Source organism: Streptomyces sp. NPDC002784, assembly GCF_053592135.1.
On the sequence record NZ_JBSFVD010000024.1, the window covers coordinates 1 to 86,099 of the forward strand.

At 71.3% G+C, this 86,099-nt stretch carries 73 protein-coding genes and 2 riboswitches; of the genes, 51 read left to right on the forward strand and 22 right to left on the reverse strand.

The window, feature by feature from the left end; all coding sequences use genetic code 11:
- Together ACWD1Z_RS30360 and ACWD1Z_RS30365 are read right to left on the reverse strand one after the other, a co-directional pair.
- A partial coding sequence (locus tag ACWD1Z_RS30360; protein ID WP_451122902.1) for a maltotransferase domain-containing protein occupies positions 1–712 on the reverse strand: 712 nt, incomplete at its 3' end.
- Positions 713–944: 232 nt separating this feature from the next.
- Positions 945–1,949, reverse strand: a complete 1,005-nt coding sequence (locus ACWD1Z_RS30365; RefSeq protein ID WP_451122904.1) for a S8 family serine peptidase — start codon at positions 1,947–1,949, stop codon at positions 945–947.
- Positions 1,950–2,287: 338 nt separating this feature from the next.
- Between ACWD1Z_RS30365 and ACWD1Z_RS30370 the strand changes: the two genes are divergently transcribed.
- Complete coding sequence (locus ACWD1Z_RS30370) at positions 2,288–4,906, forward strand: glycosyltransferase family 1 protein (RefSeq protein WP_451122906.1); 2,619 nt, start codon at positions 2,288–2,290, stop codon at positions 4,904–4,906.
- A gap of 18 nt (positions 4,907–4,924) precedes the next feature.
- On the opposite strand, the gene ACWD1Z_RS30375 is transcribed toward ACWD1Z_RS30370, so the two are convergent.
- From ACWD1Z_RS30375 to glgX, 5 genes are all read right to left on the reverse strand, one after another.
- Positions 4,925–5,431 carry a DUF1990 domain-containing protein gene (locus ACWD1Z_RS30375; protein ID WP_451122908.1) on the reverse strand — a complete coding sequence of 169 codons (507 nt, stop codon included), beginning with the start codon at positions 5,429–5,431 and terminating at the stop codon, positions 4,925–4,927.
- Positions 5,432–5,535: 104 nt separating this feature from the next.
- Positions 5,536–7,584, reverse strand: coding sequence for a M4 family metallopeptidase (locus tag ACWD1Z_RS30380; RefSeq protein ID WP_451122910.1), 2,049 nt, complete (start codon positions 7,582–7,584; stop codon positions 5,536–5,538).
- A gap of 286 nt (positions 7,585–7,870) precedes the next feature.
- Positions 7,871–9,712, reverse strand: coding sequence for an ABC transporter ATP-binding protein (locus ACWD1Z_RS30385; protein WP_451122912.1), 1,842 nt, complete (start codon positions 9,710–9,712; stop codon positions 7,871–7,873).
- Complete coding sequence (locus tag ACWD1Z_RS30390) at positions 9,712–11,484, reverse strand: ABC transporter ATP-binding protein (protein ID WP_451122914.1); 1,773 nt, start codon at positions 11,482–11,484, stop codon at positions 9,712–9,714. The genes ACWD1Z_RS30385 and ACWD1Z_RS30390 overlap by 1 nt, the downstream gene beginning before the upstream one ends.
- Positions 11,485–11,578: 94 nt before the next feature.
- Positions 11,579–13,825, reverse strand: a complete 2,247-nt coding sequence (gene glgX / locus ACWD1Z_RS30395) for a glycogen debranching protein GlgX (RefSeq protein ID WP_451122916.1) — start codon at positions 13,823–13,825, stop codon at positions 11,579–11,581.
- Between the two features lie 151 nt (positions 13,826–13,976).
- On the opposite strand from glgX, the gene ACWD1Z_RS30400 reads away from it, so the two are divergent.
- The 7 genes from ACWD1Z_RS30400 (at position 13,977) to ACWD1Z_RS30430 (ending at position 20,875) form a co-directional block, all read left to right on the forward strand.
- The gene (locus ACWD1Z_RS30400) at positions 13,977–15,221 is read left to right on the forward strand and encodes an Ig-like domain-containing protein (RefSeq protein WP_451122918.1); all 1,245 of its coding nucleotides are present in this window, start codon (positions 13,977–13,979) and stop codon (positions 15,219–15,221) included.
- Between the two features lie 175 nt (positions 15,222–15,396).
- Positions 15,397–16,626, forward strand: coding sequence for a L,D-transpeptidase (locus ACWD1Z_RS30405; protein WP_451122920.1), 1,230 nt, complete (start codon positions 15,397–15,399; stop codon positions 16,624–16,626).
- A 49-nt stretch (positions 16,627–16,675) separates the two neighbouring features.
- Positions 16,676–17,443: an enoyl-CoA hydratase/isomerase family protein gene (locus ACWD1Z_RS30410; RefSeq protein WP_451122922.1), complete on the forward strand. Its 768-nt coding sequence runs from the start codon at positions 16,676–16,678 to the stop codon at positions 17,441–17,443.
- Positions 17,444–17,728: 285 nt separating this feature from the next.
- Positions 17,729–18,232 (forward strand): ATP-binding protein, encoded by a 504-nt coding sequence (locus ACWD1Z_RS30415; protein ID WP_451122924.1) that lies wholly within the window; start codon positions 17,729–17,731, stop codon positions 18,230–18,232.
- A gap of 51 nt (positions 18,233–18,283) precedes the next feature.
- Positions 18,284–19,045 (forward strand): polysaccharide deacetylase family protein, encoded by a 762-nt coding sequence (locus ACWD1Z_RS30420; protein ID WP_451122926.1) that lies wholly within the window; start codon positions 18,284–18,286, stop codon positions 19,043–19,045.
- Entirely contained in the window at positions 19,045–20,220 is a 1,176-nt protein-coding gene (locus ACWD1Z_RS30425; protein WP_451122928.1) for a YVTN family beta-propeller repeat protein, read from the forward strand. The genes ACWD1Z_RS30420 and ACWD1Z_RS30425 overlap by 1 nt, the downstream gene beginning before the upstream one ends.
- Before the next feature lie 61 nt (positions 20,221–20,281).
- Positions 20,282–20,875, forward strand: a complete 594-nt coding sequence (locus tag ACWD1Z_RS30430) for an ADP-ribosyltransferase (RefSeq protein ID WP_451122930.1) — start codon at positions 20,282–20,284, stop codon at positions 20,873–20,875.
- On the opposite strand, the gene ACWD1Z_RS30435 is transcribed toward ACWD1Z_RS30430, so the two are convergent.
- The gene (locus tag ACWD1Z_RS30435; protein ID WP_451122932.1) at positions 20,829–21,497 is read right to left on the reverse strand and encodes a GNAT family N-acetyltransferase; all 669 of its coding nucleotides are present in this window, start codon (positions 21,495–21,497) and stop codon (positions 20,829–20,831) included. The genes ACWD1Z_RS30430 and ACWD1Z_RS30435 overlap by 47 nt on opposite strands.
- Before the next feature lie 120 nt (positions 21,498–21,617).
- Between ACWD1Z_RS30435 and ACWD1Z_RS30440 the strand changes: the two genes are divergently transcribed.
- Complete coding sequence (locus tag ACWD1Z_RS30440; RefSeq protein WP_451122934.1) at positions 21,618–21,830, forward strand: EF-hand domain-containing protein; 213 nt, start codon at positions 21,618–21,620, stop codon at positions 21,828–21,830.
- A gap of 80 nt (positions 21,831–21,910) precedes the next feature.
- Here ACWD1Z_RS30440 and ACWD1Z_RS30445 read toward each other — a convergent pair whose 3' ends face one another.
- The gene (locus ACWD1Z_RS30445; protein WP_451122936.1) at positions 21,911–22,834 is read right to left on the reverse strand and encodes an AraC family transcriptional regulator; all 924 of its coding nucleotides are present in this window, start codon (positions 22,832–22,834) and stop codon (positions 21,911–21,913) included.
- 101 nt (positions 22,835–22,935) lie between these two features.
- Here ACWD1Z_RS30445 and ACWD1Z_RS30450 point away from each other — a divergent pair, with 101 nt between their 5' ends.
- Together ACWD1Z_RS30450 and ACWD1Z_RS30455 are read left to right on the forward strand one after the other, a co-directional pair.
- Positions 22,936–23,937, forward strand: a complete 1,002-nt coding sequence (locus ACWD1Z_RS30450) for a zinc-dependent alcohol dehydrogenase family protein (protein WP_451122938.1) — start codon at positions 22,936–22,938, stop codon at positions 23,935–23,937.
- A gap of 79 nt (positions 23,938–24,016) precedes the next feature.
- Positions 24,017–24,694 carry an NADPH-dependent F420 reductase gene (locus tag ACWD1Z_RS30455; RefSeq protein ID WP_451122940.1) on the forward strand — a complete coding sequence of 226 codons (678 nt, stop codon included), beginning with the start codon at positions 24,017–24,019 and terminating at the stop codon, positions 24,692–24,694.
- Positions 24,695–24,725: 31 nt separating this feature from the next.
- Here the strand turns inward: ACWD1Z_RS30455 and ACWD1Z_RS30460 are convergent, their stop codons facing one another.
- From ACWD1Z_RS30460 to gcvT, 5 genes are all read right to left on the reverse strand, one after another.
- Positions 24,726–25,283, reverse strand: a complete 558-nt coding sequence (locus tag ACWD1Z_RS30460; RefSeq protein ID WP_451122942.1) for a glycoside hydrolase family 25 protein — start codon at positions 25,281–25,283, stop codon at positions 24,726–24,728.
- 70 nt (positions 25,284–25,353) lie between these two features.
- Positions 25,354–26,721, reverse strand: a complete 1,368-nt coding sequence (locus ACWD1Z_RS30465) for an L-serine ammonia-lyase (RefSeq protein ID WP_451122944.1) — start codon at positions 26,719–26,721, stop codon at positions 25,354–25,356.
- Between the two features lie 60 nt (positions 26,722–26,781).
- Entirely contained in the window at positions 26,782–28,047 is a 1,266-nt protein-coding gene (gene glyA, locus ACWD1Z_RS30470; protein ID WP_389414842.1) for a serine hydroxymethyltransferase, read from the reverse strand.
- Positions 28,048–28,061: 14 nt separating this feature from the next.
- The gene (gene gcvH / locus ACWD1Z_RS30475) at positions 28,062–28,439 is read right to left on the reverse strand and encodes a glycine cleavage system protein GcvH (protein WP_451122946.1); all 378 of its coding nucleotides are present in this window, start codon (positions 28,437–28,439) and stop codon (positions 28,062–28,064) included.
- Positions 28,440–28,538: 99 nt separating this feature from the next.
- The gene (gene gcvT / locus ACWD1Z_RS30480; RefSeq protein WP_451122948.1) at positions 28,539–29,657 is read right to left on the reverse strand and encodes a glycine cleavage system aminomethyltransferase GcvT; all 1,119 of its coding nucleotides are present in this window, start codon (positions 29,655–29,657) and stop codon (positions 28,539–28,541) included.
- Between the two features lie 37 nt (positions 29,658–29,694).
- Positions 29,695–29,802: riboswitch (glycine riboswitch) on the reverse strand.
- Positions 29,803–29,898: riboswitch (glycine riboswitch) on the reverse strand.
- 175 nt (positions 29,899–30,073) lie between these two features.
- Here gcvT and ACWD1Z_RS30485 point away from each other — a divergent pair.
- The 10 genes from ACWD1Z_RS30485 to ACWD1Z_RS30530 all read left to right on the forward strand — a co-directional run bounded on the left by ACWD1Z_RS30485 (position 30,074) and on the right by ACWD1Z_RS30530 (position 40,740).
- Positions 30,074–30,742 carry an AAA family ATPase gene (locus tag ACWD1Z_RS30485; protein ID WP_451122950.1) on the forward strand — a complete coding sequence of 223 codons (669 nt, stop codon included), beginning with the start codon at positions 30,074–30,076 and terminating at the stop codon, positions 30,740–30,742.
- 68 nt (positions 30,743–30,810) lie between these two features.
- A complete protein-coding gene (locus ACWD1Z_RS30490) occupies positions 30,811–31,605 on the forward strand; it encodes an enhanced serine sensitivity protein SseB (RefSeq protein WP_451122952.1) in 795 nt (264 codons plus the stop codon).
- Between the two features lie 163 nt (positions 31,606–31,768).
- Positions 31,769–32,557, forward strand: coding sequence for an enhanced serine sensitivity protein SseB C-terminal domain-containing protein (locus tag ACWD1Z_RS30495; protein ID WP_451122954.1), 789 nt, complete (start codon positions 31,769–31,771; stop codon positions 32,555–32,557).
- A 321-nt stretch (positions 32,558–32,878) separates the two neighbouring features.
- Entirely contained in the window at positions 32,879–33,874 is a 996-nt protein-coding gene (locus ACWD1Z_RS30500) for an ABC transporter permease (protein ID WP_451122956.1), read from the forward strand.
- A gap of 58 nt (positions 33,875–33,932) precedes the next feature.
- Positions 33,933–35,690 carry an ABC transporter substrate-binding protein gene (locus ACWD1Z_RS30505; protein WP_451122958.1) on the forward strand — a complete coding sequence of 586 codons (1,758 nt, stop codon included), beginning with the start codon at positions 33,933–33,935 and terminating at the stop codon, positions 35,688–35,690.
- 69 nt (positions 35,691–35,759) lie between these two features.
- On the forward strand, positions 35,760–36,767 hold the full coding sequence (locus ACWD1Z_RS30510) for an ABC transporter permease (RefSeq protein WP_451122960.1): 1,008 nt from the start codon (positions 35,760–35,762) through the stop codon (positions 36,765–36,767).
- Positions 36,764–37,861, forward strand: coding sequence for an ABC transporter ATP-binding protein (locus ACWD1Z_RS30515; RefSeq protein ID WP_451122962.1), 1,098 nt, complete (start codon positions 36,764–36,766; stop codon positions 37,859–37,861). Before ACWD1Z_RS30510 ends, ACWD1Z_RS30515 begins: the two co-directional genes overlap by 4 nt.
- Complete coding sequence (locus ACWD1Z_RS30520; protein ID WP_451122964.1) at positions 37,858–39,057, forward strand: ABC transporter ATP-binding protein; 1,200 nt, start codon at positions 37,858–37,860, stop codon at positions 39,055–39,057. Before ACWD1Z_RS30515 ends, ACWD1Z_RS30520 begins: the two co-directional genes overlap by 4 nt.
- A gap of 71 nt (positions 39,058–39,128) precedes the next feature.
- Positions 39,129–39,785 (forward strand): trimeric intracellular cation channel family protein, encoded by a 657-nt coding sequence (locus tag ACWD1Z_RS30525; protein ID WP_389414831.1) that lies wholly within the window; start codon positions 39,129–39,131, stop codon positions 39,783–39,785.
- A 103-nt stretch (positions 39,786–39,888) separates the two neighbouring features.
- The gene (locus ACWD1Z_RS30530; RefSeq protein ID WP_451122967.1) at positions 39,889–40,740 is read left to right on the forward strand and encodes a thioesterase family protein; all 852 of its coding nucleotides are present in this window, start codon (positions 39,889–39,891) and stop codon (positions 40,738–40,740) included.
- Positions 40,741–40,791: 51 nt separating this feature from the next.
- Here the strand turns inward: ACWD1Z_RS30530 and ACWD1Z_RS30535 are convergent, their stop codons facing one another.
- Positions 40,792–41,421, reverse strand: a complete 630-nt coding sequence (locus ACWD1Z_RS30535) for a TetR family transcriptional regulator (RefSeq protein ID WP_451122969.1) — start codon at positions 41,419–41,421, stop codon at positions 40,792–40,794.
- A 131-nt stretch (positions 41,422–41,552) separates the two neighbouring features.
- Between ACWD1Z_RS30535 and ACWD1Z_RS30540 the strand changes: the two genes are divergently transcribed.
- The 3 genes from ACWD1Z_RS30540 to ACWD1Z_RS30550 all read left to right on the forward strand — a co-directional run bounded on the left by ACWD1Z_RS30540 (position 41,553) and on the right by ACWD1Z_RS30550 (position 43,231).
- A complete protein-coding gene (locus ACWD1Z_RS30540; RefSeq protein ID WP_250074773.1) occupies positions 41,553–41,705 on the forward strand; it encodes a hypothetical protein in 153 nt (50 codons plus the stop codon).
- Between the two features lie 23 nt (positions 41,706–41,728).
- The gene (locus tag ACWD1Z_RS30545; RefSeq protein ID WP_451122971.1) at positions 41,729–41,995 is read left to right on the forward strand and encodes a DUF4190 domain-containing protein; all 267 of its coding nucleotides are present in this window, start codon (positions 41,729–41,731) and stop codon (positions 41,993–41,995) included.
- Positions 41,996–42,067: 72 nt separating this feature from the next.
- Positions 42,068–43,231 (forward strand): cysteine desulfurase family protein, encoded by a 1,164-nt coding sequence (locus ACWD1Z_RS30550; protein ID WP_451122973.1) that lies wholly within the window; start codon positions 42,068–42,070, stop codon positions 43,229–43,231.
- 85 nt (positions 43,232–43,316) lie between these two features.
- On the opposite strand, the gene ACWD1Z_RS30555 is transcribed toward ACWD1Z_RS30550, so the two are convergent.
- Positions 43,317–43,982, reverse strand: coding sequence for an N-acetylmuramoyl-L-alanine amidase (locus tag ACWD1Z_RS30555; protein ID WP_451122976.1), 666 nt, complete (start codon positions 43,980–43,982; stop codon positions 43,317–43,319).
- 60 nt (positions 43,983–44,042) lie between these two features.
- On the opposite strand from ACWD1Z_RS30555, the gene mnmA reads away from it, so the two are divergent.
- The gene (mnmA, locus tag ACWD1Z_RS30560; RefSeq protein WP_451122978.1) at positions 44,043–45,167 is read left to right on the forward strand and encodes a tRNA 2-thiouridine(34) synthase MnmA; all 1,125 of its coding nucleotides are present in this window, start codon (positions 44,043–44,045) and stop codon (positions 45,165–45,167) included.
- Between the two features lie 22 nt (positions 45,168–45,189).
- On the opposite strand, the gene ACWD1Z_RS30565 is transcribed toward mnmA, so the two are convergent.
- Together ACWD1Z_RS30565 and ACWD1Z_RS30570 are read right to left on the reverse strand one after the other, a co-directional pair.
- Positions 45,190–45,972, reverse strand: a complete 783-nt coding sequence (locus ACWD1Z_RS30565) for an alpha/beta fold hydrolase (protein ID WP_451122979.1) — start codon at positions 45,970–45,972, stop codon at positions 45,190–45,192.
- A gap of 36 nt (positions 45,973–46,008) precedes the next feature.
- On the reverse strand, positions 46,009–46,332 hold the full coding sequence (locus ACWD1Z_RS30570) for a DUF427 domain-containing protein (RefSeq protein ID WP_451122981.1): 324 nt from the start codon (positions 46,330–46,332) through the stop codon (positions 46,009–46,011).
- A gap of 51 nt (positions 46,333–46,383) precedes the next feature.
- On the opposite strand from ACWD1Z_RS30570, the gene ACWD1Z_RS30575 reads away from it, so the two are divergent.
- The 14 genes from ACWD1Z_RS30575 to ACWD1Z_RS30640 all read left to right on the forward strand — a co-directional run bounded on the left by ACWD1Z_RS30575 (position 46,384) and on the right by ACWD1Z_RS30640 (position 64,338).
- Positions 46,384–46,923, forward strand: coding sequence for an LOG family protein (locus ACWD1Z_RS30575; RefSeq protein WP_389414822.1), 540 nt, complete (start codon positions 46,384–46,386; stop codon positions 46,921–46,923).
- A gap of 18 nt (positions 46,924–46,941) precedes the next feature.
- The gene (locus ACWD1Z_RS30580; protein ID WP_451122984.1) at positions 46,942–47,640 is read left to right on the forward strand and encodes an SDR family oxidoreductase; all 699 of its coding nucleotides are present in this window, start codon (positions 46,942–46,944) and stop codon (positions 47,638–47,640) included.
- Between the two features lie 84 nt (positions 47,641–47,724).
- Positions 47,725–48,726, forward strand: a complete 1,002-nt coding sequence (locus ACWD1Z_RS30585; protein WP_451122986.1) for a methionine synthase — start codon at positions 47,725–47,727, stop codon at positions 48,724–48,726.
- A gap of 15 nt (positions 48,727–48,741) precedes the next feature.
- A complete protein-coding gene (gene ligA, locus ACWD1Z_RS30590) occupies positions 48,742–50,934 on the forward strand; it encodes an NAD-dependent DNA ligase LigA (protein ID WP_451122988.1) in 2,193 nt (730 codons plus the stop codon).
- A 267-nt stretch (positions 50,935–51,201) separates the two neighbouring features.
- On the forward strand, positions 51,202–53,415 hold the full coding sequence (locus ACWD1Z_RS30595) for a putative bifunctional diguanylate cyclase/phosphodiesterase (protein ID WP_451122990.1): 2,214 nt from the start codon (positions 51,202–51,204) through the stop codon (positions 53,413–53,415).
- Between the two features lie 166 nt (positions 53,416–53,581).
- A complete protein-coding gene (gene gatC / locus ACWD1Z_RS30600) occupies positions 53,582–53,878 on the forward strand; it encodes an Asp-tRNA(Asn)/Glu-tRNA(Gln) amidotransferase subunit GatC (RefSeq protein ID WP_007384860.1) in 297 nt (98 codons plus the stop codon).
- A gap of 4 nt (positions 53,879–53,882) precedes the next feature.
- Positions 53,883–55,376, forward strand: coding sequence for an Asp-tRNA(Asn)/Glu-tRNA(Gln) amidotransferase subunit GatA (gatA, locus tag ACWD1Z_RS30605; protein ID WP_451122992.1), 1,494 nt, complete (start codon positions 53,883–53,885; stop codon positions 55,374–55,376).
- Positions 55,373–55,612: a hypothetical protein gene (locus ACWD1Z_RS30610; RefSeq protein WP_386504686.1), complete on the forward strand. Its 240-nt coding sequence runs from the start codon at positions 55,373–55,375 to the stop codon at positions 55,610–55,612. Before gatA ends, ACWD1Z_RS30610 begins: the two co-directional genes overlap by 4 nt.
- A gap of 12 nt (positions 55,613–55,624) precedes the next feature.
- The gene (gene gatB, locus ACWD1Z_RS30615; RefSeq protein ID WP_451123033.1) at positions 55,625–57,142 is read left to right on the forward strand and encodes an Asp-tRNA(Asn)/Glu-tRNA(Gln) amidotransferase subunit GatB; all 1,518 of its coding nucleotides are present in this window, start codon (positions 55,625–55,627) and stop codon (positions 57,140–57,142) included.
- 337 nt (positions 57,143–57,479) lie between these two features.
- Positions 57,480–59,723 (forward strand): MMPL family transporter, encoded by a 2,244-nt coding sequence (locus ACWD1Z_RS30620; protein ID WP_451122994.1) that lies wholly within the window; start codon positions 57,480–57,482, stop codon positions 59,721–59,723.
- The gene (locus ACWD1Z_RS30625; protein ID WP_451122996.1) at positions 59,701–60,276 is read left to right on the forward strand and encodes a GNAT family N-acetyltransferase; all 576 of its coding nucleotides are present in this window, start codon (positions 59,701–59,703) and stop codon (positions 60,274–60,276) included. Before ACWD1Z_RS30620 ends, ACWD1Z_RS30625 begins: the two co-directional genes overlap by 23 nt.
- 35 nt (positions 60,277–60,311) lie before the next feature.
- Positions 60,312–60,839 carry a hypothetical protein gene (locus ACWD1Z_RS30630; protein WP_451122998.1) on the forward strand — a complete coding sequence of 176 codons (528 nt, stop codon included), beginning with the start codon at positions 60,312–60,314 and terminating at the stop codon, positions 60,837–60,839.
- Positions 60,840–61,027: 188 nt separating this feature from the next.
- The gene (locus ACWD1Z_RS30635; protein WP_451123000.1) at positions 61,028–61,213 is read left to right on the forward strand and encodes a hypothetical protein; all 186 of its coding nucleotides are present in this window, start codon (positions 61,028–61,030) and stop codon (positions 61,211–61,213) included.
- A 65-nt stretch (positions 61,214–61,278) separates the two neighbouring features.
- Positions 61,279–64,338, forward strand: coding sequence for a helix-turn-helix transcriptional regulator (locus ACWD1Z_RS30640; protein WP_451123002.1), 3,060 nt, complete (start codon positions 61,279–61,281; stop codon positions 64,336–64,338).
- A gap of 19 nt (positions 64,339–64,357) precedes the next feature.
- On the opposite strand, the gene ACWD1Z_RS30645 is transcribed toward ACWD1Z_RS30640, so the two are convergent.
- Together ACWD1Z_RS30645 and ACWD1Z_RS30650 are read right to left on the reverse strand one after the other, a co-directional pair.
- Entirely contained in the window at positions 64,358–65,563 is a 1,206-nt protein-coding gene (locus ACWD1Z_RS30645) for a PQQ-dependent sugar dehydrogenase (RefSeq protein WP_451123004.1), read from the reverse strand.
- 104 nt (positions 65,564–65,667) lie between these two features.
- A complete protein-coding gene (locus ACWD1Z_RS30650; RefSeq protein ID WP_451123006.1) occupies positions 65,668–66,666 on the reverse strand; it encodes an aldo/keto reductase in 999 nt (332 codons plus the stop codon).
- A 76-nt stretch (positions 66,667–66,742) separates the two neighbouring features.
- Between ACWD1Z_RS30650 and ACWD1Z_RS30655 the strand changes: the two genes are divergently transcribed.
- The 7 genes from ACWD1Z_RS30655 to ACWD1Z_RS30685 all read left to right on the forward strand — a co-directional run bounded on the left by ACWD1Z_RS30655 (position 66,743) and on the right by ACWD1Z_RS30685 (position 77,507).
- Positions 66,743–67,717: a 2-hydroxyacid dehydrogenase gene (locus tag ACWD1Z_RS30655; RefSeq protein WP_451123008.1), complete on the forward strand. Its 975-nt coding sequence runs from the start codon at positions 66,743–66,745 to the stop codon at positions 67,715–67,717.
- A gap of 390 nt (positions 67,718–68,107) precedes the next feature.
- Complete coding sequence (locus tag ACWD1Z_RS30660; protein WP_451123010.1) at positions 68,108–71,110, forward strand: putative bifunctional diguanylate cyclase/phosphodiesterase; 3,003 nt, start codon at positions 68,108–68,110, stop codon at positions 71,108–71,110.
- A 214-nt stretch (positions 71,111–71,324) separates the two neighbouring features.
- Positions 71,325–73,181 carry an acetolactate synthase large subunit gene (locus ACWD1Z_RS30665; protein ID WP_451123012.1) on the forward strand — a complete coding sequence of 619 codons (1,857 nt, stop codon included), beginning with the start codon at positions 71,325–71,327 and terminating at the stop codon, positions 73,179–73,181.
- Positions 73,182–73,202: 21 nt separating this feature from the next.
- Positions 73,203–73,727 carry an acetolactate synthase small subunit gene (gene ilvN, locus ACWD1Z_RS30670; RefSeq protein WP_007496172.1) on the forward strand — a complete coding sequence of 175 codons (525 nt, stop codon included), beginning with the start codon at positions 73,203–73,205 and terminating at the stop codon, positions 73,725–73,727.
- Positions 73,728–73,845: 118 nt separating this feature from the next.
- Complete coding sequence (ilvC, locus tag ACWD1Z_RS30675) at positions 73,846–74,844, forward strand: ketol-acid reductoisomerase (RefSeq protein ID WP_451123015.1); 999 nt, start codon at positions 73,846–73,848, stop codon at positions 74,842–74,844.
- Positions 74,845–75,073: 229 nt separating this feature from the next.
- Complete coding sequence (gene serA / locus ACWD1Z_RS30680) at positions 75,074–76,663, forward strand: phosphoglycerate dehydrogenase (protein WP_451123017.1); 1,590 nt, start codon at positions 75,074–75,076, stop codon at positions 76,661–76,663.
- Positions 76,664–76,922: 259 nt separating this feature from the next.
- Positions 76,923–77,507, forward strand: coding sequence for a TetR/AcrR family transcriptional regulator (locus ACWD1Z_RS30685; protein WP_451123019.1), 585 nt, complete (start codon positions 76,923–76,925; stop codon positions 77,505–77,507).
- A gap of 11 nt (positions 77,508–77,518) precedes the next feature.
- Here ACWD1Z_RS30685 and ACWD1Z_RS30690 read toward each other — a convergent pair whose 3' ends face one another.
- Positions 77,519–78,706, reverse strand: coding sequence for a PucR family transcriptional regulator (locus ACWD1Z_RS30690; protein ID WP_451123021.1), 1,188 nt, complete (start codon positions 78,704–78,706; stop codon positions 77,519–77,521).
- A gap of 162 nt (positions 78,707–78,868) precedes the next feature.
- On the opposite strand from ACWD1Z_RS30690, the gene ACWD1Z_RS30695 reads away from it, so the two are divergent.
- From ACWD1Z_RS30695 to ACWD1Z_RS30705, 3 genes are all read left to right on the forward strand, one after another.
- Positions 78,869–79,795: a proline dehydrogenase family protein gene (locus ACWD1Z_RS30695; protein ID WP_451123023.1), complete on the forward strand. Its 927-nt coding sequence runs from the start codon at positions 78,869–78,871 to the stop codon at positions 79,793–79,795.
- A 40-nt stretch (positions 79,796–79,835) separates the two neighbouring features.
- Positions 79,836–81,467 (forward strand): L-glutamate gamma-semialdehyde dehydrogenase, encoded by a 1,632-nt coding sequence (gene pruA, locus ACWD1Z_RS30700; RefSeq protein ID WP_451123025.1) that lies wholly within the window; start codon positions 79,836–79,838, stop codon positions 81,465–81,467.
- A 269-nt stretch (positions 81,468–81,736) separates the two neighbouring features.
- Positions 81,737–81,865, forward strand: a complete 129-nt coding sequence (locus ACWD1Z_RS30705) for a hypothetical protein (protein WP_389414798.1) — start codon at positions 81,737–81,739, stop codon at positions 81,863–81,865.
- 51 nt (positions 81,866–81,916) lie between these two features.
- Here the strand turns inward: ACWD1Z_RS30705 and ACWD1Z_RS30710 are convergent, their stop codons facing one another.
- On the reverse strand, positions 81,917–83,476 hold the full coding sequence (locus ACWD1Z_RS30710; RefSeq protein ID WP_451123027.1) for a purple acid phosphatase family protein: 1,560 nt from the start codon (positions 83,474–83,476) through the stop codon (positions 81,917–81,919).
- A gap of 142 nt (positions 83,477–83,618) precedes the next feature.
- On the opposite strand from ACWD1Z_RS30710, the gene ACWD1Z_RS30715 reads away from it, so the two are divergent.
- Positions 83,619–84,671, forward strand: coding sequence for a 3-isopropylmalate dehydrogenase (locus tag ACWD1Z_RS30715; RefSeq protein WP_451123029.1), 1,053 nt, complete (start codon positions 83,619–83,621; stop codon positions 84,669–84,671).
- 244 nt (positions 84,672–84,915) lie between these two features.
- A complete protein-coding gene (locus tag ACWD1Z_RS30720; RefSeq protein WP_451123031.1) occupies positions 84,916–86,004 on the forward strand; it encodes a branched-chain amino acid aminotransferase in 1,089 nt (362 codons plus the stop codon).
- The last annotated feature ends 95 nt before the right edge of the window (positions 86,005–86,099 follow it).

Here is an 86,099-nt window from a genome sequence, read left to right on the forward strand (position 1 = left end):
ACCACGACCCGTACAGGGCCCGCTCCCGCTCCACCAGCAGCGGCAGCGGATCGGACGCGGTCACCAACTCCCGCAGCGGATACCGCGCCAGCACCACGTCCACCTCGGGAGTCAGGGCCGCCGCGAGGCGCGCGGTCGCCGGGCGGGTGTCGTCCCTGAGGTGTTCGGCCGCCGTGAGGAGGATCTGCCGCTGTTCGGAGGGGACTTCGGTGGCGGCCCGCTCGTACAGCCGGGCGCCCTCCTCCAGGACCAGCTCCGTGTCCATGCCGGCCGGGATCTTGATCCGGGCGTGGTGGCGCCAGGTGGTCACCGGATCGCCCCACGCCTCCACCGTGTACGTCCACAGGCCCTCGGCGTCGGGGGTGACCTCGGCGCCCCAGCGGTCGGTGCCCGGCGCCAGTTCGCGCATCGGCGTCCAAGGGCCGGGACGGCCCTCGGGATCGCGCAGCACGACATTGGCGGCCACGGCGTCGTGCCCCTCCCGGAACACGGTCGCGGAGATCTCGAACGTCTCGCCGGTCACCGCCTTGGCGGGCCTGCGGCCGCGCTGGACGAACGGGCGGACGTCGAGAACGGGTATGCGCCCGACACCGCGAACGCCGTTCGCGGAGGGTGGCTCCGCGCCGGGCGGTCCGGCGGCGGCCGGGCGTGGTGCGGGAGATCGCTCGGGTTTGCGCGTCGTGGGTGCTGACGAGTGGTGCTTGGCGGGCATGACCGCTCCTGTCCGCGTCAACGTGGGCGGGCGGATGGATAGGGGGTGGGTCCTGCGGGATGCTGTTGTGGTCCACCTGTGGGGTGTCCCGGAGGAGCCTTCCCACCCTATTCGGGTGAGCAATCCGGCACTTTGTTAACTACTCACGCGTATATCTGCACACGGGACCGGCCCCGTCCGGCGAACGGGGCCGATCCTTCCGGGGCGTTCTCAACGGGGCGCGAACATGTCGCTACGAGCCCGGTACCTGGAGCAGTTCGTTCGGTGAGCCCGGCCCGCGCCCGGAGACCCTTCCGCTCACCGCCCCGGCCAGGAGCGCCTCGGACACCTGTGCGGGCGTGGCCTTGCGATGGTCGGCCAGATGGAGCGCGGCAGCGCCCGCCGCGTGCGGCGACACCATCGACGTACCGGACCGGGTGGCCCTGGCGCGGTCGCCCCTGGACGACGTCGAGGTGATCGACACGCCCGGCGCGAACAGGTCCAGGGCCGAGCCGTAGTTGGAGAAGCCCGCCCGCGCGTCCTCGCGGTCGGTGGCGCCGACCGTGATCGCCTGGCGCACCCCGGCCGGTGAGGAGAGACCGGCCGGGAGGCCGTCGTTGCCCGCGGCGACGGTGTAGGTGACGCCGGACGCGATGGAGATGCGTACGGCCGCGTCGAGCTGGGCGGTGGTGCCGGCGCCCGCGTCGTCAAGGACGCGCAAGGAGACCACCTGGGCCTTCTCGGCGACGCCGTACGCCGATCCGGCGACCGTGCCCGCCACATGGGTGCCGTGGCCGTTGCCGTCGCCCGCGGACCCGGGCGCGGTGTAGCGGCCGTCGAGCGGCAGGCTCGGCCGGTCCACGCGGTCGAGACCCCAGGACGGCGGGTTCTTCCGGGTGGTTTCCACGGCCACCCGGGTGTCCTGCGTGACCGAGGCGACACGCGGGTCGGCGGCGAGTCGGCGTGCCTGTCTCTCGCTCGCCCGGATCGCGTAACCGTGGAGAACGGCGCCGTAGGTGTGGCTGATTCTCGCCCCGTACTGTTCCGCCAGGCTCTTTCCGGCCACCGACGGAGCCCGCGTGCCCTCCGTGAGTGTCACCAGGTAGCTTCCGCCGACGGCGCCGGGTCGGCCGGCGCCGAGGATCCGCCCCTCCGGTGCGGCGTACGCGGGCGGGCTGACGGCCGAAAGCGCCGCGGTACAGGTCACCGCGGCCAGACCGCCCGCCCGGCGCCGACGCCGGGTTCGCGTCCGTGCCATGGTCCGAGTCCCCTCCTCGCTCGGCGTCCGGCCACCGCTGCCCGCCGGGCCGCACCCGGCGCGGGCCGGACGCCACGAGCAGCCTCTCGTGGCGGACGAAGTCGCCACAAGGACGCCTGCGGGGGCGGAATCGGCCATATCGCCGAGGGCGGATCCGGGAAGGTGACGGTGCTTTTCGGACGACGTGCGCGAGTGGTCCGGGTGGAGTCCCTCTCCAGGTTCGATGGAGACGCGGGGAAAGGCGCCGTGGTTACAAAGCGCCCGCACCGATACCGTGCAGATGATGACAGGACGCACACCGCCGTGCGTCCTCTTCCGCACGCCTGCCGAGGTGGAATGTGAAGGCGATCCGTCGATTCACCGTCCGTCCCGTTCTCCCCGAACCCCTGCGGCCGCTCAGCGACCTGGCGCGCAATCTGCGCTGGTCCTGGCACGCGGAGACACGCGACCTCTTCCAGTCCGTCGATCCCGAGCGCTGGGCCGCCTCGGGCGGCGATCCGGTACGGCTCCTGGGCAGTGTGGCGCCGGGAAGGCTGGCCGAACTGGCCGAGGACCGGCGTTTCCTGCGCCGTCTGACGGCCGTCGCCGACGATCTCCACGACTATGTCTCCGGTGACCGCTGGTACCAGGCCCAGTCCTCCGAACTCCCGGCCGCCGTCGCCTATTTCTCCCCCGAGTTCGGCATCACCGCCGCCCTGCCGCAGTACTCCGGCGGACTGGGCATCCTGGCCGGCGACCATCTGAAGGCGGCCAGCGATCTCGGGGTGCCGTTGATCGGTGTGGGGCTGCTGTACCGGCACGGCTACTTCCGGCAGAGCCTCTCCAGGGACGGCTGGCAGCAGGAGCACTACCCGGTGCTCGACCCCAACGAACTGCCGGTGGCCCTGCTCAGGGAGGCCGACGGCACGCCCGCCCAGGTCTCCCTCGCCCTGCCCGGCGGCCGCTCCCTGCACGCCCGGGTCTGGCTGGCCCAGGTCGGCAGGGTCCCGCTGCTGCTCCTCGACTCCGACGTGGAGGAGAACGACCTCGGCGAACGCGGGGTGACCGACCGGCTCTACGGCGGCGGCAGCGAGCACCGGCTGCTCCAGGAGATGCTGCTCGGCATAGGAGGGGTCCGGGCGGTGCGAACGTACTGCCGGCTGACGGGCCACGCGGAGCCCGAGGTCTTCCACACCAACGAGGGGCACGCCGGCTTCCTCGGGCTGGAGCGGATCGCCGAACTCTGCGACCGGGGACTCGACTTCGACTCCGGCCTGGAGGCGGTCCGGGCCGGGACCGTCTTCACCACCCACACCCCCGTCCCGGCCGGCATCGACCGCTTCGACCGCGAACTCGTCGCCCGCCACTTCGGGCCCGACGCCGAACTCCCGCGCATCGACGTCGAGCGGATCCTCCAGCTCGGCATGGAGTCCTACGCCGGGGGCGAGCCGAACCTGTTCAACATGGCGGTGATGGGCCTGCGCCTCGGCCAGCGCGCCAACGGTGTCTCGCTGCTGCACGGCAACGTCAGCCGGGAGATGTTCTCCGGGCTCTGGCCGGGCTTCGACGCCGACGAGGTGCCGATCACCTCGGTCACCAACGGCGTGCACGCCCCGACCTGGGTCGCCCCCGAGGTCTTCCGGCTCGGCGCCAAGCAGATCGGCGCCCAGCGCACCGAGGACGCCTTCACCGTCGGCGGTTCCGACCGCTGGGACGCGGTGGCGGACATCCCGGACCAGGAGATCTGGGAGCTGCGCCGGGTACTGCGCGAACAGCTGGTGACGGAGGTGCGCGAGCGGCTGCGCGCCTCCTGGCGGCAGCGCGGCGCCGGCAGCGCGGAGCTGGGGTGGATCGACGGGGTGCTCGACCCGGACGTCCTCACCATCGGCTTCGCCCGCCGGGTCCCGTCGTACAAGCGCCTCACCCTGATGCTGCGCGACCAGGACCGGCTGATGGATCTGCTGCTGCACCCGGAGCACCCGGTCCAGATCGTGGTGGCGGGCAAGGCGCACCCGGCGGACGACGGCGGCAAGCGGCTCATCCAGGACCTGGTGCGGTTCGCGGACGATCCGCGGGTGCGCCACCGGATCGTCTTCCTGCCGGACTACGGCATGGCGATGGCACAGAAGCTGTACCCGGGCTGCGACATCTGGCTGAACAATCCGCTCCGCCCGCTGGAGGCGTGCGGCACCTCGGGCATGAAGGCGGCGCTCAACGGCTGTCTCAATCTGTCGGTGCTGGACGGCTGGTGGGACGAGTGGTTCCAGCCGGACTTCGGCTGGGCGATCCCCACCGCGGACGGCTCCCAGACGGACCCGGACCGGCGCGACGACATCGAGGCGGCGGCCCTCTACGACCTGCTGGAGCAGCGGGTCACCCCGCGCTTCTACGAGCGCGGCCAGGGCGGACTGCCCGACCGCTGGATCGAGATGGTCCGCCAGACCCTCACCCTGCTCGGCCCGAAGGTGCTGGCCGGGCGGATGGTCCGGGAGTACGTCGAGCGCCTGTACACCCCGGCCGCGCTCGCCCACCGCGCGATGGACGCGGACTCCGCGCGCGAACTGGCGCTGTGGAAGGCGCGGGTGCGGGGGGCCTGGCACCGGGTGAGCGTCGACCACGTGGAGACCTCGGTCGCCACCACGACGGCGGAGCTGGGCACGACCCTGAGCCTGCGGGTCCGCGTCGGCCTCGGCGACCTCGTCCCCGACGACGTGGAGGTGCAGGCGGTCTCGGGCCGGGTGGACGCCGAGGACCGGATCACGGACGCGGCGACGGTCCCGCTGAAGCCGACGGGCGGTCCCGACCTGGACGGCCGCTGGGTCTACGAGGGCCCGCTGTCCCTGGACCGCACGGGGCCGTACGGCTACACGGTACGGATCCTTCCGGCGCACCGGCTGCTGGCGTCGAGCGCGGAACTGGGGCTGGTGACCGCGCCGTCGCAGGACGTGGTGGAGGGCGCCGGGGTCCTCCTGCGCTGAGGCGGTACGGCGGGGGCGTCAGCCGGTGTCGCCCCCGCACAGCCTGCGCAGCGCCGCCCCGCACCGCCGCGCGTAGGCCTGCTGCAGGCCGCGGCTGGCGGGGCCGCCCGCGCGGGCGTACCACTTCGCGGCCCGGCTGAAGGCGTGCACCGTCAGCCAGACGGTGCCGTCCCCGGTGCGGTCCACGACGAAGGACTCCTCGCCGCACTCCGGATGCCCGGGCAGCGTGCCGTACGCCCAGCCCGCCCGGCGGTGCTCCTCCACCGTCCAGACCACCCGGCACGGTGCCTTGATGACGCCGGCCAGGGTGACGGTGACGTCGACCCCGGGCGCCGCCCGTTCCGCGGAGGCTTCTATGCCGACGCCCACCGCCCGGTGCATGTCCCAGGTCAGCACCGCCTCGGCCGCCCGGCTGAAGACCTCGTGGCCCTCGCCGATGCGGGTGCGCACATGCAGGGGACGGAATCCGGGCGGGCAGAACTCGGGCTGCCGGGTGGCGCCGACATCGTCGTACGTGAAGGACATGGGGCCTTAGCCTAGGGCGGCCGGCGCCCGCGGGACGCAGCGGGCGCCGTCCCGGGGAGTCGAACCACCGGGACGGCGCCCTGGTCACAGGGGAGCGGGACGTTCTACGGGAACGTCAGCTTCCAGCTGTTGATGTAGCCGGTGTCGGCGGACGCGTTGTCCTGCACCCGCAACTGCCAGACACCGTTGGCGACCTCGGAGGAGGCGTTCACCGTGTACGTGGTTTTGATGTTGTCCGCGCTGCCGCCGGTGCCGTAGCCCTTCAGCGTGTACGCCGTGCCGTCGGGGGCGACGAGCTGCACCTGGAGGTCACCGATGTAGGTGTGGACGATGTCGACCGCGACCGCGAGGTTCGACGGCGCGTTGCCGGTCCGCCCCGAGACGGTGATCGACGAGGTGACCGCCGCGCCCCGGTCCGGGATGGCCACGTCGGCGGTGTTCTCGAAGGAGGTGCCGCCACCGCCGCCGCCGGGCCGCGCGCCGACCGCGACGCCCGCCCAGGCGTGCTGCACCGCCGCGTACTCGGGACTGGTGGTGCCGTACAGCTCACCGGCCGCCGCGAGGGTGCCGGTGCGGGCGCCCGCGTAGTTGGTGGTGGAGGTGAACTTCGTGGTGAGCGCGCGGAACCAGATCTTCTCCGCCTTGGCCCGGCCGATGCCGGTGACCGCAAGGCCGTCCGCGGTCGGCGAGTTGTAGCTGACGCCGTTGATGGTCTTGGCGCCGCTGCCCTCGCTCAGCAGGTAGAAGAAGTGGTTGGCGGGGCCCGACGAGTAGTGCACGTCGATCGAGCCGATCCCCGAGTACCAGTTGTCCTTGGACGAGCCGTCCCTGCTGGGCTTGTCCATGTAGCGCAACGGGGTGCCGTCGCCGTTGATGTTGATCTCCTCGCCGATGAGGTAGTCACCGACGTCGGAGGAGTTGTTGGCGAAGAACTCGACGGTCGCGCCGAAGATGTCGGAGGTCGCCTCGTTCAGGCCGCCGGACTCGCCGCTGTAGACCAGGCCCGCGGTGTTGGAGGTGAGGCCGTGGGTCATCTCGTGCGCGGCGACGTCGATCGAGGTCAGCGGGTTGGCGTTGCCCGAGCCGTCGCCGTAGGTCATGCAGAAGCAGCTGTCGGACCAGAACGCGTTGACGTAGTTGTTGCCGTAGTGGACCCGGGAGTACGCGCCGACGCCGTCGCCGCGGATGCCGCTGCGGCCGTGCACGTTCTTGTAGTAGTCCCAGGTCAGGGCGGCGCCGTAGTGCGCGTCGGCGGCGGCCGACTCCAGGTTGGACGGGCTGCCGTTGCCCCACACGTCGTCCGGTCCCGAGAAGAGCGTCCCGGTGCCGGAGGTGCCGCGGTTGAGGTTGTACGTCTTGTGGTTGCCGCGCGCGCCGTCGGTGAGGTTGTACGTCGAGCCGGACTGGGTGGTGCCGAGCGTCACCGTGCCGCTGTAGACGGTGTTGCCGGTGCCGGTCTCGATCGCCTCCCACTCGTAGAGCTTCTCGCCCGAGGTGGCGTCCGTGATGACGTGCAGCTCCTGCGGGGTGCCGTCGTGCTGGAAGCCGCCGACGACCGTCTCGAACGCCACCTTCGGGGTGCCGTTCGCCGCCCAGATCACCTTGCGGGGCGCCCGGTTGACGTCGGCGTCCTTGGCGTCCTCCGCCTTCGCCGCGGCCAGGGCCTGCCGCTCGGCCTTCGCCGCGGACACCGCCGCCTTGGTGGTGGCCGGCTCGATGGCCCTCTTGGTGGCCTTCACGACGGCCGCGGTGGCGTCCGCCTCGGTGCTCTTGACGACGAGGTCGCCGCCGAGGACGGGCAGTCCGTCGTAGGTGCGCTCGTAGCGGGTGTGGATCGTGCCGTTGCCGTCCTTGAGGACGTCACGGACGACCAGCTTCTCCTTGGCGCCCAGGCCCAGCTCCGCGGCGGTCTCCGCCTTGGTGGCGTTGGCCGTGCGGATCAGCTCGGCGCGCTGGGCGGGGGTGAGCTTGACCGACTCGGCGCCGGGGATGACCTTGCCCGCGGCCGACGGTGCCTTCTCCGGGGCGGCGGTGGCGGCGCCCGACTGGACGGCCGTGGCGATCAGGGCGGCCACGCCGACGAGGGCGGCTGCCGCGGCCCGGCGGGTGGTGGATCTGTGGGGGGTGCGTCTGTCCGAGGAACTGCTTCTCAAAACCGACTCCTTCTGCGCGGCCGCGGATCGCGCGGCCAGGGGAGACCGTCCGGCGGGTGGGCCGGGCGGGCAGAGCAGCGGTACGCAGAACGACGTGCGGGAGCGACGGCCGTGCGCAGCGGGCGAACCTATGGGGTTGCTGTGCGGCGGCCGTGGGAAGAGTGGCAGGAGATCAGTACTCCTGTCAGGGGCGCGTCAGAAAGTTGGCCGGAAATCGTTCGTTGTCCGGGAATTCATGTTCGCTATACGAACCCGTTGGATCTACGGCCGCGCACCCGCCCCGGCGCTACGCCAGACTGTCCCGCCACGCCCGGTGCAGATCCGCGAACCGCCCGGTGTCCGCGATGAGTTCGGCGGGCGAGCCGTCCTCGACGATCCGCCCGTGCTCCATGACCAGCACCCGGTCCGCGATCTCCACGGTGGACAGCCGGTGCGCGATCACCACCGCCGTACGCCCGTGCAGCACCGTCGCCATCGCGCTCTGCACCGCCCGCTCGCCGGGGATGTCCAGCGAGCTGGTCGCCTCGTCGAGGATCAGCACCGCGGGGTCGGCCAGCAACGCCCGCGCGAACGCGACCAGTTGGCGCTGACCGGCGGAGATGCGGCCGCCCCGCTTGCGTACGTCCGTGTCGTAGCCGTCGGGCAGGGCGCTGATGAACTCGTGCGCGCCGATCGCCTTCGCCGCCCGCTCGATGTCCTCCCGGCTCGCGTCCGGACGCCCGAGGGCGATGTTCTCGGCGACCGTGCCGGAGAACAGGAACGCCTCCTGGGTCACCATCACCACCCCGCGCCGCAGTTCGGGCAGGGACAGCTCGCGCAGATCGACCCCGTCCAGCAGCACCCGGCCGTCGGTGGGGTCGTAGAACCGGGCCAGCAGCTTCGCCAGCGTCGACTTCCCGGCGCCGGTCGAGCCGACCACCGCGACCGTCTGCCCGGCCGGAAGGGTGAGGTCGAAGGCGGGCAGCACCTCACCGCCGGTGCGGTAGGCGAACCGCACCCCGTCGAAGACGACCTCGCGCCCCGGGTGCTCGGACTCCAGGGCCGGGAGCTGCCTGGGCGCCGGCGGTTCGGGGACGGACGGGACCTGGGCCAGCAGCCCCGCGATCTTCTCCAGGGAGGCCGCCGCCGACTGGTAGGAGTTCAGGAACATCCCGAGCCGGTCGATCGGGTCGTACAGCCGCCGCAGGTACAGCACCGCGGCGGCCAGCACGCCGAGCGCCAGCGTGCCGCCCGCGACCCGGTAGGCGCCCCACAGCACGATCGCCGCGACGGCCGTGTTGGCCACCAGCCGCGAACCCACCACGTACCGGGCCATCTCCAGCAGCGCGTCGCCGTTGATCCGCTCGTGCCGCTTGTTCAGTACGGCGAAGTCGGCGTCGTTGACGGCCTCGCGGCGGAAGGCGCGCACCGGCCGGATGCCGTTCATCGTCTCCACGAACTTCACGATCACCGAGGCGATGGCCGTCGACCGCAGCCGGTACACCCGCCCGGCGCGCCGCTGATAGTTCCGCATGAGCAGGAACAGCGGCACGAAGGAGGCGACCGCGACCGCGCCGAGCCCGAGGTCCAGCCAGAGCAGCAGCGCCGAGATGTACACGAACGACAGGATCACGGTGACGAGTTCCTGGAGCCCCTCGCTCAGCAGCTCCCGCAGCGACTCCACGTCCGCGGTGGACCGGGAGATCAGGCGGCCGCTCGTGTAGCGCTCGTGGAAGTCGATGCTCAGCGCCTGCGCGTGCCGGAAGATCCGGCCGCGCAGGTCCAGCAGCACGTCCTGGTTGACGCGGGCGGAGGCGATCACGAACCCGTACTGCAGGGCGCCGGAGGTTGCCGCGCAGAGCAGATAGCCCGCGGCCACGGCGATCAGCGGGCCGTGGTCGCCCTGGCGGAACGCCGGTACGGCCCGGTCGAGGGCGTACGCCACCAGCAGCGGGCCCGCCTGCACGGCCGCCTGCTGGACGAGCAGCAGCAGCGTGGTCAGCGCGACCCGGGCCTTCATCGGCGTCAGCAACGAACGCAGCAGCGCGCCGGTGGCGCCCGGGGGAGTGGGCAGGACGTCCCGGTCGAACGGGTCGCCGGTCTCCTCGGGCCGGTCCTTGGACGGGGCGGTGAGGGTGGGCGCGGTCATCAGGGTGCCTCCGCTCCGGACATCAGACGGGCGTACTCGGCGTTGTCGCGCAGCAGTTCGTGATGGGTGCCGACCGCGGCGATCCGGCCGCGGGACAGCAGCGCGACCCGGTCGGCGAGCAGCACGGTGGACGGCCGGTGCGCCACCACGATCGCGGTGGTCCGCGCGAGCACGTCCCGCAGCGCGGCCTCGACGGCGGCCTCGGTGTGCACGTCGAGCGCTGACAGCGGATCGTCCAGCACCAGGAACCGCGGCCGTCCCACGACGGCCCTGGCGAGCGCCAGCCGCTGCCGCTGCCCACCGGAGAGGCTGAGCCCCTGCTCGCCGACCTGGGTGTCGGTGCCCTGCGGCAGGGAGTGCACGAAAGCGGCCTGGGCGACGGCGAGCGCGCGGTCCAGCTCCGCGGCTCCCGCGGTGCCGTCGGCGCCCATCAGCACGTTCTCCCCGACGGAGGCGGAGAACAGGGTGGGTTCCTCGAAGGCGACGGCGACCTTGGAGCGCAGTTCCTCCCGGGACATGGCCCGGATGTCCTCGCCGTCCAGGGTGATCCGCCCGGAGGTGACCTCGTGCAACCGGGGCACGAGCGCGGTGAGGGTGGTCTTGCCGGAGCCGGTGGCACCGACGAGGGCCATGGACTCGCCGGGGCGGATGTGGAGGTCGATGCGGTCCAGGACGGGCGGGGAGCCGGGCGGGGCGTCGGGGTAGCGGAAGCGGACGCCCTCGAAGACCAGGCCCGCCGCCCCGGCCGTGGCCCGCCCCGGCGCGCGGCGCTCCGCCGATTCCGGCGCCTCGTCGAGCACCTCGAAGTACCGCTCCGTGGCCGTCGCCGCCTCCTGGCTCATCGCCAGCAGGAACCCGATCGACTCCACGGGCCACCGCAGGGCGAGCGCCGTGGACAGGAACGCCACCAGCGTGCCCGCCGACAACTGCCCGTCCGCGACCTGCACGCACCCCACCACCAACGCCGCCCCCACGGCCACCTCGGGCAGCGTCACGATCACCGCCCAGATCACCGCCAGCAGCCGCGCCTTGCGCAGCTCGGTCCCGCGCAGCCTCGACGACAGCTCCCGGAACGCCCGGGCCTGGCTGCGGTGCCGCCCGAACCCCTTGATGATCCGGATCCCGAGCACGCTCTCCTCGACCACGGTCGTCAGATCCCCGACCTGGTCCTGCGCGCGCCGCGCCACCTCGGCGTACCGCCTCTCGAAGACCACGCACATCACGATCACCGGCACGGCGGGCCCGAGGATCACCAGTCCCAGCGTCCAGTCCTGGAGCAGCATGAGGACCACGCCGACCAGGATGGTGACGCCGTTGACCAGCAGGAAGGTCAGCGGAAACGCGAGGAACATCCGCACCAGCATCAGATCGGTGGTCCCCCGCGACAGCAACTGCCCCGACGCCCACCGGTCGTGGAAGGCGACCGGCAGGCGCTGCAGATGCCGGTACAGGCCCGCCCGCATCTCCGCCTCGACATGCGACAGCGGCCGGGCCACCAGCCACCGCCGCAGCCCGAACAGCAGCGCCTCGGCGAGCCCGAGCAGCAGCAGGAACAGCGCCCCGAGCCACACCCCGGCCGGATCCCGCCCGGCGACCGGCCCGTCCACCATCCACTTCAGCACGAGCGGGATCACCAGGCCCGTGCATGAGGCGAGGATCGCCACGAACGCGGCGGTGAACAGCCGCGCCCGCACGGGGCGGACGTACGGCCACAGGCGCAGCAGGGTCCTGACGGCGGAGCGTTCCTCGGCGGGTGCGGGTGTCGTGGGCATCAGCAGCGAGCCTACGGATCGCCACTGACAACGCCCACCGAGTTTTGGCCCGGTTCGCGGGACACGGCGCCCGTCAGCCCACCACCCTCAGCCCTCAGGCCACCACCTTCAGCAGCAGCACCGCCCGCGCCGGCACCGTGATCGCCGTACCCGCCCGGTGGACCAGACCCGGCGCCGTGTCCTGCTCCTCCCGCGCGGTGTCGACGACCACCTCGTACTCCTCCGCCCACGGCGGCGCCGGCAGCACGAAGCTCACCGGCTGGTCCCCCGCGTGCAGCACCGCCAGGAAGCTGTCGTCGACGATCGGGGCGCCCCGCTCGTCCCGGCCCGGGATGTCCCGCCCGGAGAGGTACATGCCGAGCGTGGCGGCGGGCGCGTACCAGTCCCGTTCCGTCATCTCCGTCCCCCGCGCGGTGAACCAGGCCAGGTCCCGCAGCCCGTCCGCCGAGTGCGCGCGCCCGGAGAAGAAGGCCCGCCGGCGCAGCACGGGATGCCGGTGGCGCAGCTCGATCAGCCGGGAGGTCAGCTCGAGCAGCGCCTTCCAGCCGGGGTCCTCCAGCAGCCCCCAGTCCAGCCAGCTGATCTCGTTGTCCTGGCAGTAGGCGTTGTTGTTGCCGCGCTGGGTGCGCCCCAGCTCGTCGCCCGCCACCAGCATCGGCACGCCCGTGGACAGCAGCAGGGTGGTCAGCAGGTTCCGCAGCTGCCGCCGCCTGAGCTCCCGTACCCCCTCGTCGTCCGTCTCGCCCTCCGCGCCGCAGTTCCAGGCCCGGTTGTCGTCCGTGCCGTCCCGGTTGCCCTCGCCGTTCGCCTCGTTGTGCTTGCGTTCGTAGGAGACGAGGTCGCGCAGCGTGAAGCCGTCGTGCGCGGTCACGAAGTTGACGGAGGCGTACGGCCGCCGCCCGCCCCACGCGTACAGGTCGCTCGACCCCGACAGCCGGTAGCCGAGATCCCGCACGTCCGGCAGCGCGCCCCGCCAGAAGTCCCGTACGGCGTTGCGGTAGCGGTCGTTCCACTCCGTCCACAGCGGGGGGAAGGCGCCCACCTGGTAGCCGCCGGAGCCCACGTCCCACGGCTCCGCGATCAGCTTCACCCGGCTCAGCAGGGGGTCCTGGGCGATGACGGCGAGGAACGGCGAGAGCATGTCGACGTCGTGCATGGAGCGGGCCAGCGCGGCGGCGAGGTCGAAGCGGAAGCCGTCGACGCCCATCTCGGTGACCCAGTAGCGCAGCGAGTCGGTGATCAGCCGCAGCACATGGGGCTGGACCACATGGAGGGTGTTGCCGCAGCCCGTGTAGTCGGCGTACCGGCGCGCGTCCGACTGCAAGCGGTAGTAGCCCCGGTTGTCGATGCCCTTCAGGGACAGGGTGGGGCCCAGCTCACCGGCCTCCGCCGTGTGGTTGTAGACCACGTCCAGGATGACCTCGATGCCGGCCTCGTGCAGCGCCCGCACCATCCGCTTGAACTCGCCGACCTGCTGCCCCGTGGTCCCGGAGGCCGCGTACCCGGCGTGCGGGGCGAAGTAGCCGATGGAGTTGTAGCCCCAGTAGTTCTTCAGGCCGCGCCGCAGCAGATGGTCCTCGTGCGCGAACTGATGGACCGGCAGCAGCTCCACGGCCGTCACGCCCAGCTTGACCAGGTGCTCGATCGCCGCCGGGTGCGCGAGACCCGCGTACGTCCCGCGCAGTTCCTCGGGGATGCCCGGGTGCAGCCGGGTGAAGCCGCGCACGTGCACCTCGTAGATGACCGAGTCCGCCCAGGGCGTCTTCGGCCGCCGGTCGTCCGTCCAGTCGTCGTCGTCGTGCACGACGACGCCCTTGGGGACGTACGGCGCCGAGTCCCGGTCGTCCCGGACGGTGTCCGCGACCTGCTGCTGCGGCCAGTCCCGGACATGGCCGTACACCTCCGGCGGCAGCCCGAAGTCGCCGTCCACCGCGCGGGCGTACGGGTCGAGCAGGAGCTTCGCCGGGTTCCAGCGGGCGCCGGTCCAGGGGTCCCAGCGGCCGTGCACCCGGAAGCCGTACCGCTGGCCCGGCAGCACCCCGGGCACGAAGCCGTGCCAGATCTCGTGCGTCAGTTCGGTCAGCTTGGCCCGGGTCTCCTTGCCCGCGTCGTCGAACAGGCACAGCTCGACGGCTTCGGCACCGCCCGCCCACAGCGCGAAGTTGGTACCGGCCACCCCGTCCGGGCCCACCCGGAAGCGGGCGCCCAGCGGGGTGGGCGCACCCGGCCACACGGGCATGCCCGGCGTCCGGCGCGGCGCACCGTTCAGTAGGAGGGCCCCCGGCCCCTCGGCGGCCCGCTCCTGAGCCACTGCCTCACGCTCGGCTGCGCTGCTGGACACCCTTGGCCTCCCACGGCTCGCTGGACGACGTGCAAACGGGCATGCAAGACCCCGGCAGCGGCTCCCCGTCGCGTCGTCCTCCCCACTGTTCTGCCCAGCGCTTGGCTCGCACTCACGTTTCCCCGGAGCGTGCCCGGTCGTTGGGCTCCTCGTGAGGCATGCACAAGGGCGCGCGCGGCGCGCGAGGGTCGCACTGGCCGCCGTACTGACATGGGCAGGACTGCTGGCCGGAGCCGCCGGCTGCACGTCGGAGACGACCGGAGGGGCCGGCCTCGGCGGGCTCGGCAAACCCCGGGCACCCGAGGAGGTGATCCGCGTCTTCCCGGACGACGGCAGCCGGGGGGTGAAGCCCGACGCGAAGCTGCGGGTGGGGGTGCCCAGCGGGCGCCTGGAGTCGGTGCGGGTCGTCAAGTCGCAGGACGCGCAGGAGACCCCGGTCCCCGGGCAGATCTCCGCCGACGGACTGCGCTGGGAACCCGACGACCGGCACCTGGCGCTGGCCGCCCGCTACACCGTCGACGTGGTGGCGCTGGACGGCCACGGCCGCCGCTCCGCCCGGCACACCACCTTCACCACCCACGTCCCCGAGGAGCGGTTCATCGGGTACGTCTCCCCGGAGAACCGCTCCACGGTCGGCACCGGAATGATCGTCTCCCTGGAGTTCAACCGGGAGATCGAGAACCGCGCCGCCGTGGAACGCGCCGTCCGCGTCACCGCCCGCCCGGCCGTCGAGATCCGCCCGCACTGGTTCGGCAAGGGCCGCCTCGACTTCCGCCCCGAGCGGTACTGGAAGCCCGGCACCCAGGTCACCGTCTCCCTCAAGCTCCGTGACGTGGAGGGCGCGCCGGGGGTCTACGGCCTGCAGTACAAGACGTTCTCCTTCACCGTCGGCCGCCACCAGGTCTCCACCGTCGACGCGGCCGCGCACACCATGGAGGTCCGGCGCGACGGCGACCTGCTCGCCACCGTGCCGATCACGGCGGGCGCCCCGAAGACCACCACCTACAACGGCAAGATGGTCGTCACCGAGATGCTCGAGGTCACCCGGATGAACGGCGCCACGGTCGGCTTCACCGACGACGACGGCAAGGGCGAGTACGACATCCCGGACGTCCCGCACGCCATGCGGCTGACCGAGTCCGGCACCTTCCTGCACGGCAACTACTGGGCGCCGCACGCCTTCGGGAAGGTCAACGTCAGCCACGGCTGCGTGGGCCTCAGGGACGTCAAGGGCGGCGGCTCGGACACCCCGGCGGGCTGGTTCTTCGACCGGAGCCTGATCGGGGACGTGGTCGAGGTCGTCCGCAGCAAGGACAAGAAGGTCGCTCCCGACAACGGCCTGGGCGGCTGGAATATGGGCTGGAAGGAGTGGAAGGCCGGAAGTGCGGTGAAGTAACAGGACAGGGGGCCACTCGACGCACGTTTCCGTCGAAGTCGGTACTGAACTCGGTACGGAACGGTGACAATCCAGGGGCGCCGCGCCAGATGACCTTGTGGTTAATATGCGCCGAGCGCGTGGCAGACGCGCGGGGGCGGGGGCCTGACCAGGCCCGGCGAGGGGAGAGAACGACTTGAACGTGCGACCGATATCGGGGGCGTCGGTTGACGCGCGCAGGAGGCTCACGGCAGTGCTCGCCGGAGGTCTGCTGCTGGCCGTCACCGCCTGCGGCGGCGGCTCTGACTCGGGCTCCGGAGACGGCGAGGGCAAGGGCGGCGACTCCGGTGCCGCGCGGAGCGGGCCGCCGCAGGCCGTGGTCTCCATAGCCCCGAAGGACGGCGCCGAGTCCGTCGACACCAGCGGCGCCCTCAAGGTCAGCGCGAGCAAGGGCAAGCTCTCCGAAGTCGTCGTCAAGGACGGCAAGGGCGAGGCGATACCCGGGAAGATCACCGACGGGGGCGCGAGCTGGACGCCGTCCACCCACCTCGCCGCCGCCACGAAGTACACCGTCCACGCGGTCGCCAAGGACTCCGAGGGCCGCGAGGCCGCCGAGGACTCCAGCTTCACCACGCTGACCCCCGAGCACACCTTCCTCGGCACCTTCACCCCGGAGGACGGCTCCAAGGTCGGCGTGGGCATGCCCTTCTCGCTCCGCTTCGACCGGGGCATCACCAACCCGGACGACGTCGAGAAGGCCGTGCGGATCAGGACCGAGCCCGCCGTGGACGTCCAGGGCCACTGGTTCGGCAACGACCGCCTCGACTTCCGCCCCGAGAAGTACTGGAAGGAAGGCACCAAGGTCACCGTCGACCTCGATCTCGACGGCGTGGAGGGCCGGGACGGCGTCTACGGCAAGCAGGACAAGACCGTCTCCTTCACCATCGGCCGCGACCAGGTCTCCGTCGTCGATGTGAAGACCAAGAAGATGAAGGTCATGCAGGACGGCAAGGTCGTCAAGACCCTCCCGGTCACCACCGGCAAGCCCGGTTACGACACCTGGAACGGCCAGATGGTCATCACCGAGAAGTTCGTCGAGACCCGGATGAACGGCGACACGGTCGGCTACGACGGCGAGTACGACATCGACGACGTCCCGCACGCCATGCGCCTGAGCCAGTCCGGCACCTTCATCCACGGCAACTACTGGGGCGGCGACGCCTTCGGCAACTACAACGCGAGCCACGGCTGCGTCGGCCTGCGCGATGTGAAGGGCGCCTGGGACAAGGGGACCCCGGCCGCCTGGTTCTTCAACCACTCCATGATCGGCGACGTCGTCGTCGTGAAGAACTCCGACGACGCGACCATCGCCCCGGACAACGGCCTCAACGGCTGGAACATGTCCTGGGAGGAGTGGACGAAGTGACGGGGGCCGGTCTTCTGCGCGAGGGTTAGTCACCGTTAACCTGCGCAGCATGACCGTGAATCTCGAAGTCGCCGACGGCGTGGGCACGCTCCGCCTGGACCGCCCCCCGATGAACGCGCTGGACATCGCCACCCAGGACCGCCTCAAGGAGCTCGCCGAGGAGGCGAGCCGCCGCGAGGACGTGCGCGCGGTGGTGATCTACGGCGGCGAGAAGGTGTTCGCGGCCGGCGCGGACATCAAGGAGATGCAGGCCATGGACCACACGGCCATGGTGCTGCGCTCCCGCGCCCTGCAGGACTCCTTCACCGCCGTGGCCCGGATCCCCAAGCCGGTGGTCGCGGCGGTCACCGGCTACGCCCTCGGCGGCGGCTGCGAGCTGGCCCTGTGCGCGGACTTCCGGATCGCCGCGGAGAACGCGAAGCTGGGCCAGCCCGAGATCCTGCTCGGTCTGATCCCGGGCGCGGGCGGCACCCAGCGGCTGTCCCGGCTGGTGGGCCCCTCCAAGGCGAAGGACCTCATCTTCACCGGCCGGATGGTCAAGGCGGACGAGGCGCTGACGCTGGGCCTGGTGGACCGCGTGGTCCCCGCCGAGGAGGTGTACACCGCCGCGCACGCCTGGGCCGCGAAGCTCGCGCAGGGCCCGGCGATCGCGCTGCGCGCCGCCAAGGAGTCCATCGACACCGGCCTGGAGACGGACATCGAGACCGGTCTGGCGGTGGAACGCAACTGGTTCGCGGGCCTGTTCGCCACGGCGGACCGGGAGACCGGGATGCGCAGCTTCGTGGAGGACGGCCCGGGCAAGGCCACGTTCCTCTGATGCACTCCGCCGAATACCCCGGAACCTCTTGCAATTGACGCGATGTCTGATCCGGGTCCCTCGATGGGACGGTTTATGGGAGCCTTAACGCAGCCTTAAGCCTGTCTTGTCGAGGAGGCCCGTCGATTGCCGTCAGTAGAGCCTTCGCCGCAGGTCAGAGGGGTCGTGATGGGCTCCGAACTGCCTTTGGCATATGCCGATCGACGCTCGCGGAACAGTGGATTCCGGGGGGCGGATTCCGCAGGAACGGCTCCGGAAGGTGCTCTGGGCGGCCATGATGGTGGCATGGCGGGGCTGGAGGGCATGGAACAGCCGCGGGGACACGGCCGTGTGACCGCGGCGCGCTGGTCGCCGGCGGTCGAGGACGAACACGCCTTGAAGGCGCTGGAGTTGTTCGGCAACCCCACGGAGGCGGAAGTCCGGCTCCCGTCCCTCCCCGAATCGGCGGCGACCGCCCGCCGGCTGGCCCAGGTGGTCGTCCTGCGCCAGTGGGGCCTGACGGCGAAGATGACGGAAGACGCGGTCTTACTCGTCTCGGAACTGGTGGGGAACGCGGTACGCCACACCGGGGCCCGGGTCTTCGGCCTCCGGATGCGCCGGCGCCGCGGCTGGATCCGTATCGAGGTCCGTGATCCGTCGCGGGGCCTGCCGTGTCTGATGCCGGTCCAGGAGCTGGACCTCAGCGGCAGGGGCCTGTTCCTGGTGGACAAACTGGCGGACCGCTGGGGAGTGGATCTGCTGCCCCGGGGCAAGACGACCTGGTTCGAGATGAGGGTCGCGGACCGCTGACGTAAGGGTGGCGGAGGCGAAATACCCGAAATTCACCCGTAACCCCCTTAAATGGGGCGGGTGACCCAGACCGATCGCCGGACGGTCCTCCAAGCAGCCGCCGGCCTAGTCACCGCCGCGGCCCTCACGGCCGCCTGCACCCCCACCGGCGCCCTCGCCCCCCGCGTCGCGCCCCGGCCCCCCACCGCCCCCACCCCCCGCCGCGTCCCGGGCCACCCCGCCCACCTCACCCACGGCCCCCGGCACCGCCCCCGGGTGGCCCTCACCTTCCACGGCAACGGCGATCCCCGAACCGCCGAAGCCGTCCTGCGGGCTGCCGAACGGCACGGCGCCCACCTCACGGTCCTGGCCGTGGGCAGCTGGCTGGACGCCAACCCCCGGCTCGCCCGCCGCATCCTCGACGCCGGCCACGACCTCGGCAACCACACCCAGCGCCACCTCGACATCAACGCGATGCCGGAAGCCGAGGCCCGCGCCGAGATCACCGACTGCGCCGCACGCCTGCGACGCCTCACCGGCTCCATCGGCACCTGGTTCCGCCCCTCCCGCGCGGCCCGGGCCTCCCCCCGGGTCGCCCGCCTGGCCCGCGAGGCCGGCTACCCCCAGGTCCTCTCCTGCGACGTCGACTCCCTCGACTTCACCGGACCCGGGCCCGCCGCCCTCACCCGCACCCTCGCCACCGGGATCCGCCCCGGCTCGATCGTGAGCCTGCACTTCGGCTACGACGACACCGTCGCCGCCCTCCCCGCCGTACTCGACGACCTCGACCGCCGCGGACTGACCGCCGTCACCACCACGGAGCTGTTCAGTTGATGCACAAGAACCTTGTGAAGGCCACCCTGATCGCGGGCGCCGCCCTCGCCACGCTCGCCGCCTGCGGCACCGAGACCCGGGAGCGGACCGAGGCCGCCGGCACCAAGGCCGCCGTCCCCGCCCCGCCGAAGAAGAGACCCGTCCAGGGGCTGCCCGGCATGCCCCCGGTGCTGGACCCGCAGGACGTCTACGCCGCCGACCGCCCCAACAAGCTCTCCCCGGTGGTGAAGGACTTCCCCAGCCGGGTCTACGTCCCCAACACCGAGTCCGACACGGTCTCCGTCATCGACCCCAAGACGTACGAGATCATCGACACGATCCCGGTCGGCCGCCAGCCCCAGCACGTCGTGCCCTCCTGGGACATGAAGACGCTGTGGGTCAACAACAACCGCGGCCACACGCTCACCCCCATCGACCCCAAGACCGGCAAGGCGGGCAAGGAGGTGGAGGTGCACGACCCGTACAACCTCTACTTCACGCCCAACGGCAAGTACGCCGTGGTCATGGCCTCCCTCGACCGCGAGCTGGTCTTCCGCGACCCGCACACCATGAAGGAGGTCAAGACCGAACCGGTCACCTGCTACGGCGTCAACCACGCCGACTTCTCGGCCGACGGCAAGTACTTCATCGTCTCCTGCGAGTTCAGCGGTGAGCTGCTCAAGGTCGACACCGAGAAGATGAAGGTGATCGGGCAGCAGAAGCTCCCCTTCACCGGCGCCATGCCGCAGGACGTCAAGATCTCCCCGGACGGCAAGAAGTTCTACATCGCCGACATGATGGCCGACGGCATGTGGGTCCTGGACGGCGAGACCTTCGGCAAACCGAAGCTGCTGCCCACCGGCAAGGGCTGCCACGGCCTGTACATCAGCCGCGACTCGCGCGAGATGTACGTCTCCAACCGCGGCGAGGGCTCGGTGTCCGTCTTCGACTTCACCCGGAACAAGCTCACCAAGAAGTGGCATCTGCCCGACGGCGGCAGCCCCGACATGGGCGGGGTCTCGGCGGACGGCAAGGTCCTGTGGCTGTCGGGGCGTTACGACGGCGAGGTGTACGCCATCGACACCCGCACCGGCGCCCAGCTCGCCCGCATCCCGGTCGGCAGCGGCCCGCACGGGCTCGCGGTGTACCCGCAGCCGGGCCGCTACTCGCTCGGCCACACCGGCATCTTCCGCTGACACGCCGCCTTGCGGGTGAACGTCCACCACGCGCCGCCGCGGAACCGGAATCGTGCTCTCCATGATCACGCCTTCCCTGCGGCGGCGCGCCGCGTCCGTCGTCCTGTCCCTGGCCGCGGTGTTCGCCACCACCGCGGCCACCGCGCCCGCGAACACCCCCGCTCCGGCGGACTGTCCCGTCCAGTTCGACGACCCGGTCAAGGCCGCCGCCGACCGCCGCGTCGACGTCGGCCGCATCACCCCCGAGCCGGTCTGGCGCACGACCTGCGGCACCCTCTACCGCGCCGACGGCCGCGGCCCCTCGATCGTCTTCGAGGAGGGCTTCAAGCCCAAGGACGTCACGAACGGCCAGTACGACGTCAAGCAGTACGTCCTCGTCAACCAGCCCTCGCCGTACGTGTCCACGACCTACGACCACGACCTGTACAAGAGGTGGTGGAAGTCCGGCTGGAACTACTACATCGACGCCCCCGGCGGCATCGACGTCAACCGGACCATCGGCGACACCCACAAATGGGCCGACCAGGTCGAGGTGGCCTTCCCCGGCGGCATCGACCGGAAGTACATCATCGGCGTCTGCCCGGTGAACAAGTCGACCAAGGTCGAGATCATGAGCGGCTGCGAGAGCAACCCGCACTACGAGTCCTGGCACTGAGCAGCACCTCCGAGCCGACGGGACGGTAACCGGCCGCCTGGAACGCCCGCATGCTGCGGGCGTTCCCCGCGGAGACCTGCGCCCACACCGGCTCCCCGCCGCTCAACTGCCGCGCGCACCGGGCCAGTTCCCGCCCCAGCCCCCGATGCCGTACGTCTTCCCCCACCTCGACCGCCACCTCCAGCCGCCCCGCCACCCCGCGCCCGAGGACCAGCACACCGCCCTGCGCGGCCCACACCCGCACCTCGTCGCGCCGCCTGCGGGAACTCGCCACCCTGGGATGACCGGGGTCGTCGATCCCGGTCAGGGGCAGCGGCGGCTCACCCGGCAGGGCGGAGGCCACCGTCATCACGTCGACCGTGTCGCTGCCGCGTCCCGTGCGGTCCATGAGGGCCGCGAGGAACCGGGCGTTCATGGTCGCGGCGAGGGCGTCGCAGTCGAGGGCGCGCAGGGTCGCGTACACCCAGTCCGGATCCTCGTCGGTCGCGATCACGGAGTGCGCGGTGAAGGCGAAGACCCCCGCGTCCCGGGGAGAGGGCTGGGGCACCACCGTCGTGCCGCCGTCCGGGGCCGGGAAGATGCCGTGGGCCGCCGCATCGAGAATGTCCCGCAATGTCTCCATCACCGTGCTCCTTGAGTCGTCGCACACCGGGCGCCGCGGGGCGGGCTCGGGGTGCCGGTTAATCTGACCTTCGTCAGTAAGACAGCAGGACCTGGCAAGGTACGACGAAGGGGCGGTTCGGTGGCGGACATCGACGAGGCACGCAAGCAGTTCGAGCGGATCGACACGGACGGTGACGGCTTCATCACCGCGGCCGAGTTCAAGACCGCTCTGGCCCAGGGCGGCGACTGGAACGTCACCGAGTCCGTCGCGGAGGCCGTCATCAAGTCCCGCGACCTCAACGGCGACAAGCTGCTGTCGTTCGACGAGTTCTGGTCCTACGTGGGCAAGTGACGCATGCGGCAAGGGGGGCGAGCCCGCTGGGCCCGCCCCTTTTTCCGTCCGCTTCAGCAGGCCCGGCTTTTCCGTCCGCTTCAGGAGGCCCGGCGCCGGTACTGCCCCGGTGCCACTCCGAACTCCCGCTTGAACGCCTTGGCGAAGGCGAACTCCGAGGTGTAACCGGCGCGTTGGGCGACCAGCCGGAGCGGGGCGCCGTCCTCGCGCAGCAGCCGCCCCGCCGTCGTCATGCGCCACCAGGTCAGATACGTCAGCGGCGGCGTCCCCACCAGCGCCGTGAACCGGCGGGCGAAGGCCGCGCGGGACAGGCCGCCGCGGGCGCCGAGTTCCGCCACCGTCCAGGGGTGGGACGGGTCGCCGTGGACGGCGCGCAGGGCCGCCGTGACCGCCGGGTCGGCGAGGGCGGCCGCCCAGCCCGTGGGGTGCCCGCCGGTCCGTGCCTCCCCCTGCCACCAGGCGCGCAGGATGTACAGCAGCAGGGTGTCCAGCAGCGAGGTCACGATGGTGTCCGAGCCCGGCCGCGGCTCCGCCAGCTCCGCGCCCAGCAGTTCCACCGCCGCCCGCAGCGAACGGTGCGTGCCGACGCGGGCGGGCAGATGCACCACCTCCGGCAGCTCGGTGAGCAGGGGGTGGGCGCGGGAGCGGTCCAACAGATAGGCGCCGCACAGCATGACCGTGGTCGGCGGGCCCGAACCGACCGGATCGGGCGGCAGTTCGGGCCAGGTGCCGTCGGCCTGGAGCCGCACCTCCCGCATCGGTACGTCCAGAGCGCTGGCGACCCCGTGTCCGCACCCGCTCGCCAGGAACACCACGTCCCCCGGCCCGAGTTCGACCGGTTCGCTCTCGGCGGGGACCAGCCAGGCCGATCCCCTGAGCAGTACATGGAACCCGGCGCCGGCCGAGGCCTCGAAGCGCAGGCCCCAGGGGCCGTACATGTCGTTGCGCGAGGAGTGCGGTCGTCCGGTGCGCATGGCGGCGACCGCGTCGCTGAGGACATCCATGTCCGTACGGTAGCCCTCTCGTCAAGGGGTGAGACGAACGGACATGAAGGGAGGACCGGTGGACATGGATCGTCTCCGGCGCCGCCCGTACCGTCGATGCCATGCCAACGACCGCACGCACCGTGCTCTTTCACGACCTCGGCGGACCCGACGTCCTGACCATCGAGGACGCGGCCGTCCCCGAGCCCGGCCCGGGTGAAGTCGCCCTGCGCGTAGAGGCATTGGGCCTCAATCGCGCCGAAGCCCTGTTCCGCGCCGGGACTTACTACTACCAGCCCACGCTCCCCGCCTCCCGCCTCGGCTACGAGGCCTCCGCCGTCGTCGAGGCCCTCGGCGAGGGCGTCACCGAACTCGCCGTCGGCGACCCGGTGATGACCGGCCCCGGCATCGAGATGAGCGCCCAGGGCGTGTACGCCGAGCGGCTCGTCCTGCCCGGGTCCGCCGTCGTCCGGCGCCCCGCCTCCGTCGACGCGGTGACCGGGGCCGCCGCCTGGATGACGTACAGCACCGCCTACGGCGCCCTGCTGGAGACCGCCGGACTCAAGCCCGGGGACCATGTGCTCGTCACCGGCGCCTCCAGCGGCGTGGGTACCGCCGCCGTCCAGGTCGCCCGGCGCATCGGTGCCATCCCGATCGCCACCACCCGGACCGAGGCCAAGCGCAAGCGGCTGCTCGACGTGGGGGCGGCCGAGGTGATCGTCACCGGGGACGCCGCGGGGGACGCGGTCGCCGCGGAGGTCAAGCAGCTCACCGGCGGCCGGGGCGTCGAGGTGATCTTCGACGGGATCGGCGGTCCGGGCTTCGGTGCCCTGGCCTCCTCTCTCGCGCCCGGCGGATGCGCCGTGCTCTACGGCTGGCTGGACGGCCGCCCCGCCGAGGTCCCTTTCAACTGGCCCTTCACGATCCACACTTACGCCAACATGGCCCTCACCGACACGAGCGACGGCCGCCGCCGCGCCACCGCCTTCGTCAACGCCGGCCTCGCCGACGGCGGTTTCCGGCCGGTCGTGGCGGAGGTCTTCGAGGGGCTCGACACCATCCAGGACGCCCACCGTCTGATGGAGTCGAACCGGCACACGGGCAAGATCGTCGTACGGCTCTGAAAGCGGCGGTCCGCCGAGGAATAGCCGGAACGGCCGTGCGGTTGATGCCCGACAGCAGAAGAATGCATGTGCATTTACCTTGGGAAGGGCTGACATGAAGATCGGCATCATCGGCGCGGGTCAGATCGGCGGCAACCTCACCCGGCGGCTGACCGCTCTCGGCCACGAGGTCTCCGTCGCCAACTCGCGCGGGCCGCACACCCTCAATGAACTGGCCACGGAGACCGGGGCGAGGGCGGTCCGGGTGGAGGAGGCCGCGCGCGGCGCCGAGATCGTCGTGATCACCATCCCGGTCAAGGCCGTACCGGACCTGCCCGCGGGCCTGCTCGCCGAGGCGGCGGAGGGCGTCGCCGTCATCGACACCGGCAACTACTACCCGAAGCAGCGGGACGGGAAGATCGCCGGGATCGAGGACGAGGGGCTGACGGAGAGCCGCTGGACGGAACGGCAGATCGGCCACCCGGTGATCAAGGCGTTCAACGGCACCTACGCCCAGGACCTGCTGGACCGCCACCGCCCGGCCGGCGACCCCGACCGGATGGCCCTGCCGGTGGCCGGTGACGACGAGGCGGCGAAGGCGAAGGTCCGCGCCCTGATCGACGAACTCGGCTACGACACGGTGGACGCGGGCGGGATCGACGACTCCTGGCGCCAGCAGCCCGACACCCCCGTCTACGGCCTGCGGGCCGGAGTCGAGGGGGTCACCAAGGCCCTGGCGGAGGCGTCCCCGGACCGCAAGCCGGAGTTCCGGGCCTGAGCCCTCGCTCGGCGGCGACGACCCCCTCGGATCACACCTCGTCGGCCCACGCGCGCAGCGCCGCCCTGCTCGCGAAGTCGGCGACGTTCCGGTCCAGGGGGTCGTCGGTGTACTGGTGGAAGCGCCACTTCGCCTTGATGCGGGGCTTGCCCGCGGTGACGTAGTCGGCGATCCAGAGGCCGTCGCCGGCGTAGGAGGTGCGGTCGATGTTGAGCCAGAAATTCCGGTTGCAGTACAGCACGACCGGATTGTTCGGCCGCAGCTCCTTCACCTTGCGGATGAACAGGTCCTTCTCCGCGTTGGACGCATGGGTGCCGTCGCTGGTGCTCTCCCAGTCGACGGCGAGGATGTCGCCCGCCTTCTCCGGGGCGTGCTTGACGAAGTACTGCGCCTGGGCCGTGAGGTTGCCCGGCCACAGGAAGTGATAGAAGCCGACCACCAGTCCCGCCTCACGGGCACGCTTGGTCTGGGCCGCCAGTTTGGGGTTGACGTACGAGCGCCCCTCCGTCGCCTTGACGAAGACGAAGGACAGACCGTCCGTGTCATAGGCCGACGACTGGTACGAGCTGACGTCAATGCCGCGAAGCATCGTGGACTCCCTGAAGTGTGCGTGGGGGGACGGGAGTTGTTGATGCCCCGGTGGTCCGCGACGGGAACGTTCAGCATTCGATGATGTTGACCGCCAGTCCGCCCCGCGCCGTCTCCTTGTACTTCACGCTCATGTCGGCGCCGGTGTCCTTCATCGTCTTGATGACCTTGTCCAGGGACACCTTGTGCGAGCCGTCCCCGCGCATCGCCATCTTCGCCGCCGTGACCGCCTTCACCGCGGCCATGCCGTTGCGCTCGATGCACGGGATCTGGACCAGGCCGCCGACCGGGTCGCAGGTCAGGCCCAGGTTGTGCTCCATGCCGATCTCGGCCGCGTTCTCCACCTGCTCCGGGGAGCCGCCCAGCACCTCCGCGAGGGCTCCCGCCGCCATCGAGCAGGCCGAGCCCACCTCGCCCTGGCAGCCGACCTCGGCGCCGGAGATGGAGGCGTTCTCCTTGAAGAGCATGCCGATCGCGCCGGCGGCGAGCAGGAACCGGACCACGCCGTCCTCGTCCGCGCCCGGCACGAAGTTGATGTAGTAGTGCAGGACCGAGGGGATGATGCCCGCGGCGCCGTTCGTCGGGGCCGTGACCACCCGGCCGCCCGCCGCGTTCTCCTCGTTCACCGCCATCGCGTACAGCGTGAGCCACTCCATCGCGTGCGCCAGCGGGTCGCCCTCGGCCCGCAGCTGGCGCGCCGACACCGCGGCCCTGCGGCGCACCCGCAGTCCGCCCGGCAGGATCCCCTCCCGGGACATGCCGCGCGCCACGCACGCCTGCATCACCCGCCAGATCTCCAGCAGGCCCGCGCGGATCTCCTCCTCCGTGCGCCAGGCCCGCTCGTTCTCCAGCATCAGCGAGGAGATCGAAAGACCCGTCTCCTTCGTCAGCCGCAGCAGCTCGTCACCGGTGCGGAAGGGGTACTTCAGCGCCGTGTCGTCGAGCTTGATCCGGTCGGCGCCCACCGCCTCCTCGTCCACGACGAAGCCGCCGCCGACCGAGTAGTACGTCTTCGCGATCAGCTCGGCGCCCTGGGCGTCGTACGCCCGGATCGTCATGCCGTTCGCGTGGTACGGCAGCGTCTCGCGCCGGTGCAGCACCAGGTCGTCGTCGAAGGAGAACGCGATCTCGCGCTCGCCCAGCAGCGACAGCCGCCCCGTGGACTTGATCGACTCGACCCGCTCGTCCGCCCCCTCCACGTCCACCGTGCGCGGCGAGGCCCCCTCCAGCCCGAGCAGCACCGCCTTCGGCGTGCCGTGGCCGTGCCCGGTCGCGCCCAGGGAGCCGTACAGCTCGCAGCGGACCGAGGTGACGCCCTCCAGCAGCCCTTCGTTGCGCACGCGCCGGACGAACATGCGGGCCGCACGCATCGGGCCGACCGTGTGGGAGCTCGACGGGCCGATGCCGATCGAGAACAGGTCGAAGACCGAGATGGCCACGGGAACTCCTCCGAAAAAGGGCGGGGGCACACGTCCTCGGGTGCCCCCACCAGGGAACTACTACTTGCTCAGGCCGGGGTACAGCGGGTGCTTGTCCGCCAGGGCCCGGACCCGGGCCTTGAGCGCCTCCGCGTCGTAGGACGGCTTCAGCGCCTGTGCGATCACGTCCGCGACCTCGGCGAAGTCCTCGGCGGTGAAGCCGCGGGTGGCCAGGGCGGGCGTGCCGATCCGCAGACCGGAGGTGACCATCGGCGGACGCGGGTCGTTCGGGACGGCGTTGCGGTTGACCGTGATCCCGACCTCGTGGAGGCGGTCCTCGGCCTGCTGTCCGTCCAGCTCGGACTCGCGCAGGTCCACCAGGAGCAGGTGGACGTCGGTGCCGCCGGACAGGACGTTGACCCCGGCCTCGCGGGCGTCGGCCGCCGTGAGCCGCTCGGCGAGGATGCGCGCACCCTCCACCGTACGCCGCTGCCGCTCCTTGAAGTCCTCCGAGGCGGCGACCTTGAAGGAGACCGCCTTGGCCGCGATCACGTGCTCCAGCGGACCGCCCTGGAAGCCCGGGAAGACGGCGGAGTTCAGCTTCTTCGCGAACTCCTTGCCCCGGGCGAGGATGATGCCGCCGCGCGGACCGCCCAGGGTCTTGTGGGTGGTGGAGGTCACGACATCGGCGTACGGCACCGGGTTCGGGTGCAGCCCCGCGGCCACCAGGCCGGCGAAGTGCGCCATGTCGACCCACAGGTACGCCTCGACCTCGTCGGCGATCCGCCGGAACTCCGCGAAGTCCAGCTGGCGCGGGTACGCCGACCAGCCGGCGATGATCACCTTCGGGCGGTGCTCCTTGGCGAGCCGCTCGACCTCGGCCATGTCGACCAGACCGGCGTCGTCGACGTGGTAGGCGACCACGTTGAACTGCTTGCCGGAGAAGTTCAGCCGCATCCCGTGGGTCAGATGGCCGCCGTGGGCCAGGTCCAGACCGAGGATGGTGTCGCCGGGCTGGGCCAGCGCGAACAGCGCGGCCTGGTTCGCGGAGGCACCGGAGTGCGGCTGGACGTTGGCGTACTCGGCGCCGAACAGCTCCTTGACCCGGTCGATGGCGATCTGCTCGGCCACGTCGACGTGCTCGCAGCCGCCGTAGTAGCGGCGGCCCGGGTAGCCCTCGGCGTACTTGTTGGTGAGGACCGAGCCCTGGGCCTCCATGACCGCGACCGGCGCGAAGTTCTCGGAGGCGATCATCTCCAGGGTGGACTGCTGGCGGTGCAGCTCGGCGTCGAGCGCGGCGGCCACGTCCGGGTCGAGCTCGTGCAGGGGCGTGTTCAGGACGGACATGCGTCTACGACTCCTCAGCCGGCGGAAAAGGCGGTGTACTCGTCGGCGGAGAGCAGGTCGGCCGACTCCTCCGTCACGCGGACCTTGAACAGCCAGCCGCCCTCGAAGGGGGCCGAGTTCACCAGCGAGGGGTCGTTGACGACGTCCTCGTTGATCTCGGTGATCTCACCGGCGACCGGGGAGTACAGGTCGCTGACCGACTTGGTGGACTCCAGCTCGCCGCAGGACTCGCCCGCGGCCACCGTGGAGCCGACCTCGGGGAGCTGGGCGAAGACGACGTCACCGAGCGCGTTGGCCGCGTACTCCGTGATGCCGACCGTCGAGACGCCGTCCTCGGCGACCGACAGCCACTCGTGCTCCTTGCTGTAGCGCAGCTGCTGGGGGTTGCTCATGGCCTGAATTCTCCTGTACGCGGGGGAGTGCTGATGAAGGGGGGGACTGCGGAAGGCGTGCGTGATCAGCGAAAAGGTGCGCCGGGTCACGCCCGGTGGCTACTTCCGGCGCTTGTAGAAGGGCAGCGCCACGACCTCGTACGGCTCGTGGGTGCCCCGGATGTCCACGCCGACGCCGGCCGTGCCGGGCGCCGCGTGCGCGGCGTCCACGTAGGCCATGGCGATCGGCTTGCCCAGCGTGGGGGAGGGGGCGCCGGAGGTGACCTCGCCGATGACCTGGCCGTCGGCGACGACCTGGTACCCGGCGCGCGGGACGCGGCGGCCCTCGGCGATCAGGCCGACCAGGACCCGCGGCGGGTTGCCCTCCGCGCGCTCGGCGGCCTCGGTGAGCGCCTCGCGCCCCACGAAGTCGCCCTCCTTCTCGAACTTGACCACCCGGCCGAGACCGGCGTCGAAGGGGGTCAGCGAGGTGGTGAGCTCATGGCCGTACAGCGGCATGCCCGCCTCCAGCCGCAGGGTGTCCCGGCAGGACAGACCGCACGGGATCAGGCCGACGGGCGCGCCCGCCTCGGTGAGCGCCTGCCACAGCTTCTCGGCGTCGGCGGGCGCCACGAACAGCTCGAAGCCGTCCTCGCCGGTGTAGCCGGTGCGCGCGATCAGCGCCGGGACGCCCGCGACGGTGCCGGGGAGCCCGGCGTAGTACTTCAGGCCGTCGAGGTCGGCGTCGGTGAGCGAGCCGAGGATGCCGGGGGACTGCGGGCCCTGTACCGCGATCAGCGCGTAGGCGTCCCGGTCGTCGCGCACCTCGGCGTCGAAGCCGGCGGAACGATCCGCCAGCGCGTCCAGCACGATCTGGGCGTTGGAGGCGTTGGCGACGACCATGTACTCGGTCTCGGCGAGCCGGTAGACGATCAGGTCGTCGAGGATGCCGCCGTCGGCCCGGCAGATCATGGTGTAGCGGGCGCGGCCGACGCCGACGGAGGCGATGTTGCCGACGAGGGCGTAGTTCAGCAGCCGGGCGGCCTCCGGGCCGGTCACGGTGATCTCGCCCATGTGGGAGAGGTCGAAGAGCCCGGCCTTGGTGCGCACGGCGGTGTGCTCGTCGCGCTCGGAGCCGTAGCGCAGCGGCATGTCCCAGCCGGCGAAGTCGGTCATCGTCGCGCCCAGCGAGCGATGCAGGGCATCGAGGGCGGTACGGCGGGGTTCGGAACTGCTCATCGGACGGTCGTCTCCCAGGGCATGACGGCGAGGTCTTTCCTCCCCATCTGTCATCGGAACCTGAGAGGTTCGTCATGACCACGCGGGCATGACTTGCACCTTGGGTGGGACCACCGGCAAACGGCGGTCCGCTTTTCAGATGTGCCTCGCCCGCGCGGTAACGGGGCCTGAGAGATTCAAGGGAGGGACTTGCTCCTTCGGCGCCCCAGCTGAAGGCTGGGAACTCTCCCGCGCGGATTCGAACGGCCGGTATGCAGTTGGCGCGGCCATCATTGCATGACCGGGGCGTCCGTGGGCAGGCCGCTTCTGTAACCGGCTTGTGGCGGTACGCACACGAAAACGCGAGAGATCGCCTATTACCTTCTCTTTACGTTCAGTGGGGAGGGGAGATCCCGACCCGGAGGAGGACGATCACGGTGAACAGGACCACGGCGTACGCGACCACGTCGGGCCTGGCGCTGCCCGAGCAGCCCGCGGCCCCGGCGCTCGAAGCCCGCGGCACGCTGCCCGCAGCCGTCGTCCGCGACCTGCGCGAACGCGACGGCCGCAGCCCGCACGCCCTGCTCTTCGGGCCCCGGGACCTGGTCGTGATCACCGGCCTGCCGGGCAGCGGCAAGTCCACGCTGATGCGGCGGACCGTGAAGGGCCCGCGCATCGACTCCCAGGACACCCGCGACCGCTGGGACGCCCGGATGCCGGGCTTCCTGCCGTACGCGGTCTACCGGCCCCTGGTCCGGCTCGCGCACTACGCCGGTCTGTGGCGCGCGCTCCGCTCCGACCAGGGAGTCGTCGTGCACGACTGCGGCACCCAGGCCTGGGTGCGCGGCTGGCTGGCCCGCGCGGCGCGGCGCCGGGGCGGCACGCTGCATCTGCTGCTCCTGGACGTCACCCCGGACGAGGCGCTGGAGGGCCAGCGCGAGCGCGGGCGCGGTGTCTCGCGGTACGCCTTCCTGCGGCACCGCTCGGCGGCGGGCCGGCTGCTGCGCGCGGTGGAGCAGGGCGAGCTGCCGCCGGGCTGCGGTTCGGCGGTCCTGATCGACCGGCCCGCGGCGGGGGCGCTGCGGCGGATCGGCTTCACGGGCTGACCCCGGGCGGCCGGGCAGGCGCTAGCCTTTTCAGCCACATCAGTGGTTCACGGCAGGCGGTCAGACAGATGGACTTCCCGGCGGATCTCCCCGCGGACTTTCCGGCGCAGGCACACCCCCATCCGCACGGCGGATGGCCCGGCAACGAGCTGGAGGAGGTGCTCTCCGCCTCCCTCGGCGTCCCCACCGCGGGCGGCCGGATCATCGAGGTCCTCGGCCGCAGCTTCCTGTGGGTCCCGCTGCCCTCCGGCGGCGGCCCGCACAGCGGCCCGCTGGACCTGCCCACGCTGGAGATCGAGGGCCAGGCCTATGTCCCGGTCTTCAGCTCCGAGGAACAGTTCCGCCAGGTCGTCGGCTCGCACATGTCGTACACGATCGCCCCGGCGGTGGAGTTCGCCCGCGGGCTGCCGCCGCAGGTGGGCATCGCGGTGAACCCGGACGGCGTGGTGGGCATCCCCCTTCCGCCGCCGGCGGTGGCCGAGCTGTGCCGCGTGGGCCGCACCCCGCTGGACGGCCCGGCGAGCGGCGGCCGCGTCAAGCTGTACGAGCCGGACTGGCAGGACGACCCGGTCGACTTCCTGTCCGCCGCCTCCGCAGAGTTCGCGACGACCGGCGTGGTCACCACGGCCCGCCGCTGCCTGGCCGCCATCGAGACGGCGGACCCGGTGATGTTCATAGGGGTCGAGCTCTCCGACTGGGAGGGCGACCTGCGCACGGCCCCGATGGACGCCCTGGGGCGGGCCCTCGGCAGGGTCCCCACGAACTGGCCCGTCAACCTGATCCTCCTGGACATGGCGGCCCAGGACCCGGTGGCGATCTGGATGCGGGAAAAAGTGCGGCCCTTCTACACACAGGGCCGGTGAAGACACCTGGGGGCGCGGGCTGTGTCGATGTGCGGCTGCGCCGCGGGGCGCGACCAGCCACGACGAAAGCCGCAGACGCGCGACCGGACCAAGTCCCACCCCCGCAGGCGGGCTTAAGCTAGGCCCAAGGCTCGGTCGGAGAAAAGGTGAAGGGGCGGTACAGGTGAGCGCCAGCGGCATCGCGGCCGGGCAGGTCGAGCACATGCTGCGCCAGGTCACGCCCGGGCGTTACGACGCCTACGAGGCGCTGCTGCGCGCGCTCGCGACCCCGAACTCCGGCCAGATCTGGATGCTGCTGTGGCACGGCCAGGCCGGCTCCCCGGACGCCCAGTACGGGAACATGGAGGTCGACGGCTACGGCTACGCCCCCTGCGTCACCTCCGCCCAGGAGCTCTCGGCCAGCGGCTGGAACCGCAGTTACGAGGTCGTCGACGGAGTCGACGTGGCCCGCACGCTGTACCCCGACCACTTCGGCCTCTGGCTGAACCCGCACGCACCGGGCGGCGGCGTCGGCATCCCGTGGCTCGACCTGCGGCGGATCGCCACCGGTCTGGAGCGCCAGCCCGCGGGCCCGCTGCGGCTGTCCGAACCCGGCATCGAGATCCCGCACTTCTACGCCCTGCTCGCGCAGAACGCCCACCGCACCCCGGCCGTCCGCGCGCTGCGCCGCGCCTGGGTGCAGCCCGCGCTCGGAGCGCCGTACCTCGCCATCGGCCTGGACGTGTACGACACCAGCCCGCCCGCCGTGGACTCGGTGCGCGCGATGATGCAGCAGTCCATCGGCGCCGTCCCGGACGGGCTGCCGGTCTCCACGGTGGCGATGTCCGACGAGTACGACCCGGTCGCGCTGTGGATGCGGGCGAACGCCCGCCCCTTCTACGACCGTGACGCCCACGCGGCGCAGGCGCCCGCCGCCGGGTACGGTTACCCACCGGTACAGGGCGGCTACTGACCTATGACGGGCCGTCGGCCGTTCACGGACCCGACACATTTCTTCGCGCGTAGATGACGCCGAATGTCGCCTATCGACCGATGTGTCCCAACTCCCTCCCGTTCGGCCTCCGTCATCTGCTGTTCGGATAACGGAATCCCCAGTGCATCATCACGGTTGCGCATACTTTCGCCGCCAGACCTGGCGGGTGATCGTGACGACGCTGAAGACTCCCGAGTCAGACATGGGATCGGTCGATCCTGTGATCGAGTGCAAGTCGACAAAGCCGTAATCCACGGCGGGCGTAGGCCGGTCACCACCGGCGAGAGGGGTCGGGTCACTGTGACCGCACCGATCGAGACCACGAAGGCGGCCGAGGCACAGCCGGAAGCTGTCCTCAGCGGTGCCGACAAGGGGCAGATCGAGGGCCGCTCCCTTGGACAGATCGCCTGGACCCGGTTCAAGAAGGACAAGGTCGCCGTGGCCGGCGGCATCGTCGTCATCCTGCTGGTGCTGCTCGCCGTCCTGTCCCGGCCCATCCAGGCCCTCTTCGGTCTCGACCCCAACGCCTTCAACCAGGATCTGATCGACCCCAACACCTCGCTGCCCACAGGGGACTTCGGCGGGATGAGCCTGGACCACCCGCTGGGCGTCGAGCCCAAGTTCGGGCGGGACATCGCCACCCGCATCCTGGAGGGCTCCTGGGTGTCCCTGGTCGTCGCGTTCGGGGCCACGATCCTGTCCAACACCATCGGCACGGTCCTCGGTGTGATCGCCGGTTACTACGGCGGGCGCGTGGACGCGATCATCAGCCGGCTGATGGACACCTTCCTCGCCTTCCCGCTGCTGCTGTTCGCCATCGCCATCTCGGCGACGCTGCAGGGCGGTGCCTTCGGCCTGGAGGGTCTGCCGCTGCACATCACCGTGCTGATCTTCATCATCGGCTTCTTCAACTGGCCGTACCTGGGCCGTATCGTCCGCGGTCAGACCCTGGCCCTGAGGGAGCGTGAGTTCGTCGACGCCTCCCGGGGCATGGGCGCCAAGGGCCCGTACATCCTCTTCCGGGAACTGCTCCCGAACCTGGTCGGCCCGATCATCGTCTACTCGACGCTGCTCATCCCGACGAACATCCTTTTCGAGGCCAGTCTGAGCTTCCTCGGCGTCGGCATCCAGCCCCCGCAGGCGTCGTGGGGCGGCATGCTCAACCAGGCGGTCGACTTCTACGAGGTCGACCCGCAGTTCATGATCGTGCCGGGCCTCGCCATCTTCGTCACCGTCCTGGCGTTCAACCTGCTCGGCGACGGACTCCGTGACGCTCTCGACCCGCGCAGCCGCTGACATGCGGCCGCGTCGAGAGCCCATCAAGTTTCCACCTATGGAGGGGAAGCAGACCATCATGCGAAGGTCAGCGCTGGCCGCAATCGCGGCTATCGGCACTGTGAGCCTGGTGCTTTCGGGTTGCAGCAAGGCCGATGACAACAACGACAATGGCGACGGCAACAACAAGTCGGCCGGCGCCGACGCCGCGACCAAGGGTGTCGTCAACGCCTCCGACGCGAAGGGGGGCACGGTCACGTACGAGTACTCGGACGTGCCGGACTCCTTCGACCCGGGCAACACGTACTACGCGTACATGTACAACCTCAGCCGGCTGTACGCCCGCCCGCTGATGACGTTCAAGCCCGCCGCGGGTGAGGCCGGCAACGAGCTGGTCCCCGACCTCGCGTCGGCTCCGGGTGAGCCCAGCGACGGCGGCAAGACCTGGACGTACAAGCTGCGTGAGGGCCTCAAGTACGAGGACGGCACGCCGATCACGTCCAAGGACGTCAAGTACGCGGTCGAGCGCTCGAACTTCGCGCGTGACGTGCTCTCCCTCGGCCCCAACTACTTCCAGCAGTTCCTCGAGGACGGCGACAAGTACAAGGGCCCGTACAAGGACAAGAGCGACAAGGGCCTGTCGTCCATCGAGACGCCGGACGACAGCACGATCGTCTTCAAGCTCAACCGCGCCTTCCAGGAGTTCGACTACCTGGTCGCCACCCCGCAGACGGCCCCGGTGCCGAAGGCGAAGGACAAGGGCGTCGACTACGTCAAGAGCATCGTGTCCTCCGGCTCCTACAAGTTCGAGAGCTACGAAGAGGGCAAGCAGGTCGTCCTCGTCCGCAACGAGAACTGGGACGCCAAGACCGACCCGCTGCGCAAGCAGTACCCGGACAAGATCGTCGTCAAGCTGAAGGTCAACGCCGAGACGATCGACCAGGACGTCATGGCCGGCAAGGCGATCGACCTCGGTGGTACGGGCGTCCAGGCCGCGACCCAGGCGAAGGTCGTCAACTCCTCGGACATGAAGGCCAACACCGACAACACCTTCGGTGGCCGTCTGGTCTACATGGCGATCAACACCAAGCTCGCGCCGTTCGACAAGGTCGAGTGCCGCAAGGCCGTGCAGTTCGCGGTCGACAAGGTCTCGGTGCAGACCGCCCTCGGCGGCCCGATCCGCGGTGACATCGCCACCACCGTCCTGCCGCCGGACATCCCGGGCTACGAGAAGTCCGACCTGTACGCCACCCCCGGCAACAAGGGTGACGTCGCCAAGGCCAAGGAGCAGCTCAAGGCCTGCGGCAAGACGTCGATCAAGACCAACATCTCGGCGCGCAGCGACCGCCCGGCGGAGATCGACTCCGCCACCGCGATCATCGACTCGCTGAAGAAGGTCGGCATCGACGCCACCCTGAAGCAGTACCCGTCGGGCAAGTACTTCACCGACGCCGCGGGTGTGCCGACGTTCAACAAGAAGCAGAACATCGGTCTGCACATGATGCAGTGGGGTGCCGACTGGCCCTCCGGCTACGGCTTCGAGCAGCAGATCCTGCACGGTGACGCGATCGGCGCCTCCGGCAACACCAACCTGTCGCAGCTCGACAACGCCGACATCAACTCGATGCTCGAGAAGGCGATCGCGACCGAGGACGAGGCCGAGCGCAACAGCCTCTACGCCGAGATCGACAAGAAGACGATGGAGGAGGCGGCCCTCGTTCCGCTGACCTACTTCAAGGTCCTGCTGTACCGCCCCGCCAACTTCACCAACCTGGTCTCGACGGCGGCCTTCAGCGGTCAGTACGACTACCTCAACATCGGCACGACCAAGAAGTAGCCCCGGAAGGCAGGTGAAGGCATTGATGCCCGCGGGCTTCGCGGCCCGCGGGCATCAGCGCCGATCCCCGTGATCTCGTACATCCTCCGCCGGACGGTCGCAGCGGTGATCCTGCTGCTGGTCGTCACCGCGGTCACCTTCGCGATCTTCTTCCTGCTGCCCCGGCTCGCCGGCCAGACGGCCGACCAGCTGGCCCAGCAGTACATCGGGAAGAGCCCCTCGAAGGCCGACATCGAAGCGGTCAAGCAGAACCTCGGTCTCGACCAGCCCGTGTACGTCCAGTACTGGGATTTCATCAAGGGGATCGTCTCGGGCGCCACCTATGACCTCGGCCCCACCACGGCGCAGTGCAACGCCCCCTGCTTCGGCTACTCCTTCAAGACCCACGTCGAGGTCTGGCCGCAGCTCACCGACCGTCTGCCGGTGACGCTCTCGCTGGCCGCCGGTGCCGCCGTCATGTGGCTGCTGGGCGGTGTCACGGCCGGTGTGATCTCCGCGCTCAAGCCGCGGTCGTTCGCCGACCGGACGTTCATGGGTATCGCCCTCGCCGGTGTCTCGCTGCCCATGTTCTTCACGGGCCAGCTCGCGCTGTTCCTCTTCACCTTCCAGTGGCCGATCTTCGGCCGCGAGTACGTCCCCTTCACCGAGAACCCCTCGCAGTGGGCCAACACGCTGTTCCCGGCGTGGTGTTCGCTCGCCCTGCTCTACTCGGCCATCTATGCCCGGCTCACCCGCTCCGGCATGCTGGAGACGATGAACGAGGACTTCATCCGCACGGCGCGCGCCAAGGGCCTGCGCGAGCGGAAGGTCGTGGTCAAGCACGGGCTGCGGGCCGCGCTGACCCCGATCATCACCGTCTTCGGCATGGACCTCGGGCTGCTGCTCGGTGGCGCGGTGATCACCGAGACGGTCTTCTCCCTGCACGGCATCGGTGAGTACGCGGTGCAGTCCATCCGGGACAACGACCTGCCCCCGATCCTCGGCGTGACCCTGCTCGCCGCCTTCTTCGTCGTGATCGCAAACTTCCTGGTGGACCTGTTGTACGCCGCCGCCGACCCGCGGGTGAGGCTCTCGTGACCGAACTCTCCAAGACCGGTGCCGCAGTGGGGGAGCCCGTCAAGGCGCCCTCCGACGAGCCGACCGCGTTTCTCGAAGTCCGTGACCTCAAGGTGCACTTCCCGACCGACGACGGCATGGTCAAGTCCGTCGACGGGCTCAGCTTCAAGCTGGAGAAGGGCAAGACCCTCTCCATCGTGGGCGAGTCCGGCTCGGGCAAGTCGGTCACCTCGCTGGCGATCATGGGCCTGCACCGCCTCGGCGCACGCGGCAAGAACGTCAAGATGTCCGGCGAGATCTGGCTGGACGGCAAGGAACTGGTCTCCGCCGACCCGGACGAGGTGCGCCGGCTGCGCGGCCGCGAGATGGCGATGATCTTCCAGGACCCGCTGTCCGCGATGCACCCGTACTACACGATCGGCAACCAGATCGTGGAGGCGTACCGCGTCCACCACGACGTCAGCAAGAAGGTCGCGCGCAACCGGGCCATCGAGATGCTCGACCGGGTCGGCATCCCCGAGCCCGCCCAGCGCGTCGACGGCTACCCGCACGAGTTCTCCGGCGGTATGCGCCAGCGCGCGATGATCGCCATGGCGCTGGTGAACAACCCCGAACTGCTCATCGCGGACGAGCCGACCACCGCCCTGGACGTCACCGTGCAGGCGCAGATCCTCGACCTGATCCGGGATCTGCAGAAGGAGTTCGGCTCGGCGGTCGTCCTCATCACCCACGACCTCGGTGTGGTCGCCGAGATCGCCGACGACGTGCTGGTGATGTACGGCGGCCGGTGCGTGGAGCGCGGTCCGGTCGACGACATCTTCGAGCGGCCGCAGCACCCGTACACCTGGGGTCTGCTCGGCTCGATGCCCCGCATCGACCGGGAGACCTCGGACCGGCTCATCCCGGTCAAGGGCCAGCCGCCGAGCCTGATCAACATCCCCTCGGGCTGCGCGTTCCACCCCCGCTGCCCGTACGCGGACGTCCCCAAGGGCGATGTCACCCGCACCGTGCGCCCCGAGCTGTCGCAGGTCGGCACCGGACACTTCTCCGCCTGCCACCTCTCGCCCGAGGACCGCACGCGGATCTGGACCGAAGAGATTGCGCCGAAGCTGTGAGTGAAACCAAGAAATCGGACGTGACCGTCCCGGCGCAGGCGTCGGCCCCCGCGGAGCAGCGCGAGGTGCTGCTGAAGGTCGAGGGCCTGCAGAAGCACTTCCCGATCCGCAAGGGCGTGCTCCAGCGCCAGGTCGGCGCGGTGAAGGCGGTCGACGGCATCGACTTCGAGGTGCGCAAGGGCGAGACCCTGGGCGTGGTCGGCGAGTCGGGCTGCGGCAAGTCGACCATGGGGCGGGTCATCACCCGGCTCCAGGACCCGACGGGCGGCTCGATCCACTTCGAGGGCAAGGACATCACGCGGCTGAACACGGCCGGGATGCGCCCGCTGCGGCGGGACATCCAGATGATCTTCCAGGACCCGTACGGCTCCCTGAACCCGCGGCACACCATCGGCTCGATCGTCTCGGCGCCCTTCCGGCTCCAGGGCGTCGAGCCCGAGGGCGGGGTGAAGAAGGAGGTCCAGCGGCTGCTGGAGCTGGTCGGCCTCAGCCCCGAGCACTACAACCGCTATCCGCACGAGTTCTCCGGCGGTCAGCGTCAGCGCATCGGCATCGCGCGGGCGCTGGCGCTGAAGCCGAAGCTGGTCGTGGCGGACGAGCCGGTCTCCGCTCTCGACGTGTCGATCCAGGCGCAGGTCGTGAACCTGATGGACGACCTCCAGCAGGAGCTCGGCCTGACGTACGTGATCATCGCGCACGACCTGTCCGTCGTCCGCCATGTCTCGGACCGGATCGCGGTGATGTACCTCGGCAAGATCGTCGAGCTCGCCGACCGCACCGCGCTGTACGAGTCCCCCATGCACCCGTACACCAAGGCCCTGATGTCGGCCGTGCCGGTGCCGGACCCCAAGCGCCGGGGCACCAAGAGCGACCGCATCCTGCTCCGCGGGGATGTGCCCTCGCCGATCGCGCCGCCCAGCGGCTGCCGCTTCCACACGCGGTGCTGGAAGGCGACGGAGGTCTGCAAGACGACCGAGCCGCCGCTGCTGGAGCTGCGCCCCGGCCAGCGGGTCGCCTGCCACCACCCGGAGAACTTCGAGGACCAGGCCCCGCAGGACACGGTCCTGCTGACCGCCGCGAAGGAGGCGGCGGAGCTGGTGTCCGACGAGGTGCTGGCGGAATCGGCGGAGACCTCGGCGGCGGTGGCCGCGGAGGTCGCCGCCACGGAAGAGGAAACCCCCGGCAAGAAGGACTAGTACCCCACGCCCGACCGAGCCCCCGCCTTGCAATGAAAGGCGGGGGCTCGTCGTCGGGTAAGAATGGCAGGGTGCTCCAGCAACTCTTCACCCCCTCCGTCCAGCACACGCTCGACCTGATCGGCATCTTCGTCTTCGCCATCTCGGGCGCCCTGCTGGCGGTCCGCAAGAACTTCGACGTCTTCGGCATCGCCGTCCTCGCCGAGGTCACCGCGCTGGGCGGCGGACTCTTCCGGGACCTGGTCATCGGCTCGGTGCCGCCCGCCGCCTTCACGGACCTGGGGTACTTCCTGACCCCGCTGCTCGCCGCCCTCCTGGTGGTCTTCCTGCACCCGCACGTGGAGCGCATCCAGAGCGGCGTGAACGTCTTCGACGCGGCCGGCCTCGGCCTGTTCTGCGTCACCGGCACGACGAAGGCGTACGACCACGGCCTGGGCCTCACCGCCTCCGCCGCCCTGGGCCTGGCCACCGCGGTCGGCGGCGGCGTCCTGCGGGACGTGCTCGCCAACGAGGTCCCCTCCCTGCTGCGCTGGGACCGTGACCTGTACGCGGTGCCGGCGATGGTCGGCGCCACGATGGTCGCCCTGTGCATCCGCTACGACGCCCTCGGCCCCGTCACCGGCGGGCTCGCGGCGGTCACCGCCTTCGTCCTGCGGCTGCTCGCGATGCGCTACCACTGGCGGGCCCCGCGGGCCTGGAACCGGCGCTCGACGGTACGGGAGGAGTAGGCGCCGGGAGGAGCAGGCGCCGGGCGGAGCAGGCGCCGGGCGGAGCAGGCCGGGGGGAACAGGAAAGCTACCGCTTAGTAGTCGCCTGTTGTACCGTTCACCCATGCCAGAAGCAGCGTCCACGCAGGCCACGATCGGCGACAGCGAGTTCGACCGCGACACCGCGCTCACCCGACGGGAGCCCGGCGTCTACGACATCGACCTCTCCGCCGGCTGGACCATCATCAGCGCCGTCAACGGCGGCTATCTGCTGGCCGTCCTCGGCCGCGCGCTCTCCGACGCCCTGCCGCACGCCGACCCGTTCACGATCTCGGCGCACTACCTGACCGCGTCCCAGCCCGGCCCGGCCGTCGTACGCACCTCGGTGGTCCGCACCGGCCGCACCCTGTCGACCGGCCAGGCGTCGCTCTTCCAGTACGACGACCAGGGCCGCGAGGTCGAACGCATCCGCGTCCTCGCCTCCTACGGCGACCTCGACGCCCTCCCGGACGACGTCCGTACGACGGCGAAGCCGCCCGCGATCCCGCCGATGGACCAGTGCTTCGGCCCCCAGGACGGCCCCGCCCCGGTCCCCGGCAGCTCCGCCATCGCCGACCGCCTGATGATCAAGCTGGACCCCGCCACCCTCGGCTGGGCCCTCGGCGCCCCCTCCGGCAAGGGCGAGATGCGCGCCTGGTTCGGCCTGGCCGACGGCCGCGACGCGGACCCCCTCTCCCTGCTGCTGGCGGTGGACGCGCTGCCGCCGACCGCCTTCGAACTCGGCATCAAGGGCTGGGTCCCGACGGTGGAGCTGACGGTCCACGTCCGCTGCCGCCCGGCCCCGGGCCCGCTGCGGGTGGCGATCACCACGCGCAACCTGGCGGGCGGCTTCCTGGAGGAGGACGCGGAGGTGTGGGACAGCGAGGACCGTCTGGTGGCCCAGTCGCGGCAGCTGGCCCGGGTCCGTCTCGGCTGACCGGGGGAGCGGGCTCAGTCCAGCTAGGTCTTGGCTGACCGGGCGCGGGCCTCAGTCCAGCCAGTGCCGCCGGCCGATGCTGATCAGCCGCATCCGGCGGGTGGCGACCCGGACGACCTGCGCCCGCTCCTCCTCGGCCCCTTCCTCCAGCGTGTCGAGGAAGAGGGAGGCCGTCATGAGCATCTGGTCGACATAGAGGTTGGCCAGCATCAGCAGGTCGTCGTCGCTCCAGCCCCCGGACATCGGGTCCTTGGCGAGCTCGTGCCGCACCTCCTCGCCGAACCGGGCGAGTTGCTGCTGGATGGCCTCCCGCACGGGCTGCACACCGCCGTGCCGCTCACGGGCGATGAAGCGGACGTGCGCCGGGTGCGCGGTGACATGACCGGCGATCAACTCCACGGCGCGCGCTATGCGTTCGTCGGGGTCGCCGTCCGCGGAGACGGTGGTGCGGATCATCGGGTGCAGACTGCCGAGCGCCTCCTCGACGAGGGCGACCCCGAGATCCGCGGTGGAGCGGAAGTGCCGGTAGAAGGCGGTGGGGGCCACGCCGACGGCACGGGTGACCTCGCGCAGGCCCAGACTGCTCAGGCTCTGCTCCTCCAGCAGCCCCAACGCGGCGTCCAGGAGCGCCTGTCGGGTCTTCTGCTTCTGGGCCTGCCGGATGCCGAGGGTGTGACTCATGCCATGCAGTTAACAACTGTTCTCCCGAATTGAAAAGTCATAAGGCGCGCTAGACTGGGAAGTCAGTGAACAGCTGTACCTACAACTGTTCACCCATGTACGAGACGCATCTCGGAGGGGGATCCCATCCCATGCTGTTCCTCGTCGCCGCGCTCCTGCTGCTGGGCGTCGTGCTGGGCACCGTCGCCCACGCACCGCTCGGCTTCACCGTCGTCGCCGCCGCGGTGATCGCCGTGTGGCTGTCCGTCTTCGCGCTCCGCGAGCGCCACGCCCGCCGCCACTGACCCGCACAGGGAGTTGATCCGTCATGCAGCTCACCGCCCCGACGACCGACCGCCGCATCGCCCGGGACACCGACGGCATGGCCGTGGCGTCCTTCATCCTCGGCCTGGTGGGCCTCCTGGTCCTCAACATCTTCCTGGGCCCGATCGCGATCACCCTCGCCGCGGTCGCCCTGTCCCGAGGCACCCGGCGCCGCGGCCGCGCCTACCTGGGCCTCTCCCTGGGAGTGGCGGACCTGCTGGTCCTGCTGGCCTTCATGCAGGCGGACGGCACACTGTCCTGGAGCTTCTGACCGGCCGTCGCCCGCCACCGCGCCCGAACCCGCGCCTACGGCCGCCGACCGGGCCCGTAGAATCGCTTCACCATGGCTTACCTCGACCACGCCGCGACGACTCCGATGCTCCCGGAGGCGGCTGAGGCACTCGCCGCCCAGCTGGGCGTCACCGGCAACGCCTCCTCCCTTCACGCAGCCGGCCGCCGCGCCCGCCGCACGGTCGAGGAAGCCCGCGAGACCCTCGCGGAAGCGCTCGGCGCCCGTCCCAGCGAGGTCGTCTTCACCTCCGGCGGCACCGAGGCCGACAACCTCGCGGTCAAGGGCCTGTACTGGGCCCGCCGCGACGCCGACCCGGCCCGCACCCGGGTCCTCGCGTCGCCCGTCGAGCACCACGCCGTCCTGGACGCGGTCCACTGGCTCGGCGAGCACGAGGGCGCCACCGTCGAGTACCTCCCGGTGGACGAGCACGGCCGCGTCCACCCCGAGGCGCTGCGCGAGGCCATCGCCCGCAACCCCGACGACGTGGCCCTGGCCACCGTCATGTGGGCGAACAACGAGATCGGCACCATCCTGCCGGTCCGTGAACTCGCCCAGGCCGCCGCCGAGTTCGGCATCCCCCTGCACGCCGACGCGGTCCAGGCCGTCGGCCAGCTCCCGGTGGACTTCGCCGCCTCCGGCCTCGCCGCGATGACCGTCTCCGGCCACAAGATCGGCGGCCCGTACGGCATCGGCGCGCTGATCCTCGGCCGTGACCAGGCCCCCGTCCCGGTCCTGCACGGCGGCGGCCAGGAGCGCCAGGTCCGCTCCGGCACCCTCGACGTCCCGGCCATCGCCTCCTTCGCGGTCGCCGGCCGGCTGGCCGCCGAGCAGCACGAGTGGTTCGCCCAGGAGATCGGCGGCCTGCGCGACGACCTGATCGCCGCGGTCCGCACGGCCGTCCCGGACGCCATCCTCGGCGGGGACCCGGTGGACCGCCTCCCGGCCAACGCCCACTTCATGTTCCCCGGCTGCGAGGGCGACTCCCTGCTGCTCCTGCTCGACGCCCAGGGCATCGAGTGCTCCACCGGCTCCGCCTGCACCGCGGGCGTCGCCCAGCCCAGCCACGTCCTGCTGGCCACCGGCACCGACCCGGACCTGGCCCGCGGCACCCTCCGCTTCTCCCTCGGCCACACCTCCACCGACGCCGATGTCGACGCCGTCGCCCAGGCGATCGGCCCTGCGGTGGAGCGGGCCCGCGCGGCGGGGCTGACGTAGCGGCCCCCTCCCGGCGTGCACCGCGCGCCCCGGGTCTTCGCCCCGCTCGCCGCCGCGACATCCGGGACTCGGCCCGACCGCCGGGTCACGCCACGGCGGTCCGCGCCCTGCGTACCAGCGCCATGTACCGCTTCCAGTCCCAGTGCTCGCCCGGATCGGTGTGGTCCGTGCCCGGCACCTCGACATGGCCGATGATGTGCTCGCGGTCCACGGGGATGTCGTAGCGCGCGCATATGCGGGCGGTGAGCCGCGCCGAGGCCGCGTACATCGCGTCCGTGAAACCCTCGGGCCGGTCCACGAACCCCTCGTGCTCGATGCCGACACTGCGTTCGTTGTAGTCGCGGTTGCCCGCGTGGAACGCCACGTCCAGCTCGCGGATCATCTGCGTGACGTGCCCGTCCTTGCGCACGATGTAGTGCGAGGCCGCGCCGTGCTCCGGATCCTGGAACACCCGCACCGCGCTGTCGAAGCTGCCCTGGGTGACATGGATGACCACCATGTCGACGCCGTAGTCGTCGGGCCGGTCCGCGCGCCGCCAGTTCGCGTCCGACGCCGCCACCCAGCGCGCGCCCGCGAAGTCGACCTCCCCCTCCTTGCGCGGCTTCTCCACGCCGGGCATGCGCCACCACAGCCGCCCCAGCTCGTCGCGCGCCAGCACGGCGGTGCCCGCGGCCGCCGCGGCGCCGCCGATCAGCAGCGCCCGCCGGCCGATGCGCCGGTCCGTGTCCTTGGATGCCTTCCTCGCCCCCATGTGATCGTCAACGGATACTCGTGGGCTCCGGTTCCCGCGGCCCCTTACTCTTGAAGAGTTATGACTGACACCCCGCAGCGTCCCCTCCGCGTCCTCGCCGCCATGTCCGGAGGCGTGGACTCCGCCGTAGCCGCCGCCCGCGCCGCGGAAGCCGGCCACGACGTGACCGGCGTCCACCTCGCGCTCTCCGCGAACCCCCAGTCGTTCCGCACGGGCGCGCGTGGCTGTTGCACCATCGAGGACTCGCGCGACGCCCGGCGCGCCGCGGACGTCATCGGTATCCCCTTCTACGTGTGGGACCTCGCCGACCGCTTCCGCGAGGACGTGGTCGAGGACTTCGTCGCCGAGTACGAGGCGGGCCGCACCCCGAACCCCTGTCTGCGCTGCAACGAGAAGATCAAGTTCGCGGCGCTGCTCGACAAGGCGCTGGCCCTCGGCTTCGACGCGGTCTGCACCGGCCACTACGCCCAGGTGATCGTGCGCGAGGACGGCAGCCGCGAGCTGCACCGCGCCTCCGACATGGCCAAGGACCAGTCGTACGTCCTCGGCGTCCTGGACGACAAGCAGCTCGCCCACGCGCTCTTCCCGCTCGGCGACACGGTGACCACCAAGGACGAGATCCGCGCGGAGGCGGAGCGCCGGGGGCTCGCGGTCGCCAAGAAGCCCGACTCGCACGACATCTGCTTCATCGCCGACGGCGACACCCAGGGCTTCCTGGCGAAGCGGCTCGGCAAGGCCGAGGGCGACATCGTCGACGAGTCCGGCACCAAGCTGGGCACCCACGAGGGCGCGTACGGCTTCACCATCGGCCAGCGCAAGGGCCTGCGCATCGGCACCCCGGCCGCCGACGGCAAGCCGCGCTACGTCCTCGACATCTCCCCGGTCGACAACACGGTCACGGTCGGCCCGGCCGCCGCCCTCGACGTCACCGCCCTGCGCGCGATCAGGCCCCGCTGGTGCGGCGCCGCCCCCACCGGGCCCGGCACCTACACCGCCCAGCTGCGCGCCCACGGCGGCGAGACCGAGGTCACCGCCGAACTGATCGACGGCACCCTGGAGGTCACGTTCACCGAACCGGTCCGCGGCGTGGCCCCCGGCCAGGCGATCGTCCTGTACGACGGCACGCGCGTGGTCGGTTCGGCGACGATCTCGACGACCACGCGCGCGACGGCGGACGTGGCCTGAGCGGTCGTACCGACAGGGCCGCCTAGGCGGCGAAGAACTCGGCCAGGACCGGTCCGAGGATCTGGGGCTCCACCATGTGGGTCTGGCCCGGCAGGGAGCGGTACGCGCCCCGCGGCGCCGCCTCGGCGACCGCCCGCGCCGCCTCCCGCATCCAGCCGGGGCTCTCGCCGCCCGCGACCGCCAGCACCGGTACCTCGATCCCGGTCAGCCGCTCGCGCGGCACATCGCCGTCCCGGAGCACCGCGGCGTCGTACGCGAGGCTCGGCGCGATGGCCTCCATGCCGGCCCACATGGGGGACTGGCGGGCGCCCTGGATCATCGCCTCGGCGAGCCCCGTGAGCCGCAGGAACAGCTCGACCGCGTCCCCGCGCCGGTCCTCGCCGAGCGCCTCGGTCAGGCGCTCGGTGTACGCGGCCCACTCCGCGGTGCCGCCCTCGTACACGGTGAACGGCGTCTCGTACACGGCCACCTGACGCACCGGCAGCCCGCTCGCCGCCGCCTCCAGCGCCAGCGCGCCGCCCGAGGAGACCCCGCACAGCGCCGCCTCGCCGCCCACCGCCTCGATCAGCACCGCGAGATCCTCGACCTCGCGGGCGACGTCGTACGGCGGCGTGTCACCGCTCGCGCCACGGCCCCGGCGGTCGTACGTGACCGCGGTGAGCCCGCGCTCCGCGAGGGACCCGGCCAGCGGCGCGAGCGTGGCGCCCGTGGACATCGCACCGCTGACGAGGACGACGACCGGGCCGTCACCGGTGCTCTCGTACGCGAGGGCGGTGCCGTCGCGCGAAATGGTCTCGTGTGCCATGCCCGACAGGTTGCCATCGGGCACCCGGCTAATCGCTCACAACACCTCGACTTCGTAGAAGCACAGGTGGTCCTTGATCCGGGCGACGTCCGGCTTGGGGTCCGGATACGACCACACCCGGTCGGGTGCGCCCGGCAGCGACCAGTAGGAGGCCGTGCCCTTGAACGGGCAGTACGTGTGCGTGTCGGAGGGCGTCAGCAGGTCCATCCGGACGTCCTCGGCGGGCAGGTAGTAGCGCACGGGACAGCCGGTCTCCCGCAGGACGAGCGGCCGGTCGCTCTCCGCGAGGATCTCGCCGTCGTGGACGGCCCGCACGCGTCGTGTGCCCTGCTCGATCGTGATCGTGTGTCCATCAGCCATGGTTGGTGCAGCGCGCGCGGGGCGCCGGTTCTTCCCGCGTACGGTGATCACATGCGAATCTGCGTCTTCCTCTCCGCGGCCGATCTCGACGAGCGCTACACCCGCCCCGCGCGGGAGTTCGCGAACCTGCTGGGCAAGGGCGGTCACACGCTCGTGTGGGGCGGCTCCGACGTCGGCCTGATGAAGGTGGTCGCGGACGGCGTGCAGGAGGCGGGCGGGCGGCTGCTCGGTGTCTCGGTGGAATTCCTGTCCGCCAGGGCCCGCGCGGGCGCCGACGAGATGGTCGTCGCCAAGGATCTGGCCGAGCGCAAGAAGCTGCTGCTGGAGAACGCCGACGCCGTGGTGATCATGGTGGGTGGGACGGGCACGCTGGACGAGGCCACGGAGATCCTGGAGCTCAAGAAGCACGGGCACACGGACAAGCCGGTGGTGCTGCTGAACACGGCGGGCTTCTACGACGGCCTCAAGGAGCAGTTCCGGCGCATGGAGGACGAGGGCTTCCTGCCCCGGCCGCTGACCGACCTGGTGTTCTTCGCGGAGGAGCCGGTGGGGGCGCTGGCCTATCTGGAGGAGAGCCAGGGCATCGAGTGACGGCCCTGGAGTGCGACCATGGCCGGCATGGCTACTCATGTGATCACCGGGGCCGGTTCCGGCATCGGCGCGGCCGTGGCGCGCCGGCTGCACGCGCGCGGGGACGACCTCGTGCTGCACGCGCGTGACGCGGGGCGGGCGAAGGAGCTGGCGGCCCGGTTCCCCGGGGCGAGGACGCTGGTGGGCGATCTCGCCGACCCCGACAAGCTGTCCTGGGCCTTCTCGCACCAGTCGCTCCCGGACCGGGTGGACTCGCTGCTGCACATCGCGGGCGTGGTGGACCTGGGCCGGGTGGGCGACCTGACCCCCAAGTCCTGGCGCCACCAGCTGAACGTCAACCTCGTCGCGCCCGCGGAACTGACCCGGCACTTCCTGCCGCAGCTGCGGACCACGCGGGGCCACGTGGTGTTCGTGAACTCCGGCGCGGGCCTGAACGCACACGCCGACTGGTCCGCCTACGCCGCCTCCAAGCACGGTCTGAAGGCGCTGGCGGACGCGCTGCGGCAGGAGGAACACGCGAACGGCGTCCGCGTCACGTCGGTCTACCCCGGCCGCACGGCGAGCCCGATGCAGGCGAAGGTCCACCAGCAGGAGGGCAAGGAGTACGACGCGTCGCAGTGGATCGACCCGGAGTCGGTGGCGACGACGATCCTGACGGCCCTGGACCTGCCCAGAGACGCGGAGATCAACGACGTGACGGTCCGCCCCGGCCGCTGACCGACCGGGCGGCCCCGGCGGGGCGAAGCGGGCCGGGGTACGCGGCGGTGCTCCCGCCGCCCCCTCCTACGTAGGCTTCCCTCCGTGAACGCACACTTCAGCTTCGCCCCCGCCACCGGCGTCGGCTCCCTGCCCGGCGGCGACGCCCGGGAGGCCGCCAAGACGGTCATCGGGTCCTTCGAGGACTTCCCGCACCTCGCCGAACTGCCCGCCCGGGGCCCCGGCGCCGACATGATCGGCCGTACCGCGGGCCTGCTCGTCGAGCTGTACGCGCGCGTGGAGCCCAGTGGATGGCGCCTCGGGGACCGGCCCGGCAGGGACACCAGGCGCGCCCGGTCCTGGCTCGTCGAAGACCTCGACGCGCTGGAGGAGTTCACCCAGGGGTACACGGGGCAGGTCAAGGTGCAGGCCGTCGGGCCCTGGACCCTCGCCGCCGCGCTGGAGCTCAGGAACGGCGAGTCGGCCCTCTCCGACCCCGGCGCCTGCCGCGACCTCACCGCCTCCCTCACCGAGGGCCTGCGCCTCCATCTCGCGGAGGTCCAGCGCCGCATCCCCGGCGCCCAGCTCGTCCTCCAGCTCGACGAACCCTCCCTCACGGCGGTCCTGCGCGGGCACGTCAAGACCGCCAGCGGGTACCGCACCCACCGTGCCGTGGACCGGCAGATCGTCGAGGCCGCGCTGCGCGAGACCGTCGGGGTGCACGCCGGCGGACCCGTCGTGGTCCACTCGTGCGCACCGGACGTCCCGTTCGCCCTGCTGCGCCGAGCGGGCGCCGCGGCGGTGTCGTTCGACGCCGCGCTCCTCACCGAGCGTGACGACGACACGATCGGTGAGGCGGTGGAGGCGGGCACCCGGCTGTTCGCCGGTGTCGTCCCGGGCACGGACGGCCCGTTGTCAGACCCTGCCGGTAGCGTCATGGGTGTCAGGACGCTGTGGCGCAGGCTGGAGCTGCGACCGGGGCTCCTCGCGGAGTCCGTCACGATCACCCCGGCGTGCGGACTGGCGGGCGCGTCCCCCGAGTACGCCCGCAAGGCCCTCGCCCACTGCGTCCGGGCGGCGAGATCCCTCGCGGACAACCCAGAGTAACGGGAGGACAACACGGTGGCCGGCGACAAGCAAGCGGAGACGACGGTGCCCGCCGAGGCGCGGGAACAGCACGCCAAGCTCGCTGAGCAGATCGAGGAGCACCGCTTCCGGTACTACGTGAAGGACGCCCCCGTCGTCAGCGACGCGGAGTTCGACAAGCTCCTGCGCTCGCTGGAGGCGCTGGAGGAGGAGTATCCGGAGCTGCGCACCCCCGACTCGCCGACCCAGAAGGTCGCGGGGGCGTACGCGACGGACTTCACCGCCGTCCAGCACCGGCAGCGCATGCTCTCCCTGGACAACGCCTTCGACGACCTGGAGCTGGCCGCCTGGGCCGAGCGCGTCCACAAGGACGTCGGCACCTCCGCGTACCACTTCCTGTGCGAGCTGAAGGTCGACGGCCTCGCCGTGAACCTGACCTACGAGCACGGCCGGCTCACCCGCGCGGCGACCCGGGGCGACGGCCGCACGGGCGAGGACATCACGCCCAATGTCCGGACGATCGCGGAGATCCCGGACCGGCTGACCGGTGACAGCGTCCCGGACCTCGTCGAGATCCGCGGCGAGGTCTACTTCCCGATGGAGAAGTTCGAGGAGCTCAACGCCCGTCTGGTGGAGGCCGGCGACAAGCCCTTCGCCAACCCGCGCAACGCCGCCGCCGGTTCGCTGCGCCAGAAGGACCCGCGCGTCACCGCCACCCGCCCGCTGCACATGGTCGTCCACGGCATCGGCGCCCTGGAGGGCGGCGACGGCCTCACCCGCCTCTCCCAGGCGTACGACCTGCTCAAGACGTGGGGACTGCCCACCTCCCGGCACAACAAGGTGGTCGGCGACCTCGACGGCGTCCGGGAGTTCATCGCCCACTTCGGCGAGCACCGGCACTCGGTCGAGCACGAGATCGACGGAGTCGTCGTCAAGCTCGACGAGATCCCGCTCCAGGGCCGCCTCGGCTCCACCTCGCGCGCGCCGCGCTGGGCCATCGCGTACAAGTACGCGCCGGAGGAGGTCAACACCAAGCTGGTCAACATCCGGGTGGGCGTCGGCCGTACGGGCCGGATCACGCCGTACGCCCAGGTCGAGCCGGTGACGGTGGCCGGCTCGGAGGTCGAGTTCGCCACCCTGCACAACCAGGACGTGGTCAAGGCCAAGGGCGTGCTCATCGGGGACACCGTGGTGCTGCGCAAGGCCGGTGACGTCATCCCGGAGATCCTCGGCCCGGTCGTGGACCTGCGCGACGGCAGCGAGCGCGAGTTCGTGATGCCGAGCGAGTGCCCCGAGTGCGGCACGGCGCTGCGGCCCATGAAGGAGGGCGACGTCGACCTGCGCTGCCCGAACGCGCGCACCTGCCCGGCCCAGCTGCGCGAGCGCCTGTTCTACCTCGCGGGCCGCAAGTCGCTGGACATCGAGCACTTCGGGTACGTCGCCGCGGCCGCCCTCACCAAGCCGCTGGAGCCCGAGGACCCGCCGCTGGCCGACGAGGGCGATCTGTTCGACCTCACCATCGAGCGGCTGCTGCCCATCAAGGCGTACGTCCTCGACCAGGACAGCGGCCTGCCCAAGCGGGACCCGAAGACCGGCGAGGAGAAGGTCGCCCGGGTCTTCGCCAACCAGCAGGGCGAGGCCAAGAAGAACGCGCTTGCCATGCTGGAGAACATCCAGGCGGCCAAGGAGCGCCCGCTCGCCCGGGTCCTCACGGGCCTGTCGATCCGTCACGTGGGCCCGGTCGCCGCCGAGGCGCTGGCCCGTGAATTCCGCTCGATCGAGCGGATCGAGCAGGCGAGCGAGGAGGAGCTGGCGGCCACCGACGGCGTCGGCGCGATCATCGCCGCCTCCCTCAAGGAGTGGTTCGCCGAGGAGTGGCACCAGGAGATCCTCCGCAAGTGGCGGGCGGCCGGTGTCCGCATGGAGGAGGAGGGCTCCGGCGAGGACCAGGGCCCGCGCCCGCTCGAAGGGCTCACCGTGGTCGTGACCGGCACCCTGGAGCGCTTCACCCGGGACGGCGCCAAGGAGGCGCTGCAGACCCGTGGAGCGAAAGTGACCGGTTCGGTCTCGAAGAAGACGTCCTTCGTGGTGGTGGGGGAGAATCCCGGTTCGAAATACGACAAGGCGATGCAGCTCAAGGTGCCTGTTCTGAACGAGGACGGCTTCGACGTCCTGCTGGAACAGGGTCCCGAGGCGGCGGCCGACGTCGCGCTTCCCACCGAGGAGTAGGGGGCGGCAGCGGTTGAAGGCCACCCGATCGGCGCATATCAGATGCATACGGGTGGCCGGGGCGCATTCGGGCAACCGTCGACGACCGCTGCCCGTGGAAGCCATCTGCGGCCTACTGTTGAGATGTGCGCCTGCCGTGCCCAGCTGCGGTCGGGGCATTCCCTTGCTCATCATGAGCCGGGGGAAGGGTTTTCCAACGCGGTGCCGCCCGGTCGTCGGGCCACGGGCCGCGTGGCGTGGGCACCGCCGGCTGTGAGAGGGACGGGAATGGAACCGACCGAGAGCGCCGCCCCGGACTCACGGCTGCGCCTGCGCCGGGTCACCGGCTCCCGGCGCACGAGCCGCTGGTCCGGGCGGCCCGGCGCGGTACCGCTCAGCGGGGCGGCCGGCCTCGGCGCCGCCCAGCTCACCGTCGAGCGCGTCCCCGGTCTGCCGGAGAGCGAGACGGAACGGCACCTGTCGTGGCCCGCGCTGCCCGCGGGCGTCGTGGCGTCGGCGGGCTTCGTGCTCGGCGCCGGGTTCTACCGCGCCTTCACCGACGGCCACGCCCTCTTCCCGTCCGGCACCGTCGGCTGGTCGCTGGCGGTGCTCACCGGCATCATCGTCGGCCACCTCGTCGCCCTCGGCCGGGCCCGCTGGTGGGGCGGCACCGGCTCCGGCGCCGCCCTCACCCTCGCCGTCCTGATGCTCTTCGGCTGGCTGCCCGCCGGCATGGTCAGCCTCACCGTCGTCGTGCTGGTCGGCGCAGCCCGCCGCCACCGCTGGCGGCAGGGTGTCCTGCACGGCTCGGTGGACATCCTCGGCATCGCCGCCGGGGCCCTGGTGCTCGCCGCGTTCGGCCGGGTGCCGTCCGTCGAGAACCCCTGGAACCCGGACACCTGGACCTTCTACACCGCCCCCGAGGTGGTGCTGGTCGCCGTCGCCTACCTCGCCGTCAGCCGCACCCTGCTGTGGTACCTCCACGCCCCGCGCACCGCAGGAGTGCCCACCGTCGCCCGCACCGCCCTGGTCAGACAGGGTCTGGTCGCGGTCGCCCTGCTCGGCATCGCCCCGCTGGTCTGCGTCGTCGCCATGTCCAAGCCGGTGCTGCTGCCGCTGTTCGCCATCCCGCTGATCGCCCTCGACTCCACCCTGTGGATAGCCCGGGCGCGCGCCGAGGAGCAACTGCGCGACCCGCTGACCGGACTGCCCAACCGGCAGTGGCTGCTGGAGCGGATCTGGACCGCGCTCGACGACGCCGAGCGGATCGACGCCCGGTCCGCACTGATGCTGATCGACCTGGACCGCTTCCGTTCGGTCAATGACACCCTCGGTCATCTGGCCGGGGACCGGCTGCTGCTCCAGATAGCCGACCGGCTCCGGCTGGCGCTGCCCCGCGGCGCCGAGGCCGCCCGCCTCGGCGGCGACGAGTTCGCCGTCTTACTGCCGGTCGCCGACTCCACGACGTCCGCGACCCGGGTCGCCCGCAGTCTGGTCGCCGACCTCAGCTCCCCGCTCGACCTCGACGGCCTCACCCTGGTCCTGGAGGCCAGTGCCGGCGTCGCCGTCTTCCCCGACCACGCCCTGGACGCCGAGGGCCTGCTGCGCCGCGCGGACGTGGCGATGTACCAGGCGAAGCGGGACCGTACCGGCGTGGAGGTGTACGAGTCCAAGCGGGACTCCAACACCCCCGACCGGCTCGGACTCCTCGGCGATCTGCGCCGGGCGCTGGACGCGCACGAGGTGCAGCTGCACTACCAGCCCAAGGTCCGCTTCGACGGCCAGGTGGCCGGCCTGGAGGCGCTGGTGCGCTGGGTGCACCCGGAGCGCGGGCAGGTGCCGCCGGACGAGTTCATAGCCATCGCCGAGTCCTCCGGGCTGATGCCCTATCTGACCGAGTACGTGCTGGACACGGCGCTCGGACAGGTCGCCAAGTGGCGGGCGCAGGGCCTGTTCGTCCCGGTCGCCGTCAACGTCTCCCCGCGCGACGTCCACACCCCGGGCTTCGCCGGATCGGTCGCCGCCCGGCTCGCCCGGCACGGCGTCCCCGCGGGAGCGCTCCAACTGGAAATCACCGAGCACGTCCTGCTGGAGGACCCGCAGCGCGCCGCCGACACCCTCGCGGGACTGACCGGGCACGGCGTGAAGATGTCCCTGGACGACTTCGGCACGGGGTACTCGTCCCTCGTGCACCTCAGGCGGCTCCCGGTGAGCGAGCTGAAGATCGACCGCTCGTTCGTGGCCCGCCTCGCCATCGACACCGAGGACGCCGCGATCGTGCGCTGCACGGTGGACCTCGCCCACTCGCTCGGCCTGCTGGTCGTCGCCGAGGGCGTCGAGGACGACGAGACCTGGGAGCGGCTGCGCGACCTGGGCTGCGACGCCGTACAGGGCTGGCTGGTCGCCGCCGCGATGCCTCCCGAGGAGACGACGGCGTGGCTGCGGGCCCGGGGGTCGCGAGGGTGGCAGCGGCCGCGGGCGGCACTGCCGGCGGCCGATTAGCGCGTCCGCGGTTCGTCGGGGGCTGGTCGCGCCCGCGCGGTGGAGCCGCGAAATCGACGCAGTCCCGGGCCCCGTTCCGGGCGCTGTCGAAACCGTTTCCCTGGCACGGGTCCCCGCCCCATAGGATTGGGCCCACACCACACACTCTCACCCAGAGGATCGCTGCATGCCTGGCATCACGCGCGAGGAGGTCGCCCACCTCGCCCGGCTGGCGCGTCTGGAGCTGAAGCCCGAAGAGCTCGAGCACTTCGCGGGACAGCTGGACGACATCATCGGCGCGGTGGCCCGCGTCAGTGAGGTCGCCGACCAAGACGTACCGCCGACCTCGCACCCGCTCCCGCTGACGAACGTCATGCGGGCGGACGAGGTCCGTCCGTCGCTCACCCCCGAGCAGGCGCTCTCCGGCGCCCCGGCCCAGGAGCAGCAGCGTTTCAAGGTGCCGCAGATCCTGGGGGAGGACTAGTCGCATGACGGACATCATCAAGCTCACGGCCGCCGAGACGGCCGCGAAGATCGCCTCCGGCGAGCTCACCGCGGTCCAGGTCACCGAGGCCCACCTCGCGCGCATCGAGGCCGTCGACGAGAAGGTGCACGCCTTCCTGCACGTCGACCGCGAGGGCGCGCTGGCCCAGGCCCGTGCCGTCGACGAGAAGCGGGAGCGCGGCGAGAAGCTCGGCCCGCTGGCCGGCGTACCGCTCGCGCTCAAGGACATCTTCACCACCGAGGGCATCCCGACGACCGTCGGCTCGAAGATGCTCGAGGGCTGGATCCCGCCCTACGACGCCACCGTCACCCAGCGCCTCAAGGCCGCCGACGTCGTCATCCTCGGCAAGACCAACATGGACGAGTTCGCCATGGGGTCCTCCACCGAGAACAGCGCCTACGGCCCGACCGGCAACCCCTGGGACCTCACCAAGATCCCCGGCGGTTCCGGTGGCGGCTCCTCCGCCGCGCTGGCCGCGCACATGGCCCCGCTCGCCATCGGCACCGACACCGGCGGCTCCATCCGCCAGCCGGCCGCCGTCACCGGCACGGTCGGCGTGAAGCCGACGTACGGCTCGGTCTCCCGCTACGGCATGGTCGCCTTCTCCTCCTCCCTCGACCAGGGCGGCCCCTGCGCCCGTACGGTCCTGGACGCGGCCCTGCTGCACGAGGTCATCGCCGGGCACGACCCGATGGACTCCACCTCGATCGACGCCCCGGTCCCGCCGGTCGTCGAGGCCGCCCGCAACGGCAGCGTCGAGGGCATGCGCGTCGGCGTCGTCAAGCAGTTCCGCGGCGAGGGCTACCAGGCCGGTGTCATCCAGCGCTTCGACGAGTCCGTCGCCCTGCTCAAGGAGCTGGGCGCCGAGATCGTCGAGCTGGACTGCCCGTCCTTCGACCTGGCGCTCTCCGCGTACTACCTGATCGCGCCCTCCGAGTGCTCCTCCAACCTCGCCCGCTTCGACGGCCTGCGCTACGGCCTGCGCAGCGGCGACGACGGCACGCACTCCGCCGAGGAGGTCACCTCCCTCACCCGTGAGGCGGGCTTCGGCCCCGAGGTCAAGCGCCGCATCATGCTCGGCACGTACGCCCTGTCGAGCGGCTACTACGACGCCTACTACGGCAGCGCCCAGAAGGTCCGTACGCTCATCAAGCAGGACTTCGACAAGGCGTTCGAGCAGGTCGACGTGATCGTCTCCCCGACGACCCCGACCACCGCCTTCGCGATCGGCGAGCGCGCCGACGACCCGATGGCGATGTACCTCGCCGACCTGTGCACCATCCCGACCAACCTGGCGGGCAACGCGGCCATGTCACTGCCGTGCGGCCTCGCCCCGGAGGACAACCTCCCGGTCGGACTGCAGATCATCGCCCCGGTCATGAAGGACGAGCGCCTCTACAAGGTCGGCGCCGCCGTCGAGGCAGCCTTCGTGGAAAGGTGGGGCCACCCGCTGATCGAGGAGGCTCCGTCGCTGTGAGCGCACTGTCCAAGGCCAAGGGCTTCAAGAGCTCCAAGTCCGGTCTGTACATCTCGATGGCCACGTCGGCCTTCGGTGCCCTGGGTGTCTACAAGCAGATCAAGAAGGCCCGCGGCGACAACGACACGCTGCGGCTGCTCGACGCCGTCGTGACCGGTGCCGCGGTCGTCACCAACCTGGCCATTCTCTACCGCGAGCTGAAGCGGCTGGGCGACGACGACGTCCTGCTGGGCTGAGAGGGAAGTTTCATCGTGACCACCACGACCGACCTGGTGTCGTACGAGGACGCGCTGGCGTCGTACGACCCCGTCATGGGCCTTGAGGTCCATGTCGAACTCGGCACCAAGACCAAGATGTTCTGCGGCTGTTCGACCGCGCTCGGTGCCGACCCGAACACCCAGACCTGCCCGGTCTGCCTCGGCATGCCCGGCGCGCTCCCGGTCGTCAACGCGACCGGTGTCGAGTCCGCCATCAAGATCGGTCTCGCGCTGAACTGCGAGATCGCCGAGTGGTGCCGCTTCGCCCGGAAGAACTACTTCTATCCGGACATGCCGAAGAACTTCCAGACCTCCCAGTACGACGAGCCGATCGCCTTCAACGGCTACCTCGACGTACAGCTGGAGGACGGCGAGACCTTCCGCGTGGAGATCGAGCGCGCCCACATGGAGGAGGACACCGGCAAGTCGACGCACGTCGGCGGTGCCACGGGCCGTATCCACGGCGCCTCGCACTCGCTGCTGGACTACAACCGCGCCGGCATCCCGCTCATCGAGATCGTCACCAAGCCGATCGAGGGTGCGGGCGAGCGCGCTCCCGAGGTCGCCCGGGCGTACGTCCGTGAGCTGCGCGAGCTGATCCGGGCGCTCGGTGTCTCCGAGGCCCGGATGGAGATGGGCCAGATGCGCTGCGACGTGAACCTGTCGCTGCGCCCGCACGGCACCGAGAAGTTCGGCACGCGGTCGGAGACGAAGAACGTCAACTCGCTGCGGTCCGTGGAGCGTGCGGCCCGCTTCGAGATCCAGCGGCACGCGGCCGTGCTGTCCTCCGGCGGCACGATCATCCAGGAGACCCGCCACTTCCACGAGGACACCGGGTCGACGACCTCGGGCCGCGTGAAGGAGGAGGCCGAGGACTACCGGTACTTCCCGGAGCCCGACCTGGTGCCGGTCGCCCCGTCCCGTGACTGGGTCGAGGAGATCCGTGCCGGGCTGCCGGAGCTGCCGCTGGTGCGCCGCAACCGGCTGCGTGAGGAGTGGGGGATCTCCGCCACCGACATGCAGTCGATCCTCAACGCCGGTGCGCTGGACCCGATCGTCGCCACCATCGACGCCGGTGCCGACGCCGCCTCCGCCCGCAAGTGGTGGATGGGCGAACTCGCCCGCAGCGCCAACGAGTCGGGCACCTCGCTCGACGAGCTGGCGATCACCCCGGCGCAGGTCGCCCGGGTCACCGAGCTCGTCGCCAAGGGTGACCTGAACGACAAGCTGGCCCGTCAGGTCATCGAGGGCGTCCTCGCGGGCGAGGGCACCCCGGACGAGGTCGTCGACAAGCGCGGTCTGAAGGTCGTCTCCGACGAGGGCGCCCTGACGACCGCCGTGGAGGAGGCCATCGCCGGCAACCCGGCCATCGCGGACAAGATCCGCGGCGGCAAGGTGGCCGCGGCCGGTGCCCTGGTCGGCGCGGTCATGAAGGCGACCCGGGGGCAGGCCGACGCGGCGCGCGTCAAGGAGCTGATCCTGGAGAAGCTGGGCGTCAGCGAGGGCTGACGGCCCTTTGTCCCGTGCCCCAGGGGGATGCATCGCAGCCGATGCATCCCCCTGGGTGCGTCCGGAGACACCTCCGCCGCCGGTGCGCTGTGGCTGCTGATCGCCGGGGTGACGGTGATGGCGTTCGGGACCAGTTCGACTGACCTGACACAGCGGCCGTTACTGTCCTGTGATCCGTCTCCCATTCCTGTGAATAAGCCCACGAACCCATCAAAGGATCACGTTCGGCTGTAAGAGTGGTGCTCGCATTGCTCATGCGTTCTTTGCGGGTTGTTCACCTCATGAACCGCTGTTCCCGGTCAAAGATCCATAAATCGCACTCCTGGGAGCACGTTTCGTGGCAGCCCTCGCCCGCTGGTGTGTCCAGCGCCGCCTCGTCGCCGTTCTGCTGTGGCTCCTCGCCCTCGGCGCGGTGAGCGCGGCGGCCGTCGCCGCGGGCACCGCGTACTCCAACGACTACGAGGTCGCCGGCACCGAGTCCGGCCGTGCCACCCAGCTCCTCGAGGACGGCTTCCGGGGCCTCGGCGGCGACAGCAACACCGTCGTCTGGCACACCGACGCCGGCACCGTGCGGGCCGCCGACGTCCAGCAGACGATGAACCGGGCCCTGGAGGAGATCGCCGAGCTGCCCGGCGTGGCCTCCGTGACCGGCCCCTACGGCGACCAGGGCGCGGCCCAGTTCAGCGCGCACGGACGGACCGCCTACGCCACGGTCACCTTCGAGGACCGGGCCGAGAACATCGACCCCGCCGAGGTGCGGGCGGTCGTCGACATCGCCGGGGAAGCCGAGGCCGACGGGCTCCGGGTGGAGCTGGGGGGCACCGCGATCGGGCTCACCGAGTCCTCCGGCGGCCATCTCGCCGAGGTGGTCGGGGTGGCCGTCGCCGCGGTCGTCCTCTTCCTCGCCTTCGGCTCGCTCGCCGCCTCCGTGCTGCCCATCGCCACCGCCCTGGTCAGCGTCGGCACCGCCTACGCCGGGACCGTGCTGCTCGGGCACGTCATGACCGTCGCCGACTTCGCGCCCATGCTCGGCATGCTGATCGGGCTCGGCGTCGGCATCGACTACGCGCTGTTCATCGTCACCCGGCACCGGCGCGGCCTGAAGCGCGGACTGGACGTCACCGAGTCGATCACCCAGGCCGTCGCGACCACCGGACGGGCGGTCGTGTTCGCGGGTGCCACCGTTTGCATCGCCCTGCTGGGCATGCTGATACTGCGGCTGAACTTCCTCAATGGCGTCGCCGTCGCGGCCTCGCTGACCGTGGTGCTCACCGTCGCGGCCTCCGTGACCCTGCTGCCGGCCCTGCTGTCCTTCATCGGCCCGCGCGCCCTCAGCCGCCGCGAACGGCGCAGGCTCGTCGAGCACGGGCCCGAACCCGAGCTGCCGACCGGGTTCGCCGCCCGCTGGTCGGCGTTCGTCGAGCGCCACCCCAAGCTGCTCGGCGCCCTCGCCCTGGTCGTCATCACGATCCTCGCCCTGCCCACCCTCTCGCTCCGCCTGGGCACCTCCGACCAGGGCAACAACCCGGACACCGCCACCACCCGGCAGGCCTACGACCTGCTCGCCGACGGCTTCGGCCCCGGCGCCAACGGCCCGCTGACCCTGGTGACCCAGGTCGACAGCGGCGACGACAAGCTCGCCCTGGACGGCCTCGACGCCACCCTGCGCACCACCGAGGGCGTCGCCGCGGTGACCCCGGTGACCTTCAACGCGGCCGGCGACACCGCGTACCTCACGGTCGTCCCCGAGTCCTCGCCGCAGTCCCGCTCCACCAGCGACCTCGTCGAGCGGCTCCGCTCCGAGGTGCTCCCGCGCGCGGAGACCGGCACCTCGCTCGATGTGCAGGTCGGCGGGGTGACGGCCGGCTACGACGACTTCGCCGACGTCATCGTCGGCAAGCTGCCCCTGTTCGTGGGCGTCGTCGTCGGACTCGGCTGTCTGCTGCTCCTGCTCGCCTTCCGGTCCATCGGCATCCCGCTGAAGGCCGCCGCGATGAACATCGCCGCCGTCGCCGCCTCCTTCGGCATCGTCGTCGCCGTCTTCCAGTGGGGCTGGGGGAGCGAGCTGCTCGGTCTCGGCCGCGCCGGGCCGATCGAGCCCTTCCTCCCGGTGATCATGGTGTCCGTGCTCTTCGGGCTCTCCATGGACTACCAGGTGTTCCTGGTCAGCCGGATGTACGAGGAGTGGCTGGAGACCGGGGACAACCGGCGGGCCGTACGGATCGGCCTCGCCGAGACCAGCCGGGTCATCAACTCCGCCGCGGTCATCATGATCTCGGTCTTCCTCGCCTTCGTGCTCAGCGGCGACCGGGTGATCGCCATGTTCGGCATCGCGCTCGCCGCCGCCGTCGCCCTGGACGCCTTCGTGCTGCGCACCCTGCTCGTGCCCGCCCTCATGCACCTGCTCGGCGGCGCCAACTGGTGGCTGCCGCGCCGGCTGGACGCCTGGCTGCCCCGGATCAGCATCGAGCCGCCCGAGGCGCGCGCCGCCCATGAGAGGCTGGCCGCTGCGACGGACGCCGAGATGGCGGACGTACTGGCGAAGGAGCAGCGGCAGGATGTACGCGATATCGCTGGGTGACGACGGCGCCGAACTGCGGCCCCTGGAGCCCTGGCACGCCGAGGAGTTCCTCGCGCACCTGGAGCGCGGCCGGGAGTTCATCAACCAGTACGTCCCGTTCGGCTCGAAGGCCGAGGACACCGCCGGTGCGCGCGAGGTCCTCCAGCGGTACGCCGACATGCGGGCCGCCGACACCGGGTCCCTGCACGGGCTGTGGCTGGACGGGAAGCTGGTCGGCGGGGTGCTCTTCCTGAACTTCGACGCCGTCAGCCGCAACTGCGAGGTCGGGTGCTGGCTGGAACCGGCCGCGACCGGACGCGGCCTCGTCACCCGCGCGATGCGGACGCTCCTGGACTGGGCGTTCGGCGCGCGCGGCATGCACCGCGTGGAATGGCACGCGGCGGCGGCCAATGAGCCCAGCATCAACGTGGCGCGGCGGCTCGGCATGACCCGGGAGGGCGTCCTGCGGGAGAACTATCCTCACCGGGGCGTCCGCCACGACACCGAGGTGTGGGCGATCCTCGCCGCCGAGTGGGCGCACGCACGCGCGCGTACCGCTCACAAGGATCATTAAGAAACCTCTCAGACAGCCTCCGTACGGTGCGAGACATGGGAACGAAGACAGTGGACGTGACGAAGACAGCCGAGGAGCCGGAGGCCGTCGAGGCCACCGAGCCCGACGACGAAGTGACGGACGAGGTGACGGAGGCCGAGGCCGCCGCCACCACCAAGGACGGGGGCACATCCTTCGTCGGACAGGGCGCCGGCGCCGTCGTCTCCGCGGCGCTCGGCCTGGTGTCGCTGACGGGTGGCTGGATCGGTACGGTCGCCGCCGCGCGCGAGACCCTCATCGGCCAGCTGGAGACCTCCTCCAGCGCGACCGTCGCCCAGCAGGTCCAGCAGGTCTACGGTGACGCCTGGCAGACCACCGCCCTGTGGGCGGGCCTGTTCGCGCTCATCGCCCTGATCGCCGGCGTCTTCGTGCTGGCCCGGCCCGCCTTCGGCGTCCCCGGCGAGCCGCAGCCCGTGTGGATCAAGTCGGTCGCCTGGGGCGGCGTCGCGCTCGGTGTGATCGGCCTGCTGCTGGCCGTACTGAAGTACACCGACGTCCTGCTCGGCCTGCCTTCCACCAGCTGAACCACCGCAGGTCCTGAGGGGTCTTAGAGCGTACGTGAGCACCTTACGGAGCATCTGAGGCCCCTCACCCGCGTCTAAGGCCCCGGGCGCCGCCGAAGATGCGGAACTCTCCCGATGTGGCGGACCCCCCTGGGAGACGAGAGTTGAGGCATCGCAACAAGCGAAGCCGACTCTCCCGAGGGGACACCATGTTCGAGCACGAGCTCTACCGCCTGCGCACCGCCGACCTCATGCACGAGGCCCAGAACGACCGGCTGGCCCGTGAGATCGTCCGCGGCCGCCGCGCCGCCCGCCGGGAAGCGGCCCGCCGAGCCGCCGAGGGCGAGGTGCATACCTCCCGTCTCGGCCGCCTGCGGATCACCCGCACCGCATGACCATCGGGGGACCGGCGCCAGGGCGCACCACGAAAACCGGTGCCCCGCTGTCAGGGCCGCGTGCGATGCTCTGGCCCGTGGAGAACCAGTCCGTCAGCCCGGTGTTCGTCGGTCGTGCCGACGAGGTGCAGATCCTGAACGACGCGCTCGCCCGTGCCGAGGCCGGAGGAACCTCCCCGGCCTTCGGCAGCGGGGGAGAGCCCCAGGCGCTGCTCCTCGGCGGCGAGGCTGGCGTCGGCAAGACCCGCCTCGTCGAGGAGTTCGCCAACCGCGCCGCCCGCGCGGGAGCCGTCGTCGCCCTCGGCGGCTGCGTGGAGATCGGCGCCGACGGGCTGCCCTTCGCGCCCTTCTCCACCGCCCTGCGCGCCCTGCGCCACGAACTTCCCGGGGAACTCGCCGCCGCCGCGGCGGGCCAGGAGGAGGAACTGGCCCGGCTGCTGCCCGAACTCGGCGAGACCGGCTCCCAGCGGCACGACGAGAACGGCATGGCCCGCCTCTTCGAGCTCACCGCCCGGCTGCTGGAGCGCGTCTCCGCCGACCGCACGGTCGTCCTCGTCCTGGAGGACCTGCACTGGGCCGACGCCTCCACCCGCCACCTCCTCGCCTACCTCCTGCGCACCCTGCGCACCGGCCGCCTGGTCGTCCTCGCCACCTACCGCTCCGACGACATCCACCGCCGCCACCCGCTGCGCCCCCTGCTCGCCGAACTCGACCGGCTGCGCACGGTCCGCCGCATCGAACTCGCCCGGTTCAGCCGCGCCGAGGTCGGCCGCCAGATCGCCGGCATCCTCGCCACCGAACCCGACCCGGCCCAGGTCGACGAGATCTTCGAACGCTCCGACGGCAACGCCTTCTTCGTCGAGGAACTCGCCGTCGCCGCCCACGAGGGCTGCTGCACCGGACTCACCGCCTCCCTGCGCGATCTGCTCCTCGTGCGGGTGGAGGCCCTGCCCGAATCCACCCAGCGGGTGGCCCGGATCGTCGCCGAGGGCGGCTCCACCGTGGAGTACCGGCTGCTCGCCGCCGTCGCCCGGCTCGCCGAGGACGATCTCCTGGAGGCGCTGCGGGCCGCCGTCAACGCCAGCATCCTGACCGCCGCGCCCGGCGGCGACGGCTACCGCTTCCGGCACTCCCTGGTCCGCGAGGCGGTCAGCGACGACCTGCTGCCCGGCGAGCGCTCCCGCCTCAACCGCGCCTACGCCGAGGCCCTCCAGGCCGATCCGAGCCTCGTCCCCGCCGACGAACGCGTCATGCGCCTGGCCAGCTACTGGTACCACGCCCACGACCCGGCCAAGGCCCTGCCCGCCGTGCTGGACGCCTCCGTCACCGCCCGCCGCCGGCACGCCTACTCCGAACAACTGCGGCTCCTGGAACGCGCGATGGAGCTGTGGGACTCCGCGCCCGAGGACGTACGGGCCACCCTGCGCCCCGTCGACTACACCGAGGTCTATCCGCCCTGCGGCTGCGACCCCGCCACCACACCCCTGCGCTATCTCGACCTGATGGCCGAGGCCGCCGTCGCCGGACGGCTGTGCGGGGAGCGCGAGCGCGCCCTAAAGATCACCAAGCGAGCGCTGCGTCTGCTCGACGGCGAGGACGACCCCCTGCGGGCCGCGTGGTTCTGGATCCAGCGCTCCCGGCTGGTCCAGGCCCAGGCCCGCGGCGACGGCTGGCAGGAGATCGGCACCGCCCAGGACCTGGTCCGGGGCCTGCCGCCGTCCGAGGTGCACGCCGACGTGCTGGCCACCGCGGCCGCCTGGGCCATGGTCCGGGCACCCGGCCCGGACGCCATGACCGCCGCCGAGCGCGCCGTCGAGTACGCCCGCATGGTGGGCGCCTCCGACATCGAACTGAACGCCCGCCTCACCCTCGGGGTACTGCTCGTCGACGCCGGGGACATCGAGACCGGGCTCGCCCAGATGTACGAGGTGCGGGAGCAGGCGCTGCCGCTCGGACTGCCGTCCGTACTCGGCCGCAGCCACATCAACCTGGCGTCCGTCCTCGAAGGCATCGGCCGCTCCGAGGACGCGGTCGGCATCCTCCGCGAGGGCCTGCGACTCACCCAGGACCGGGGCCTGCGCGACTCGGAGGCCTGGATCTGGGCCAACCTCGCCGAGGCACTGATCTCCCTGGGCCGCTGGGACGAGGCAGCGCAGGCCGCGCTCGCCGCCCAGCGCGTGGGCCAGGTCGCCAAGCCGCGCGGCTGCGCCGCCCACTGCCTCGCCCAGATCGCGCTGGCCCGCGGGCACCTGGACGAGGCCGCCCGGCACCTCGCCGACGGCCGCCTCGCCTACGGCTCCCACGACCCCATGCCGCAGAACGACCTGCCCCTGTCCCGGCTCGCGATAGCCCTCGCGGCCGCCGAGGGCCGCATCCTGGACGCCCGTGCCGAACTCACCCGCGTCCTCGACGCCGGCTTCCAGCCCGGCACCCAGCGCTACGCCTGGCCCCTGCTGCTGGCCGCCGCCACCGCCGAGGCCGACGCCCGGGACCTCCCCGCCGGCGAGGGCCGGGCCGAGACCCTGGAGCGCCTCTTCGACGCGGTGAAGACCCTCACCACCGACGCGCCCATCTGGCGCGCCCACGAGCAGTGGGTCCGCGCGGAACTCCACCGCGCCGAGGGACAGACGCCCCTCGACCTCTGGTCGTCGCTCGTCACCGCCTTCGAGCGGCTCCAGCGGCCCTACGACCTCGCCCGCGTCCGCCACCGGCTCGCCGAGGCCCTGGTGACGGCGGGCGGCGAGGACGACCGGGCCTCGGCGGCGGAACTCCTCCGCCTCGCCCACGCCGTCGCCGACCACCTGGGCGCCCGCCCCCTGGCCGACGAGGCCGCCTCCCTCGCCCGGCGAGCGCGCCTCCCCCTCACGCCCGACGCGCCCCGCCCCGCCGCCGACACCCTCGGCCTCACCAGCCGCGAACGGGACGTCCTGCGGCTGGTCACGGCCGGCCGCACCAACCGCCAGATCGCCGAGGAGCTCTTCATCTCCCCGAAGACGGCCAGCGTCCATGTCTCCAACATCCTCGCCAAGCTGGGCGTCGCGGGGCGGGGCGAGGCCGCGGCGGTGGCGCACCGGATGGGGCTGTTCCCGACGGAGGACGGGGAGCGGGTGGGCGGCGCGGCCTAGGACACCTGCACCTCGCCGCCTAGGACACCTGCACCTCCAGGATCCTGTCGTCCGCGTCCCCCGGTGAGCCCCGGCCGTCGGTGTTGCTCGTCGTCAGCCACAGCTTGTCGCCGCCCGCCGGGACCACCGTGCGCAGCCGGCCGTACTCGCCCTCCAGGAAGGACTGCGGGTCGGCCGCGGCCTCCGTGCCCTTCAGGGGGACGCGCCACAGACGCTCGCCCCTCAGGCCCGCCATCCACACCGAGCCCTCGGCGTAGGCGATGCCGCTGGGGGAGGCGTCGTCCGTCGCCCACTGGGTTATCGGGTTGTGGAACGCCGGGTCGTCCGACTCGCCTTCGGCCTGGGGCCACCCGTAGTTGTCACCCGGCTTGATCGCGTTCAGCTCGTCCCAGGTGTCCTGGCCGAACTCCGCGGCGAACAGGCGCTGTTCGGTGTCCCAGGCCAGGCCCTGCACATTGCGGTGGCCGTACGAGTACACCGGGGAGTCGGGGAAGGGGTTGCCCGGCGCCGGCTCGCCCTCCGGGGTCATCCGCAGGATCTTGCCGCCCAGGGACTTCTTGTCCTGCGAGAGCCCCTCCTCGCCGCTCTCACCCGTGCCCGCGTACAGCATCTTGTCGGGGCCGAAGGCGATCCGGCCGCCGTTGTGGACGAAGCCCTTGGGGATGCCCCTGAAGACGGTGTCCGGGGCGCCCAGTTGCTCACCGGCCGGCTTGTCCTCGTCGACGAGCAGCCGGACGATGCGGTTGTCCGAGGCCGAGGTGAAGTAGGCGTAGACCATGTGGTCCGAGGCGTAGTCCGGGGAGAGCGCGAGGCCCATCAGGCCGCCCTCTCCGGCCGGGGACACCCCGGGCACCTCGCCCAGCTCGGTCTTCTTGCCGCTCTCGGTGTCGACCCGGGTGATGGTGCCCTCGTCACGGGAGGAGACCAGCAGGTCGCCGTCCGGCAGCGGGGCCAGGCCCCACGGGCTCTTCAGACCCTCGGCGACCGTCCGCACCACCTTGGCGGAGCCCTTGGCGGGCGGGGTGTCGTCGGTGGCCCGGGACGAGGGCGGTGCCTGGGAGGCCGCACCGCTGGAGGCCGCGCCGTCACCCGCGCCGGACGAGCCCCCTTCGTCGTCGGAGGAACACCCGGCCGTCAGCAGGAGCGCGGCCGCGGCCAGTACGGCCGACACAGCTCGACGTTGCACGATCATGGTCCCTTCGACGCGGCGGCTTCTCCTTGTCATACACCGCTCGCGCCTCACAGGTTCCCGATCAATGATTCCCGCATCAAGACCGCCCGGCAACCGCCGGATCAGTAACCGCCGGATCAGGCTCGGTAACCGCGGGCTCAGTCCCAGGACCCCCGCGCCCCGGGCAGCGCCCCGACCTCCGCCAGATCCTCCGCCGTGAGCCGCAGCCGCGCCGCCCCCGCGTTCTGCGTCACCCACCGCTCCCGCTTCGCCCCCGGCACCGGCACCACGTGCCGTCCCTGCGCCAGCACCCACGCCAGCGCCACCTGCGCCGGGGTGACGTCTTCCCCATGGCGGCGGGCGATGCGGCGCAGACCGGCCACGATCGGCTGGTTGGCCGCCATCATCTCCGCCGTGAAGCGGGGATGCCGGGCGCGGACGTCGTCCGGCTCGAAGCCCTCGCCCGGCGTCAGCGTGCCGGTGAGGAAGCCGTTGCCCAGCGGCATCGCCGCCAGGAAGCCGATGCCGCGCGCCTCGCACCACGGCAGGAGGGACTCCAGCGCCTCCGGCGACCACACCGACAGCTCCGCCTGCACCGCGCTCACCGGGAAGACCTGCTGCATCCGCCGCAACTGCCGCAGCGTGGCGTCGTGCAGGCGGCTCCCGGACCGGCGACCGCCGCGCGCACCCACCGCGCACATGCCCAACGCCCGTACCTTCCCGGCCCGCACGAGCTCCGCCATCGCCCCCCAGGTCTCCTCGACCGGCACCTCCGGGTCCGCCCGGTGCAGCTGGTACAGGTCGATCACGTCCGTCTGGAGCCGCCGCAGCGACGCGTCGCACGCCCGTTTCACGTACCCGGGGCGGCCGTTGGCCACGATGTGCTGCTCGCCGACCAGCAGCCCGACCTTCGTCGACACGAAGGCGTCCGGCCGGCGTTCCTTCAACACCCGCCCCAGCAACAGCTCGTTGGTGAACGGGCCGTACATGTCGGCCGTGTCCAGCAGCGTCGAGCCCAGATCGAGCGCCCGGTGCACGGCCCGCAGCGACTCGTCACCGCGCTGCCGAGATCCGCTGTACGCCCAGCTCATCGGCATGCACCCGAGTCCGACAGCCCCCACCGCGAGCGCCGCCGCGCCGATCGTCCTGCGCTCCACCTGCCCGTGACCCTCCCTCTTCCGCCACCCCAACCTAACCTCTGCCGTCCCGGGGACCTGACATAGCCTCCGGTGCATGACTGCTGACGTGTGGCTTCCCATCCCGCCGGACGAGATCGAAGGGCTCCCCGAGGGGCCGGACTACCGCTTCTGGAACGGCGCCGAGGACTATCCCGCGGACCCCGCCGCGTGCGCCTTCTACGTCGTCCCCTACATGAAGCCGCCGGGACTCGGACAGCGCCCGCTGCCCCTGATGAGTTCCGTCGAGGTCGTGCAGACGCTGTCCGCCGGCATCGACCACGTCGAGCCCGGACTGCGGCATCTGCGCGCGGGCGTCCGGCTCTGCAACGCGCGCGGGGTGCACGAGGCGAGCACCGCCGAGCTCACGCTCGCGCTGATCCTGGCCTCGCTGCGCGGCATCCCCGACTTCGTGCGCGCCCAGGACAAGGGGGAGTGGCGCGGCGGCTTCCGGCCCGCGCTGGCGGACCAGACCGTGCTCATCGTGGGATACGGCTCGATCGGCGCCGCCATCGAGGACCGGCTCGCGCCGTTCGAGCTCGCGCGGGTGGCGCGCGTCGCGCGCTCCGAGCGCACTACGGAGCGCGGGCCGGTGCATCCACTCACCCGGCTTCCCGCCCTGCTCCCCGAGGCGGACGTCGTCGTGCTCTCCACCCCGCTCACCGAGACCACGCGCCACCTGGTCGACGCCGACTTCCTGGCCCGGATGAAGGACGGGGCGCTGCTGGTGAACATCGCCCGCGGCGGCGTCGTCGACACCAAGGCCCTTCTCGCCGAACTGGAGAGCGGGCGCATCACCGCGGCCCTCGACGTCACCGATCCCGAACCGCTGCCGCCGGGCCACCCTCTGTGGCAGGCTCCGGGCGTGCTCATCAGTCCGCACGTCGGTGGCCCGACATCCGCCTTCATGCCCCGCGCCAAGCGGCTGCTGGTGGAGCAGTTGAGCCGTTTCGTGAACCGGGAGCCGCTGCGCAACGTGATCCTTACGACGGGTGCCGACAGCGGCCCGTTGACCAACGCAACAGCCACGTAACCCGGTTCGGGTACCCTCCGCAACCTTCCGGACGCGGTCCGTACCCGCATCCCCGCTGGTCGTCACGGAGCGTAGAGAACCTATGTCCCTGAGTGACGAGACTGGTGTATCGTCCCGACAGGGGCTGCGCCGCGCACCGTTCGGCGCCGGGGATGGACATTGCAGACTGTGAGGGGGGCGACGGGCGATGCACGGCCTATGGACCAACGATCCGACGCGGCGGGGCCGCCGGCGGCGACCCTGGCGCACGGCCGCGCGCAGGCGCGGCCACCACGGCAGTCTCGGCGGCCACCACAGCCATCACCGCAGGCACAGCAGCCGCCGCAGGCAGGCCCATCCAGCGCACCGGGACCCGCGGGACCCGGGAGCGGCGCGGACCGGGAGGGACCGGTGATCTCGCCGCCGCCTCCCACGACGACCCTCAACGGCGCGTTGCGGGCCCATCCTTCGTCGGGGGCGCTGCCCCGGCCGCCGTCCACCGGCGGCGGGGCCGGCATGGTCCCCCAACTCGTTCTGGCCCTGGTGTGCGCGGGATACGCCGTCGGTTCCGCGCTCGGCTGGGGTTCGGACGAACTCGCCTTGATCATGGGCGACTTCGGGCTGAGCGCCGCGGCCGCCGCCGCAGCGGTCTCGTGCTTCCTGTACGCCCGCAGCCGCCGGATCCGCTTCCGGCCGGCCTGGCTGCTGTTCGCCCTCTCCTCGGTGATGGCGTCCCTCGGCAATCTGGTCTGGGGGTGGTACGAGGTCGTGCTCGAGCGGCCCGTGCCCAGCCCTAGCTACGCGGACGGCTTCTTCCTGTGCTTCGCCCCGCCCGCCATCGTGGGGCTGCTGGTGCTCGCCAAGCGCCCGGTGACCAGGGCCGGCTGGGTCTGCCTCGGCCTCGACGCCTGGCTGATCGGCGGCTCCCTGCTGACTCTGGCGTGGAGCCTCGCCCTCGCCCAGACCGCCGCCCAGTCCGAGGCGACGAGCGTGGCGCACACCGCGCTGTCGCTGGCCTACCCGCTGCTGGACATCGCGCTGGTCAGCATGGTGCTGGCGCTGCACTTCCGGCGCTCGTCGGTGAACCGCACCGCGGTGAACACCGCGATCGGGGCACTCGCCCTGACCGTGATGTGCGACGCCCTGTTCACCTCGCCGCTGATGCACAGCAACTACCGCTCCGGCCAGCTCCTCGACGCGGGCTGGTTCGCCGGCTCGCTGCTGCTCGCCTACGCCCCCTGGGCCTCCCCCCGGGGCGGCGACGCGGAGCGGCAGGAGGGCGAGGGGTACACGCGCGTGGTGCACGAGCACCTGCCGGGACAGCGGGGCGGCGGCAGCCACCACCACCTGCCCCCGCAGGGAGGTGATCACAGCCGGTTCCCGGCGGCCCGGCCGATCGCCGGCTCGCTGGCCGCCCTCACGCCCTATCTCGCCGCCGCCGTCTGCACGCTGGGGATCCTCTACAACGTCCTCAACGGCCGCAGCGTCGACCGGGTCGTGCTCATCACCGGGGGCACCGTCGTGCTCGCCCTCGTGGTGCGCCAGGGCATCATGCTGCTCGACAACATCACCCTCACCCAGGAACTGGCGCAGAAGGAGAACCACTTCCGCTCCCTGGTGCAGGGCTCCAGCGACGTCATCATGATCGCCGCGCCGAACGGCATCCTGCGCTACGTCTCCCCGGCCGCGGCCGGCGTCTACGGCCGCCCCGCGGAGGAGCTGGTGGGCACCGAACTGGCCAACCTCATCCACCCGGAGGACCTGGGCTGCGTGGTGCACGAGGTGCGCCGCTTCCTCGCCGCCAGCCCGCACGAGGAACCCACCACGCGCATCGAGTGCCGTTTCCGCTCCGGCGACGGCGGCTGGCTGAACGTGGAGTCCACCGTCAACCGCCACCACGGCGGCCTCATCTTCAACAGCCGGGACGTGACCGAACGCGTCCGCCTCCAGGCGCAGCTCCAGCACAACGCCGAGCACGACCCGCTCACCGACCTGCCCAACCGCGCCCTGTTCACCAAGCGCGTGCAGCAGGCCCTGTCCGGCCGCCGCGCCTCCGACCGCGGCGCCGCCCTGCGCGGCACGGCCGTCCTCTTCATCGACCTGGACGGCTTCAAGGCCGTCAACGACACCATCGGGCACCAGGCCGGGGACGAACTGCTCGTGCAGGCCGCCCGCAGGCTCCAGGAGGCGGTCCGGCACGGGGACACCGCCTCCCGGCTCGGCGGCGACGAGTTCGCCGCGCTGATCGTCGGAGACGGCACCCGTGACCGGTCCGCCCGCGAACGGCACATCCTGGAGCTCGCCGACCGCCTCAGGCTCACGCTGTCGCAGCCGTACGTCATCGACGGCAACGATGTCCGGGTCGCCGCCTCCATCGGCGTCGCGTTCGCCGAGCCGGGCCTGGGCGCGGGCGAGCTGCTGCGCAACGCCGACCTCGCGATGTACCGGGCCAAGGCGTCCGGGAAGGGCCGGGTCGAGCTGTACAAGCCGCAGATGCAGCAGGACGTCGTACGCAAGGCCGAGCTGGCCACCCGCCTGCGGGCCGCGCTGCACGACGGCGAGTTCGCGCTGCTGCACCAGCCGGTGGTGCGCCTGGAGGACGGCCGGATCACCTCGGTCGCCGCCCAGGCGCGCTGGCGGTCCTCGCAGGGCGTGCTGTTCACGCCCGCCGAGTTCCTGCGGGTCGCCGAGGACAGCGACAAGACCGCCGAGCTGGGCCGCTGGATGCTGGAGGAGGCCGTCGAGCAGGCCGCCGAGCGCGCCGCCACCGGGCTCTCGGTGCCGGTGACCGTCCGGATCAGCGCGCGCCGGCTGCTGGACCGCTCGATGCCGCCCGACTCGATCGAGGCCCTGCTCACCCGGTACCGGCTGCCGTCGGGCTCGCTGGTGATCGAGCTGGCCGACACCGACGTACGGGGCTCGCTGGACGAGCTGGAGCGCCGCCTCGGCGCGCTGCGCAGACTCGGCGTGCGGATCGCGCTGGACGGCTTCGGCAGTGGCTGCGCGGCGATCACCGCGCTGCGCAGGCTGCCCGTGGACGTGCTCAAGGTGGACCGCGGCCTGGTCGAGGGCGTCGTGGAGTCCGCGCGGCTGCACAAGATCACCAGCGGGCTGCTGCGGATCGCCGCCGACCTGGGGCTGCAGTCCGTGGCCGAGGGCGTGGACCTGCCCGAGCAGGTGGTGGCGCTGCGGGCGATGGGCTGCACCCATGGTCTGGGCATGGCCTTCTCCGGTCCGCTGGACGAGTACCGGCTGCGCCGGGCGCTCGCCTCCGGCCGCTACCCGGTCCCGCACGGGCCGGGGGAGCCGGCGTTCGCGGGTGTGCGGGAGCCGCAGGGCCGGGGGGTGCCCGCCGTTCTCGGAGGCGGCGGCACCCTTCGCTCACATAATGAGACTCCCGTCCCACCACCTTGACACGCGGTGCGTGCCGGGGGGAGGGTCAGTGCCATGCGCACCCGAATTCTCGTACTTGGAAAGCGCGTCGGCTGACGCTGAGCCCTTGACCGCTCAGCGACCCACTCCCGGCGCGCTCCCCTCGCTTGCCTGACGGCACGAGGGGTTTTTTGTTGCACCAGCAGCAGTCGTACACCGTACAAACTTCGCAAAAACCCTCAGCATCGAGAAGAGAATGCCGATGACCGAGCAGGCCACCGGGGCCCATCATCCGCAGCCGCGGCCCCGTTCCGGAGGACAGCAGTCCGCCCCCGAGCACGTCACGGGTGCGCAGTCCCTCATCCGCTCTCTCGAGGAAGTCGGGGCCGACACGGTATTCGGCATTCCCGGTGGTTGCATCCTTCCGGCGTACGACCCGCTGATGGACTCCACCCGCGTGCGGCACATCCTGGTGCGCCACGAGCAGGGCGCCGGTCACGCGGCCGAGGGGTACGCGCTGGCCACCGGCAAGGTCGGTGTCTGCATGGCGACCTCGGGCCCCGGCGCGACCAACCTCGTCACGCCGATCGCCGACGCGCACATGGACTCGGTGCCGATGGTCGCGATCACCGGCCAGGTGGCCTCCAAGGCGATCGGCACGGACGCCTTCCAGGAAGCGGACATCGTCGGCATCACCATGCCGATCACCAAGCACAACTTCCTCGTCACCAAGGCCGATGACATCCCGCGGGTGATCGCGCAGGCGTTCCACATCGCCTCCACCGGCCGCCCCGGCCCGGTCCTGGTCGACATCGCCAAGGACGCCCTCCAGGCACAGACCACCTTCTCCTGGCCGCCGGTCATGGACCTGCCCGGCTACCGTCCGGTCACCAAGCCGCACGCCAAGCAGATCCGCGAGGCGGCCAAGCTGATCACCTCCGCGAAGCGGCCCGTCCTCTACGTCGGCGGCGGCGTCCTCAAGGCCAAGGCCACCGCCGAGCTGAAGGTCCTCGCGGAGCTCACCGGAGCGCCCGTCACCACCACCCTGGTGGCGCTCGGCGCCTTCCCCGACAGCCACCCGCTGCACGTGGGAATGCCGGGCATGCACGGATCGGTCACCGCCGTCACCGCGCTGCAGAAGGCCGACCTGATCGTCGCCCTCGGTGCCCGCTTCGACGACCGCGTCACCGGCAAGCTGGACAGCTTCGCCCCGCACGCCAAGATCGTCCACGCCGACATCGACCCGGCCGAGATCGGCAAGAACCGTGCCGCCGACGTGCCGATCGTGGGGGACGCCCGCGAGGTCATCGCCGACCTGATCCAGGCGGTCCAGAAGGAGCACAACGACGGCCACCAGGGCGACTACAGCGCCTGGTGGCACGACCTGAACCGGTGGCGCGAGACCTACCCGCTCGGCTACGACCAGCCTGAGGACGGCTCGCTGTCGCCGCAGCAGGTCATCGAGCGCATCGGGCAACTCGCCCCGGAGGGCACGGTGTTCACCGCGGGCGTGGGCCAGCACCAGATGTGGGCCGCGCACTACATCGAGTACGACAAGCCCGCGACCTGGCTCAACTCCGGCGGCGCCGGGACGATGGGCTACGCGGTCCCGGCCGCGATGGGCGCCAAGGCCGGCGCACCGGACCGCACGGTCTGGGCGATCGACGGCGACGGCTGCTTCCAGATGACCAACCAGGAACTGGCCACCTGCGCCCTGAACAACATCCCGATCAAGGTCGCCATCATCAACAACGGCGCCCTCGGGATGGTCCGCCAGTGGCAGACCCTGTTCTACAACCAGCGCTACTCCAACACCGTGCTGCACAGCGGCCCGGAGGCGGACGGCAGGCAGCCCAGCGCCGGCACCCGCGTCCCCGACTTCGTCAAGCTGTCGGAGGCCATGGGCTGTTACGCGATCCGCTGCGAGGACCCGGCCGACCTCGACAAGGTGATCGAGGAGGCCAACTCCATCAACGACCGCCCGGTGGTCGTCGACTTCATCGTCCACGAGGACGCGATGGTGTGGCCGATGGTCGCCGCCGGCACCTCCAACGACGAGATCATGGCCGCCCGGGACGTCCGCCCCGACTTCGGCGACAACGAAGACGACTGAGCGAGAGAGACGCAGAGAAAAATGTCCAAGCACACGCTCTCGGTCCTGGTGGAGAACACGCCCGGCATCCTGGCGCGGATCGCCGCCCTGTTCTCCCGCCGCGGCTTCAACATCGACTCGCTCGCGGTCGGTGTCACCGAGCACCCCGACATCAGCCGCATCACCATCGTGGTCAGCGTGGCCGACCTGCCGCTGGAGCAGGTGACCAAGCAGCTCAACAAGCTCGTCAACGTGCTGAAGATCGTCGAGCTGGAGCCCGGTTCGGCCGTGCAGCGCGAACTCGTTCTGGTGAAGGTGCGCGCCGACAACGAGACGCGCTCCCAGATCGTCGAGATCGTCCAGCTGTTCCGCGCCAAGACCGTCGACGTCTCCCCGGAGGCCGTCACGATCGAGGCCACCGGCTCCAGCGACAAGCTGGAGGCGATGCTGAAGATGCTGGAGCCCTTCGGCATCAAGGAACTCGTCCAGTCCGGCACGATCGCGATCGGACGCGGAGCACGCTCGATCACGGACCGCTCGCTGCGCGCCCTCGACCGGTCGGCATAACGACGGATCCGGGCGGCCGGGGAACACCGGCCGCCCGCATACCGAGACCCCCGAACTTCCCTTCCGCCCACCGTCATACGGTGGGACGCAACACCTGCACACAAGGAGAGAACCCAAAGTGGCCGAGCTGTTCTACGACGCCGACGCCGACCTGTCCATCATCCAGGGCCGCAAGGTCGCGGTCATCGGTTACGGCAGCCAGGGCCACGCCCACGCGCTGTCGCTCCGTGACTCGGGTGTCGACGTGCGCGTCGGTCTGCACGAGGGCTCCAAGTCCAAGGCCAAGGCCGAGGAGCAGGGCCTGCGCGTGGTGACGCCGTCGGAGGCCGCCGCCGAGGCCGACGTCATCATGATCCTCGTCCCGGACCCGATCCAGGCCCAGGTCTACGAGGAGCACATCGCCCCGAACCTGAAGGACGGCGACGCGCTGTTCTTCGGCCACGGCCTGAACATCCGCTACGGCTTCATCAAGCCCCCGGCCGGCGTCGACGTCTGCATGGTCGCCCCCAAGGGCCCGGGCCACCTGGTCCGCCGCCAGTACGAGGAGGGCCGCGGCGTTCCGTGCATCGCCGCCGTCGAGCAGGACGCCACCGGCAACGCCTTCGCGCTGGCCCTGTCGTACGCCAAGGGCATCGGCGGCACCCGTGCCGGCGTCATCAAGACGACCTTCACCGAGGAGACCGAGACCGACCTGTTCGGTGAGCAGGCCGTCCTCTGCGGTGGCACCGCCGCCCTGGTCAAGGCCGGTTTCGAGACGCTGACCGAGGCCGGCTACCAGCCCGAGATCGCGTACTTCGAGTGCCTGCACGAGCTGAAGCTGATCGTGGACCTCATGTACGAGGGCGGCCTGGAGAAGATGCGCTGGTCGATCTCCGAGACCGCCGAGTGGGGCGACTACGTCACCGGCCCGCGGATCATCACCGACGCCACCAAGGCCGAGATGAAGAAGGTCCTCGCGGAGATCCAGGACGGCACCTTCGCGCAGGCCTGGATGGACGAGTACCACGGCGGTCTGAAGAAGTACAACGAGTACAAGCAGCAGGACTCCGAGCACCTGCTGGAGACCACGGGCAAGGAGCTGCGCAAGCTCATGAGCTGGGTCGACGAGGAGGCGTAAGCCGCATGGTCACGGGGTCGGAGCACGCGCTCCGGCCCCGTTGTCCACATCGTCCAGCCACGGACGAGTGATCCTTCCGCCGCGGCGTAAGACGCCTCGGCCCGCAGCACTACACTTCTCGACAACATACGCGTCAGGCCCACAGCGTCGTGCGTCTTCCACGCGGCAAGCCCCTCCACCGCCAGCGGCCGTCGGGACGGCCGTCCGCAATGGACATGTGAGGACTCACGTGAGCTCGAAACCCGTCGTACTCATCGCTGAAGAGCTGTCGCCCGCCACCGTCGACGCGCTCGGCCCCGACTTCGAGATCCGCCACTGCAACGGCGCCGACCGGGCCGAGCTGCTCCCGGCCATCGCCGACGTGGACGCGATCCTGATCCGCTCGGCCACCAAGGTCGACGCCGAGGCCATCGCCGCCGCGCACAAGCTGAAGGTCGTCGCACGAGCCGGCGTCGGCCTGGACAACGTCGACGTCTCCGCCGCCACCAAGGCCGGCGTGATGGTGGTCAACGCCCCCACGTCCAACATCGTGACCGCCGCCGAGCTGGCCTGCGGCCTCCTCGTCGCCACCGCCCGCCACATCCCGCAGGCCAACGCCGCGCTGAAGAACGGCGAGTGGAAGCGCAGCAAGTACACGGGCGTCGAGCTCGCCGAGAAGACCCTGGGCGTCGTCGGCCTCGGCCGGATCGGTGCCCTGGTCGCCCAGCGCATGTCCGGCTTCGGCATGAAGGTCGTCGCCTACGACCCGTACATCCAGCCCGCCCGCGCCGCGCAGATGGGCGTCAAGGTGCTGTCGCTGGACGAGCTGCTCGAGGTCTCCGACTTCATCACCGTCCACCTTCCCAAGACCCCGGAGACCGTCGGTCTCATCGGCGACGAGGCGCTGCGCAAGGTCAAGCCGAGCGTCCGCATCGTCAACGCCGCGCGCGGCGGGATCGTCGACGAGGAGGCGCTGTACTCCGCCCTCAAGGAGGGCCGGGTCGCCGGTGCCGGTCTCGACGTGTACGCGAAGGAGCCCTGCACGGACTCCCCGCTCTTCGAGTTCGACCAGGTCGTCGCCACCCCGCACCTCGGTGCCTCCACCGACGAGGCGCAGGAGAAGGCCGGTATCGCCGTCGCCCGCTCGGTGCGTCTCGCGCTCGCCGGTGAGCTGGTCCCGGACGCGGTGAACGTGCAGGGCGGCGTCATCGCCGAGGACGTCAAGCCGGGCCTGCCGCTCGCCGAGCGCCTCGGCCGGATCTTCACCGCGCTCGCGGGTGAGGTCGCGGTCCGCCTCGACGTCGAGGTGTACGGCGAGATCACCCAGCACGACGTCAAGGTGCTCGAACTCTCCGCGCTCAAGGGCGTCTTCGAGGACGTCGTCGCCGAGACGGTGTCCTACGTCAACGCCCCGCTGTTCGCCCAGGAGCGCGGCGTGGAGGTGCGGCTGACCACCAGCTCGGAGTCGGCCGACCACCGCAATGTGGTCACCGTGCGCGGCACGCTCGGCAGCGGCGAGGAGGTCGCGGTCTCCGGCACCCTGGCCGGCCCCAAGCACCTCCAGAAGCTCGTCGCGGTCGGCGAGTACGACGTCGACCTCGCGCTCGCCGACCACATGGTGGTGCTGCGCTACGAGGACCGTCCGGGTGTCGTCGGCACCGTGGGCCGGGTCTTCGGCGAGGCGGGCATCAACATCGCCGGCATGCAGGTGTCCCGCGCGGTCGCCGGCGGCGAGGCGCTGGCCGTGCTGACGGTGGACGACACGGTGCCCTCCGGGGTGCTGGCCGAGGTCGCCGAGGAGATCGGGGCGACGTCCGCCCGCGCGGTGAACCTGGCCTGACGCCACTGCCGCTCATACGCCGGACGGGCTGAGACGCGCTCAGCCCGTCCGGCGTTCTGCTGCGCCCGCGGCAGACTCACCGCCGCCCCCGCGACCGCCGCCCCCTGCAGCGGGCCGAGGAGCATCAGCACGCCGAGCGCGGTCCACTCACGGCGGCCGGGGGGTTCGTTGTCGTGGCGTGGAATGTGCACACGTACTAAACGACCGTATATGACGATCGTATAGGACGCGTGTATGGATGCGGAGTAGGCTGTCCGTCATGGGACACCGTGAGGATCTGCTCGAAGGCGCCAAGCGCTGCCTGCTGGCGAAGGGGTTCGTGCGGACGACCGCGCGCGACATCGTCAAGGAGTCGGGGACCAACCTGGCGTCGATCGGCTATCACTACGGCTCGAAGGACGCCTTGCTGGCGCAGGCCTACGCGGCGCTGGTCGAGGAGGTGGGCGACACCTTCGAGGGCGACGGGACCGCGGGGATCACCGCGGAGCCGGGCTCGGTCGAGCGGTTCCAGCAGGTGTGGTCGAACATCATCGCCACCCTGCGCGAGCCCGGTTCGCTGTGGCGGCTCAGCATGGAGATCGTCGTCATGGGCGACCAACTCCCCGAGGTCCGCGACCATCTGGCGGTGGCTCAGCGGCAGGCCGGGCGCGGTCTGATTCCGCTGCTCATGGGCGGGCGCGAGGAGGACGTCGAGGACGGCACCGCCGACACCCTCGGCATGTTCTACGTGACCCTCATGACGGGCCTCATCGCCCAGTGGACCTTCGACCCGGAGACCGCGCCGCGCGCGGAGCAGCTCACCGAGGGCCTGCGCCAGGTGATCGAGGCCGCCACCCGGAACTAGGAGGGGGCCGACTACAGCCGCGCCCCCTTCAGCGCCATGTGCAGCAGCAGCCGGTCCTCCCCGTCGTCCAGGTCGAGACCCGTCAGCTGTTCCACCCGGGACAGCCGGTAGTAGAGCGTCTGCCGGTGGATCCCGAGTTCGGCGGCCGTGCGCGCCGCCTGTCCCGCGCGATCGAGGTAGACCTCGGCGGTGCGCGCGAGTTCCCGGTGCGCGGGGGAGAGCAGCGGGGTCACCGCCGGATCGAGCGCCGTCCCCGGCGGCAGCGCGGTGAGCAGACGGTACGGGCCGATGCGCGCCCACTGTGCGACGGGCCCGAGCCGCGGCTCGGCCAGCACCGCGCGTGCCGCGGCCGACGCCTCCCGCCAGGCCGCCCCCAGTTCCCCGAGCCCGGCCCGGGCGGCCGCGATGCCCGCGCCCCCGTGTCCGCCCGCCCGCTCCAGCAGCCGTCCGGCCGCGGCGGTCGCCGGAGTCAGCACCTCCGGCGAGCGCAGCCGGATCAGCAGCGCCAGCGAGTGGGCCGTCGTCCCCCACGGCACCGTGCACAGGGCCGTGGCGCCCGGCACCGTGCGCACCGACGGGGCGTCGTCCGGGTCGGCCGAGGGCCACGGGGCGACGCAGACGACCGTGTGGAGGGAGTCGGCGCGCACGCCCAGGGCGGTGCGGAGTTCGGCGACGGCCATCTCGCGCTGCCAGTCCCGCTCGGCGGTGAGGACGGCCCGCAGTTCACGGGTGAGGTCGGCGCCGTGCTGGGCCTCGTCGGCGAGCAGGGCGCCGATGCGGACGGTGACGTCCATCGCGGCGGCCAGCCGGCGGTCGGTGGGGCCCGGGTCGTCGTCCAGGAGCCAGACGTAACCGAGGACCACGCCCCGATGCCGTACCGGCAGACAGATCCGGCCGCGGTAGACGCCGGCCTCCGGGGTGGGCGGGATGCGGACGGGGGCGCTCGCGCGGGTGATGCCGAAGCCCTCGAACCAGGCGCGGACGGCGGCCGTGGAGCGGCGGGTCAGGATCGAGCGGGTGCGCACGGGGTCCAGCGCGGAGGCGTCCAGCTCGCCCTCGCTGTCGTAGGCGCCGAAGGCGATCAGCTCGAAGTCGCGGTTCTCCAGGGTCGCCGGGGCACCCAGCAGCTCCGAGATCTCGTCGACCAGCTCCTGGTAGTCACCCTTGAATTCCGACGTCACCCGGGCATTCTCCCGCATTTTCCGAGGTGCCTCATACATCTGTATGAGATCTGCGGCACGGATGCGTGACAGCTGTCGATGGCCGAGGATCGGAGGGATCCTTAGGTTTCACGGTGGTTCTCCGTGCCGTACCCGAACCGTTGGGATACGGCCTGTTTCGGATGGTTGTGGAGGTGCCCCGTGCTGGGTCCCGTGATTCTCGCCGCGTCGCGCAGCGACCGGATGCGACGTCTCGTCTCGGCCGCTCCGGTCACCAAGCAGGTCGTCGACCGCTTCATCCCCGGCGAGACCGTGGACGACATCGTCCCGATCGTCGAGGACCTCGCGGCCAAGGGCCTGGAGCTGACCATGGACGTGGTCGGCGAGGACATCACCACCCCCGCGCAGGCCGAGGCCGCCCGCGACGCCTACCTGGCGCTGATCGACCGGCTCAAGGGGCTGGAGCTCGGCACCCGCGCGGAGATGTCGGTGAAGCTGTCGATGTTCGGCCAGGCGCTGCCCGGCGGCCACGAGCTGGCGCTGGCGAACGTCCGCCCGGTGGTGGAGGCCGCCGCCGCCATCGGCACCACGGTCACCCTGGACGCGGAGGACCACACGACCCTCGACTCGATGTTCGCCATCCACGAGGAGCTGCGGAAGGACTTCCCGCAGACAGGCTGCGTGATCCAGGCCTACCTGTTCCGCACCGAGGCCGACGCCCGCCGCCTGGCCGCCGACGGCAGCCGGGTGCGCATCGTGAAGGGCGCCTACAAGGAGCCCGCCGAGGTCGCTTACCAGGACAAGGCGGAGATCGACAAGGCGTACGTCCGGATCATGCGCATCCTGATGGAGGGCTCCGGGTACCCGATGATCGGGTCCCACGACCCGCGTCTGATCTCCATCGCCCAGGAGCTGGCCCACCGTGCCGGTCGCAAGCTCGACGAGTACGAGTTCCAGATGCTCTACGGCATCCGTGGCGACGAGCACCTGCGCCTGGCCGCCGAGGGCCACCGGATGCGCGTCTACACCGCCTACGGCACCGATTGGTACGGCTACTTCATGCGGCGGCTTGCGGAGAAGCCGGCGAACCTGCGCTTCTTCGTCCGCTCGATGGTCACCAAGGGCTGAGCCCGAAACACCCGCTCACGTACAAGGAGTTACGGATCTCATGGACGCTGTGACCCAGGTCCCCACCCCCGTCAACGAGCCGGTGCACGGCTACGCCCCCGGCTCGCCCGAGCGCGCCCGGCTGGAGGCCAAGCTCAAGGAGCTGGCCGACAACCCGATCGACCTGCCGATGACCATCGGCGGCGAGAAGCGGATGGGCGGCGGCGAACGTGTCGACGTCGTGCAGCCGCACAACCACAAGGCCCGCCTCGGCACCTTCGCCCACGCCACCCAGCAGGACGCCCAGGACGCCATCGACGCCGCCCTCGCCGCCGCCCCGGCCTGGCGCGCGATGTCCTTCGACGACCGCGCGGCGATCATCCTGCGCGCCGCCGAGCTGCTGGCCGGCCCCTGGCGCGAGACGCTGGCCGCCTCCACCATGCTCGGCCAGTCCAAGACCGCCCAGCAGGCCGAGATCGACACCCCCTGCGAGCTGGTCGACTTCTGGCGCTTCAACGTCAAGTACGCCCGTGACCTGCTCGCCGAGCAGCCCCCGGCGAACTCCCCCGGCGTGTGGAACCGTCTCGACCACCGCCCGCTGGAGGGCTTCGTCTACGCGATCACGCCGTTCAACTTCACGGCCATCGCGGGCAACCTGCCCACCGCCCCCGCGCTCATGGGCAACGTCGTCGTGTGGAAGCCGTCCCCGACGCAGACCCACGCCGCCGTGCTGCTGATGCGGCTGCTGGAGGAGGCGGGCCTGCCCAAGGGCGTCATCAACCTCGTCACCGGCGACGGCATCGAGGTCTCCAAGGTCGCCCTGGAGCACCGCGATCTCGCCGGCATCCACTTCACCGGCTCGACCAAGACCTTCCAGTACCTGTGGAAGACGGTCGGCAACAACATCGAGAAGTACCGCACCTACCCGCGCATGGTCGGCGAGACCGGCGGCAAGGACTTCGTCGTCGCCCACCCGAGCGCCGACCGCGCCATCCTGAAGACCGCGCTGACCCGCGGTGCCTTCGAGTACCAGGGCCAGAAGTGCTCGGCGACCTCCCGCGCCTACATCCCGGCGTCGATCTGGAACTCCGGCTTCAAGGAGGAGTTCGCCGCCGAGGTCGACTACCTCACCATGGGTGACGTCACCGACCTGGCGAACTTCATCGGTGCCGTCATCGACGAGCGTGCCTTCGCCAAGAACAAGGCCGCCATCGACCGCGCCAAGGCCGACCCGTCCTGCACGATCGTGGCGGGCGGCTCCTACGACGACTCGGTGGGCTACTTCGTCCGCCCGACCGTCATCGAGTGCGACGACCCGCAGAACGAGGTGTTCACCACCGAGTACTTCGGCCCGATCCTCGCCGTGCACGTCTACGAGGACGACAAGTACGAGGAGACGCTGACCCAGATGGAGTCCGCCTCCGACTACGCCCTCACCGGCTCGGTCATCTCCAGCGACCGCGCGGCCACCGCGTACACCATGGACAAGCTGCGCTACGCGGCCGGCAACTTCTACATCAACGACAAGTCGACCGGCGCCGTCGTCGGCCAGCAGCCCTTCGGCGGCGGCCGGGCCTCCGGCACCAACGACAAGGCCGGCGCCCCGCAGAACCTGATGCGCTGGACGCTGACCCGTGCCATCAAGGAGACGCTGGTCCCGCCGACCGACTACACGTACCCGCACATGGGCTGATCGACGGCAGGCAGGAACGGGCCGGATCCCTCGGGATCCGGCCCGTTCCCGTCGCCGCCGTCTCAGATAGTAGGAAGTCCGAGTAATTGTGGAGACAGAAGCGTCCCGCTCCCTTAACTTTGTAGGAGCCGAACGTCTCGCTCGATCAAGCGAATGGCGGTCGTGAGCCGGGCCCCGTGCAGGCAACCCCTGCGGCCACCGCTCCCCGCCCCGGCGTCTCGTAACCCCTCTTCCGCACTCCAGAGTTGTTTCGAAGGAGTCGATTTCCCATGGCCGAGACGACCGCCCGCCGAGTCCGTCACCTCCCCCGCTCCAGCGAGTCCGACCGCAAGAACGCCGCCGCCGCCCTCCAGCGCGCGCTCGACCGCCGTGACAACGGCGGCGCCACCGGCCACTGAGCCGGACCGCACACGCCGGGAGCCGCACCCGCGCGAGGTGCGGCGCGGGGTTCAGGCGCCGCGCCGCACCTCGAAATGGTCGATGCGCTTGCCGTCATGGGCGAGGGCGGACACCTTCAGCCGCGCACCGGGCCCGCTGACCGCCTCCACCTTCAGGACCGAGAAGCCCCGGTAGCGCACGCGGGACCACTCCACGGTCTCCCGCTTCACCGACCGCGACCTGGTCCACCGGAAGGTGTCCACCGACTCGCGGTCCTTCACCCGGCCCTCGTAGCTCTCCTCGACGCCCGCCGGGAAGCCGTACAGGTCCTTGCCGCCTCCGCCGGCCGTGACGTACACGGTGCCGTCCCGCGCCGGGTCGGTGGCCGCGCCGATCGGCACCGGGCGGCCCACCTCGCCGTTCTTGATGGCGTCGGTCCGCTCGTAGACATGGTTGTGGCCGTTGATCACCAGATCCACCCGGTGCTCGGCGAACAGCGGCAGCCACTCGGCGCGCACCCCGCCGTCCGAGGCGTGCGTGGACGTCGAGTAGGTGCAGTGGTGGAAGAAGACGACGACGAAGTCCACCGCCGCCGACGCCCGCAGCTCCCGCAGCCGCCCGGCCAGCCACCTCGTCTGCCGGCCCTCGGTGTACCCGAGGTTCGCCGGGATCTCGTACGACACGTCGTTGGCGTCCAGCGCCACGAAGCCGACGTTGCCGTAGACGAAGGAGTACACCCCCGGCGCGGTCCGCGGGTCGAAGCCGCTCTCCGGGAGGCTGAAGCGGGCCACCTGGCCGCCGTAGCCGTCGGGGGAGTACCAGGCCTCCATGTCGTGGTTGCCGGTGGTCACCATCCACGGCACGGTCTTGGCGACCGGCTCGTTCTGCTTCAGGAACAGATCCCAGAACCCGGGGTCGTAGCCGTCCGACTCCTCGCCCCGGCCCTTGACGTTCGCGTAGCAGATGTCCCCGGCGTGCAGATGGAACGCCGGGTCCTGACGCAGCAGCAGCTGGTCACCGGCCTCGGCCGCGTCGCTGACGCCCTGGTCGCCGAAGGCCGTGAACACGAAGGACTCCGGGTTCGCCGGCGCGGTACGGAAGGAGGCGACGGTGGAGCGGTGCGGGGGCGCGGCCGGGTCGAAGCCGTCGTGGCCCACGCCGTAGTAGTACGTCGTGCCGGGCAGCAGGTCGTCCAGGGCCGCGTGCACGTAGTACTGCTCCAGCGCGAGGCGTACGCCCTCCACGCCCGGCGTGTGCAGGGCGCGGATCTCGGCCTCCACCTTGCGGCCCAGCTCGTCCGGGCGGACGCCGATGCGTACGTACGGCTTCCCGACCGCCGCCGGGACCTGCCAGGAGATCCGCATCTGGGTGCGCGGGTCGGCGCCGAAGGCGAGATGGCGGCCGAAGGGCGTGACCGCCGAACCCGGCACCTCCGTGGTCGCGGACCGGGACGGGACGGAGGAGGCGGTGGTGCCCGCACCCGAGCAGCCGGTCAGCGCTCCGCCCGCCACCGCGCCCGCCGTCACCAGCGCGCGGCGCCGGGTCAGCTTGGTGCGCGCGTACTCGTACTGCTCGGCCATGCTCATCCGGCGCGCGAGCCGCGGGGGAATTCCGACGTCGGGGAGGTCCATGACGGAGAACTTCCCAGCGCACCCCAACACCCGTGGGTCGTACGGGTGAACGGCAGCCGACACGATGGAGTTGCCGCCGCCCGGCTGTCCGCATCGCGGACATGGCGTGTCATCCCATGGGACGAGGAGTAGGGTGCCGCGCATGTCGGTTAGCTCTCGCATCCTCAATCTGGCAGTGATCCCCGGTGACGGCATCGGGCAGGAAGTCGTGGCCGAAGGCCTGAAGGTCCTCTCCGCCGTCCTCCCGCAGGATGTGAAGCTGGAGACCAAGGAGTACGACTTCGGCGCCCGGCGCTACCACGCCACCGGTGAGACCCTCACCGAGGCCGACGCCGAGGCGCTCAGGAAGCACGACGCCATCCTTCTCGGCGCGATCGGTGACCCCACGGTCCCGTCCGGCGTCCTGGAGCGCGGCTTCCTGCTCAAGCTCCGCTTCCTCTTCGACCACCACGTCAACCTGCGTCCGTCGAAGCTCCTCCCGGGCGTGGAGACGCCCCTGAAGGGCCAGCCGGCCATCGACTTCGTGGTCGTCCGCGAGGGCACCGAGGGCCCCTACACCGGCAACGGCGGCACCATCCGCAAGGGCACCCCGCACGAGGTCGCCACCGAGGTCTCCGTGAACACGGCCTTCGGCGTCGAGCGGGTCGTCCGGGACGCCTTCGCCCGCGCCCAGGCCCGGCCGCGCAAGAAGCTCGCGCTGATCCACAAGAACAACGTGCTGGCCTTCGCCGGCCACCTGTGGACCGACGTCTTCAACCGGGTGGCCGCGGAGTACCCCGACGTCACCACCGAGTACATGCACGTCGACGCGGCGACCATCTACCTGGTCACCCAGCCCGAGCGGTTCGACGTCATCGTCACCGACAACCTCTTCGGCGACATCATCACCGACCTCGCCGCGGCCGTCTCCGGCGGCATCGGCGTCGCCGCGAGCGGCAACATCAACCCCTCCGGCGAGTACCCCTCGATGTTCGAGCCGGTGCACGGCTCCGCGCCCGACATCGCGGGCCAGGGCAAGGCCGACCCCACCGCCACCGTCCTGTCCGTCGCGCTCATGCTGCGCCACCTCGGCCACGACGCCGAGGCCGCCCGGATCGACGAGGCGGTCGCGGCCGACCTGACCGCGCGGGTCGGCAAGCCCGCCCGGAGCACCTCCGAGATCGGCGACGCGCTCGCCGTACGGGTAGCCGGCTGACCCGTCGCGCCACTCGAAGCCGCCGGGTCTCTCCAGCACCCGGCGGCTTCCGCATGTCCCCGCCGGGTGTCACCATCAACCCCTGGGCCGCATTTCACGCCGTTTCTTCCACGGCTCCCCGCGCGCGATAATCGAACGCGGAGCCGCGGAATGAGGGAATGCTCGGACGTCCTAGCACTGGCCACTGACAGTACTGGCGCGACCGCGGCCCGCCACAACCAAAACCGGTGAAGGACAACCACTCATGACGACGCCCACGATCGAGCTCAAGCCCTCCGCCAGCCCGCTCGCCGACGCCGAGCGCGCGGCGATCCTGGCCAACCCGGGGTTCGGCCGCCACTTCACCGACCACATGGTGACCATCAAGTGGACCGAGGGCCGCGGCTGGCACGACGGTCAGCTCGTCCCGTACGCGGCGATCTCCCTCGACCCGGCCAGCATGGTGCTGCACTACGCGCAGGAGATCTTCGAGGGCCTGAAGGCCTACCGCCAGCCCGACGGCACCGTCGCCACCTTCCGCCCGGACAAGAACGCCAAGCGCTTCCAGGAGTCCGCCCGCCGCCTCGGCATGCCCGAGCTGCCGGTCGAGACCTTCATCGAGGCGTGCGACGCGCTCGTCACGCAGGACGTGGCCTGGGTCCCGGAGCACGGCGGCGAGCAGTCGCTGTACCTGCGTCCGTTCATGATCGCGACGGAGGTCGGGCTCGGCGTGAAGCCGGCCAACGACTACCTCTTCCTGGTCATCGCCTCCCCGGCCGGCGCCTACTTCCCCGGCGGCGTGCAGCCGGTCTCCATCTGGGTCTCCGAGGACCACGTCCGCGCGGTGCCCGGCGGCATGGGCTACGCCAAGACCGGCGGCAACTACGCCGCGTCCCTGCTCGCCCAGGCGGAGGCCGCCGCGAAGGGCTGCGCCCAGGTCTGCTACCTCGACGCGGTCGAGCGCAAGTGGGTCGAGGAACTCGGCGGGATGAACCTGTACTTCGTGTACGGCGACAAGATCGTCACGCCGGCCCTCACCGGGTCCATCCTGGAGGGCGTCACGCGCGACTCGCTGCTCTCCGTCGCCGGTGACCTCGGCTACCGGGCCGAGGAGGGCCGGATCTCCGTCGACCAGTGGCAGCGCGACTCCGAGAACGGCACCCTGACCGAGGTGTTCGCCTGCGGTACGGCCGCCGTCATCACGCCGGTCGGCACGGTCAAGCGGACCGGCGCGGAGTGGACGCAGTCGGGCGGGGAGCCCGGCGAGGTCACCATGCGGCTGCGCCGGGCCCTCCTGGACATCCAGCGCGGCACCGCCGAGGACAAGCACGGCTGGATGCACCGGCTCGCCTAGTACTGCAACGGTGCTTGCCGTGACTGCTGGCCAGCTCGGTCGTTGATGTGGTCATGGGTGGGGACCTTGCTGATGTCAGGTTGTGGGCTGGTGAA

What these genes read in the sequence shown, in the direction of transcription:
- ACWD1Z_RS30505 (WP_451122958.1), top strand. Translation starts at nt 33,933, where the DNA reads ATGCGAAGGTCAGCGCTGGCCGCAATCGCGGCTATCGGCACTGTGAGC.
- ACWD1Z_RS30690 (WP_451123021.1), bottom strand. Translation starts at nt 78,706, where the DNA reads ATGCGGGAGAATGCCCGGGTGACGTCGGAATTCAAGGGTGACTACCAG.
- ACWD1Z_RS30555 (WP_451122976.1), bottom strand. Translation starts at nt 43,982, where the DNA reads ATGGGGGCGAGGAAGGCATCCAAGGACACGGACCGGCGCATCGGCCGG.
- ACWD1Z_RS30430 (WP_451122930.1), top strand. Translation starts at nt 20,282, where the DNA reads ATGATCACGCCTTCCCTGCGGCGGCGCGCCGCGTCCGTCGTCCTGTCC.
- mnmA (WP_451122978.1), top strand. Translation starts at nt 44,043, where the DNA reads ATGACTGACACCCCGCAGCGTCCCCTCCGCGTCCTCGCCGCCATGTCC.
- ACWD1Z_RS30685 (WP_451123019.1), top strand. Translation starts at nt 76,923, where the DNA reads ATGGGACACCGTGAGGATCTGCTCGAAGGCGCCAAGCGCTGCCTGCTG.
- ilvN (WP_007496172.1), top strand. Translation starts at nt 73,203, where the DNA reads ATGTCCAAGCACACGCTCTCGGTCCTGGTGGAGAACACGCCCGGCATC.
- ACWD1Z_RS30550 (WP_451122973.1), top strand. Translation starts at nt 42,068, where the DNA reads ATGGCTTACCTCGACCACGCCGCGACGACTCCGATGCTCCCGGAGGCG.
- gatA (WP_451122992.1), top strand. Translation starts at nt 53,883, where the DNA reads ATGACGGACATCATCAAGCTCACGGCCGCCGAGACGGCCGCGAAGATC.
- ACWD1Z_RS30595 (WP_451122990.1), top strand. Translation starts at nt 51,202, where the DNA reads ATGGAACCGACCGAGAGCGCCGCCCCGGACTCACGGCTGCGCCTGCGC.
- ACWD1Z_RS30715 (WP_451123029.1), top strand. Translation starts at nt 83,619, where the DNA reads ATGTCGGTTAGCTCTCGCATCCTCAATCTGGCAGTGATCCCCGGTGAC.
- ACWD1Z_RS30705 (WP_389414798.1), top strand. Translation starts at nt 81,737, where the DNA reads ATGGCCGAGACGACCGCCCGCCGAGTCCGTCACCTCCCCCGCTCCAGC.
- ACWD1Z_RS30575 (WP_389414822.1), top strand. Translation starts at nt 46,384, where the DNA reads ATGCGAATCTGCGTCTTCCTCTCCGCGGCCGATCTCGACGAGCGCTAC.
- ACWD1Z_RS30415 (WP_451122924.1), top strand. Translation starts at nt 17,729, where the DNA reads ATGGCGGGGCTGGAGGGCATGGAACAGCCGCGGGGACACGGCCGTGTG.
- ACWD1Z_RS30720 (WP_451123031.1), top strand. Translation starts at nt 84,916, where the DNA reads ATGACGACGCCCACGATCGAGCTCAAGCCCTCCGCCAGCCCGCTCGCC.
- gatC (WP_007384860.1), top strand. Translation starts at nt 53,582, where the DNA reads ATGCCTGGCATCACGCGCGAGGAGGTCGCCCACCTCGCCCGGCTGGCG.
- ACWD1Z_RS30570 (WP_451122981.1), bottom strand. Translation starts at nt 46,332, where the DNA reads ATGGCTGATGGACACACGATCACGATCGAGCAGGGCACACGACGCGTG.
- ACWD1Z_RS30580 (WP_451122984.1), top strand. Translation starts at nt 46,942, where the DNA reads ATGGCCGGCATGGCTACTCATGTGATCACCGGGGCCGGTTCCGGCATC.
- ACWD1Z_RS30420 (WP_451122926.1), top strand. Translation starts at nt 18,284, where the DNA reads ATGGGGCGGGTGACCCAGACCGATCGCCGGACGGTCCTCCAAGCAGCC.
- ACWD1Z_RS30450 (WP_451122938.1), top strand. Translation starts at nt 22,936, where the DNA reads ATGCCAACGACCGCACGCACCGTGCTCTTTCACGACCTCGGCGGACCC.
- ACWD1Z_RS30540 (WP_250074773.1), top strand. Translation starts at nt 41,553, where the DNA reads ATGCTGTTCCTCGTCGCCGCGCTCCTGCTGCTGGGCGTCGTGCTGGGC.
- ACWD1Z_RS30410 (WP_451122922.1), top strand. Translation starts at nt 16,676, where the DNA reads ATGACCGTGAATCTCGAAGTCGCCGACGGCGTGGGCACGCTCCGCCTG.
- ACWD1Z_RS30545 (WP_451122971.1), top strand. Translation starts at nt 41,729, where the DNA reads ATGCAGCTCACCGCCCCGACGACCGACCGCCGCATCGCCCGGGACACC.
- ACWD1Z_RS30460 (WP_451122942.1), bottom strand. Translation starts at nt 25,283, where the DNA reads ATGCTTCGCGGCATTGACGTCAGCTCGTACCAGTCGTCGGCCTATGAC.
- glyA (WP_389414842.1), bottom strand. Translation starts at nt 28,047, where the DNA reads ATGTCCGTCCTGAACACGCCCCTGCACGAGCTCGACCCGGACGTGGCC.
- ACWD1Z_RS30535 (WP_451122969.1), bottom strand. Translation starts at nt 41,421, where the DNA reads ATGAGTCACACCCTCGGCATCCGGCAGGCCCAGAAGCAGAAGACCCGA.
- ACWD1Z_RS30655 (WP_451123008.1), top strand. Translation starts at nt 66,743, where the DNA reads ATGACTGCTGACGTGTGGCTTCCCATCCCGCCGGACGAGATCGAAGGG.
- ACWD1Z_RS30445 (WP_451122936.1), bottom strand. Translation starts at nt 22,834, where the DNA reads ATGGATGTCCTCAGCGACGCGGTCGCCGCCATGCGCACCGGACGACCG.
- ACWD1Z_RS30375 (WP_451122908.1), bottom strand. Translation starts at nt 5,431, where the DNA reads ATGTCCTTCACGTACGACGATGTCGGCGCCACCCGGCAGCCCGAGTTC.
- ACWD1Z_RS30710 (WP_451123027.1), bottom strand. Translation starts at nt 83,476, where the DNA reads ATGGACCTCCCCGACGTCGGAATTCCCCCGCGGCTCGCGCGCCGGATG.
- pruA (WP_451123025.1), top strand. Translation starts at nt 79,836, where the DNA reads ATGGACGCTGTGACCCAGGTCCCCACCCCCGTCAACGAGCCGGTGCAC.
- ACWD1Z_RS30390 (WP_451122914.1), bottom strand. Translation starts at nt 11,484, where the DNA reads ATGCCCACGACACCCGCACCCGCCGAGGAACGCTCCGCCGTCAGGACC.
- ACWD1Z_RS30490 (WP_451122952.1), top strand. Translation starts at nt 30,811, where the DNA reads ATGGACTTCCCGGCGGATCTCCCCGCGGACTTTCCGGCGCAGGCACAC.
- ACWD1Z_RS30365 (WP_451122904.1), bottom strand. Translation starts at nt 1,949, where the DNA reads ATGGCACGGACGCGAACCCGGCGTCGGCGCCGGGCGGGCGGTCTGGCC.
- ACWD1Z_RS30530 (WP_451122967.1), top strand. Translation starts at nt 39,889, where the DNA reads ATGCCAGAAGCAGCGTCCACGCAGGCCACGATCGGCGACAGCGAGTTC.
- ACWD1Z_RS30635 (WP_451123000.1), top strand. Translation starts at nt 61,028, where the DNA reads ATGTTCGAGCACGAGCTCTACCGCCTGCGCACCGCCGACCTCATGCAC.
- gcvH (WP_451122946.1), bottom strand. Translation starts at nt 28,439, where the DNA reads ATGAGCAACCCCCAGCAGCTGCGCTACAGCAAGGAGCACGAGTGGCTG.
- ACWD1Z_RS30385 (WP_451122912.1), bottom strand. Translation starts at nt 9,712, where the DNA reads ATGACCGCGCCCACCCTCACCGCCCCGTCCAAGGACCGGCCCGAGGAG.
- ACWD1Z_RS30640 (WP_451123002.1), top strand. Translation starts at nt 61,279, where the DNA reads ATGCTCTGGCCCGTGGAGAACCAGTCCGTCAGCCCGGTGTTCGTCGGT.
- ACWD1Z_RS30435 (WP_451122932.1), bottom strand. Translation starts at nt 21,497, where the DNA reads ATGGAGACATTGCGGGACATTCTCGATGCGGCGGCCCACGGCATCTTC.
- ACWD1Z_RS30645 (WP_451123004.1), bottom strand. Translation starts at nt 65,563, where the DNA reads ATGACAAGGAGAAGCCGCCGCGTCGAAGGGACCATGATCGTGCAACGT.
- gcvT (WP_451122948.1), bottom strand. Translation starts at nt 29,657, where the DNA reads ATGAGCAGTTCCGAACCCCGCCGTACCGCCCTCGATGCCCTGCATCGC.
- ACWD1Z_RS30565 (WP_451122979.1), bottom strand. Translation starts at nt 45,972, where the DNA reads ATGGCACACGAGACCATTTCGCGCGACGGCACCGCCCTCGCGTACGAG.
- ACWD1Z_RS30625 (WP_451122996.1), top strand. Translation starts at nt 59,701, where the DNA reads ATGTACGCGATATCGCTGGGTGACGACGGCGCCGAACTGCGGCCCCTG.
- ACWD1Z_RS30425 (WP_451122928.1), top strand. Translation starts at nt 19,045, where the DNA reads ATGCACAAGAACCTTGTGAAGGCCACCCTGATCGCGGGCGCCGCCCTC.
- ACWD1Z_RS30630 (WP_451122998.1), top strand. Translation starts at nt 60,312, where the DNA reads ATGGGAACGAAGACAGTGGACGTGACGAAGACAGCCGAGGAGCCGGAG.
- ACWD1Z_RS30665 (WP_451123012.1), top strand. Translation starts at nt 71,325, where the DNA reads ATGCCGATGACCGAGCAGGCCACCGGGGCCCATCATCCGCAGCCGCGG.